Here is a 114601-nt window from a genome sequence, read left to right as displayed (position 1 = left end):
CCGCCCGCGATGGCCGGACCCAGTGTTTCGGGCGCGTTGAAATCGCCTTGGCGAACATCCACCCCCTTGTCCCTGAACTCGGCGAGTTTGTCGGCGTTGCGCGTGACCGCGATGATCGGACCGGCGCCCGCCTCGATCAGTTGATCGATTACCTGGCGTCCAAGCTGGCCGGAGGCGCCTGTGACGATAAATGGTCCGTTCTGAAAGCTTGCCATGGGCGTATTCCTGTTCTTTGAGAGAGAGTCAGCCGTGGATGTGAACCTGCGCGGGGTTGGCCAGCTTGCCGCGGGCGAAGTCCCAGCTCGTTGTCAGGATTTTGATCATGACGTCGACCTCTGACCCATCGCGCGGCGCAAAGGCCATGACGGCATTTGCCGGGATGTGTCCGGCCGACGCCATCGGGTGCGGTTCGCCCCATCCCTTGGCGATGAGTTCATCGACCGCCGCCAGCGGCAGCATCATGTGCGACGAACCGTCATAGGAGGGATGCACATGGGCAAATTCGCGTCCGATCATGAAGGCTTCACGCGGGCCGCAGGCATGCGCCACCGGCAAGACCAGTGCTTCGGCGCCGGGCACCGAGATGCCCGACCGGCAGCGCTCGACGAAGGGCAGGGCGAAGGCCTTCTCCTTGAAAAATGCGTGGATCTCTGCCGAGGAGTTCTGCGACACCTGCTCATGCGGGGCGCAATCGGTGGTGTCGGGGCGCGGGCCCTGCCGCGGGGGAAGTTCGAAGCTCATGGTTGGTCCTATCCAAATCTGAACGCGCTTTCGACCGCGCCCAACACGTGATCCTCGAGGGTCTTCTCCCCCCGATCCGCAAGCGCAGCCCCGGCCACGACGTGCAACGGGATCAGATGTTCCTCGCGCGGATTGGCATCGCGTGCGCCGGGCGCCTGATCCCACTCGGCCAGCATGGCATGGCGCACTGCGGGGTCTTCATGGGTCACCGCACTCGTGAGCCATCGGTCAAAGTCTCCGCCGTTCACCGGGCCGTCCGGTCCGCCCCTCATCGCCCGCATCATCTTGCCCATGTTATGATAGGTATTGCCGGATCCGATGATCAGCACCCCTTCGTCGCGCAAGGGCGCCAACGCGCGACCGACGGCAAGATGCGCCTCGGGGTCGAGATCGTCGCGCAGGCTCAATTGGACGGTGGGGATGTCGGCCTCAGGAAAAGCCACCTTTAGTGGAACGAATACCCCGTGATCGAAGCCACGCGCAGCATCGGCCCCGGTTTGGAATCCCGCGTCTTCTAAAAGTGCGCGTACGCGGGTCGCCAGCGCGGGCTCGCCCGGCGCGGGCCAGGTTAGCTGATAGGTATGCTGCGGAAATCCCTGATAGTCGAACAGCAGAGGCGGGGCGGGGTTGGTCTGCAAGGTAAAGACCCGCTCTTCCCAATGGCCCGAGATCACGAGGAGCGCCTTGGGCCTTGCCGGCAGGCTCGCAGGCAAGTCCTCAAGGAATTTGCGGTGCCGATCCCAGGCGTCAGGCGGGTTCCAGTCCATGAAGAAACAGGGGCCACCCCCATGGGGAACAAACAATGTCGGCTGCTTTTCAGTCATGTTGTCGTCCTTTTAAACCCAAGTCCGAGGCTATGGGCACCCCCGTGGCAACTCCGCAGCAGATCAGATTGGCGCTGCCGGAACTGCCGGTGCATAGGCCGACTTGACCGCACGCACGCGATTGGCGGTCAGCCACGAGACGATCAGGAGTACCCAGGTCGCCAGAGCCGGCGACCAACCCGGATCGCCTGCGCCCACATGGGCCCCGAAGGCGAGCACCAGATGCCAGAACATTGCCGCATAGGCCCAATCTGCCAGCACCGCCGAAGGGCGCCAGAGGATCACAACGGCACCGACGATCTTCAAAATTGCGAGTGGCCAGATGATGTATGTGGGATAGCCCAACACCTCGCGATACATGCCCGCGACCATGTCGTGGGATGAGATGTAGAAGGCCGCCGCACCCAGATAGACCAATGCCACAAGGCCGGTCGCGATCCAGTAGACATATTTTGCCACGTTGTCACTCACTGCCGCTCTCCCGGTTTTCGGCGGGTTGTTAGGCTGCCGTTTTCCATATAGTATCATTAGGTGCCTTGCTTCATCAGTTAAAGTAGGCACTTAAAAGTAACTTACTTTCGTGGGCTGCGAGGGCTATCCACAATGAAAAGCGTCCAACCAGCTTCCTGCCCGATGGAGGCGCTGCTGCGTGTCATCACGGGACCTTGGACGATTTATATCCTTTGGGTTCTGTCCGAACAGGGTCCACAGCGTTTCGGCGCGACCAAACGGCTGGTGCCTGGAATTTCCACCCGGGTCCTGACTGAGAGGCTGAGAATGCTGGAACATGCCGGCGTGGTCTGGCGCGAGCAGGCCATGACCATCCCGCCCGCTGTCACATACGGGCTGACTGAACGCGGCGCGGAGCTGCGCGGTGTGCTGGACACCCTTGGATCCATTGCACGCCGCTGGGAGGCGGAGGGTGCTTTCGACGGGACGGCACGCTCGGCGGAATGATGACGTCCGTCCTGTTCGCGGAATAATCCCGCGCCAGAAAGCACCGCGAACGGAGCACGGCCCGAAGCTCATGACGAATTGAAAGCCGCGTTGGGTATGCCTGACAGGCGGCACTCACTCCGAACGATCCGCCCAGGTTTGCGGCTTGCCGCCACATAAAAATCAATTTACTGTACCGACTAGACGGTACAGTCAAGTTTGAAATCCCGCAATGCTGCACAGGACAGGAAGAGCGAGATGCGCGAGAGAAAAATGGCCGAGGTTTTGTTCGGCGCGCGGGAGGTCTTCTTCCGGTGCGGTTATGAAGGCGCCACCGTCGATGCCATTGCCGCCGAAGGGAAAGTGTCGAAGGCAACAATGTATTCGTATTTCCCGACCAAGGAGCAGCTGTTTCTGAGCGTCGTGGAATCCGAATGCGGTCGGCTTGCGGAAGAGATCCTCCGACCCTTGTCCGCAGGTCCCGAGCCGCGCGCCCAGTTGGAAAAACTTGCCCTGCGCATGATCGATCTCGTTCTGGACGAAACCTACATCCGCCTTCTGCGGACGTGTATCGGTGCCACCGAGATGCTTCCCGAGGTCGGGGAGGTGTATTTTCGTGCCGGACCGAAACGGGCACGCGAACTCATCAGTAAAGTTCTGGAACGCCTTTCCCGGGAAGGCGCGCTTGAGATCGACAACCCCCCGCGTGTTGCGGATCACTTCATACATCTTTGCGTTTCTGGACTGTTGATGCCACGCCTGCTGGCCGTGCAAAGAACAGTCGAGCGGGACAAGCATGCGGCCGATGCAGTCACTGCATTCCTGCGACTCTACGGGAGCGGACATAGAGTAGAGCTCTGAACTGACCTTGCTTTCCGACAACGGGGCAGTGCTCCAAATCTCTCAATAAAATTGCCGAATGGACAGTGAATAATGACCATACAATCCAAAATGCAGGCAAAGAATGCGTCACCAAGGATCCTCGGCGCTGCGCGGGCAATTGCGCACAGAGAGGGCGCGGGAAAGATTACGATCGACGCCGTCGCGCGTGAGGCCGATCTCAGTAAAGGCGGGGTCTTATACAATTTTCCGACCAAGAGAGCGCTTCTTGCCGGGCTGCTTGATGAGATGCTCGCAGAACATCACGAACGCCTGGCATCAGTCCCGGAAGATCGCAGATCCCGCACCCTGCGTGGGCACCTGGAAGCAATCGTGCAAGCCAGAGCCGTCGATGACGACCTCTCGATGGCGATTCTCGCGGCTGCCGCGTCAGATCCGCGGCTGCTCGATCCGCTACGGGCTGAACTGACCGGCGACCTTGAGCGTATCCTGTCCGACACACAAGACACTCCGGGTGCTATGGTTGTCGTCCTAGCGATCCAGGGACTTCGGTTCCAGAAACTTCTGGGCCTTCCCGACGGTGGCGCGGATCTCAGGGGACGCGTCATCGAGCAATTGAGGGCCATGATTAATGAACTCGAATAGAGAGACACGAAGTTTGAAGCGGATCGTTTTTGTTATTGCGGTAGCGGCCGTGTCGGCCGTTGCCGTCCCGTTTGTTTCGCCGTTCCTGACCGATGTGCTGGCCCAGACCGCGACGGACACCCTAGAGGCAGAAGTCGATACAAGGCCTGCAGCGAACGTGGAGCGACCAGTCACGGTCGAAGTGACCCGTGCGCTCAATCGCGTCGTAAGTCAGTCTCGCAGCGTTGCAGGCCGCGTCGAACCTGCTCGAACGGTGGACCTTGCGTTTCAGATACCCGGGCAGATCATTCGCCTTGAGGTTGAGCCCGGCGACACGATTCGCGAGGGCGAGGTGATCGCGGAGCTCGACCAAATCGATTTCGAACTCGCCGTCGACCGGGCTCAGGCGTCCTACGACCTGGCGAATTCCGAACTCGCGCGCGCCTCGGACCTCGCCGATCGTGGCGTGGCGTCCGACGCGCGCCTCGACACGGCCCGCGCGCAGTTCGTCCAGGCAGAAGTCGCGCTCCGCGAGGCAGAGCGGCGCCTGTCCCAAACGAAAATCGTCGCGCCATTCGACGCGATTGTGGCGCGCACCTTCGTTGAAGAATATGTCAACGTCACGTCGGCCGCGCCTGTCGCGCGTCTACAGGATGTCAGCGAGATGCGGCTCGTGATCTCCCTGCCAGAGGAACTTGCGGCCATTGCGCGGTCGGCACCCGATGCCTTCGAGATCGTTGCAACTTTTCCGGCTGTTCCGGGTTACACCGCGCCTCTGGTGCTTCGCTCGTTTGCGACCGATGCCGACCGGACGGCGCAGACCTACGACGTGGAATTTGCGATCACGGGTGATATCGACCCGCGTCTTCTGCCCGGGATGACTGCGGATGTGCGCATCTCCATTGCCGCAGAAGCAGATCGCCCGCAATCCGTGATCGTTCCGGTTTCGGCGGTGGATACGACGAGCCGAACCGAACCGTCCATCTGGATCTACGAAGAAACGTCCGGCCAGGTCGCGCGCAGGGCGGTCCGTTTGGGTCTTCCGATCAACAATGAGATTGTCGTTCTGGATGGCCTGAAGGGCAACGAATTGGTTGTTTCCGGCGGCTGGTGGCGGCTCAGGGACAATCAGACCGTGACAGTTTCGGGGCTCTGATCCCGTTCTTTTTGACAGGACAAGAATAGAACCATGGCACTCAGCATCTCACGAGCGAGCATCGAGCGTCCTGTGGCGGTCTGGCTCACCATCATCTTTTGTCTCCTCGGCGGCTATTGGGGGCTGAACACGGTCGGTCGACTTGAAGACCCGAGCTTCACGCTCAAAACGGCGCTCATCTTCGTGCCGTATCCCGGCGCCACGGCTCTGGAGGTTGAAGAGGAGGTCGCCGACGTCGTCGAAAATGCGCTGCAGCAAATGAAGCAGCTCGACCGGGTGGAATCGAAGTCGATGCCGGGCATGGCGCAGATCACCGTCGAGATCGAGATGACCTATGGCCCGGACGAGATCCCGCAGGTTTGGGACGAAATGCGCCGCCGCATCAGCGACGTGGAGGGGGACCTTCCCGCAGGAGCGCGACCGCCCATCATCAATGACGATTTCGGCGACGTCTATGGCATGTTCTATGCGGTAACGACCGAAGGTCTGAGCCCATCGGAGCAGAGGGATTTGGCCACGACGCTCCGGCTCGGACTGGTCACTGTCGATGGCGTCGCCAAGGTCGAGGTTCAGGGCCTCTCCGAAGAGGTAATCACCATCTCGATCCCGTCTGCACGCCTCGAGATGCTGGGCCTTCCGCCGACCCAGATCCTGGGCATTCTCGCAGACGAAAACCAGGTGTTCACCAACGGCGAGATCACCGAGGGCCCTGCCCGGATCGGCCTATCGGTTCCGCCGGGCTATATTAGCCCCGAAGGGATAGAGGAGCTGCGGCTGGGCACGGCCGGAAATGTCGGCCAGATCGCTGTCAGCGACATCGCCAGCGTGACCCGCGAGGCGGCCGAACAGCCTAGCCAGATCATCCGGCAGAACGGCACGGCGGCATTTACCTTTGGCGTTTCCGCGTTGACGGACCAAAACGTGGTCGAAGTCGGTCAGGCGGTTTCAGCACGGCTTCAACGGCTCAAGTTGGGGCTTTCTGAAGGTGTCGAGATCATACCGATCTACGAGCAGCATGTCGTGGTGGACGAATCCGTTTCAAGCTTTCTCGTCAGCCTCGGACAGTCGGTCGCGATCGTGGTCGGTGCGCTGATGCTGACCATGGGTTGGCGCGCAGGCCTCGTGGTGGGCTCGACCCTCGGGCTCACCGTTTTCTCCACACTGTTCTTCATGTCAGTGTTCGGGATACAGATGGAGCGGATCAGCCTGGGCGCCCTGATCATCGCGATGGGGATGCTGGTCGACAACGCCATCGTCATCACAGAAGGGATGGTGATCGGCATGGCGCGAGGAAAAAGCGCGGAAGACGCTGCTGCCGAGACCGAAAGCGCCACGTCAATCCCCTTGCTGGGGGCGACCGTTATCGGGATCATGGCGTTTTCCGGTATCGGGCTGTCGCCTGACGCCACGGGCGAGTTTCTGTTTTCGCTTTTCGCGGTGATCGCCATCTCGCTGCTAACAAGCTGGGTCCTGGCAGTCACGGTGACGCCGTATCTCGGCAAGCTGCTGCTCAAGGCCCCCAAAAACATTTCGGATAATCCCTACAAGGGCGTGTTCTACGCGACATATCGCGGGATTTTGTGGATGGCGCTGCGCGTCCGCATTCCGGTTGTTCTGACGATCATTGGCATCACCGTTTGGTCCGTTATGGCTTTCGGACAGGTCAAGCAGGCCTTCTTCCCCGCCTCGAACACGCCGATTTTCTACGTTGAGTTCCAGATGCCGCAGGGAACCGATATCAACACGACCGACGAAGAGATGCAGCGGCTCGAGCGGATTCTCATGGATGAGGATGCCGTAACCGGGGTAACGGCCCTCGTCGGGCGCGGGGCAAGCCGATTCATGCTGACATACAACCCCGAGCAGGCGGATGCCAGCTATGGCCAACTCATCGTCCGGGTTGCGGACGCCGCAACGATCGCGACGATCGCGAGCAGACTTAACCAGGACTTGCCCGCCGAATTCCCCCACGCTCTGATCCGTGTCGAAGATATCGTGTTCGGACCGCCCTCCGGTGCCGATGTTGCAGTTCGTTTTTCGGGACCCGATCCGGTCATCCTGCGCCAGCTCGCGGATGATGCGATGAGGATTTACGAGGAGGCAGGAACCATCACCAATCCGCGCACCAATTGGCGGCAGCGTGAGATCCTCGTCGAACCCATCGTCGATGAGGCACGAATGCGGCTGGCTGGCGCAACGCGCGGAGCGATCGCGGATACCATCCGCTATGGAACGTCCGGACTGCGCGTTGGCGACCTACGCGAGGACGACGTGTTGATTCCGATCCATCTCCGGCTTCCCGAGAGCGAACGCGACGGAGTTGACCGCCTTCGTGACCTATCGGTGTGGTCCGATGGGGCAGGGTCCTATGTACCCATGGCCAACCTTGTCGAAAGGTTCGATCCCCGTCTTGTCGAGGCACTCATTCACAGGCGCGACCGAGAGCGGACAATCGCCGCCCTCGGCGGTGCCCGCAGCGATCTCACCGCGGATGAGGCATTCCGAAGCGTCCGCACCGAGATCGAATCCATCCCGCTTCCCGACGGTTATGCAATGGAATGGGGCGGCGAATTCGAAAGTGCGCAGATGGCTCAGGAGTCGCTTGGCAAGCAGCTTCCCCTGGGCTTCCTGGTCATGTTGACGATTTCGATTTTGATGTTCAACAAAGTCCGCCAACCGCTGATCCTGTGGCTCGTGGTGCCAATGTCCGTGACGGGCATGGTCCTGGGGTTGCTGTTCACCGGTCTGCCCTTCACATTTACGGCCCTGCTCGGCTTCCTGTCGCTTTCGGGAATGTTGATGAAGAACGCAATCGTTCTCATCGAAGAGATCGACTTTCTACGTGCACAGGGTGTGCCCGATTACAAGGCGGTGATCGACGGCTCAGTCAGCCGTCTTCGCCCTGTGGTGCTCGCCGCCGGCACGACGATCTTTGGCATGATTCCGCTTCTGCCCGATGCGTTTTTTGCCTCGATGGCGGTGACGATCATGGGCGGCCTCGCCTTTGCTTCGGTCCTGACGCTCGTCGCGGTTCCGGTGCTCTATGCGCTTCTGTTCCGGATACGGCCACCGAAACGGGACGCACAGTCGGACGGCCTAGCGGCGACCGCCTGACACAACGATCCTCCCTAAAATAGGATTTCGAGCCAATTTGAGGATAGCGGAATGGCCCAGAAAAAACAAAACCGGAGTGGATCGTCGCGAAGCTCCGGGAGTCCGACGATCCCAGGGCGCCTCGTGCGGAGTTTCGAAGTAGAGTCCGTGGTCCAAACGGCGCAATTCAATAGCGCTCGTTGGATAACTGAAGCGTTTCGACTTTAGATTGATACATGGCTTATCGTTTCTCGCACTCAACCGAAGGGGGCAGAAAGAGACCAAATTATTCAATCTTAGATCGAAGCGCTGTAGCGTACTATTTTGCACTCTGCGGCATCAGACCCCCATTTCGCAATCTCAAGTCTTGAGGTTTGCCGTCCACGAGGCTACTATTCTAACAAATGTTAGATTACTGGCGGCGAGAACGAATGCCTGGACCCCTTGATCACCTGAAAATCATCGAACTTGGCCACGTAATTGCCGGACCTTTTTCGGCAGCCTTGCTCTCGGATTTCGGTGCAGATGTCATCAAGATCGAGGCACCCAACCGAACGGATATGATGCGCGACCTCGGGCCCAAGGCAGAGGATGGAGCGGGCGTTTGGTGGAAGACGCTGGGCCGCAACAAGAAGATTCTGAGCCTAGACTGGAAGTCCGGCGAAGGCCGGGACATCCTGCGCAAATTGGTTGAAGGTGCCGATGTTCTTATCGAAAACTTCCGACCGGGCGTGCTTGAACGTGCTGGTATCGGGCCTGAAACCCTTCATGAGTGGAACCCAGATCTGATTGTTCTGCGCGTATCGGGTTACGGACAGGAAGGTCCGATGCGGGACGTACCTGCGTTTGGTCGTGCGGCAGAAGCCATGAGTGGTTTAGCACATCTGACCGGTTTCCCCGACGGGCCGCCGATGCACCCCGGATTTCCGGCGGCCGACAGCACGACAGGTCTGATGGGCGCATTGGGAATCATGATTGCGCTGTTTGCCCGCGAAAAGGGGATAGTACGGGGTCAGGTTGTCGATCTTGCGGTGTTCGAAGCGCTGCTTCGATTGATGGACTATCCTGTTCCCGCGTTGACGGGTGCTAACCTTTCGCCGCGGCGCAACGGGCTGCGCCAGCCGATGGACTTTGCGCCAGGGGGCATGTTCCGCACGTCCGATGGGGTTTGGCTGACCGTCTCGGCAGGTAGCGCGGAAACAGCGCAACGCCTGTTGCGCGCGGTCGGAGGGGACTCTTTGGCCGATGACCCGCGGTTCGAGACACTCGGCGAGATGTCGCAGCACATGGCGGTGGTCTTTGACGCGATCAATGATTTCGTCACGCAGCACACAGCTGAAGAAGTTACGGCTGTATTCGCCCGACATGATGCGGTTGCCTCTCGGGTGTTGAGCGTCGAGGAGATCACGACCAATGAGCAGATACGCCATCGCGGGGACATCGTATCGGTCGAGGGCGAGCAGACCCAGGTCATCGGTCCGATCCCGCATCTAAGCGCGACGCCCGGTGAACTTCGCTGGCTGGGACGACCGCCCGGCGCAGACAGCCGAAGTATTCTAAGCGATCTTGGTTTTGACGATGAGCAAATCTCTGCCCTTTGTGAGGCAGGACTCGTGAGACTGGAAGGCAGGGGGACGCCATGACATTTAGAATGACCACCGGCCAACAGGAAATCCGCGACCAGATTCTGCGGATTTGTGCACAATTCGACGATGACTACTGGCTGGACCGGGATCGCAACGGTGGTTTCCCCCATGATTTGCACAGGGCAATGGCCGATGGCGGCTGGCTTGGCATCGCCATGCCTGAAGCGGTCGGCGGCGCCGGCCTGGGGATCACTGAAGCGACGATCATGATGCAGGCGATTGCTGAGTCAGGGGCTGGCGCGAGCGGGGCCTCGGCCATCCACATGAACATTTTCGGGCTCAACCCGGTGGTGAAGTTCGGGACTGATGAACAGCGCGCGCGCATGCTGAGCCCCCTAATCGCAGGTGATGAAAAGGCTTGTTTCGCCGTGACCGAACCGACGACGGGGCTGGATACCACAAAGCTGAAGACCATGGCGGTGCGACAGGGAGACAGGTATGTCGTGCATGGTCAGAAGGTCTGGATTTCGACCGCGCAGGTTGCCCACAAGATGCTGCTTCTGGCCAGAACAACGCGGCTTGAGGATGTGACTAACCCGACCGAAGGGCTGAGCCTGTTCTATACCGATCTCAACCGTAATTTCGTTGATGTGCGAGAGATCGAAAAGATGGGGCGCAAGGCTGTCGATTCGAACGAGGTCTTCATCGACGGGTTGCCGATACCTGCCGAAGACCTGATCGGAGAAGAGGGCAAAGGGTTTCGGCAAATTCTGCATGGGCTGAATCCAGAACGCATCCTTGTGGCGGGCGAATGCATCGGCATCGCACGCAACGCTCTGACCCGCGCGGCGCAATATGCCAATGAACGAGTGGTTTTCGACCGGCCCATCGGTCAGAATCAGGGCGTTCAGCATCCGCTCGCTCAGGCTTGGGCGCGGGTGGAATCGGCCAATCTCATGGTGATGCACGCCGCCGCCCTTTACGATGCGGGGGAGCCCTGCGGCATCGAGGCGAACGCAGCCAAGCTATTGGCCGCCGACGCCGCGGTTGAGGCGACCGAGGCCGCACAGATCACCTTTGGCGGATTCGGTTACGCAAAGGAATATCACGTGGAGCGTCTGGTCAGAGAAGCGCTCTTGTTCCGCATTGTACCTGTGACGCCGCAGATGTTGTTATCATTCATTGCTGAAAAAGCGCTAGGACTTCCAAAGTCTTACTGACCGCGAGACACGGATTGGGATAGCGCGTATTCCCTACTTGATTATTTTTCTAACGTCCGTTAGATTATCAGACAAAGCCCCGCAATAGGGGAAAAGGGAGGAGGCGTCATGAGTGAGACGCAGTTCGGGTCTTCGCGAGAAGACCTGTCAAAACGCACAACCGTTTACGCACATGATTTGTTCGCGGGCAAAACCGTCGTTGTAACCGGCGCAGGCGGAGGTTTGGGGCTGGCGATTGCGGCTCTGTTCGCCAGGCTGGGCGCCAATCTGGCGATCAATGGACGCAACGAGGAAAAGCTGGCCTCGGCCAAAGAGTACCTCGAGAGTTTTGGGGGCAGAGTTTTCGCCGTGCCCATGACCATCCGTGACCCTGAACAGGTCGAGGATTTTGTCGCTAAGACGAATCAGGAATTCGGCTCCATAGACGTTCTGGTGAACAATGCGGGGGGGCAGTTTCCACAGGCTGCGCTGGATTTTTCCCCGAAAGGCTGGACCGCCGTCATTGACACCAACCTCAACGGAACCTGGTGGATGATGCAATCCACGACGCGCCACTGGGTTGAGAACAAGCAACCGGGTTCCATCGTAAATATCGTGGCGGATATCTGGCGCGGGATGCCTGGCATCGCTCATACCTGTGCAGCTCGGGCGGGGGTGATTTACCTGTCCAAATCGGTGGCGGTGGAGTGGGCGCCGCATGATATCCGCGTGAACTGCGTGGCACCGGGTTGCTGCGAAAGCAACGGTTTCGGGAACTACCCTCCAGAGGGTGCCGCAACTTTCCAGGATTCCAATCCGATGCGGCACGCCGGGGACGAATGGGATGTCGCTGAAGGTGTTGTCTATATGGCGGCCAACTCAGGAAAGTTTGTTACCGGTGAAGTTCTGAACATCGACGGTGGGCAGCAATTGTGGGGGGACCCATGGCCAACGGGTCGACCGGACCATTTCCTGATTTCCTGATGAAAGCCATGAACCTTAATGGGGACAATAAGATCCAGATGACAACGAAGAATAAAATAGCAGTTGGTACCGATGGCGGGGCGCTTCTGGAGTGCAACGGGGTCGAACGACGGTTTGGCGGCATCGTTGCTGTCACCGGAGTTGATCTCGTCATTCGGCAAGGTGAAATCTTTGGGCTTGTCGGACCGAATGGTAGCGGCAAGACAACGCTAACGAACGCAATTACCGGGTTTTATCCGCCAAACGTAGGCACTGTCCGGCTGGCGGGAAAAGACATCACGGGCACAGCGCCTCATAAGGTTGCCAAGCTCGGGGTTGCGCGGACGTTCCAGAATCTTGCCCTTTTCAACGGGATGAGCGTTCTGGACAACATCCTGCTCGGGCGGCACATCCACATGAAACCGGGCGTCTTACGCACGGCGCTTTATTGGTGGGCGGCGCGGCATGAAGAGATCGAGAACCGTAAGATCGTCGAGGAGGTGATCGAGTTTCTACAGCTTGAAAGCATCCGACATGAGTTGGTCGATGGTCTTCCGATCGGGCTGAAAAAACGGGTCGAACTTGCGCGGGCATTGGTGGCCGAGCCGCAAATGTTGATACTCGATGAGCCGATGGCAGGCATGAATCAGGAAGAGAAGGGGTATATGTCCCGCTTCATTCTGGATGCCCGTGCCGAACGCGGCGTCAGCGTTCTGCTGATCGAGCATCATATGGATGTCATCACCGGCATCTGTGATCGGATGCTGGCGCTTAATTATGGCGAAATGATCGCCAGCGGCATCCCGAAGGACGTTGTAAAAGACCCGCGGGTCATCGAGGCATATATCGGAGGGTCGCATGACTGATTTGACGCAAAAACAGTCTTCGGGCGGCGATACGATTGGTGCACTGCTGGCGCAAAACGCGTCGCGCCACGGAAAGGATATCGCGCTTCGCGAAAAGGAACGCGGGATCTGGAAAGAAACCACTTGGGCGGAATACGCCGAAGAGGTGCTTGCCTGCGCGGCCGGACTTGAAAAAATCGGCGTAAAGCCGGGCAAGGCAGTACTTATTCTGGGCGATAACCGTGCACGGTTGTACGGCGGCATGCTGGCTGTTTCGTTGCTGGGCGCCTATGCAATGCCTGCCTATCCGGGCGCGACAATCGAAGAACTTCGGCACTTTCTTGGCGAAGTCGAAATCGTCGCGGCCATCGCCGAAGATCAGGAGCAGGTAGACAAGATCCTGGAACTGAAGGACGCGGGCGCCGAGGGTATCGACCACATCATTTATGATGAAGCGCGAGGCCTCGGATTCTATGAGGTTGAAGGGCTGATGTCCTGGGATCACCTGATCGAAGTCGGTCAGCACGATCTTAATGAAACCCCGGGCTTGCGCGAAGATCTCTTTGGTCGGGCAAAGCCCGGCGATCCGGCCATTTTCATGCATTCGTCAGGGACCACGGGAAAACCGAAAGGTATCGTTCTGAGTCAAAAGAACGTTCTTGCTGCGGCCAGGAACGGGCATGCAGCGGGTGCATTCGACGACAATGAGGAAATCCTCGCCTATCTGCCGATGGCCTGGGTGGGCGACTTCGCCATTACCGTCGCGGCGGCGCTGCTCTGCCGGTTCACCGTGAACGTGCCTGAACGTCAGGAAACCGTCGTTCGCGACATGCGCGAAATCGCTCCGACATTCTATCTGGCGGCGCCGAGAAGCTGGGACCAGATGCTGACGACGATCCAAGTGGGTATCGAGAACTCGACCCCGGTCAAAAAATGGCTGTACCATTTCTTCATGGACCGGGCGATTGCCGCCGAGACACGCAAGCTGAATGGCATTAGCGGCGGTGCACTAGAGCCTTTGGGCCGACTTTTGGGCGAGGCGATCGTTTTTGGTCCGATCAAGGACCAGTTCGGGATGAGTCGTCTGAAGAACGCGTTCACTGGCGGCGAAGCAATCGGCGAAGACACGTTTGTTTTCTACCGAGCCCTGGGAATCAAATTGCGCCAACTCTACGGCCAGACCGAAAATAGCGCGATCAATGCGATTCAGTCTCCGGGCGAGGTGCGCCTCCATACCGTTGGCAAACCCGCGCCTGGCGTCGAGGTGAAAATTGCCGAAGACGGAGAGATCCTGGTGCGTTCGGACAGCGTGTTTGAGGGGTACTTCAACAAACCCGAAGCGACCGCCGAAGCGCTTGAGGACGGGTGGCTGCATACCGGCGATGCCGGTTATCTGGAGAATGACGGACACCTGGTTGTTCTGGGCCGTGTCTCCGAGGTCATGCATACAGCCGGAGGCGAGCGTTATGTGCCAAACTACATTGAGAACCGGTTGAAGTTCAGCCCCTATATCAAGGATGCGGCTGTTATCGGTGCCGGCCTGGATGAATTGACCGCCATGGTCTGCGTGGATTTCGAGGCAGTGGGACACTGGGCCGAAGTGAACGGCGTGCCTTATGTGTCCTATTCCGATTTGTCGCAACGTGACGAGGTCGCGGCGCTGCTGCACGGGGCATTCGAACGGGTAAATAAGGCCGTCACAGAGCCGTTGCGCCTGCAACGCTTTGTCAGCCTGCCGAAGGAATTCGACCCGGACGATGGTGAGATCACGCGGACCCGAAAACTGCGACGCAAGGTTGTACAGGAACGCTATGCCGACGTGATCGCGGCGCTCTACGACGGTTCAAAAGATGTCCACGTAAGCGCGCAGGTGACTTACGAGACAGGGGAAATAGGGAAGGTCGAAAGAAGCCTTCCCATCAGGGAGGTATAAATGGATTGGGTCTTTCTATCTGAACTTGCGATCAATGGAGCCTTGACGGGTCTCTTGTATTCGCTCTTCGCTATCGGCCTCGTGCTGATCTACAAAGCGTCCTCGGTGCCCAATCTGTCGCAGGGTGGGCTGACAATGGTCGGGGCCTATGTGGTTCTTGCCCTTTCACATGACGCGGGTCTGCCGCTGTGGCTGGCCATTCCGCTTGCTGCGGTGATCATGTTCGGCCTGGGATTTGGCATTGAGCGTGTTGCCCTGCGCCGTCTCGCGGGCCGTCCGGTCGTCATGATCCTGATGCTGACACTTGGCCTGGACATCTTCCTGCGGGGGACAACACTTGCAATCTGGGGTGGGACATCCCGTTCGGTTGATTTGGGGGTCAGCTATGAACCGCTGTTCCTGGGCGACATCTTCGTCAGCCGCATCCATCTTGTCGGTGCCGGTGTTGCGCTCGCACTCTTTGTCGCCTTCATGCTGTTCTTCCGAACCCGGACCGGGATCAAGTTGCGGGCGATCGCGGATGATTACATGGCTTCGTGGTCGGTCGGCATTTCGGTTGAGCGCGGCGTAGGGTTGTCCTGGGCACTGGCATCAGTTGTTGCCGTCGCCGCAGGCGTCATCTGGGGCGAGATTCAGGGTGTCGATCAGGCGCTGTCGCTGTTGCTTCTGAAGGGTCTGACGGTGGCCGTTCTTGGTGGACTCGACAGTATCCTCGGCGCAGTGATCGCGGGCATCATTCTGGGCGTCGTCGAAAACGTTGGTGCCGATCTTCTGGATCCGCTTGTCGGAGGCGGAAGCCGCGAGCTTATCGTCGCCGCCGTGCTCATTCTTACGGTCATGATCCGTCCGCACGGGCTGTTCGGCCGTCACGACATCGAAAGGGTCTAAGGGATGTTTTATAGACTTTCCGGCGTCCATCACGCCAACTATGTATCCGATAGTCGTATCTTCAAGGTACCTGCTGACCGGAACCTGGCTGTATTCATCTTCCTGATTGGACTTGCCGCGCCATTCATCATACCGTCGCTCTACCTGAACAGTTACATGCTTCCGTGGCTGATCTGGACGGCCGCCGCCCTTGGACTTAACCTGGTGACAGGTTGGGCTGGCCAACTTCACTTGGGCTATGCTGCGGTCATGGCCGTCGGGGCGTATTCGGCGATCCACGCGGCGCGTTTCGGCGTGCCATGGGAATTCGCCCTGATCATTGGCGGGTTGACGTCATCTGTGATCGGCAGCCTGTTCGCCTTTGCCGCATTGCGGGTCAAGGGTCTCTATCTCGCACTCACGACTCTTGCGATGCAATTCGTGATGGACTGGGTTCTGACCCACTCGCCGGCGATTTCAGGGGGCTCGCACGCATCGCTCCAGTCACCAACTTTGGCGTTTCTTGGGCAGGATATTACCTCTGATACCGGTTTTTACTATGTCGCCTTCGGATGGTGTGTGTTGGTGACGATCTTCATGCTGAATCTCAAACGCACTGGGCTTGGTCGTGCCCTGGTCGCGGTACGCGAAAAAGACTTTGCTGCCGCGATCCTGGGTGTGAACAGTTTCTATTACAAGATCCTAGCCTTCGCGACTTCGTCTTTCATCGCGGGCGTCAGTGGTGCTTTGCTTGTCGCCACCTTCTTCTTTCTTGCCGCGCCGGAGCAGTTTTCGGTCACCGTATCTATCCAGGTTCTTGCGATGGTGATCGTTGGCGGCCTCGGCAGCGTAATCGGATCCTATTTCGGTGTTGCTCTGATCCTTCTTGTCCCCGGTTTGGTGAACGGTCTCGTCGTCACGGTGAGCGAGGGGCTTGGTATGCAGATCAATGTTGAAACGCTCGCTCACATCCCGAATGCGGTCTATGGCGCACTGATCGTCATTATCCTTCTGATCGAACCGCTCGGTTTGGGAAAACTCTACGGCAACATCAGAGACTATCTGATGGTCTGGCCCTTCGATCAGTTCAAGAAATAAGGGAAATGCCGATGCAAGAAAAAGTAGAAGCCCAGAACATTCTGTCCATGAACAGTGTAGAGGTGCTGTATGACAATGTGATGCTGGCGATCAAAGGTGTTTCGGTCCAGGTCCCAACAGGCGAGATGATCGCGCTCTTGGGCTCGAACGGCGCGGGCAAAAGCACCACGTTGAAAGCGATCAGCGGTCTTCTGAAGGCAGAGCGCGGACGCATCAGCCGAGGTGAAATAACCTTCCAGGGAACAGACATAACCGAAGTGCTCGCGCAAAACCGCGTCGGGATGGGTATCTGTCACGTCATCGAAGGGCGGCGGGTCTTTGAACACCTGACCCCCGACGAGAACCTGACCGCTGCTGCGCCGCGCGGAATGTCCCGATCGGCGCTGAATGCGGAAAAAGAAAAGATTTACGACTATTTCCCACGACTTGCCGAACGCCGCAATTCGCAAGCAGGCTATTTGTCTGGTGGCGAGCAACAGATGCTGGCCATCGGCAGGGCGCTGGTGACGCAGCCGAAACTGTTGATGCTCGACGAACCAAGTCTCGGCCTTGCCCCGTTCCTGGTCGAGGAAATCTTCGGCATCCTGCAAAAGATCAATCAGGAGGAGGGCGTATCCGTCCTGCTGGTGGAGCAGAACGCGCTGGCCGCTCTGGAGATTGTTTCGCAAGGGTATCTGATTGAGAACGGCCGCGTTGTCATGCACGGCACGGCCGAGGCGCTCAAATCCAACTCCGACATTCAGGAATTTTATCTGGGTGGCGGAGAAGAAACCGATTTTCACAACGTCAAGCACTACAGCCGACGCAAACGTTGGCTGAGCTGAGGTACTATTCAGAAATTGTTCAGGGAGGATCAAATGAAGGAACTTACCAAAGCGTTGGCCGTGTTTTCAATGGTTGGCGGAGCGATGTTCGGCACCCAGGCGCTGGCTGAGCCATTCAAGATTGGCGTCTGCTACGACCTCAGCAAAGCCTATACCTTTGCCACGCCGCAGGTTGCCCAGGCGGCACAAGATCTCGCCAAGCTGGTCAATATGAAGGGCGGTATCGGAGGAGAACCGGTCGAGGTTATCGTGCGCGATCATGGGAACGAACCGCAGCGCGGGATCGAGTGTTACTCCAAGCTCAGCCGCGAGGGTGTGTTCGTCTTCGATACACTGTCCACACCGGTGTCTCTGGCCGTCCTGCCACGGGCTAGGGAAGATGGGCGCATTCTGATGCAATCGCTTGTCGGCCGCGGCGATGCCGTGGATGGCACGGTCTTTGACTGGGTCTATCCGATCGGGCCTACCTATTGGGGGCAGGCCGCCAACGACGTCGCCTACATCAAGCAATTGCACGACGGCGACTTGTCGGACGTGAAGGTGGGGTTTGTCTACTTCGATTATCCCTTCGGACAGGAGCCAATCGAGATTCTCGAAACCCTTTCCGAGAAAGAGGGTTTCGAGCTTGAGCTTTACCCCGTTCCGCTGCCCGGCAGCGACCAGGCCGGAGTATGGTCCAAGGTGCGCCGCGACAAGCCCGATCACGTGATCGTCTGGATGCTGGGCGGTGCCCATGTGGTCGCATCGAAAGAGATGCAGCGCAATCGCATCCCGATGGAAAAATACATTTCGGTCAACTGGCTGAACGAGGTCGATATTGCCAATATCGGCACTGATGCGGCCAAGGGCATCAAGCGCGGGACCAATGTCGTGGGCGGTCAGGATGTCGCCCTGTTCAAGGAGATCATGACCGAGCTTTATGACAACGGACAGGGCTCGGGCCCGATTGAGAAGACGCAGGACGTTTTCTATAATACGGGGCTGGCCATGTATTCGATCATGTTCGAAGCCGCGCGCAACGCGGTCGAACTCGAAGGGCTGCCGATCACTCCGACATCCTACAAGGCCGGACTTGAGTCGTTGAAGGGTTATGACGCCAACGGGTTGATGGCCCCCATTACGGTAACGGCCGAAGACCACGGCGGCGGTGGCCAGACGCGCATCGAAATGTGGGACGGGGAGGCTTGGGTGCCGCAAACCGAATGGATTTCTGAATACGGCGATGTCGTGTGGGATGTGGTTAAGGAAAGTTCCGCAAAATACGAGCAGTGACAGACTGATAGCAGGAAGGGTGGCGCTGTACAGGGCGGCGGCGCTCACAAAACAGTTTAGCCGCCCTAAACTCAACCAACGGGAGAGAGAGAATATGAAAATCAAACAGCACATCAAGGCGGTGGCCCTTACTGCCGCATTGGCAACAAGCGCGACGGTGGCTGCGGCGCAGGACAAGGAGCCGATCCGCTTCGGACTTTGCTTCGACCTCAGTAAATCGTACACGTTCATTTCACCGCAGGTGGCCCAGGCAGCCCAGGACCTGGCGATGTACACCAACGAAAACGGTGGAATCGAAGGCCATCCGGTTGAAATCATCATTCGCGACCATGGCAACGAACCGCAACGTGGCGTGGAATGCTATGAGCAGCTCAAGCGTGACGGTGTTTTCCTTTTCAACTTTCTTTCCACGCCCGTCACGAACGCGGTCCTGCCGCGGGCCATGAAGGACGGAAACGTCCTGATGCAATCCTTCGTTGGCCGCGGCGACGCGGTTGACGGTGATGTGTTCGACTGGGTGTTCCCGGTTGGTCCGACTTATTGGCAGCAGGCCGCCAACGATGTCGCCTTCATCAAAGGCCAGATGGGCGGTGATCTGAGCAAAGCAAAGATCGGGTTCATCTATCTGGACTATCCCTTCGGTCAGGAACCGATCGAGATCCTGAAAACACTTTCTGAAAAGGAAGGGTTTGAGCTGGAGCTTTATCCTGTGCCGCTCCCCGGGTCGGATCAAGCCGGCGCATGGAGCAATATCCGCCGTGATAAGCCAGATTACGTGATCAGCTGGCTTCTGGCGGGCGGACACGTGGTCGCCTCCAAGGAAATGCGCCGCAACCGCTTCCCGATCGACCGTTACCTGTCGGTCAACTGGCTGAACGAAGTCGACATCGCCAACATTGGCGCTGCAGAGGCAAAAGGCATCCTGCGTGGTACCAACGTGGCCGGTGGTCAGGAGGTTCCGATCGTCAAGACGATGCTGGACACCTACTATGCCAATGGCAAGGGCAGCGGTCCCGAGAGCTTGGTTCACGACGTGTACTACAACACGGGCATGGCCATCTACTCGGTCGGTTTTGAAGCTGCGCGTATCGCGATTACCGAAAACGGTTGGCCGATCACACCGGAAAGCATGAAGGCTGCCTATGAATCGATCGAGAACTTCGATGGCGACGGCGTCATGGCCCCGGTGACCGTAACCGGTGAAGACCACGGCGGTGGCGGCAAGACCCGAGTCGAACAGTGGAATGGCGAAACCTGGGTTCCGCTGACCGACTGGAGCGCCGACTATCTCGACGTTGTGTGGGAAGTCATCAAGCACAGTTCCAAGTCGTTCTCTGTCGAATAAGCAGGAACTTCCCCGCGGCAAACATGTCGCGGGGAAGCTTCGCACTAGAATGTCTCCAGTTAAAACGAAGCAGGTATCATGAGCCCAATTGATGTGAAAATCGAAGACGGCATTGCGACCGTCTGTATCAATCGGCCCGAACGCAAGAACGCGCTTTCCGTGGCCGCGACGAACGGGCTGACGGAAGCCTGGGAAAAGATCGAGGCGGACGACAGCGTTCGTGTGGCCATACTGACCTCGGCCGATTGCGGTGTTTTCAGCGCCGGGCTGGACCTCAAGGAAGCTACGCAAATCGCGCGCGACGAAGGCGTCGATATCCTGTCAAAAATGCGCGATCCATTTCACGAGACCATGCGCGCCTGCAAGAAGCCGATTATCGCGGCGATGACGGGGTCGCTGATGGCGGGCGGCATGATGCTGACGCTGAATTGCGATTTGCGGGTCGGACTCAAGGGGACCAAGGTTGGCATTACCGAGGTGAAGATCGGTCGCGGATCGCCTTGGGCTTCGCCGGCACTGACCATGCTACCGCAGCCCATCCTTATGGAAATCCTGCTGACCGGAGACCTGATGCCGATCGAGCGGCTACATGAGTACGGGTTCACCAACTATATCGAGGACTCCCCCGATGCCGTTCGCGCACGGGCATTCGACCTTGCCAAACGCATAGCCAGCGGGGCCCCGCTTTCGGTGATCGCTGCCAAGGGCGGCGTTCGCGCAACCATGGACCTGGGCTGTGCGGGTGGCCTCGAAGAGGGTAAGCGCCTGCACGAGGTTGTATACGCCAGCAACGACGCGATTGAGGGCCCCAGGGCATTCGCCGAAAAACGAGCGCCGGTCTGGACGGGTACATGATGGAGATTGGAATGACTGACCTTATTCGTCTGGACAGGGATGGGCCTGTCGGAATATTGCGTTTTCTTCAGCCGGCAAAACGCAACCCTTACAGCATCGGGTTCGTCGAAGAACTGGTGGCGCTCCTGCGCGAGGCTGAACAGGATGATGTAATCCGCGTCGTTGTCATGACAGGCGGCGATCATTTCAGCAGCGGCGGCGATCTCGTTGGATTTCAGGCTGAAATCGCGAAAGGCGCAAGGGCGACATCGGAAATGGTCGACCGGGTTCACGATGGCGGACGCGCGGCCTATCTGTTTCGGAAGCCTCTGATTTCTGCTGTATGCGGGGTGGCATTTGGTGCGGGTCTCAGCCTGGCGCTGTCTGCGGATATCGTCGTAGCCGCCGAAGATGCCCGGTTGTGCGAAGTTTTTGCGCGCGTCGGCGGCTGTCCCGACACCGGCTCGAGCTGGCTGCTTCAGCAGCGTGCCGGTGCGGGCGTGGCGCGGATGCTTGTTCTCACAGGTCGTGAAATAGACGGGCGCACCGCCAGGGAACTGCGAGTTGTCGAAGAATGCGTACCCCCCGACCAGGTCGAGCAACGCGCTCTGGAAATTGCCCACGAGATCGCCCCACACCCGATGTTCGGCATTCAGACCGCCAAGCGCGTGATGCGTGCCGCGGCGGAGTGCAGCTATCTGGAGGCGCTGGACATCGAGCGCGATGCCCAAAGCGTTTTGCTGTGTGCGCATGATTTTCCAGAGGCCATGAAAGCGTTCTCCGAGAAAAGAAAGCCCGAATTCAACGACCGATAGGTCGGTAGAAACCGTATCTAACAACCCAAGGAGACCGTAGATGAAGGTGCTTGTGCCTGTCAAACGCGTGATCGACTACAACGTGAAAGTGCGCGTCAAAGCGGACGGAAGCGGTGTCGATCTTGCCAACGTTAAGATGTCGATGAACCCCTTTGACGAGATCGCCGTCGAAGAGGCCATCCGCCTGAAAGAAGCCGACAAGGCAGACGAGGTCGTCGTCGTCTCGATCGGTGTGAAGCAAGCGCAAGAGACCCTGCGCACCGCTTTGGCCATGGGCGCGGATCGCGCCATTTTGGTTAACGCCGCCGATGACGTCCACACCGACATCGAACCGCTGGCCGTGGCCAAGATCCTGAAAGCCATTGTCGACGAAGAGCAGCCGGGTCTGGTCCTGGCCGGCAAGCAGGCCATCGACAACGACATGAACGCCACCGGCCAGATGCTGTCGGCGCTGTTGGGGTGGTCGCAAGGCACCTTCGCCTCGGAACTGGACATCGACGGCGACAAGGCCGTGGTGACCCGCGAGGTCGACGGCGGTTTGCAGACCATCAAGGTCAACATGCCTGCAATCGTCACCGTGGACCTGCGCCTGAACGAACCGCGTTACGCTTCGCTGCCCAACATCATGAAGGCCAAGAAGAAGCCGCTGGACGAAAAAACCGCCGCCGATTACGGCGTCGACACTTCGCCGCGTCTTGAAGTGGTCAAAACGACCGAGCCGGCAACACGTGCCCCCGGCATCATCGTCGGCTCGGTTGACGAGCTGGTTTCGAAACTCAAAGAAGCGGGGGCTGTGTAATGGCTGTTCTTCTACTCGCCGAAGTCAACAATGGTGAACTGGCGCTGGACGCCACCGCCAAAGCCGTCACCGCCGCCCGGGCACTGGGCGACGTGACCGTTCTGGCCGCGGGTGCTTCCGCCGCCGCAGCTGGCGAAGCCGCCGCCAAGATCGACGGTGTCGCCAAGGTGTTGGTCGCTGAAGATGCGTCGCTGGGTCACCGCATGGCGGAACCCACCGCCGCGCTGATCGTGTCGCTGGCCGGTGACTATTCGCACATCGTGGCACCCGCCACGACCGACGCCAAGAACGTCATGCCGCGCGTTGCTGCGCTGCTGGACGTGATGGTGATTTCGGACGCCTCTGGCGTTGTCGATGCAGACACGTTCGAACGCCCTATCTATGCCGGCAACGCCGTGCAAACCGTCAAATCTTTGGATACGACCAAGGTCATCACCTTCCGCACCTCGACCTTTGATGCCGCTGGCGAAGGCGGCTCGGCCGCAGTCGAAACCATCGGTGCTGCCGACAACCCCGGCCTGTCCGAATGGGTCGAAGACAAGGTTGCCGCATCGGACCGCCCCGAGCTGACCTCGGCCGGCGTGGTCGTGTCCGGTGGCCGTGGCGTCGGATCTGAAGAGGATTTTGCCCTGATCGAGAAGCTGGCTGACAAGCTGGGCGCCGCCGTTGGGGCTTCGCGCGCTGCTGTCGACTCGGGCTACGCCCCGAACGACTGGCAGGTGGGTCAAACCGGCAAGGTTGTTGCCCCCGAACTGTATGTCGCCGTTGGCATCTCGGGCGCCATCCAACACCTGGCTGGCATGAAGGACTCGAAGATCATCGTCGCGATCAACAAGGACGAAGAAGCACCGATTTTCCAGGTTGCTGACTTCGGCCTGGTCGCCGACCTGTTCGAGGCCGTCCCGGCCCTGACTGACGCACTGTAAATTGCGTCACATCAAATGCGAGAAGGCCCGCCATCCGGCGGGCCTTTTTGTATGCTCATCTTGTTACTAATTGAAAGGGAACCGCTTTTTTGAGGTGCCCATAGACTCTAATTCATATGGCTTCTATGGCTAGGGCAATCCCCTGCCCACCACCGATACACATGGTAATCAGCGCGCGTTTTGCGCCGGTACGCTCCAGCTCGTAGAGCGCTTTGACAAAGATTATGGCCCCCGACGCCCCGATAGGATGTCCGAGAGCAATTGCGCCGCCGTTGGGGTTCACCTTGTTGCCATCCAGACCAAGAGTTTTACTCACGGCCAAAGCCTGAGCCGCGAAGGCTTCGTTTGACTCGATGACGTCGAAATCAGAAATTGTCAGGCCTGTACGTTTCAAAAGTCCTTCGACAGCCGGAATTGGCCCGATTCCCATGATGTCCGGGCGTACTCCTGCAACATGATATCCAAGCAGGCGTGCGCGCGGTTTCAACCCTGCATCTGATGCAGCATCTGCCGTGGCCAGCACAACTGCGGCGGCCCCATCATTGAGACCCGAAGCATTCCCCGCCGTCACGGTGCCATCCTTCTGGAAGGCCGGACGCAGTTTGCCGAGCATTTCAACTGTGCTCGCCTTGGGGTGTTCATCGGTGTCAAAAGAAGCAGTGTTGCGTTTGACCTTGACCTCGACGGGAACGATCTGGGATTTGAAATACCCCTCTTTGAGCGCGTTCAGAGCGCGCTCCTGGCTTTGAAGGGCAAACGCATCCTGAGCTTCGCGCGTGATGTCGTATTCGGCGGCGACGTTTTCCGCTGTTACGCCCATATGCCCGGTGCCAAACGGACAGTTCAACGCGCCGAGCATCATGTCAGTTGCACCCGTGTCACCCATTTTCTGCCCCCAGCGAATGGCTGGCACGATATAGGGCGAGCGGCTCATGCTTTCGCTGCCACCGGCAAGAGCCATTGTTGCATCACCCAGCATCAGCGACTGCGCCGCTGACACAATAGCCTGTAGCCCAGAACCGCAGAGCCGATTGACGTTCATTGCGGGCGCCTTTTCTGGCACGCCAGCGGCAATAGACGCCGCGCGGCTAAGATACATGTCGCGCGGCTCTGTGTTAATAACATGGCCAAAAACAACGTTTCCAACCTGCTTGCCTTCGACACCTGAACGCGCAAGCGCCTCTTTCGCCACTATGCTACCCAGTTCGATCGGAGACGTGCCCGAAAGAGAGCCGCCAAAGGTTCCGATGGCTGTTCGCACACCATCCAATACTACGATATCTTTCATTTTCACTCCGGTTCTTCATTTTTTGCGTCACGCAGGCCGTGTACTGCCCAGTGTCAGCCCGTTACCCTGACCTGCGCGTTCGGTGCCTTGGTGGAACTTGCCTGGGAGTAGGAAGTTGATACCGCGCCAGTTCAGGAAAGCCGTCTCGAGCAAAATAACGCGGCGTTTGCCTTGAGACTGGGCCATTGCCGAAAAAATAACAGATGTTAGATTTATGGCAATACCAACCTTAGGAATGGATTCCAAAATGTCTCTGATTACGAATAGTTCGGCCTGGGCCGCAGATGAACACAAGATGTTCGCGGATAGCACACGCAAGCTTTTTGATGCCGAAATGGCTCCAAACATCGAAAAATGGGCGGAGCAGGGCATTGTTGACCGCGACTTCTGGAAAACAGTCGGTCAACAGGGTGTCATGGGTGGCTCGATTGCCGAAGAATATGGCGGGTTCGGTGGCGGCATCGGGTTCGATGCGATTACCGTTTACGAGCAAGGGCGCACCGGTGACACGGGTTGGGGCTATGGCATCCAGTCCATCGTAATCCATTATATCAACGCCTATGGCAGCGAAGAACAGAAGAAAAAGTGGTTGCCGAAGCTGGTCAGCGGCGACAGTGTCGCGGCGATCGCGATGACCGAGCCAGGAACGGGCTCTGACCTCCAGAACGTCCAGACCCATGCGGAAAAGGATGGCAACCATTACAAGATCAACGGCTCGAAGATCTTCATCACCAACGGACATACAGCCGATCTGGTTGTCGTCGTGGCAAAGACCGACCGTAACGCTGGCGCCAAGGGCGTTTCGCTGATCGTTCTGGAAACCGAGGACGCCGAAGGCTTTCGTAGGGGACGGAACCTGAAGAAGTTGGGCATGAAGGGATCGGATACGGCTGAGTTGTTCTTCGAGGATGTGCGCGTGCCTACGGCGAACCTGCTTGGCCCGGAAGAAGGGCAAGGTTTCTACCAGTTGATGAAGCAGCTCCTTTGGGAACGGCTGATGATTGGCGTTACCGCGCTAGGCTTCATTGACTTTGCCATCGATGAAACTGTGAAATATGTACAGGACCGCAAGGCATTTGGTAACCGCATCATGGATTTCCAGAACACACGCTTCAAATTGGCGGAATGCAAGACCAAGGCCGAATTGCTGCGCACCTTCGTCAATGACGGGCTCGTGCGCCTCGAAAAGGGCGAACTTGATGCGGCCACGGCCTCGATGGCGAAATGGTGGGGCAGCCAGACGCAAAACGAGGTCATGCATGAATGCCTGCAACTGCACGGCGGTTATGGTTTCATGATGGAATACCCGATCGCGCGCCTTTATGCCGACAGCCGGGTCCAGATGATCTATGGCGGCACCAACGAGATCATGAAGGAACTGATCGCACGTTCGATGGATGTTTGATCCGTTCGGTGCCGGGGGGGTTATTCTTCTCCCGGCCCGAGGATATCTTCGCTGTGCTCCCCCAGTCGAGGGGCAGGGCGGTGATCATGCCGCGCCGGCGTTGCCGAGAATCGTATCGGCGGGCGTGTCGTCCAGATCGCACCTTCGGTTGGGTGATCAATCTGTTGAAAGAACCCGGTCGCGGCAAGATGGGGATCGTTCGGCAAATCCGACAGGTTGCGCACCGGCATGGCGGGTATGTCGGCATTCTCCATCAGGGCAAGCCAGTCATCTGTTGTCCGAGTTAGGGCAATCTGCGCCACCATATCGTATACAGCGCCGATGTTGCGGCTACGGGTGTCCATGTCAGTGACCCAGACGTGGTCGATCATGTCATCGCGCCCGACCGCCTTGAAGAACCGCGCCCATTGTACGTTGGTGTAGGGCAGAATTGTGATATATCCATCTGCCGTCTTAACCGGACGCCTATGCGGAACCAGCATCCGGGCATAGCCGAAATCCTGCGGGGTCTCTTCGAAGGTGGCACCATCCAGATGTTCGGCCAGCAGGAAGGCGGCCAGCGTCTCAAACATCGGCACCTCGACATGCTGGGCTTCTCCCGTACGCTCGCGGTGGAACAGGGCTCCCATCACGGCATAGGCGGCCGTCACGCCGCCAAGCTTGTCGGCTAGAATCGTAGGGGCATATGCGGGCGGCGCTTCGGGATCGCGCAATGTTGCCAGGCTAGCTAACCCGGAAACCGACTGGACGGCATCGTCGAACGCGGGTCGGGCGGCATAGGGTCCGTCCTGCCCGAATCCAGTGGCAGATACCGTGATCAGGTTCGGATTTTCCTGGCGTAGGGTTTCGGGATCGAGAGACAATCTGGCTAGCGCCGCAGGCCGTATGCTTGAAATCATCACGTCGGCATCGATAAGCAGCTTGCGCAATCGATCCCGACCGGTCTGCGTCTTCAGATCGAGTACGACACTGCGCTTGTTACGGTTGGTACCCAGAAAAGCGGCGCCCATCAGTTTGTTGCGTGATGGCTGGACCTGGCGAAGAAGATCGCCCTCTGGGCCTTCCACCTTGATCACATCGGCCCCCAGATCGCCCAGCATTTGCGTCGCCAAAGGTCCGAAAACGACCGAAGTCAGATCCACGATCTTCACGCCTTGAAGGATCGCGGGTTTTTTCTCAGCGGTCATTTAGTTGCCCAACCTTTTTTTGAACGAGGGTAGAACTCGGCGCGAAGGGCTTTGCCTTCCGCATCGAAGGCCGGGCAGGGGCCCAGTGTCGTTTCGCCGACGCTGCGCCGGATCGGGGGTGTCGGGACCTTGATCTCGCCGGAGGGTGTGCCAATCACGGACCGGTCAAGCTGAGGGTGATCGGACAGGGTCGCCACGTCGTTCACGGCCCCGGAGGCAATGCCCGCAGCGTCAAGCCGCTTCAGCATCTCGGCGCGGTCATGAGAGGAGAACACGGCCTTGATGAGCGCTTCGAGCGCGGGCTTGTTTTCAATTCGCGCCGTGTTGTCGTGAAACCGGGGGTCGGTTGCCAGAGGCGCGTCGCCCAGTATGTGTTCACAGAACCGTTGCCATTCGCCGCTGTGCTGCACGGTAATGACGACAAGCTGACCGTCCTTGCACGCATAGGCCCCGTACGGGCAGATGACCGTGTGGTTCAGTCCGACACGGGGTGTCGGCTTGCCAAGGTAATCGTGATATAGCAGCGGAACCGACATCCAGTCGGCCATCACGTCAAACATTGCCACCGAAACACCGCTGCCCTTGCCGGTGCGATCACGCCCGACAAGTGCTTCGCAAATTCCGGCATGGGCTGTCATACCGGTGGCAATATCGCAGACGGAAACGCCAACCCGCCCCGGTCCGTCCGCCGTGCCGGTCACCGATGCCAGACCGCTTTCGCATTGCACCAGAAGATCATAGGCCTTGGCATTGCGCATCGGACCGTCCTCACCGTATCCGGTGATGTCGCAGGTCACGAGACGCGGGAACCTCTCTCGCAGCGTGGCGGAATCGAGCCCAAGCTTGACCAGCGCGCCCGGCAGCAGGTTTTGAATAAACACATCCGCGTTTTCCAGCATCCTGAGCAGGATTTCCCGGTCCTCGCCGGCTTTAATATCCAGGGCGACCGATTCTTTCCCTCGGTTCAGCCATGTGAAATAGGCGCTTTCACCATTGGCGGCGGTATCGTAGGCGCGGGCGAAATCGCCTGTGCCCTTGCGTTCGATCTTGATCACGCGCGCGCCGGCATCGGCCAGTCGCGAGGAGCAAAAAGGCGCGGCGACTGCCTGTTCCAGCGCAACTATGAGTTTGCCAGAAAGGGGGGCTAAATCTGAACCTGACATGAGTTTCCCGAAAATGTTCCAAAGAGGTTGACTAAATCTAACATTTGTTAGTTTTATTATCAATACGCTTAACCAGAGACTGGATTACTTGAAGGAGAACGCCGGTGCCGGACGCCAAAGGACCAGACCAGATTTTCCAGGGCGCGCTGACAAAGGGAGAGATCCTGCTGCCAAAGTGCGAAGACTGCGGGGCCTATCATTTTTTCCCGCGAGTCCTGTGTCCCCATTGTCATGGCGCCGCGATTTCATGGAAGCAGGCCACCGGCAAGGGACGGGTCCACACCACAACCGTCGTGCGCCGAAAGCCCGAATGGGGAGGTGACTACAATGTGTGCGTTGTCGAACTGGACGAGGGCGTTCGGATGATGAGCCGGGTCGAGGGCATTGCTCCAGGTGAGGTCGCCATCGACATGGCTGTAACCGCTTTCGTGGGCGAGGCCGAGGGCGCTCCGGCCGTGCTTTTCAAGCCATCGGAGGGATAAGATATGACCGCTGAACTTCGGGGAAAATCCGCCATCGTGGGAACCGGTCATGCCGGTTTTGGAGAGGCCCATGGTCTGACGGCATATGATGTCATGGCGCAGTCCGCACTTGCAGCGCTTGGCGATGCCGGGCTGAATCTGTCCGACGTCGATGGGCTTTTCTGCACCATGATGGAAGACAGCATGCCGGCGCTTATGGCGGCTGAGTATCTGGGCATTCAGCCGCGTTTCATTGATGGCACGATGTCGGGTGGATCATCCTTCGTGAATTATCTGACGTCAGCGACCATGGCGCTTGATGCCGGCCTGTGTGATGTCGCCCTGATTGTTTATGGCTCCAACCAGCGCACCGCGTCGGGCAGACTGGTGACCGCCTCGCGCCCGCCGGCCTATGAGGCGCCGTACAATCCGCGCTATCCGATCTCGGCATATGCGATGGCCGCGGCGCGGCACATGCATGAATACGGCACCACCCGCGAACAACTGGCCGACGTGGCCGTTGCCGCGCGGGCCTGGGCGCACCACAATCCCGAAGCGTTCGAGCGCGGCCCGCTGACCCGCGAGGACGTGTTGGGCGCGCGCATGGTGGGCGATCCGTTGACCGTGCGCGATTGTTGTCTTGTCACCGACGGCGGCGGTGCGATTGTTCTGGTACGCGCGGACCGCGCCCGGGATTTCCCAAAGGCGCCTGTCTATGTGCTGGGCAGTGCTGCGGAAAGCTCGCACCGGCAGATTTCGCAGATGAAAGAATTCACCGTGACCGCCGCCCGCGACTCAGGCGCGCGCGCCTTTGCGGCGGCCGGAGTGACCGCTGCGGACATCCAGGCGATCGAGCTTTATGATGCCTTCACCATCAATACCATCCTGTTTCTTGAAGATCTGGGGTTCTGCGCCAAGGGCGAGGGCGGGGCCTTCGTTGAAGGCGGGCGCATCGCGCCTGGCGGCGTCTTGCCGGTGAACACGAATGGCGGGGGCCTGTCCTGCGTGCACCCCGGGATGTACGGAATCTTCACCGTGATCGAGGCTGCGCGTCAGATCCGTGGCGACGCGCCGGGCATTCAGTTGAAGGATGTCGACCTGGCGCTGGCGCATGGCAACGGCGGTGTGCTGTCCAGTCAGGTCACGGCGATACTTGGATCGCAAAACACGCTCTGACGGCAATTAAGGGAGGAAAGTAAATGCCATTGGATTTTGATGCACTGTCGAACTGGGACTTTGAGGAAATCGAACAGACACTGACCGAGCGGGATACCATCCTGTATGCGCTCGGCCTTGGGTTCGGCGAGGATCCGACCGACAAAAAGGAACTGGCCTATGTCTATGAGGACGGGCTTAAGGCGGTGCCCGCAATGGCTGTCACTTTGGGGTATCCGGGCTTCTGGCTGCGCGATCCCAAGACCGGTGTGAACTGGCAGCAAGTGCTACATGGCGAACAGTGGCTGGATATCTACAAGCCGCTGCCGACCCATGGCCGGATTGTCGGCCGCAGCAAGATCGACTTCATCGCCGACAAGGGCGAGGGCAAGGGAGCCGTCATTTACCAAAGCCGCGATATTATCGACGCGGACAGCGGTGAAAAACTGGCGCGCGTGGCGATGTCGGCTTTCTGTCGCGGTGATGGGGGGTTCGGCGGTGAAAACCAGGCAGGTCCGGCACCCGCAGTGCTGCCTGACCGGGCGCCTGATCACATATGTGATATCGATACCCTGCCCCGCCAGGCGCTCATTTATCGTCTCAGCGGTGATTTCAATCCGCTTCACGCTGACCCGGATGTGGCCCGTTCTGCCGGGTTCGACCGCCCGATCCTGCATGGTCTGGCGACCTATGGGCTGGCGGCCCGGGCGATCCTCAAGTCGGTGCTGGATTACGACGCCGCCCGGCTTGTCGGTCTGGATGTTCGGTTCTCGGCTCCGGTCTATCCCGGCGAAACCGTGCGGTTCGAAATCTGGGAAGAGGACGGCGAGGCCCGGTTTCGCGCGTCGGTCCCGGCACGCGACGTCGTTGTTCTGAACAATGGTGTCGCGCGCTTCGCGTGAGGAGCAGAAGATGACTCAACCGCTCAAGGATATTCTGGTGTTGGATTTCAGCACCCTTCTTCCCGGTCCGATGGCAACGCTCATGCTTTCCGAGGCCGGCGCCGAAGTTGTCAAGTTCGAACGGCCCGGGGTTGGTGAGGACGCGCGCCACACGGAACCCATGATCGACGGAGAGAGCATCGGATTTGCTGTGTTGAACCACGGCAAGCGATCGGTGGCCATCGACCTCAAATCAAGGGGCGCAGTGAATCTTCTGCGCCCCTTGATCGAGAAGGCCGATGTTCTGGTAGAGCAGTTCCGTCCCGGCGTGATGGGCCGGCTCGGTCTTGGTTATGAAGCTGTGCGCGAGATCAATCCCGGTCTCATCTATTGTTCGATCACCGGCTATGGCCAGACCGGACCAAAGGCCAGCGCCGCTGGCCACGACCTTAACTACGTCGGTGATGCGGGTATCCTGTCGCTGAGCCGCGGACCGGATGACCAACCAACGGCACCGTTCGGGCTGGTCGCCGATATCGGAGGCGGAACCTATCCGGCGGTGATGAATATCCTGCTGGCCCTGATTGCGCAGCAGGCAAGCGGGCAGGGGACGCATCTGGATATCGCCATGTCCGAGGGGGCGTTCGCCTTTGCCTATTGGGCCCATGCCGAAGGTGTGATCGCCGGGCAAAACATCGAAAGCGGTGGCAGCCGCCTGACGGGCGGCCTAGCCCGGTATCGGCTGTATACGGCTGCGGATGGACGTCAGATCGCCGTGGGTGCGCTGGAAGAAAAGTTCTGGCAATCCTTCTGCGATGTCATCGGCCTACCGCCGGAGCTTCGCGATGACTGGTCCGATCCCGACACTTGTGCCGCGGAAGTTGCACGTCGTCTGGGGAAACAGCCCTCGACCCATTGGGAGCCTTTGCTGGCGGCGGCCGATTGTTGCTGTTCGGTCGTAAAAACGCCCGCCGAGGCGTCGCGTGACCCGCATTTCAAAGTGCGTGACGTTTTTGGGCGAACCCTGAGCATATCCGGCCAGAATGCGCCCGCATTGCCGCTACCAATTGCGCCGGAGTTCCGGTCTCCGGCCAACTCGTTCGGAGTTGCGGCCGCCTTGGGAGAAGACAATGCGCGTTACGGGCTGGACGCGCCGGACACAGATTAAACCCCGTTGACGTGCTGGTGGTGAATCACTATTCTAACAATTGTTAGAAAAATGGAGAGATCCAATGGCCGAGTCCGATGACCACCTGCCTGCAGAAGCCGAGCGCTATGTCATGCCGTCGCACTATGTCGAAAGCGACAGCCTCGAAGTGCAGGAGTTTGCGACAGCGGCTTTGCGCGATCTTTCGCTGGATGCAACCAAGCGGGACAAGGCGATCCGTCTGTTTGAAGCGGTTCGCGACGACATTCGTTACGACCCATATTGTTTTGCGCTGGATGAAGATTCTTACCGTGCCAGCCGGATCGCAGGGGCAGAAGCGGCATTTTGCGTTCCCAAGGCGATCCTGCTTGCGGCCTGTTTGCGTGCTGTGGGTATCCCCGCCGCACTTGGGTTTGCCGATGTGCGCAACCACCTGAACACCCCTAAGCTGCAGGAGTTGATGGGAACTGACCTATTCATCTATCACGGCTACGTTCAACTGTGGCTGGATGGTGAGCCCTACAAAGTAACACCTGCATTTAACATGGAGCTGTGTGAAAGATTCGGGGTCAAACCACTGGTCTTCGACGGCTATCACGATGCGCTGTTCCACGAGTTCGATGAGCTGGACCACCGGCACATGGAATATGTAAACGATCGGGGACTCTATTTCGACGCGCCCATGGACGAATTCTTAGTGGCCTTCAAGGAAACCTATCCGAAGCTGGAAGAATTCAACCGCGTACGAATTTCCAGGGATGCCAACGGATATGATTCCGGTTTCGCAAAGGAGGGTGCTTCTTGAAGTATCTGGAGGATTTCGCGCCGGGCCAAGTCTATCACTTTCGCAGTGCCCCGATGAGCGCAGACTCGATAAAGGCATTTGCCGAGGAATGGGATCCGCAGCGGCTCCACACCGACGAAGCCTATGCGGCCACCATTCACGGCAGCCTGATTGCCTCGGGCTTTCAGACGATGCTGGAGGCATTCAAGCCCGTCATGACCGAAATGATGGTCGATGTTGCCAATATCGGTGGCATGGGCTTTGACAATCTGCGCTGGCTGCGGCCGGTGCGCCCGAACGAACCCCTTGATGTCGAACTGACAGTCAACGCGGTCACGCCTTCAAGAAGCAAGCCCGACAGAGGTGTTTTGCACTATACGCTCAGCGCCAAAAACCCCGAGGGCGAGGTCGTTTTTTCGACCGACACCCCCGTGATGATCCAGCGAAAACAAAATGACACAGACTGATACAGTTTCCAGCGAACAAGAAGACCTTCGCCTGTTGCGCGAAAGCGCGCGCACCCTGTTCGAGCGCGCGGGCGGAAGTGGAAGAGCCCGAAAACTCCGTGATGCCGGGGGCAGTTTCGACCCGAATATGGTCCGGGAACTGGCCGAGGCCGGCGTTTTCGGCGTGGCGGTGCCCGAAGAGCAGGGGGGTCTTGGCATGGGCCTGGCCGCCGGGGGCGTTATCGCAGAAGAGGCCGGTCGCGTGATTGCACCGGAACCGGTCGTGTTGACGATCGGTCTGAGTCTCGGCCTTCTGCGTCGCCTTTGCCCGGAACATCCGAAGATGGCGCAGCTCATCGGCGGCGAGGTTTCACTGGCGGTTGCCTGGCAGGAACGTGGCCCGGGCGGGGCGCCCGCCGATGCGACCTGCCGATACGCGGACGGGCGGCTAACCGGAAACAAGGCTTGGGTGGTCGGTGCGACCGGATCGCAAGGGTTCCTCGTCGTGGCCGAACAAGATGGTGGACCGGTTCTAGTCTTGGCCGAGGCCACCGCGGACGGGGTTGTCATCGACAAGCGGGCGCAGGCCGACGGCAGTTCCCTGGGCGAGCTTTCGTTTTCAGGAACACCGGCCGCGGAACTGGCTAGCGGCGACGCGGTTCAGGCTGCGCTTGCCGAGGCTGTCGCCGATGCAACGGCGCTTGCCGCGGCCGAGCTTGTCGGCCTGAGCGAGTGCGCCTTCGAGATTACGCTCGAGTACATCAAGACGCGCGAGCAGTTCGACAAGCCGATCGGGTCATTCCAGGTCATCCAGCATCGTGCTGTCGACCTCAACGTGATGTGCGAGGTTGCACAGGCGGGCGTCCGCGAAGTTCTGGCGCTGATGGACCGTGAAACCGATCAGAAGGTTCGGGCACAGCTTGCCAGCCGTGCCAAGGCGCGTGCGGTTACGACCGCCAAAAGGATTACCCGCGACGCAGTTCAGTTGCACGGGGCGGTCGGTTACACCGATGATTTCGATATCGGGCTCTACCTGAATCGGGCGCTGGTGCTGTCGGCCTGGTTGGGCGACGACGCCTATCACAGGCGGATTTGGTTCGATGCACGCGAAGCAGAGGGGGCAGCACAATGACCGACTGGAACGCAATGAGCGATGCGGACTTCCGCAAAGAAGTGCGCCAGTTCTTCGAGGCGGAATATCCCGAGGAGCTGCGCCACCTGCCGCATCGTCCCAAATTCGCCGAGATCGAACATTGGCACCGCAAGCTGCACGCCAAGGGCTGGGTCGCGCCGGCCTGGCCTGCGGAATACGGCGGCATGGGGCTAAACGCCGCCAAGCTTCTGATTTTCTACGAGGAGCAGCAACGCTGGGGCGTTAATCGTGGCCGCGACATGGGCGTGCAGATGGTCGGCCCGCTGATTATCAAGTTTGGCACCCAGGAACAGAAAGACTATTGGCTGCCGCGTATCCTGAGTTGTGAAGACATCTGGTGTCAGGGCTATTCGGAACCCGGTGCCGGGTCCGATTTGGCCAACCTGCGCACACGCGCAGAGATTGATGGCGACGACTTTGTCATCAACGGACAGAAGATTTGGACCACGATGGCGCATGATGCCACGCACATCTTCATGCTGGTGCGCACCGATCCGGACGCGCCCAAGAAACAACAGGGCATCAGTTTCTTACTCGCTCCGATGGAACAGCCAGGTGTCGATGTGCGCACGATCACTACTCTTTCGGGGGAAACGGAGTTTTGCGAGGTCTTCTTCGACAATGCCCGTACGCCCAGTGAAAACCTCGTGGGCGAGTTGAACAAGGGCTGGACGATGGCCAAGGCGCTTCTGAGTTTCGAGCGCATCTTCATCGGCTCACCAAGCCTGGCCCAGAACGCACTGGGGCAACTGGAAAGCTTTGCCCGGGGCCGTGGCGCTTTCGATGATCCGGTGTTCCGCGACCGCTTTGCCCAAGCCGCACTCGATGTTGAAGATCACGCCGCGCTATACGCCCGTTTTGCCGATCAGCTCAAGCGAGGTGAAACGCTCGGCGCGGATGTCTCGATGCTCAAAATCTGGGTGACTGAGTGCTTTCAGCGCATTACCGAGCTTATGATCGAAGCTGCCGGCCCCGACGGCGGCACCATCGGGCCACTTCAGGTCGGCAACGTAAGTGTCGATGTCCTTGCGAGCTTTTATAAGGCCAGGCCGACCACGATCTACGGTGGGTCGAACGAAATCCAACGAAACATTCTGTCCAAGGCCGTCCTCGGACTGCCTGGCTGAACCCATACTCATACCCACACCCTACGGAGGAAAAGAACTATGTCGGAGCGCTATGCAAAGTACGACAAACTGAAATTTGACTACCCGGCGGATCGCGTCCTGCGCATCACTTTTGACCGCCCTGAGTCCTTTAATTCCGTGGACGCGGAAACCCATACCCAGATGACGGACATGTGGATCGATATCGACCGTGATCCCGACATCAACGCGGTCATTGTAACCGGCGCGGGAAAGGCGTTTTCCGCCGGCGGTGATTTTAGCTTGATTGAAAAAATGATCGGCGACTCGCACGAGATCATGAAGACTTGGAAAGAGGCCAAGGACCTTGTCTACAACATCATCAACTGCAACAAACCCATCATTTCCGCGATCAACGGACCTGCGGCCGGTGCCGGTCTTGTGGTTGCCATCCTCGCCGACATCTCGATTGCCGGGAAGAAGGCCAAGATTGTCGATGGTCACCCGCGCCTGGGTGTTGCCGCTGGCGATGTCGCGGCGATCATCTGGCCGCTGCTGACCTCGATGGCCAAGGCGAAATACTATCTGATGACTTGTAAGCCGGTTTCGGGCGAAGAGGCCGAGCGCATCGGCCTTGTCTCAATGTGCGTCGAAGATGACGAGTTGCAACAGATCGCTTTGGACACGGCCGTCGAGCTGGCCAACGGCTCGCAAAGCGCGATCCGCTGGACCAAGTATTCGCTGAACAACTGGCTGCGCCAGGCTGGCCCGATCTTCGATGCGTCGACCGCGCTGGAGATGCTCGGCTTCATGAGCGAGGACGTCAAGGAAGGCGTTCTGTCACACCGGGAGAAGCGCGCGCCGAACTTCCGCAAGGACTGCCCGCTTTAACGCCTGATTGGACGAGGAGGCATGGAAATGTCTGAAGATATCTACCAAGATATAGCTCAAGCCTATGCCGCTGCGGCCGAAAAGGCTCCTGGCCTGAAATCGCGATTTGCGGCTGCCGGGTTCGACCCGGCAGCTGTGGCGTCATTGGCGGACCTGTCGCGTCTGCCAGTGATGAAGAAGGAAGAGCTCCTGAGGATTCAGCGTGACAATCCGCCCTTCGGCGGGTTCCTCGCATCGGATCTGAAAGATGTCGGACGGATCTACGTGTCCCCTGGCCCGATCTTCGAACCGGCGCTTTCGGGCGGCGGCGGGCATGGTCTGGACCTGTTGTTCAAAGCGGCCGGAGTGGGCAGCGGAGACATCATCCTGAATACCTGGATGTATCACCTGGTGCCGGCGGGGCTGTTGTTCGACGAAGCGGCGCAGGCGGCGGGCGCGACAGTGATCCCCGGCGGCGTCGGCAATACCGAGCTTCAGGCACAGATCATCGTCGAAACCGGCGTGACTTCGATCTGCGCTTCGACCGCGTTTTTCCTGACGCTGGCAGACAAGGTAATCGAAACCTATGGCCGCGACGCCTGGAAGGTGAAAACGGCCTTCCTCGGCGGTGAGATGGGCGATTGGATGGCCAAGCGCCGCCGGATCGAGGCCGACTATGGCGTCTCCACCTGGGCTGCCTATGCCACGGCCGATCTGGGCCTTGTCGCCTATGAGGATGGCGGCGAAGGCTATGTGGTTCATCCCGACCGCGTGGTGCAGATCTGCGATCCGGTCAGTGGCGAACAGGTCGCTCACGGGGAACCGGGCGAGGTTGTTGTGACCGCGCGCGATGCCACCTGGCCGATGATCCGGTTCGGCACCGGCGACAGCGCCTTTGCGCTGGAAAGCAACGCGGATGGCACCGTCAGCCGGATTTCCGCACTGCAGGGCCGGGTCGGCGCAGCGGTCAAAGTGCGCGAGATATTCGTTTACCCGCGCGTGATCGAAGAAGTTGTCATCGGTACGCCCGGCGCAAAGGCCGCGCAGGCCATGGTAACGCGCGAGAACGATCGCGACATGATCCGCCTCTCGCTTGTGCTGGAAGGCGGTGCCGACGCTTCTGCCGCGGAAACAGCCGCCGTCGAAACCTTCAAACTGCATGCGCGAATTCGCGCCGACGAGGTGAGCATCGTTTCGGAACTACCCGAGAATGCAGAACTGATCGTCAACCAAAAAGACGTCTGAGATCGCGTCTCGATCTTCGGCGGCAACCGCAGAAACAGATGGGCGGCCGGGTGACCGGCCGCCCTCTTTCGTCAGGAACAGAGCGCATCTTTGGCGGCCTGGTATTCCCGGTCGAGACGGTCGACGTAGTCCGCCGTGGTCATCACCTCTTTCACCGCTCCGATCCCCTGACCGCTGCCCCAGATGTCACGCCACGCCTTGGGGCGAATGTCGCCGGTGGCCAGATCGAGTTTGTTGCCGATCCCGGCCAGGTTGTCAGGATCGAGACCGACCGCCCGCACCGACGGTTTCAGATAGTTGGCACTCACGCCGCTGAAATAGTTGGTATACACAATATCATCGGCCCCGCCGTCGACGATCATCTGCTTGTAATCCTCCGACGCCACCGCCTCGGTCATGGCAATGAAGGGAGATCCGATATAACCAAAATCCGCGCCCATGGCCTGTGCCGCCAGAATGGCACGCCCGGTCGCGATGGACCCGGACAGGGCAAGCGGACCGTCGAACCATTCCCGGATTTCCTGAACCAGCGCAAAGGGTGACAAGGCACCGGTGTGGCCGCCCGCGCCGGCGCAGACCGCGATCAGGCCGTCGGCGCCCTTGTCGATTGCTTTGCTGGCGTATTTGTTGTTGATCACGTCGTGCAGTACAATGCCGCCGCAGTCATGCGCCGCCTGGTTGACGTCTTCTCGTGCGCCCATTGATGTGATCCAGACCGGCACTTTCCAGCGCGCACATATTTCGACGTCCCGCTCAATCCGATCATTCGAACGATGGACGATCTGGTTGACCGCGAATGGCGCGGCGGGCCGATCGGGATTGGCCTGATTGTGCGCGTCAAGCTCTTCGGTGATGCGCTTGAGCCAGGCTTCGAGCAGTGGTGGCTCCCCTTCGGACTCGCGTGCGTTCAGCGCCGGAAAGCTGCCGATAACGCCGGCCTTGCACTGGGCGATGACAAGATCCGGCCCGGACACCAGGAACATGGGCGAGCAGATCACGGGCAGGCGGAAGCGGCCGAGAGGGGTGTCGGAGTACATGGTCCTGTCCTTTTTACGTCCACAACGGCGCACGCAGGGGCCGCTTCCGGCGCGATAGTCCATGAATCGCCAGTCCGAAACAATCCTGTCTGCCGACCCCAACGGACATTGCGCAGGCAAGGCGCCGTGTTCAGAACGCGTTCAACCCGGTCAGGTTCCGGCCGATGACCAGCTTCTGAATCTCGGTGGTCCCGTCCGGGATCGGCATGATTTTTGCGTTGCGGAAGTGCCGTTCGACCGGGAACTCTCTGGTAATGCCATTGCCGCCATGGATTTGCACCGCTTTTCCGGCGATCTCTACCGCCATCTCTGTCGCATACCATTTCGCCATCGAGGTCTGGGTGTCGCAACGCACGCCCAGATCCAGAAGTTGCAGCCCGCGCTGGCACAACAGGCGCGCTGCATCCAGATGCGTGGCCATGTCGGCCAGGTAGCCCTGGATCAACTGGTGCCCGCCGATCGGCTTGCCGTGCTGTTCGCGTTCCTGCGCATATTTGACGGCACATTCCAGTGCCGCCTGGGCAATGCCAATGCTGGTCAGGCCGACAAACACGCGTGCGCTTTCAAACAGCTTCAAAGTCTGGAACAGGCCCCCGCCTGCATTACCGAGAACATGTTCGGCGGTGGTTTCGGCCCGGTCGAAAAACAATTCGCAGGTCGATGCACCAACAAGCCCCAGCTTGCGCAATTCGCGGCTTTCGTATCCGCCGGTGTCACGGTCGACGATGACCATGGAAATACCGTCGTCCAGATTGCAGACAACGATGGCGAAATCCGACTGGGCCCCGTTGGAAATCCAGAGCTTCTGGCCGGTGACGAAAATCTTGTCGCCCTCGCGGTCTGCGCGGGTCTTGACCTCGCGCACGTTCGAGCCGACCTCTGGTTCGGAAATACACGTGGCACAGATCCGTTCGCTGCGCAGGAGCGGCTTCAGATAGGCTTCTTTCTGCGCCGCATTTCCCAGAAGGTTGACCGCAAACACGGCGTGGCCTTGGATCAGGACCGCAATTGCCAGATCTGCCCATATCCGGGCCAGTTCCTCGTAAAGGATGCCATAGGTCATGCGGTCGATTCCGGCACCGCCGTCTTCCTCGGGGATCAGGCCGCTGATCAGCCCGAATTCCTCGACCTTGGCGAACAGGGACTTCAGCGTTTTCGCATCGGGCGGGTGTCCGAGGTCTTCGTATTTCTCGGCCAGCGGAGCGAACTCTGCCTCGGCCATCTTGCGGAAGTTCTCCAGCAACATGCGTTGCTCGTCTGTATAGATTGCCTGAGCGGCGGCGATCACGTTTTCCATAATTCTTTTCCTTGTTTCAGCGGCCGAGAATGGTGACACAGGCGGCAGCTTCTTCTACCCCGTGCAAGCCGCCACCGTTTTCGGCGATGGCGTTCTGCGCCCCTTCGACCTGACGCGCGCCGGCTTCGCCGCGCAGTTGCGTAACCAGTTCAAAGACCTGCCCGATACCGGTGGCCCCGACCGGGTGGCCCTTGGATTCCAATCCGCCCGAAGGGTTCACCGGAATGCGTCCGCCGATCTTTGTGTCGCCGCGCAGGCTGGCCGGGCCGCCCTCACCGAACTCGACAAACCCGAGGTTCTCGATCTGGATCACTTCACCGACGGCGGTGGCGTCATGCACTTCGGCAACCGACATATCTTCGGGGCCGAGCCCCGCCTGTTCATAGGCCTGATGCGCGGCCAGCCGGGTCAGGTGGTTCTTGTAATCTTCCGGCGGACGGTCGGTGCCCGAGCGCAGGATCGCGGCCTTGACCTTGATCGCGCGGGCGGGATCGAGCCCCAGCCGCTTGAGCCCTTCGCCCGTGCACAGCACGGCCGCCGCGGCACCGTCCGAGATCGGGGCGCACATCGGCAGGGTCAGCGGATAGGTGATGGGCGGCGCGGCCAGAACCTGATCGACACTCATGGCATCGCGATACTGCGCCAGCGGATTATGCGCGGAATGTGCATGGTTCTTGGCGGCGACGGCGGCGAACTGTTCCTGCGTGGTGCCAAAGGTCTTCATGTGCAACCGCGCGAAGCCTGCGTAGACATCCATGAACACGCTGTAGGGCTTGGGCGATTTCGATCCTTCGGGTTCCTCGACTCCGGTACCCAGATCGGCCAGCCGTTGCGCGACCTCGTCGCCGTTGCTGACGTCCCAGCCGCTGTCGAAGGCCGAAAACATCAACGCGCGGTCGTCGGAATACATCTTTTCGGCGCCTATGGCGAGGCAGCAATCGCCATTGCCCGCCTTGAGAAAATCCACCGCCAGTTTGAACCCGGTCGAGGCGCTGGCACAGGCGTTTTCGACATTCACCACCGGAATGCCCTGAATGCCCATCTCGCGTAGCGCGATCTCGCCCCGTATCATGTGCTGGCCTTCCATGTGGCCCTGCACCGCGTTCGAGAAGAACGCGCCGTCGATGCGATCAGCCGACACTCCGGCGTCTGAAAGGGCGGCGGCGACGGCCTCGCCGGTCATGGCCTTGATGGTTTTGTCCCGGAATTTTCCGAACGGCGTCATCCCGACGCCAACGACGTAAATGTCCTGCATCGTTTGTCCTCCTGATCTAGTATCCGCGAAACTGCGGTTTTCGTTTTTCATTGAACGCCGACAGGCCCTCGTGCATGTCCCAGGACCGCATGTGCGCGCGCAGGTTCAGCATCTCTTCGGACAGGGCGGCGGTTTCATCCACGTCCAGCGACCGGTTGGCAACCGCCTTCATACGGCGCAAGACCGCCGGGCTTTTGTCGGCCAGCTTGTCGGTAAATTCCTGCACGGCGTCGCGCAGTTCTTCGTCCGCGACGACCTTGTTGACCAGCCCCCAGTCCATCATGTCCCGCGCCGAAACGTTCTCGCCCGAGAACAGCAGGTATTTCGCGCGGTTCAGTCCAATCCTGCGCGGCAGGATCGCCGCACCGCCTGCTCCGGGAAAGACCCCGAAATTGGAGTGTGCGTCGCCCAGCTGGGCGCTTTCGGCGGCAAAGACCAGATCGCAGGCCATCACCATTTCCAGACCGCCGGCCATGGCCAGCCCATTCACCGCGGCGATTACGGGTTTCGGGCCATGCCGCATCAGTCCAAACGTGTGATCGACAAGATCAAGAAGGTCCGGTTCGCCCGGTGCATGTTTGGCGCCAGCAACTTCTTTCAGATCGGCACCGGCGCAGAACGCCCGCCCCGAACCGGTCAGGACAATTGTGCGAACCGCATCGTCGGCCAGCGCCGATTCCAACGCGGCCGCGATCTCTCGCAACATCTGCGTTGACATCGCGTTGAGCTGTTCGGTGCGCTGGAAGGTAATCCATTCAGTTTTTGCCACCCGCTCGACAAATAGCGTCTGCTTCTCTTCAGTCATGCTACGCTCCTGAAAAATAAGGATATTTATGTTTTCCGTCTTGTCTTTTGCGGCGATCTGCGCTGCACTGGGGCGGACCCGCACGTGGACAATACAAGAGCTGGAGACTGATATGAGTAATGCACCCCTGGCCGGCCTGAGGATTCTCAGCCTTGCCGAACAATTTCCCGGCCCCTACGCGACAATGCTGTTGTCCGACATGGGGGCCGAGGTGATCATGATCGAACGTCCGGGCATCGGTGATCCGGCCCGGCAGTTTCCGCCGTTGTTCCGGGCTCTGAACCGGGGCAAGCGCAGCGTCGCGCTGGATCTGAAATCGGCCGAGGGGCTGGCACGGTTTCGCGAACTGGCCAAGGTTTCGGATGTTATCGTCGAAGGGTTCCGCCCTGGAAAGCTCGCAGCCTTGGGCGCCGGGTTCGAGGACATGCGTGGCGTCAACCCGCGGCTGGTCTACGTGTCGATTTCGGGCTACGGGCAGGACGGCCCCTATCGTGACCGTGCCGGCCACGACCTGAGCTACGAAGGCGTTGGCGGCCTGCTGGCCGATCAGGCCGATGCAGGGCAACCGGGCCCTGTTCCGGCGGTCCCCCTCGCGGATGTGGGCGCGGCGTTGTTCGCGGCGATCGCAATCCTGTCGGCGGTGGTGTCGAGCCAGCGGACGGGGCAGGGGCGTTACGTGGACGTGTCCATGTCGGACGCTGTGGTTTCGATGTTGACGGCATTCCTTGTTCCGGCCGCCAATGGCACACCGCTGGGCGAGTTCATTGCCGAGCCGGGCTATGGCGTGTTCACCTGCAAGGACGGCAAGCTCATGACCTTGTCCATCGCGCATGAAGACTGGTTCTGGAAACCGTTCTGCGACGTGATCGACAAGGCGGACCTCGCGGGGTTGACAGGCCGCGACCGTGTCGCCCGCAAGGACGCGTTGCGCGAAGAGATCGCGGCGGTTCTGGTCGGCAAGACGCGCGCCGAATGGGGCGATCTTCTGGACAAGGCGGGGGTGCCATGGGGTCCGGTCAATTCCCTGGTCGAAACGCTGGACGACCCCCATGTGCGTGCGCGACAGTTGCTGCGCACGATCGCGCATGACAGCGGCAAGTCCGAGACTTTCATTGTCCAGCCTCTGAAGTTCGATGGTTTCGAGACCGCAGCCCCTGACCTGCCACCAGAGCTTGGCGCAGACAATGACAGCGTTCTTTCGGGCAGCGCCAGCTAGAGACGGCATCCGTCCGATGTCGGCTTTAGCAGGCAAAGGAATACCCGCCATTCACCGGATAGGTCTGTCCGGTGATCCAGCTGGCGGCATCCGAGCAGAGAAACAGGATCATTCCGGCGGGATCTTCCGGCTCGCCCAGCCGGCGGATCACATATTGCGACAATGCCCGCTTCTCGGTCTCTGCATCCGGGATCAGGTCGGCAACAGCCGGTGTTTTCGTTCCCCCCAGGGCGACGCAATTCGCGGTGATCCCGAACCGGCCACCCGCCTTGGCGATGGCCCGCATGAAGCCTGCCGCACCGGCCTTGGCTCCGGAATAAACCGCCAGATGCGGCTCGCCGACGCGACCGGCGTCGGAAATGACGGTCACGATGCGCCCATAGTCACCTTTGACCATCAAGGGCATGGCGTGTCGGGTGCAGTTCAGAACCCCATCGAAATTGGTCGCCATCCAGCGGCGCCATTCGGCGGGATCGGATTCCCAAAACGGAACAAGATCGTCAAGACGCGATGTCGGCCCGGCGTTGCCCGCATTGTTGACCAGAATATCCACGCCGCCGAAGGCGTTCTGAGCCTCGGCAAACGCCGCGCCGACCGCGTCGAAATCCGACACATCGAACGCGAGCGGCATCGCCTTTGCACCGGCTGCCTCCACTTCCGCGGCAACGCTTTCGGCCCGTTCGGCGTGAAAATCGTTGACGACGACGGCACCGGCCCCGTGTTCAGCCAGATAAAGCGCGACTTGTCGGCCCACGCCCTGACCCGCTCCGGTTACTACTGCGGTACGACCCTTGATGGATAGAAGTTCACTCATCTTCGTTCCTTTCCTATCCCAGCCACCTCTTGCGGCGGCGATAATGTTTGATTTCACGATAACTTTTGCGTTCGCCGGACGCGGTGACACCAAGATAAAACTCCTTGATGTCCTCGTTGTCAGCGAGCTTGTCTGCCGGGCCATCCATCACGATACGGCCATTTTCCATCACATAGGCGTAGTCGGCGATCGACAGTGCAGCAGCGCTGTTCTGTTCGACCAGGAAAAAGGTAGTGCCTTCTGATTTGAGTTGCTTGAGCACTTCATAAACATCCCGGATCATCATCGGGGCCAGACCCAGGGACGGCTCGTCAATCGCGATGATCTTGGGCTTGGCCATCATGGCCCGACCAATCAGCAGCAGTTGCTGTTCGCCACCAGACATGAAGCCAGAGGTTCGATTGCGGAGGTCGGCAAGCCGAGGCATCAAGGTGTAAACATGGTCCAGGCGGTTTTTAAGCTCGGCGGAATTGGGCACCATGTGTCCGCCGACGATCAGGTTCTGCTCTGACGTCAGATGGCGCAACACGCGCCGGCCTTCCATCACGTGGATCAGGCCATTCTTCACGACTTCCGAGGCTTCCATGTTCTGAACGGGGGTTCCGTCCAGAACGATGGACCCTGCCGAAACGGTTCCATCCTCGGATTTGAGCGTTCCCGAGATGGCCTTGAGCGTCGTGCTTTTGCCCGCGCCATTGCCACCGAGCAGAGCAATACATTGACCTTCACTGACTGTCATGGACACGCCTTTGAGCGCCAGGATGACGTCGGAATAGGTCACTTCTACATTATTGAGTTCCAGCATGGTCATATTGCCCGGGGCTAAGGATCTGGACGGGCGCCGCGACTGCGGCGCCCGGATTAATTCACCACTTCTGAACGTCAGGAACGTCGACGCCGGTCGCTTCGATGGTGATCTTGCCATCTTTGACAGTGCCCACATTCACCTTGAGACCTTCCAAAGGGAAAGGCGCATCGGGAGTGAACGTGAGGGATGGAAGAAAGCCGTGGGTTTCTTCGGTCGTGATCGGCCCGGCAAAAAGCGCCTCGCGTACCATCTCTCCGGTCAGGCCCTCGGCACCGTTCGCCTCGATCGCGTGATCGATCACGGTCACGACAAAAAGACCTTGAGACACGCCCATTGCGGTCACGACGTTCCAGGGCGCCTTGAGTCCATGATCCGCAACCAGTGTTTCATAGAATTGCCGCGCGGGAGTGTCTTCATCGGCTGCGATCGCCATGCCGTAGGCTTCAAAGTCGCCCTCCAGTTGATCAAGCCCGCCAAGCGCGCCGCCCGAGGCCGGAAGCCCGTTATGCGAACTCATCATGATCGGGATGCTCGAACCGTTGGCCTGCAGTCCACGTTTCGCCGCAACCACGATAGAAGTGTTCGTCTGGATGACCAGCGCCTCGGCCCTGGCCCGCACGACGCGGCGCATTTGCCCCGTCAGATCGGTCGGTTGCACTTCGGTATAGATGACCTCGACGAGGTCAATCTCCTCGGGGTGCTCTTCGGCATAGAGTTCGAGGCCCTTTGCCATATCGACATAGGCAGGCGAGGCCTCGGAAGCCAGGATCGCGACCTTAAGCGGACCGTCTCCACCTCGCTGTTCACGCATCCAGTTCAGAAAGCCGGCGCTTTCGTGCGAATAGGTCGGACGCGGGTTGAAAATCCAGGAATCCGGTTTCCAGGCAAAACCGTAGCTGGCCGTGGCCATGAACATCGGAATCTTGTCTTCCGGCAGGCGTTCGGAAAGGGCGGCAACGTCAGGCCCGCCAAGGCCGACGACCGCAATCGGGTTCAGTTCCGATTTGATCCCGGGCCAGAGGCTCGCCACCTGTGCCGCGTCATAGCGGGTTTCGTAGTTCTTGTAGTTCAGCGTAACGCCGAGTTCCTTGCCCCGGGTTTCATTCCACCAGGTGAACACGGCCTCGCGTCCGCCCGCCAGAACGGGCATGATGTCAGCATAGGGGCCGGAAAAGTCCGAGAGCAAGGCGAGATTATAGTTTGTCTCCGCCTGCGCTTTCAAAGGCATAGATGCCGCAACAGCTATGGCACACGCTGCCAGCAGGCCGCGGAGGCCTTGTTTCGTTTGGTAAGTCATATTCTTCCTCCCAGGTTAAGAGCCGCTCTATTTTTTCAGTAGGGAAACGGCCAGATACGATAAGATGATTTCATTATGTTCCAGCGGTGCATCAGCCCCTTGGGTTCGAGGATCATGAACAATGCGATCACGCCGCCAAGAACGACATTCATGCCGGCGAACACGATGTCACCGCCAAGGAATGATACCGAGTCGGCAATATTGGGGCCGACCGTCGCGATGATTTCCTGGATGATGCGGATAATGAAGACACCGACCAGGGCTCCCACGATTGATCCCATCCCGCCGACGATGATCATCGCGACAAAGAAGATCGAGTGAAACAGGGTGAACTGGTCCACCCCCACGAAGCGGATCAGATAGGCCCACAGCGCCCCGCCGACACCCGCATAGAAAGCGCCGATCAGGAAGGCATTCGCCTTGGTGGCCGCGACATTGATCCCCATGATACCTGCGGCCACGTCATCATCCCTGACCGCCACGAAAGCACGGCCAAAGCGTGACCGCACGATCCCGAATGCGCCCGCGACCATGATCGCGGTGACCGCAAAATTCATGTAGAACTGCGCAGTTTCGCCAACGAAGCGCAGCCCAAAAAGTTCTGCGGGCGGCACGGTGATGCCGTTTGATCCACCCATCCAGGTTGACGGCAGGTTTAATACGGCAAAGTGGAACAGGAACTGTGCCGCAATCGTGGTCAGAGCCAGATAAAACCCCTTGATCCGCGCCGCGGTCAAACCAAAGAGAAAGCCGAATAGCGCAGCCGAGAGGCCGGCCAGAGGAATCGTCAACAAGAATGTAAGGCCGGTCTTCGAGGCCAGTATCGAGGCCGTATAGGCCCCGACCCCCATGAAAGCCGCCTGACCCAGGTTGATCTGGCCCGCATAGCCGGTGCAGATCTGAAGCCCTACGGCAATGACGGCGCTGATCATCATCATGTTCAGGATAGCGATGATACGCCCGCTTACCAGATAAGGCGCTAACAACAATAAAGCCATGAACAAGACGAGGGCAAGCACCTGCCAGCGCGTTCGGATAATACGTCTGTCACTGCGATAGCTTGTCGGGAAAATACCGGAGGGATCCATGGATTACACCCGCTCGATCGTGCGCCAGCCGAACAGGCCGGTCGGCCGGATCAGCAGAATGGCAAGCATGATGATGTATGGCACGACACTGCCAAGTGAGCCGCCAATCAGCGGGTCAAGATAGTTGGTGGTCAGGCTCTGGGCGATTCCGATGATCACGCCCGCTAGGATAAGCCCGCCGATGGACTCAAGCCCGGCAAACAGCGCCACCGGCAGGGCCGCGAACCCGATATCCGAGGCCAGGAAAGTCAGCGATTTGCCGCTGAGAAAGATCATTGCACCGATCGTGGACAGGATTGCCCCAAGCACCCAGGCAAAGGCAATCGAGCCCTTCACTGAAATCCCCATCGAAGATGCCACGACGTGATCTTCTGCCACTGCGGTCATCCGCAGGCCCGACCGGGTCCGGTTGAAGAACCACGACAGCCCGACGGCGGCGACAATGGTGATGATCCCGCCCATAAGGAGGTTCATCGGGATCAACATATCACCGAGGAACAACGGTTTCAGCGGGAAAATGATCGGGAAGGGCCGCACGGCGGGACCGAACACAAGTAGCACCAGCCCGCGCAACAGGATCAGCAGGCCGACAGTTACCATGACCATCGAAAAAACCGATTCACCGATCAGCTTTGTCAGAAAAATCCGTTCGATTGCGTATCCGACAAGGCCCGCCAGAACCAGCGAAAGCGGTATCGACAACCAAAGGCTAAGCCCCGCTTGCATCGTTGTGAACCAGACGATGAACCCGCCGATGATCACAAGTTCGCCCTGCGCGAAGTTGAATACCTTGCTGGCGCGGTAAATCACGACAAAGCCCATGGCCACCAGCGAATATAGTAGGCCGATCAAAGCCCCGGTTATGATGTCATTGATGAAATAAACCATGTTCGCCGACCTCCTTTAGGTTTTGGACTGCGGCTTGGCAGCCTTCGATGCGTTTTCGACATCTGATACGCGAACCGTGGCCTTGAGAACGCCTTGACGGCCATCCTGATAGGTCACGGCGATTTCAAGATCGGTCTTGTCATCGCCGCCATAGATCGCTTCGACAAGCTTTGCATATCGTTCCTCCAGAAAGGCCCGCCGGAGTTTCCGGCTGCGGGTCAACTCGCCTTCATCCGGGTCGAGCTCTTTAGGGAAATTCGCAAACCGCGCGATGCGCGAGCCTTGGGGTAGAAGGCCATTGATGCGCGCCACTTCGCCTTTGATAAGCTCCAGAATTTCGGGTTTCTGCGACAGATCGGTGTATGTCGAGAAGCTGATCTTGTTCTCTTCCGCCCAACGACCCAGAACTTCCATATCGATATTGATAAGCGCGCTGACGAAGTCACGGCTTTCGTCGCCCAGGGTCATGAGATCCTTGATGAAGGGGCTATAGCGCAACCGCGTTTCGATGAACTGCGGCGGATAGCTGTGCCCGTTTGCCAGGCGGCGCATGTCCTTGACACGGTCAAAGAACAAAAGCTCGCCGTCGTCGGTCATCGACACCGCGTCACCGGTCTTGTACCAACCGTCTTCGGTCAGCTCCTCTGCGGTCTTTTCGGGCTTGCCGTGATAGCCGCCGAAGCCCGATCCGCCCCGCACCTGAAGCTCGCTTTCGTCCGAGACTCTGTAGTCCAGCGGGTCGCCATAGTTCGTGTTGCTTTGCATCCAGCTGCCGCTGGTTTCCAGCTGATAGCTATCGCCGACATGCGCAGTCAGAAGGCCGATTTCGGTCGCGCCATAGACGTTGCGCAGCTTGACCCCCATCGCGTGGAACATGCGAAAGACGTCAGGTGCCATCAGGGCGCCGCCGCTCATTGCGTTTTTGGCCTTACCAAGGCCAAGATTGTCGCGCAGGTGATGCAGCACCAGCGCCTCGGCAAAGGGAAGCTGCAGACGTGCGGCAAGGCTGGGGCTGCGCCCCTCCAGCCGCTCGACATAAACGTTGCGGCCGACTTTCATACCCCAATTGTACATCGCATTGCGGAACTTGCCCGCACCCAGCATCCGGGCCTGGACGATAGAAGCGAGGTTCTCCCACTGGCGCGGGCTGAACACCAGCGCGTCAACCGCCAGTTCGCGAATGTTGGTCAGCACGTCTTCGGGGCCTTCGGGGAAATTGACGACCATGGGCGCGATCAAACCGATCGACAGGCCGAAAATCTGTTCCGTGACCCAGGCGGGGGAAATGTAGGTCAGGTACTCCGTGCCTGGCGCGATTTCGATTGCCCCCATCACCCGCGAGCAGTTGTCGAACAGGTAGCGATGGCTGATGACAACGCCCTTGGGTTTTCCCGTGGTCCCGGAGGTATAGGACAGCAAGGCGGTATCGTCCGCCCGCCCGCGTTTGACGTGTTCTTCAAATCTGGCAGGCTCTTTGGCGTGGATCTGACGTCCAGCCGCGCTCACACTTTCAAAGGAATGCAACAGGGGATGATCATAGCCCCAGAGGCCGGAATCATCCCAGTAAACGATCGCCAGGGCACCCGGGTATTTGCCCGCGATCTCGATGCATTTATCGACTTGCTCCTGATCCTGCGCCAGAAAAATCCGCGTTTGCGAGTCTTCGGCCAGATACAGAATCTCTTCGGCGTTCTGATCCGGATAGACGGACAGGACTTTGCCGCCCAATGACTGGACGGCGTATTCAGCCCAGAAATGTTCGGGTTCGTTTTCGCCGATCATCATGACGGAATCGCCCGCCGACAGGCCCAGGTTCTCCAGCCCGAGAGCCAGGGCACGAACCCTGTCAAGCACATCGGCCCAGGTGAATTCACGCCAGATACCAAGGCGCTTGTGGCGTTCGGCGAGGTCATTCGGCGAGGAGATTGCACGCGCGAGCAACACCTGTGGCAGGGTTTCGCTATGTGTCACTGCCGGGTCTGAATAGACCATTGCTGTTCTTTGTTTGACCATCCCGCTACCCCAGATATGCCTTGATCACAGCCGGGTCCTTCTGGATTTCTTCCGGGGTGCCTTCGGCGATCACCCGCCCGAAATCCAACACCACAATCCGGTCGGCAAGGTCCATAACCACGCCCATGTCGTGCTCGACCAGAACCACCGGAATCTTGCGCGCTTCGCGCACATCGAGAATGAAGCGCGCGAGGTCTTCTTTCTCTTCCGAGTTCATACCGGCCATCGGTTCATCCATCAGCAGGATCGACGGTTCCTGCGCCAATGCACGGCCCAGATCGACACGTTTGCGCAGCCCGTACCCCAACGTGCCCACGGGCCGGTTGCGGATTGCCTCGATCTCCAGAAAGTCGATGATCTCTTCGGCGGCTTCGCGATGTTCCGATTCCTCGCGCATCACGGGACCGAATTGGAAAAAAGCCTGGATCACATTCGATTTCATCAGCATGTGACGGCCGATCATGATGTTTTCCACCACGGTCTGCCCGGCAAAAAGATGGGTGCCCTGAAACGTCCGCGCCAAACCGCGCCGGGCGATCTGGTCAACACGCAGGCCGGTCACGTCCTGACCAGACAATTCGACACGGCCTTTCTGCGGACGGTAGAAGCCCGCAGTAACGTTCAGAAGTGATGTTTTTCCGGCACCGTTCGGGCCGATGATCGCAAGCAATTCATCGTCGTTTATAGAGATGCTCACATCGTCGAGCGCCGTCACACCGCCAAATTTCAAAGTTGCACCACGCACCGCAAGCGGCGATGAGACGATCCCGCCATTCGTAGTCATGATGCAGCCCGTGCCTTTTCCCGACACGTCATGGAGTCGCGCACAGCCCTACCGTAGGGTTGTCCGTTGAGAACGAGTTTTCCTCGCATCGTTTCTCCTCCCACCTCTTTGTTCAGAGGTTTGCCTGGGCTATTTACCAAGTCTCCCCGCGCAACCTAACAGATGTTAGAAAATTTAGTCAACAACTGAATTCGCTACCGAAGAAAACCGATCAGACAGCCGCGTACTCTGCGGAAAAGCTTCGAAGACCTTTTTGATCCTGACACCAGACTGTCCCGGAGGCACCGGTCCCTTCATTGTGCAATTGCAATTCGCAGGGCAGGGTCAGCGGTGCGAGTCCGCGGAAAGAAAACCGGTGGGGCGACGTCTTCAACGCATCCGCCGCCAGGTTCAGAAGCAGCGTTGCCTGTAAAGGGCCATGCACAACAAGCCCGGAATAGGCTTCGGTTTCGGTCGCGTAGATGTGGTCATAGTGGATGCGATGGGCATTGAACGTCAGCGCCGAATAGCGAAACAGCAGCACAGGATCCGGAGTCAGGCTCGATCTGAGCGTGGCGGGGTCGCCCGCGTCGGGTGCGCTCTTCACCGGGCGGGGCGCGGTGATCTTACGAAAGACAATCGACTGCTGTTCCCGGATACAAAGCCGGTTGCCGCTGAAATACTCGTGTTCGATGGTCACAAAGACCAACGCTCCGCTGCGGCCCTGCTTGGCCGTTATATCCCCGATCGACGAGCGGCGGGTGAAGGTTTCACCGATCGTCAGCGGCGCGATATGTGTAACATCGCCGCCGGCCCACATGCGGGCGGGCAGCGGTACCGGGGGCAGAAATCCACCCCTTGCGGCATGGCCATCTTCTGACAGGGCGGCAGCTGGCACGGTATCAAGGGCAATACACCAATGAATTCCCAGCGGAACATCACCCGCTCCGCCCCAAAGGTGCGGGCCGAACGTGGCACGGAATTTGTCGATCAGTCCCTGCGTCAGAACATCTTCACTGGTTTCGGTGCGTCCCAGCCAGGGCGCCAGCGCGTCTAGGTCGATCTCACTCATGGTCGCGGCCTCAGAAGGATCGCGGCATGCCGAGGATATGCTCGCCGACATAGGACAGGATCAGGTTGGTCGAGATCGGGGCCACCTGATACAGTCGGGCCTCGCGGAACTTGCGCTCGACATCGTATTCCCGCGCGAAACCGAAGCCGCCATGGGTCTGGATGCAGGCATTGGCCGCTTCCCAGCTGGCTTCCGAAGCCAGCAGCTTGGCCATATTCGCCTGCGCCCCACAATCCAGCCCGGCATCGAAACGTCTGCAGGCATCAAAGCGCATCAGATTGGCGGCCTCGATGTTCACATAGGACCTGGCGATGGGGAATTGCACGCCCTGGTTCTGGCCTATGGGACGGTCAAAGACCACGCGGTCGCCGGCATAGGCGCGGGCCTTGTCAACGAACCAGTATCCATCACCGATACATTCCGCTGCAATCAGGGTCCGTTCGGCGTTCAGCCCGTCAAGAATATGGTAAAACCCGCGCCCTTCGGTCCCGATCAGGTTTTCAGCGGGGATTTCCAGGTTGTCGAAAAACACTTCATTGGTTTCGTGGCCGGGCATATTGGCGATGGGGCGGACCTCCATGCCGTTGCCGATTGCCTCTTTCAGATCGACCATAAAGATCGACAGACCCTGCGACTTTTTCTTGACCTCGTTCAGAGGCGTGGTGCGTGCCAGAAGGATCATCAGGTCAGAATGCTGGATGCGGCTGATCCAGACCTTCTGGCCATTGATCTCATACCGGTCACCCTTCTTGACCGCGGTGGTCTTCAGTTTGGTGGTATCAGTTCCGGTTGTCGGTTCGGTCACGGCCATGGATTGTAGGCGCAACTCGCCGCTGGCAATACTGGGCAGGTATTTCTGCTTTTGCGCGTCCGAACCGTGCCGCAGCAGCGTGCCCATATTATACATCTGCCCGTGGCAATGACCCGCGTTGCCACCGCAGCGGTTCACCTCTTCCATGATGATCGAGGCTTCCGTCAACCCCAGTCCCGAGCCACCGTATTCCTCGGGGATCATCGCCGCGAGCCAGCCCTCGCGGGTCAGCGCATCGACGAATTCCTCGGGGTAGGTTTCGTTTTCGCCGAACTTGCGATGATATTCTGGCGGAAACTGCGCGCAAAGTGCGCGCAAGGCGTCGCGCAGATCGGTGTGAGTGTCTGGGGCTGACGTCTGCATTGGTTACTTCGCTCCCGGTCCCGACGTTTCAAGAATTTCCTGTTCGGCGCGCTGCCACAGCTCATAGGAAATCGGGTTTTCGCTCTCTTCGAGGATATGACCGACCAGACCGATGGCACGCGCCATGACGCCAAAGCCGCGCACGATCTTCCAGGGGAAGCCGAATTCACAGCAGATTGCACCGATCGCCCCGGTGGCGTTGATCGGCAGCATCTTGCCCGATTTTTCTTCGGCGACGGTCTGAATTTTCTGGATCAACGCGATGTATTCACCGGATTTTCCGTTTTCGGCGGCGATCTGGAACAGGCGCGGCGTGCGCGGATCGACAGGCTTGTGCACCGGATGGCCAAGCCCCGGCACGATGGCCTTGCGGGCGCGGAATTTTTCAACTGTTTCGACGGCAAGCGCATCCAGATCGACGCCGGTGCCGAGTTTTTCCTGCGGCAGCGCCTCGTAAAGCAATTTCGAGGCACCCTCCATCGAACCGACAAAGACGGTGCCAAGCCCACACAGCCCGGCCGCAACGGCCGCCTGAAGCGATTCCGGCGCACCCATGTAAGTCATCCGCGCCGCCAGAGCCGAAGGCGTGATGCCATGTTCGACAAGAGTAATGACGATGGCGTTGAACACCCGGCTTTCCTCGGGCGTGGCTTTGCGTCCCGTCAACTGCAGGAACGCCAGATCGCCGAGGTTCATGTGCCCGAGGATCTCGTTCGGCAGGTCGAGGCCACGCACGCTGATCTTGTCAGAGGTGCTCCAGGCAATATCGGAGCTGATTTTTTCTTTGCGTTTTCCCATTAGACCGGATCCCATGAAAAGACATCCGCCGAAACTTCGAGCGGCGTGAACTGTGATTTGAGCGCGGGAATGGCGCGCTCGGCGATTTCATCGGCGGTCCAGCCATCACCGGAATGGACCGACCGCACGGGGCGGGGCTGATTGAACAGGAAGATCTCGTTTTTGCGAACCGCAAAGATTTGACCGGACACGTCAGCCGCGCGGTCGCTCATCAGAAAACAGGCCATTGGCGCGACCTTGGCCGGTGTCATTTCCTTGATCTTCTCGACACGCGCCACCTGTTCCGGGGTGTCTGTCTTGATAGACGAGATCATCCGGCTCCAGGCGAAGGGCGCGATGCAGTTCGAACGGACGTTCCACCGCTTGAGGTCGAGGGCCACCGATTTCGAGAAGGCCGCGATGCCCAGTTTTGCGGCTGAATAGTTCGCCTGCGCCAGATTGCCGATCAGCCCCGAGGTCGAGGTCATGTGCACCAAAGCACCGCTCTCCTGTTCGCGGAAATAATCGGCCGCCGCGCGGCTGGTGTTGAAAGCGCCGTAAAGATGGACCTTCACCACCGCGTCGAAATCCTCGTAGGTCATCTTGTGGAAGAACCCGTCGCGCAGAATGCCGGCGTTGTTCACCACCGCGTCGATGCGGCCGAATTTCTTGACACCGGCCTCGATCATCGCGCGGGCGGCGTCGGGGTCGGTGACGTTGCCGCCATCGGCAATGGCGTCGCCCCCTGCGGCCTTGATCTCTTCGACGACTTTCTGCGCCGCAGTTTCGGTCTGGCCGGTGCCTTTCAGGGACGCGCCCAGATCATTGACCACCACGGCAGCGCCTTCCGAGGCTGCCATCAAGGCGATATCACGCCCGATCCCACCGCCGGCCCCGGTGACCAGAACCACCTTTCCATCAAGTGCCTTTGTCATCTTCATTCTCCCTCAGCTTGCCTTGCGATATTTGTCCAGGCCGCCGGTATGCATGACCCGGCCCATGAGCGGCACGCCGATGATCTCTTCCGCCTTGATCGCCGCTGCGATAAGCTTGTCCAGATCGATGCCGGTTTCGATGCCGAGCTCGTGACACAGGAACACCGCATCCTCGGTGCAGACATTGCCTGCGGCGCGGGCGTGGCCGTGGCCCGCGAAAGGACAGCCGCCAAGACCGGCGACCGAGCTTTCGAACATGTCCACGCCCATCGACAGGGCGGCATGGAGATTGGCGATCCCAAGCCCCCGCGTGTCGTGGATGTGCATGCCGATGCGCGCCTCGGGCGCCAGTTCGCGCAGTGCGCCGATCATACGTTTGACCGCCTCGGGGTTGCCCCAGCCCATGGTGTCGGCGACCACAAGGATCGGCACCGGGATATCCTCTTCTTCGCACAGCTGAAGTATGAAGCGGAAATCGTCGAGGATGCGTTCTTGCGGGATGGGTCCTTCGAAATTGCAGCCGAAGGCCGTCATCACATAGGCGGCGTCGACCGTGTATCCCTCTTCCTTATAAAGCCGGACCCAGTCGCGTTGTCTTTCGCGCATTTCCTCGGACGAACAATTGTTGTTCGATTGGGCAAATGCCTCGGATGGATAGAACAGCAGACGCGGGTCGATATCGACCTCATGCGCCGTCAGGGCCTTGCGAAACCCCTTGTCGTTCAGCCAGAGCGACGTGTAATTCACGCCCGGCTTGCGTTTGATACGCTTGAACAGTTCACCGGTATCGGCCATTTGAGGCACGTATTGCGGACTGACAAAGCTGCCGACCTGAATGCGTTTCAGGCCGGTTTCGCTGAGCATGTCGATCAGTTCGATGCGCTCTTCGATCGGATAGATCTTCTTTTCGATCTGAAACCCCTCACGCGGGCCTTCTTCACGAAACTCGACGAATTTGGGAAAGTCGCTCATCTCATCACTCCTCGGATGGTAGTATCTCGGCGATGACCTGGCCGCGATCGACCATGTCCCCATTCGAGACGGAAATGTTGCTGGCGATCCCCGCTGCGGTGGCGCGGATCGAGATTTCAAGTTTCATGGATTCCATGACCGCGAGCACATCGCCTTCGGCCACGGTCTGCCCGTCTGCAACCTTGACCTCGACAATCATGCCGGTCAGCGGTGAGGCCACAGCCCGATCCGCCGCCGCATCGCCGCCCGCAAAGTCAAGCGGGGCTGCTGGACGGAAAACAAGGCGGCCTTCGGGCGTGTCCATTTCGATCACGCCAGCGTGGCGGCGCGCGGCGAGCACAAAGATGGACTCACCTTCCGCGACGCGCCAGCTACCGGGCGAAATTTCACGCACGGCGAGGATGATCCTGGTGCCGTCTTCTGCGATCACGGCGTATCGGTCCCCGGATTTGACAGGGCCGACGCGCAGTTCTTCGGATGCACCGGTCGTGTCGGTCAATGTTACGCGCTGTCCCGCTTCAAGCGGGTCACCGCCCAGGCCAAGCCGCCAGCCAGTGAACGTGGAAAGATTGGTCCAAGGGTCCGCGCATGGGTCACGCCGGTCGGACGCCACGAAGAGAACGGCAGCGGCGGCTTTCCACAACTCGGGGCGCGCAAGGGCGGGGGGGGACGTCAGTGCGTCAAGCCTGCCGTCGATCCAGCGTGTATGAACCTGCATCTGTTCGAATTCGGGATTGCGCGCCAGTGCTTTCAAAAAGGCGCGGTTGGTTTGCACACCCTCAACTGCGACGTGATCCAAGGCTGTCGCCAGCCGCGCCAAGGCGGTTTCCCGGTCCGGCGCATGCACAATCAGTTTGGCGATCATCGGATCATAGAAGGGCGTCACTGCGTCGCCTTCTTCGACACCGCTGTCAATGCGCAAACCTTCCGGCAAGCTGAGCGTGGTCAAGGTGCCGGTCGACGGGGCGAACTGCATCGCCGGATCTTCGGCATAAAGCCGCGCCTCGACCGCGTGGCCGTTGATCTTGAGGTCATCCTGCATCAGGCCAAGGCCCGCGCCTTCGGCAATGCGCAGGTGAAGCGCAACAAGGTCCAGCCCGGTGATCGCTTCGGTGACGGGATGTTCCACCTGAATGCGGGGGTTTACCTCAAGAAAGAAGTACTCTTCGCCCGCGACCAAAAACTCCACTGTGCCTAGGCCGCGGTAGTCAAGCGTTTCGCCCAGGCGCACCGCGTCATGCGCGATCTCGTCCAGCAGCGCGCGGGGCAAGCCCCAAGCCGGAGCCTCTTCGATGACCTTCTGGTGACGGCGCTGAAGCGTGCAGTCACGTTCGAACAGGTGCACCACGTGCCCCTTGCCATCACCCGCGATCTGCACTTCGACATGGCGCGCTTCAGGCAGGAAGCGTTCCAGCAAAAGCCCTTCGGAGCCAAAAGTGGATTTCGCCTCGCGAAGGGCGCCTTCGATGTCTTCCACAAGCGTGGCCTCATCGGTGACAAGCCGCTGGCCGCGCCCGCCACCGCCGCCGACGGCCTTGAGCAGAACGGGCAGGCCCATTGCGCGGACTTCATCGGCAATCTCTTGCGGATCGGACCACGCGCCTTCGGCACCCGAAATAACCGGGACGCTGGCCGCCACGGCGGCCTCTTTGGCGCTGGCCTTGTCGCCGAAACGGTCAAGCGTGTCCGGCGTTGGCCCCATGAAGATCATTCCGGCGGCCTCGACCGCACGGGCAAAATCAGAGTTCTCGGCCAGAAAGCCGTAACCGGGATGGATCGCATCCGCACCGACCGATTTCGCGGCGGCAATCACCGCGTCGATCTTCAGATAGCTCTCGGACGCCGGTCCGGCACCGATGCAGACTGATTGCCCGATCTCGCGGACATGCAGGGCATTGGCGTCGGCTTGCGAATGTACGCCGACAGGAGTGATGCCGCTGGCCCGCGCGGTACGCGCGATCCGGCAGGCAATTTCGCCGCGATTGGCGATTAGAAGCGTTTTGATTTTCATGACTCGCTCCTCACATCCTGAACACGCCGAAATTGGTTTCGGCCTTGGGTCTGCGTGAGGTCACATCCAGCATGAGCGCCATGACATCGCGGGTTTCACAAGGCTCGATCACGCTGTCGATCCAGAGGTTAGAGGCAAAATTGTAAGCACCTTGAAAATCCTCGTATTCCTTGCGGATGGGCGCCTTGAAGGCTTCTTCCTCTTCGGGGGTCCAGCTTTTGCCTTCGCGTTCGTTGATCTGTCCGCGGACTTGCGCCAGCACGCTGGCGGCCTGTTCCGGCCCCATGATCGCGGATCGTCCAGTTGGCCAGGCAAACATCGCGTCGGGTTGGAACGGGCGGCCGAGCATGGCCAGATACCCGGCACCGTAGGAGCCGCCGGTGATGATGGTAAACTTGGGCACCCGGGCCGAGGACATGGCAGTGATCATCTTGGCACCAGCCTTGGCGATGCCCATCTGCTCCACCTCGCGGCCAACCATGAAGCCGTTCACATCCGCCAGAAACAGCAGCGGGATATCGCGCTGGACGCAGAGGTTGATGAAATGCGTAGCCTTCAGCGCGGCCTCGACGAACAGCACGCCGGTGTTGGCGATGATGCCAACTTCGTGGCCGTGGATACGGCCCCAGCCGGTCATGATGGTGTCACCGTAAAGCGGCTTGAACTCGTGGAAATCGCTGTCATCGACCAGGCGCGCGATGATTTCGCGGTTATCGGTTGGCACCTTGGGGTCGCGGCTGACGATGCCGTAGATTTCCTCGACCGGATAGGCGGGCGCGCGCGGCGTCTTGGGCGTCTTGCGGGGCAGGGGTTTTTCGCCCAGATGGCTGACGATCTCGCGGGTAATGGCCAGCGCGTGGGCGTCATCCTCGGCAAGATGGTCGGTCACACCCGACACGGACGAGTGCATCTTGCCGCCGCCCAGTTCTTCGGCATCCACCTTTTCGCCGGTGGCAGCAAAGGTCAGTTCCGGCCCGCCAAGATACATGAAGCCCTGGCCACGCACGATCACCACCTCATCGCAGAGCGCGGGAATATAGGCACCACCCGCAGTGCAAGGCCCCATGACGACAGCGATCTGCGGCACCCCGTCACCGGACATGCCGATCTGCTGGTGAAAGATTGAGCCGAACTGGCCTTCGTCGGGGAAAATGTTCTCCTGATCCGGCAGAAACGCGCCGCCGGAATCGACCAGCGTGATCACCGGAAGGCGGTTCTTCCACGCGATCTTCTGGGCGCGCACGTGCTTGCGGCTGGTCATGCCGAAATAGGTGCCGCCCTTCACGGTGGCATCATTGGCGATGACCATGCACTGACGGCCCTCGATCACGCCGATGCCAGTGATGATGCCCGCCCCCGGCGGTACACCATCATATTTGTTCAGCCCGGCAAGCTCCCCGACTTCCAGAAAGGGGGTGCCCGGATCGATCAGCCGTTCGACGCGTTCGCGCGGCAGGATCTTGCCTTTCGACACGTGCCGTTCGCGGGCCTTTTCAGGGCCACCGACACGTTGTTGCAAGCGAAGGGCATGCAGCTCGCCGACTTTGTCGCGATACTGTGTATCGTTTTGCCGGAAGTCATCGGACCCGGTATCGAGTAGGGATTTCATTTTTGTCATGGCAGCTCGGGGTATTCTCTCAGAACAAAGGCAACCTTGGCGGCGCCGGGTTTTTCAAAAGTGTCAGCCGCCACCAGATGGACGTCGGCTTTGAAGACGAGCGCGTCGCGCAGCCGCTGTTCGATTTTCTTCTTGAGGGCGTCGTCATCCGCAGCGTCGCGACCGGGACCGCGCTCGACGATCACCGTCAGCGCGCCCTGCGTGGTATGGCCTTTGAAATCGGCCACGATGCGCATGACGCCGTTGGTGTCCGGCACCATTTCGGTGATGACGCTGTTGATGGCCGACGGGAAAACATTGGCACCGCGCACGATCAGCATGTCGTCGGTCCGGCCTGTGCACCGGATCTTGGGGCCGGTCCGCTCGCAGGAGCATTCGGTGTCGATGACCTCGATATAATCACCCGACCGGAACCGCACCACCGGGCTAGCCTGACGGCCGAGCGCGGTATAGATCATCTCGCCTTCGGCGCCTTTTTCCCAAGGGATGATTTCTCCGCTTTCGGGATCCAGCAGCTCGGTGATGATATAGTCCATGTTGACCATATGCATCCCCGACTGGGCGTCGCATTCGGCCCAGTAGGTCACACCCAGATCGGTGCCGCCCAGCATTTCAGTGCATTTTGCACCCCAGGCCGCTTCGATCTTGGCGCGAATTGCCGGGATGCCACCACCGGGCTCTCCGCCGACGATCACCTGTTCCACGCCCAGCTCACTGGCCTTGCATCCCAGCACCTCTGGCGCTTTTTCAGCCAGGTGCAGAACGAAATTCGGTGCGCCGACGATGCAGCGCGGACGCGTGTCGGCGCAAGCGCGCAGCAGCCGTTCCGCACCGCCATCCGCGCCCACCGGCACATCGATCGTGCCCATGTATTGCAATCCCTGCATCACGGGGATGCCGCCGACAAAGCCCTTGGCCAGCGAAAACGCGTGCAGCACCATGTCGCCGGGACGCACGCCATTGGCAAAGAAGCATCGCGCTGTCATCTCGTGCCACATTTCGGTATCCGCTTCGGTCAGCGCCACATAGGACGGGCTGCCGGTTGTCCCCGATGAGGCTTGCATCTGAATGATGTCCGCCATCGGCGCGGCGCGGTGTTTGCCGAACGGCGGCTCGGCGGACAGGCTTTCGCGGATCTCGGTCTTGTAGGTATAGGGCAGCTTTTGCAGGTCTTCGATGGTGCGAATATCGTCGAACTCCACGCCGGCCTCGGCGAACTTCTCCTGATAGAAGGTGGAGTTCGTCTTGAGATAGGCCATCTGCGCACGCAGTCGCTCTTCCTGAATGCGGCGCACCTCTTCGAGCGCCGTGCCCTCGATTTCGTGCCAGAAACGATCGTTTACCTTGTCGGCGGCATCCTCCCGCCGGAAGCGCATTCCAAATTGCATGTCGTCCTCCCTGTCGGCCAGCGCGATCAATAAGACCGCGGCAGACCCATGACCTTTTCGCCGATGAAGCTGAGGCACAGTTCGCGATTCACGGGTGCCGTGCGCAGCAGGCGCACCAGCGGATACATCTCGTATAGTCCCGTATCCTCGGTAAAGCCCGATCCGCCATGCGCCTGCAGCGCGGCATCCACGGCCTCGATCCCGGCTTCGGCGGCGGCATACTTGGCCATATTCGACGAGGCCCCCGCGGGCAGCTTGTTGTCGAATTCCCAGGCCGCGCGTCGGGTCATCAGGCTGGCCATCTCGACCGCTGTGTGCGCCTTGGCCATCGGGTGCTGCACGCCCTGATGCGCGCCGATGGGCTGATCGAAGACATTGCGCTCGGAGGCATAGGCCACCCCCTTGTTCAGCGCGAAGCGGCCGATGCCGCAGCACAAAGCGGCCAGGATGATGCGTTCGGGGTTGAGGCTGTCGAACAGGATCGAGAACCCTTCGTCAACCTCGCCGACAACGTCCTCGGGGCCCAGATCGACCTCGTCAAAGAACAGGGTCCACTGTTCTTCGGGCAGGGGGATCGAGATCTTCACCCGCTGCTTGTCGACACCCTTTTTCTTCAGGTCCACCGCAAAGAGCGTGAAGCCGTCGGTCTTGCGGCTGACTTCGGTGTGGGGCTTGGTGCGTGCTACCACCAGACAATAGTCCGATACCTCGGCGCCGGTGATAAAGGTCTTTTCGCCCGACAGGCTGAACCGGTTGCCCCGGCGCTTGGCCAGCGTGGTGGCCTTCATCGTGTTGGATCCGGCCCCCGGTTCGGTGATCGCGAAACAGAACTGGATATCACCACGGCAGGCGGCCGGCAGCAGTTCCTTCTTGTGGAATTCGCTCCCGTGGCTGGCGATATGGGCCAGCGACATGGTCGGCCCGACCACCATCATCAGAAGCGGAATGCCGTGATTGGCGGTGCCTTCCATGAACAGGGCCATTTCGGTCATGCCAAGGCCGGCGCCGCCGTATTCCTCGGGCACCATGATGCCCAGAAAGCCGTCATCAGCAATCTGTTTGAACATCTCCTGCGGGAATTCATGCCTGCGCGCGTGGTCCAGCCAATAAGCATTGTCGTATTTCTGCGCCAACTGACCGCCGTATTCGTAAATCTGGCGCTGTTCGTCATTCAAAGTGAATTCCATGTTTCGTCCTCAAACCTTGAATTCAGGGGTGCGCCGGTTCTCGAATGCGTCGAGCCCTTCGGCGACGTCATCACTGGGCAACGCGCGTACGGCGGCATCCAGCTCAAGCCGCATCTGCTGGTCGATGCCCAAGTCCGCGCCTTCCCGCGCCAGCCGCTTCATCTCGGCGATACCGGGACGCGAGCGGGTGGCGATTTTCTGACAGTAATCCAACGCGGCCTGATGCAGATCCGCATCCGGCACTATATAGTTGACCAGACCGGCCTCTTTGGCCTCGCCCGCCTCAAGCCAGCGGGCTGAGAACATCAGGTCGAGCGCCCGGCGCTGCCCCATCAACCGCGTTAGCCGCTGCGAGCCGCCCCAACCGGGAATCAGTCCGAATTGCGCATGCTGATCGCCAAACTGAGCGGTTTCGGCGGCGAAACACACATCGCAAGCCAACATCAGTTCGATCCCGCCGGCCAGACACAACCCCTGCACCGCCACGACGACAGGGAGGGAGGAGGTTTCGAGCGCACGCAGGGTGTTCATGCCAAAGGCGATGAAGTGGTTCAGCGCGGCGGGATCGTTCAATTTACCTTTCACTTCCACCAGATCGGCGCCGGTGCAAAAGTGCTTGCCCTGCGCCCGGATGAGGATCGCCCGGATAGCCGGGTTCGCCTCGAATTCCGCACGCGCGGCAGATATGCGCTCATGCACGTCAAGTGACAGGCAATTGAATTTCTCGGGGCGGGCCAGCTCGATAATGCCGGTGTTGCCCTCGGTCGTGACGATGATGGGATCGTTCATTTCTGAGCTCCCGTCGCCTTCTTGTCATACTGCAGCGCCATCCGTCCGACCTTCTCGCGGGCAATCACCAGCTTCTGGATCTGCGCGGTGCCGTCACCGATCTGCAGGCCGAGCACATCGTTATAGCGCTGGTGGTGGGGCAGGTCGGTGGTGTAGCCGTAATGTCCGTGCAGGATCAGGCACTGGTGCAGGATCTCGCAGGCGGTTTTGGGCAGGTACCATTTGCACATGGCCGCCTCGGACGTATGCGGCAGGCCGCGGTCACGCAGGTCCAGCGTGTAATAGCAAAGCTGGCGCATCAAGGTCAGTTGGGTCTCAGCTTCGGCCAGCGGGAAACTGACGCCCTGATACTGTACGATCGGGGCCCCGAAGGCTTCGCGTTCCTGAACGTAGGCCCAGGTTTCATCCACCGACGCTTGCGCAGCACCCAGGCATTCCAACCCGATCAGTGCGCGCGAATAATCAAACCCGGCCATGATCGTGCCAAAGGCACGATCCTGTTCGGCCATCATGTTTTCGGCCGGCACGAAGACGTCGTCAAAGAACACCGACCCGCGCCCGACGGGCTTGGTGCCGATGTCGTCGAAATGGGTACGCTTGATGCCGTCCTGGTTCAGATCGACGAAAAAGGCGCTGACCCCGCGTGAGCCGCCATCGGGATCGCCGGTGCGGGCAAAGACGACCGCCGCATCGGCCTGACTGGCAAAACTCATGGATGTCTTTTCACCGTTCAGCCGCCAACCGTTTTCGGATTTCTCGGCCTTCAGAATCAGGTTCGCCGCGTCCGATCCGCCGCGCGGCTCTGTCAGACCCAGACCAATGACGGCATCACCCGAAACAACCTTGGGCACCCATTTCGACGCGATGTCGCGGGAGGCATGCTTGGCAACCATTCCGCCCATGAGAGAGCCGAGAAGCTGCACGTAACTTGCGTTGAAATCAGCATAGGCGATCTCTTCGACGATCAGCCCTGACGCGACAGAGCTTTCACCCAGTCCGCCGAATTCTTCCGGCAGATCGGCCCCGATCAGACCGAGTGCGCCCATCTCCTTGATCAGCGCACGATCAAAGGTATGGCCGCTTGCGCGCTCCTGATATGTGGGCGCAAGCTTTTCAGTTGCGAAGCGCTTCGCGGTTTCGCGAAAAGCCTTCTGATCGTCTGTTGGCTGGAATTGCATCGGTGCTCCTCCCCATGAGCGAAAATTATCTTTCCAAAAATCTAACAAATGTTAGAATACAGATCAAGCACAGTTTTGAGGAGGATGCCCACAATGGAAATTAAGCCAACGGAGAGCTTCGGGACCATGCTCTCGCCCATCCGCGCAGGCCAGCATACATTGCGAAACCGTGTCATCATGGGGTCGATGCACACGCGGTTGGAAACCGAGCCTGACGGCATAGCCAAACAGATCGCGTTTTACGCCGAGCGTGCGCGGGGGGAGGCGGCGATTCTGGTCACCGGCGGGTTTTCCCCCAATGCCGAGGGTATATTTGATCCCGAAGGTCCACGAATCGACGACCCGGAAGAGGCGCGCAGCCTGCGCCCGATCTGCGAGGCGGTGCAGGCCGAAGGCAGCCTGATCTGCGCGCAACTCCTTCACGCCGGGCGCTATGCAAAGATCGAAGGATGTGTTGCCCCGTCGCCAATCCGGGCACCGATCAACCGTTTCGTGCCGCGTGAAATGACCGAAGCCGATATTTTCCGAACCATCGAGGATTTTGCCGCGGCAGCCGCCAACGCGCAGGCCGCAGGATTCGATGGCGTCGAAATCATGGGGTCCGAGGGATACCTGATTAACGAATTCACCGTTACCCACACCAACAAGCGCGAAGACGACTGGGGCGGAAGCGCCGAGAAGCGCCATCGATTCCCGGTCGAGATCGTGCGCGCAGTGCGTGAACGCTGTGGGCCCGACTTTCTGGTCATCTACCGGATTTCGGCGGCCGATCTGGTCGAGGGCGGCGCGCCCGCCGTTGAAATCGCGGCACTGGCCCGCAAAATCGAGGCAGCAGGCGCGGATATTCTGAACACCGGCATCGGCTGGCACGAGGCGCGCGTCCCGACGATTGCCTATCCGGTGCCGCGCGGTGCTTGGCGCAAGGCAGCGGCCAACGTGAAAGCGGCGGTATCGATTCCGGTGGTCGCCTCGAACCGAATCAACACACCCGAGCTTGCCGAAGACATCCTTGCCTCTGGCGATGCAGACATGATCTCGATGGCGCGCCCGTTTCTGGCCGATTCGCATTTCGTGAAAAAGGCGCGCGAGGGCCGCGCGGACGAGATCAACACCTGCATTGCCTGCAACCAGGCCTGTCTGGATTTCATCTTTTCGGACCGGCCTGTCGGATGCCTGGTTAATCCAAGGGCTGGGCGTGAAACGGAATTCCGGGACACGCTAACCGACGCGCCAAAGAAAGTGGCTGTCGTCGGCGGTGGCGCGGCGGGCCTGGCCACGGCGGCCGAAGCGGCGCGGCTGGGCCACGATGTCACGCTGTTCGAAGCGCAAGACAAGCTGGGCGGTCAGCTGAATCTGGCCCGCGCGGCGCCGGGCAAGGACGAATTCGACGAAACCCTGCGGTATTATGCCGGTCAGCTGAGAAAGCACGGGGTCAAACAGCGGCTGGGGCAGCGGGCCGACGTGAACGATCTTGACGGCTTCGACCATGTGGTTATCGCCACAGGGGTCACGCCGCGTATTCCCGACCTGCCGGGTATCGACCATCCCAGCGTCGCGACTTATGCGGAAATCCTGTCCGGCGACCGCGAGGCGGGCGACCGTGTCGTGGTGATGGGGGCCGGTGGCATTGGCCATGATGTGGCCGAGTTCCTGGTGACCGAACCCGCCGAGGCCGCCAACACAGACGCCTTTTGCGATACATGGGGCGTGGACCCCGAGTTTGCCACGCCGGGCGCCCTGGCTGGCGATCCATTGGCACCGAAACCGTCGCGACGCAAAGTCGTTATGCTTCAGCGCAAGGCAGCAAAACCCGGCGCGGGGCTTGGAGTTTCAACAGGGTGGATCCTGCGCAACGCGCTGCGCAAACACGGGGTCGAGGCGATGGGCGGGGTGACCTATGACCGCATCGACGACGCGGGGCTGCATATCCTCACGGACGAAAGCCCAATGATCATCTCGGCCGATACGATTGTGCTATGCACTGGCCAGGAGCCGGAACGCGCCCTGGCAGAAGAGCTTGCCGCGCGCGGCGTCACGGTTACGATGATCGGCGGGGCAAAGGAGGCCGCCGAACTTGATGCTCTGCGCGCCATTGATGAAGGGGTGCGTCTGGCGCAAAGTCTCTGAACCGAAGCCCTGGCAAGGGAGGAAGCCATGCTGACCGACGTCATCCGTGCAGGGCGCGCTGATCTGTATTCGATCTTTCGAACCCGCGCACAGGACTGCGCCAGGGCTTTGGCCATTGAGGACGGCAGCAAGAAACTGACCTACGGCGAATTGCTGGGGCGCGTCGATCGTCTGGCTGCCGTCTTTCTGGCACGAGGCGTGGCGCCCGGCGACAGGATCGCGATCCTGTCGCACAACCGGTCTGAATACCTGGAGGTCGAACTGGCTGCGGCGGGAATCGGCGCGATCGTCGCTTGCCTGAACTGGCGGCTTGCCCCCGATGAACTGCGGCATTGCATCGATCTGGTCGCGCCGGTTCTCGCGGTCGCCGAACCGGATCTTTCAGAAGCGTATCGGGCCGTCGCGGCGACACCCTGTCTGACCATCGGGCCAGACCTGGAAACGGCCATTGCCGGGGCCGGGCCGGACCCGCGCACCGGAACCATGGTAGACGATCCAGAGGCCGGTCTGACGATCCTTTACACCTCGGGGACCACGGGTCTGCCCAAGGGGGCGCTCATCAGCCACCGCGCGCATATCGCCCGTTCCATGGCTTTTGCGGCACAACTGGCGCTGGATCCCGGTGACGGGTTCATCGCCTGGGCACCGATGTTCCACATGGCCTCCACCGATCATGCGCTGGCAACGATCTTGCGGGGCGGGACCGTGGTGATGGTGGACGGTTTGCAGCCTGCGGTCATCAACGAGGCGCTGTCGCGCCACAGGATCGGCTGGTTCGTGATGATGCCCGGTGCGCTGGACGCCTTTATCGCAGACCGGCGCGCCAACCCTCTGCCGGTGAAGGGCATCAAGGTTTGCGGCGCAATGGCCGATCTGGTGCCGCCGCATCAAATCGCGGAACTGACGGGCCTTCTGGACACGCCCTATCTGAATTCTTTCGGGGCAACCGAAACCGGCCTGCCACCGGGGACCGCCGATCTGATCGCGCCGGGCGTCACCCCGGACCGGCTTTCCAAGCGCATCAGCGCATTTTGCGAGGTTCGGCTGGTCGATCCCGACGACCGCGAAGTCCCCGATGGAACGCCGGGCGAAATGGCAGTGCGGGGCCCAACGTTGTTTTCAGGGTACTGGAACGCCGACGACACCAACGCCCGCGACTTCCGCAACGGCTTTTTCCACATGGGTGACTTGTTCCGGCGCAATGCGGACGGCACGGTCGACTTTGTGGACCGGGCCAAATACTTGATCAAGACCGGCGGCGAGAACGTCTACCCGGCGGAAATCGAGCGTGTCCTTCTATCCCACCCCGGTGTGGTCGATGCCGCGGTGGTGCGGGCATTTGACACGAAATGGGGGGAAAGCCCGGTGGCCTTTGTCGCCCATGGCGATGACGGGCCGGATGCCGAGGCGCTGATGAATTTGTGCCGCGAAAGCCTCGCAGGCTACAAACGCCCCCGCGAGTTTCGCTTTATCGCGTTCGAGGATTTTCCCAGGTCGACCAGCGGAAAGGTCCAGCGGCATGTCCTAGAAGCCCGGCTCGCGGATTGATTTGCGCCCCAGCCCGGTCGTCAGCCCACCACGCCCGTTCGTCCCACAAGCGCCATAAGCGTTCCGGTCATCGTTGCGACCAGCTTCTCATCCTCGCCCTTCACGGCATAGGCACGCGCTTCGCAGATGGTCAGAGTCCTTCCCGGCTTCACCACGTCAGCGACGAAGCGAAACCGTTCGCCGTCGGCCGGGTTGAGCAGATTGATCTTGAATTCGGCTGTCAAAACGGCCGCTTCCGCGGGCATCAGCGAAAAGGCCGCGTATCCGCAGGCGCTGTCGAGCGCAGTCGACACGATTCCGGCATGTAAAAAACCATGCTGCTGGGTCAGCGTATCCTGATGTGCCATTTCCAGAACAATGCGGCCGGGCGACAACTCGGCAATGCTGATCCCCAACGTATGCATCACGTGCTGGCGGTTGAAACTGTCATGCACCCTTGCGTCATAGTCGGCGTTTTTCGGTTCGAATCGCGTCATGGCGGGTCTTCCTCTTCGATTTCATTCATTGATGACCACTCTTAGGCGGTCTTTGAGGCGCGCATCTTGTAGCGAAAGGCCAAATCGACTCGTTGCGGACTGAGCGCGCAACGCGCCGGGCGGTTTGCCGGCAAAGGTCCGGCAAGCGGCGGACAAATGAGATTGATCGTAATATCCGGCGTCCAGCGCCAGATCGCTCAGCGGCAGGGTCTGTGACGCAAGCTGCCCGAGAGCCTGACGAAAGCGTCGCGAGGCCGCAAGCCTCCGCCGCGACACGCCGGTTTCCGCCCGCACCTTTCGACGTTCGGTCCGGTCGCTGTACGCTCCGGGTGGCGCGGCAAAGCGCAGGCCTTTCGCGAGGCCGTCAAGCACCGCGACAAGCGCAGGCAGGTCATCCTCCTCGGTCTGTACGCGGCCCAGTTCCAAGGCCAGCATGTCCAGCACTTTGCAGTCCGTCAATCGCTGCGGTCGTGACGACAGTCGCAGCCCGGCCACGACACCCCGGAATGGCCTTGGGCGGGGCGTGAAACAAGGGCGCGGTTCTGCCAGCGAAACGCGTGCCCCGTCGCTGTCGTCGCAGGTTATCGAAAGGGTAAAGAGGTCAGTTGCGAACCGCCCGCTTCCACGACGGCTAAGCACACCGGAATCGCGGAACATGAAAAGGTGGTCGATCTGTGTGACCGCTTCCAGAGGCGGCACCAGCTCGAGATAGAGCGGCGGCGCCGCTAGGTCACTGAACGAATGCATCCCGGTTCTCGGCGACGAAATCAGCAAATCGACGGGCCGGGCGGCCCAATACGTCGCTGACCGTTGTCTCGATGCCGGCAAGGTAGCCCTTGGGCGCGAGGCAGGCCAGTTCGACCATGGCTCCGGCGACCTCATCCTGCATCCCACCGGCCACCATGCCCGCTTTCGCATCCTCGGCCGAAAGGGGGGCACAGGTGACATTTCGCCCTGTCACTGCGGACAGGAGAGCGGCAATATCTTCTCCGGCAAGGGCTTCGGGTCCGGTCAGACCAAGGGCCTTGCCTTCGTACCCCGGAGCGGTCAGCGCCTCGGCGGCGACATCCGCGATGTCGCGGGCGTCGATCCAGGCCACGGGGCCGCCCAGATCATCGTAGTACACCGCGTCCTTCGCAATGTTGCCGGCCTGCCACAGCAGGTTCTGCATGAAATAGGTCGGCTGAACGAAGGTCCAGTCAAGGTCGCTTTGCTTCAAGAGTTCCTGGGTTTCGGAATGCCATTTGCCGAAGGTCAGCCCCGCCTTGGGCGAGGCGCCAAGCCCGGTGCCCACAACGACATGGCGCACCCCGGCGGCCTTGGCCGCCTCGATCACGTTCGCCTTCCACCGGCGCATGTCCAGATGCGCAGGCGTGACCAGGTATATCTTTTCTGCCCCGTCACAGGCACGCGCCAGCGCGGCGGGATCGGTGAAATCCGCTGCGACCGCCTCGCATCCCTTGGCCTTGAGCGTGCCAACCTTTGCCGGGTCACTGGTGACAGCGCGCACGGTTGCGCCCTTTGCCAAAAGCGTATCGACAAGAGGCGCGCCAGTGGTGCCCGTGGCTCCGAATACAGTGATCATGGCTTTTCCTTTTGCAGGTCTGCGATGGGTTGAATGGTTTCCGGGTTGCTGATCGACGACAGATCGCCCGGATCTTCACCGAGAAAGGCGGCGCGCACGACCCGGCGCATGGTTTTCATGCTACGCGTCTTTGGCAGCGCCTCGACAAAGTGGATCTCGCGCGGGCGGAAGGGTTTCGAGACGATCTCTCCGACCCGATCCTTGAGCCGGTCCACGAGGTCCGCGTCCAGCGACACATCCGGTGCCGCCACGCAGACGCAGACGACGGCCACACCCTTGATGTCGTCAGGTGCCGCGATGGCGGCGGCATCCACCACCTCTCCGCTCTCGGTCAGGGCCGCCTCGATCTCGGGCGGGCCGATCCGTTTACCGGCGATGTTCAGCGTGTCGTCCGACCGGCCCAGGATAAACCATGTCCCGTCCGGATCGCAGCGCACCCAGTCGCCGTGCCGCCAGAGGCCGGGGAAGGTGGACCAGTAGGTTTCAAGGTAGCGATCGCGGTCGCCCCAAATGGCCGGGGTCAGCCCCAGAGGCGGCTGGGTAACGACCAGTTCGCCCACCTCGCCCGGCGCGGCTTCGCTGCCGTCCTCGCGCAGCACTTTCGCGCCGACCCCCAGGGCCTGGGCGGAAAATCCGCCGGGCTTGATTTCGTGCAGCACGGTCGATGTCAGGATAGCACCGAACAACTCGGTCCCGCCCGAGATGTTCAGCGGCACCGCGCGGCGGCGGCAGATATGATCCAGTTGCCAGCGCCAGGCGTCCTCGGTCCAGGGTTCCCCGGTCGAGGCGACAATGCGCAGGGGCGACAGGTCGTAGTCTGTCAGCGGCTCGAGCTCATGCGTCATGAACTGCCGTACCAGGGTTGGCGCCACGCCGAGATGCGTGACCTCCATCTCGGACGCAAGGCGCAAAAGTCTGAACGGATCGCCGGGCATCGATGGTGCGCCTTCAGCAACCACCAGCGTTGAACCCGACAGCAGCACCGACAAAAGGGTGAGCGGTCCCATGACCCATCCCATGTCGGTCATCCACAGGTGCCGGTCATCCTGTTTCATGTCGAGACAAAGCAGGAAATCAGCCGTGGCCTTGGCCTGCACCCCCAAATGGGTATGCACGACGCCTTTGGGCCGCCCGGTGGTGCCCGATGTATAGGCGATAAGGAAGGGATCTTCGGCCTTGACGGGAACAGCGGCGAAATCCGGACTGGCGGCGCCCACGGCTTCGGTCCAGTCGAGATCGCGGGCCGGATTGGCCGCCGCGCCGCCGAACCGTCGCAGGCTGACCACGGTGTGCACCGAAGGCACCTCGGTCAGGGCTTCGGCAAGCGCCGCCTCCATCCAGACCGGCTTGCCTCGCCGGGGTGTGGCATCCGCTGTCAGCACCGCCACGGCACCGGAATCGTTTAGGCGCGAGATGATGGCATGGGGCGCAAAGCCGGAAAACAGCGGTACCGCGACCGCGCCCAGTCGGGCAATACCCAAAAGCGCGGCCTCGATCTCGGGAATCATTGGCATGTAGATGCCCACCGCCTGACCCGGCCGCACCCCGCGGACGGCAAGGGCAGAGGCGACGCGGGAGGCTTCGGCAGCAAGTTCGGAATAGGTCCAGCGGCGGCGACTTCCGTCTTCACCGACCCAGTCGATCGCGACCTTTTCGCCTCGGCCATCGGCAATTCGGGCATCAAGACAGGTTTCCGTAAGATTCAAAGTGCCTCCGACGGCCCATTTGATCGATTCAGGCCCGTCGGAAATATCCCGCAGCACCGTGTGCGGCTTGCTGAACCGAATACCAGCATGGTCAATGATCCGACTCCAGAACCAGTCCGGCTCCTCATTGGCGCGGCGGGCGAGATCCTTGTAGCTGTCGATACCGCAGTCCTTCAGAAAAGCGGTCAGCGTGCTCGAACGTTGAATGTCAGAGTCTGGCCGAAACATTCTTCACCTTTCTACAATGAAAAAGGGCCGCACATAAGGCGCGGCCAGTAGGGGAGGTATCTCTTGGCAGCAGCGCCCTGTGACAAGGGCTGCGACCAACGACTAGCCGTGCATCGACAAGCCGCCTGAAACCGAAATTACTTGGCCTGTGATGAACCCTGCGTCGTCGGATGAAAGAAAACAGATAATGCCGGGATAGTCGGAAGGTTGCCCCAGGCGCTTCATCGGGATCGCCCGCTTGAGACCCTCGGCAATCTTTTCGCCAGCTTCACCTTGCGCGAATTCGGCGAACAAAGGTGTGTCCGTGGGGCCGGGCGCGACAGCGTTCAACTGAACCCCCTTGCGCGCTAGTTCTCGAGCTACGGTCTTTGTAAAGGAAATGATGCCGCCCTTGCAGGCCGAATAGACGGCCTCGCCCGATGATCCGACACGACCCGCGTCGGACGCGATATTCACCACACGGCCGCCGCCGTTCTTTACCATGCCCGGCAGCACCGCGTGGTGCATGTTCAGCGGGCCATAGAGGTTGATGTCGATGACCTTCTTCCAAAGTTCGGCATCGGTGTCGAGGAACAGCCTACTTTCGTCCCAGCCGGCGTTGTTCACCAGCACGTCGATCGGACCTCCGGCCTCGAACTCGGTCACCGCCGTGTCGATCTGGGTGCGGTCGGTGATGTCTACCTTGAAGGCCTGCGCCTTTCCGCCAGCCTCGGCGATCAGTCGGACAGTTTCTTCCGCCCCATCCTTGTTCAGATCGAAAACGGCGACTTCGGCACCTTCTTCGCCGAACCGTCCACAAACCGCGCGACCGATGCCGCTGCCGCCGCCGGTCACGATGACCCGTTTCCCACTCAACCCTCGCATATGGAGGTCCTCCTCTTCCGCTGTACCTTGGTAAAGAACTTCATTCGAGACGTTCTTTGGTGCACTCTAACATTTGTTAGATTTAATGCAATGGACAGCTTTGTGGCCAACGAGTATCGACATGGAATGGTAATAAGAACTGACGCAACCAGCACAGTGAATGAAGATCTGAGCAAGTCAGAGAGGACACGTGAAGCCATTCTCTCGGCGGCCGCTCGACTTTTTCGGTACGAAAGCTATTACGCGACGACGATGCGCGACATCGCGCAGGAAGCGGGCGTTGAGGCCGGCAGCATATACTACCATTTTCAATCCAAGGACCAGATTCTGAGCGAGGTTCTCGAACTTGGTGTCCGTCAGCTCTACGAGGAGGTCCGAGAAATTGTTCGGGTTGCAAAGAAGAACCCGGAGGATTTCTGCAAGACCTTCGCATTGCTGATCGAAACACACCTGACCTACCTGTTGACTGAGAGCGATTTCACCTCGGCCAATATCCGGAACTATCCGATGTTGTCGGATGAAACCCGCGCGCCTCACCGTGAGTTGCGTGCCTCTTATGCAGAGGCCTGGGGCAGTTTCCTAAATGAAGCAAAACGCAACGGCTATCTTCGAAGTGACATATCCATTACTGTGATCCGCCAGTTCATCCTGAGTGCCATGAACTGGACCGTGGAATGGTACGATGTCGATAAGTATCCGGTGCACATCCTCGCTGAACGTATGAGCAAGCTGATACTTGACGGTATGTGTTTGGATCGCAGAGCTGAAACAGAAGGTCTGAAGCTGACCCCCGCCGCTCCCGTCAATATCCTTGATACCAACGGCAAGGCCGCGAAGACCCGCGCAGAGATCCTGCGAGTGGCGGCGCGCGTTCTGAGGGACAATGGCTACAAGGCGACAACGCTGCGGAAGATCGCTGACGAATCGGACATGAAGGCGGGTAGCGTCTACTACCATTTCAAATCCAAGGAAGCGATCGTGGACGAGGTACTAAACGAAGGGTTAAGCGATCTGCTATCCGGTGTCAGTGCAGCCGTTCAGAAGTTCGATTCCCCATGCGATCATCACACCAGAATAGCAACCGCAATCTGGACGCATCTGGATTTTCTCTTTAAGGCAAGCGAGTTCACCTCAGCGAACATCAGAAGTTATGGGATGCTGCCCAACCACTTTCGGGAAAGGCACCGAGGCATTCGCCACGACTACGGGCGACTTTGGGACATGATCCTTCGCGAAGCGCAGCAAGACGGTGCGATAAGGTCGGATATCAAGATCGTTCCTTTGCGCCAGGTGTTGTTGGGTGCCTTGAACTGGACGGTAGAGTGGTTCGACCCGAACAAGGCAGGAGTGGAAGGGTATCTCTCACTGCCTGAGTTCTCCGGTATGCTCATCAAGCTTCTGCTGGAAGGAATTTGCAACCGGGAAACCGCCCCGTCTACAGGACAAGGCACGCCCTGAAAGCAGTCGCAGTGGTCAGACCAGAAGGAAGTGATACAGCCCTTCCGCAACCGCCTTTTCCCGGTCCGTCTGCCAGGTGATCACGCTGACGCTCGCCATCCGCTTGCCCTTGCGCGTCACATTGGCGCGGGCAAAAAGCGGGCCCTTCACGCCAGGTCGGAGGTAATCGACGGTCAGGTTAATCGGCTTGGCCGGGACATCCGCGAAGTCGGGCTGTACCGCGATCGCGGCCGTGGCTTCCATGAAACTCGCGATGATTCCGCCATGGTAGTACTCCATGACAGGGTTACCGATATGGCGGTCATCAAAGGTCATTTCAGCCTCGGCATGAAGGTTGTCCAAGCTTCGGATCTCAAAATTGAGAAATCGGAAGAACGGCACCCTGGATACATTGGCATTGGCAGTTTGCACATCCATCACGAGGTTTTTCCTTTAGTCATCGCATCAAACAGGTCAGTGCCGCCGCGCGTCAAAGCAAACGAGGCGGTTCCACGGGCTATTTCAGCATTCTCATGGCCCTCGAACCAGACGCTGCCGGAATTGAAGGCAATATGGCGGGTCTTCCGAAAACAATGCGCGCGAACGATGACATCCGCGCGCGAATAGGCGGGGCGCAGGTAATCAACTCTGAGGTCGAGAGTGGCCATGGTGCTGACGCCCTCGATTGCCACAAAGTTTGCCAGTCCGAAGACACTGTCCAGGAGAGCCGTCAGGATACCACCATGAAGCAGGGTCTGGTCCGCATCGACGCAAAAATCCGGATTAAACGGCATCCGAACCCGAACACCTTCGCTCGAAACCTCTTCGATCTCAAGCGCCATATGCGTAATCAGACCCTTGCCGCGCGCATTCCACATTTGCGCGATTTGCTCCATCTTCTTCTTGGTGATGTCAGACATGCGATCTTTCCTTTAACGCCCAGTGAAGTTGGGTTTTCGTTTCTCGATGAAAGCAGCAACCGCCTCGTGGTGGTCTTCGGTCTGATGCATGAGTGCCTGATAGGCCGCCGCGGAATTCAGGAAATCTGGTAGATCCATTCGTTCGGCATTGCGCATCAGACGCTTGGCGATTCGCACCGCGCGCGGTGGTTTCGCGGCGATCGCGGCGGCCCGTTCGCCGGCCCGTTCCATCAATTTTTCATGGGGCACAAGTTCAAGCACCATGCCAAGCTCCAGTGCCTCTTCGGCCTCGACCATGCGCCCCGAGAAGGTCAGATCGGCGGCCTTCTGGTGGCCCAGACGACGCAACAGGAACCAGCTGCCTGCATCGCCCGGAATGATCCCGAGATTCAGAAACACCTCGCCGAACTTTGCTTTCTCCGATGCGATGCGCATGTCGCACATCATGGTCAGGTCGCACCCCGCGCCGACCGCGGGTCCGTTGACCGCGGCGATCGTCGGAACATCCAGGTTATAGAGCGCCTGTGGCAGGCGCTGCACCCCATCGACATAGCTCTGCGCCGCCGCAAGCGGCTCCTTGCGAAAGATGCTGTCGGGGTCGTTCATCTCCTTGATGTCGCCGCCGGCACAAAAGGCCGGGTCGGCACCGGTCAGGATCATGACGCTGACCTGCGGGTCTGCCTGCACCTTGGCGAATGTGTCCAGAAGGGCGGCGATCATTTCATTGCCGGTGATCGGGTTGCGACGCTCGGGATCGTTCAGCGTGACCGTGGCGATCCTGTCGCAAATGTCCAAAAGGACGGGTTGCTTACTCATTCTTTCCATCTCCGCGTTCGCGTTTTTCGAACATGTCGGGATTGATCATGTCGCGGGCATCGTGGCCCATATGCAGGGTTTCCCCACCGTCCACATAGATATCTTCGCCGGTGATGAAATTCCCCAGATCGGACGCCAGGAAGATGATTGTCCCGGCAATGTCCTCGGCCATACCCATCCGGTTCAGGACCGAGCGGTTAAGCTTCTTCCACTGTTCCGGTGAAATGGGGTAGCGGCCAAGCGCATCGGTCTTGATCGTGCCCGGCGCAACACAGTTCAGACGGATCCCGTATTCGCCCCATTCGGCGGCCAGTGTCTTCATCATGCCGGTCACGCCAGCGCGGGCGGCGACGGTGTGCGTAAAGCCGGTGAGTGCGGTGCGCACTGAAATGGCGGTGACAAACACGACCGATCCCCCGTTGTCATACATGAAGTGATCGGCAACGGCGCGGGTCATCTGCCATGACCCGATCAGGTTGTTGCGGATCACGGCCTCGAAGCCCTTGTTGGTGATATCGCGGGCGGCAGCGATGTACTGGCCGCCCGCATTGTTCACCAGAACATCGAGCTGACCGTAATGGTCCTTGATCCGTTCCATCGCGGTTTCGATGCTGTCCTCGTCACGGGTATCGCCGGGCACGACAAACGCCTCGCCCCCCGCTGCCCGGATCATCTCGGCGGTTTCCTCCAGCGGCTCTTCCCGGCGTGCAAACAGCGCAAGTCTGGCCCCGCAGGAGGCCATTTCAAGCGCTGTCGCCCGGCCCATACCTGATCCGGATCCCGTGACCAGGGCAACCTGTCCCGCCATGAGATCCGGCGCGTAGCGCCTTGATTTTTCTTCGCTCATGTTCCGACCCCTTAGTTTTTCAGAAGTTCGCCAGAGATGATGAGCTTGCGCACCTCCTGGGTGCCCGCGCCGACCTCTAGCACGCGACCGGTACGGTAGAGCCGGTTCACTTCGGTATCGCGCATATAGCCCGAACCGCCGTGAATCTGGACGGCCTTGTCCAGCACGAAGGATGTCGCCTCGGCGGCCTTGTAGATTGCCGCAGCGGTGAGCTTGTGGATCTCGCCACGCCCGCCTTCGCCCTCTTCAAGGCCCTCACACATGGCCGCGGTACGCAAGGACAGGCTGCGCGCCGCCTCGATCTGGGTGTACATGTCGGCCAGCATCGCCTGCACCATCTGAAAACTGGCGATCGGCTTGCCGAATTGCTGCCGTGTCTTGGCGTAGTCGACGGAAATATCCAGCGCCCGCTGCGCAATGCCCATTGCGTTGAAGCAGACGATGGCACGTTCCAGATCCAGCCCGGACATCGTCACGGCAACGCCGCCATCCAGTTTGCCGACCATATTCTTGGCCGGAACGCGGCAATCTTCGAACACCAGTTCCCCGGTGGGCGAGCCACGGAAGCCCATCTTGTTGAGCTTCTGGGCAACCTTGAAACCTGGCGTGTCGGTTTCAACGATGAAGGCGGAAATTCCCTTGGCCCCTTTTTCCGGCGAGGTCTTGGCATAGACCAGGACCAGATCGGCAATCGGTCCGTTGGTGATGTAGATCTTGGAACCGTTCAGGATGTAGTCGTCTCCATCCTTTTTGGCCGTGGTCCGCATCGAACCGAGCGCGTCAGACCCCGCGCCGGGTTCGGTCAGACCCAGGGCGCCGATCAGCGTGCCGTCGCAAAGGCCCGGCAGATACTTGTGGCGCAGGTCGTCACTGGCGTTGCGATAGATGTTGTTGACGCACAAGTTGTCGTGGGCCACATGGGTTAGCCCGATGGCGGCAGAGGACCGCGAAAGCTGTTCGGTGATGATACAGGCCGAGGTAAAATCCAGCCCCGCACCGCCGAATTCAGGCGGCACGTTCAGGCCCAGATAGCCCATCTCGCCAAGCTTGGGAAAGACCGAAGGCGGCAGGTCATCAGTGTCGTCCATTTCCGCATTCAGATGGTGAAACTCGGACATGAAGAACTTGCCGGCCTGATCGGCCAGAGCCTGTTGCTCCTCCGTCATGAAATGTGTTGGCAAAGCGGTGTCGTTGCGAAGTTGCTTGTTCATGGTTTCGTCCCCCCTCAGGCGCGCAGAAGTTCTTCGGCAATGATGATCTTGCGGACTTCGCTTGTGCCCGCGCCGATTTCCAACAACTTGTTGGCGCGGAACAACCGGTTGATCTCGGTGTCCTGCATGTAGCCAGAGCCACCATGGATATGGCAGGCTTCGGTCACCGCCTTGTTGAATGCCTCGCCGGCGTACAGACAGGCCGCCGCAGTCAGTTTGTGAATTTCGCCGCGGCCTCCGGCCCCTTTTGGCAGGCCCGTACAGGCGGCCAGCGCTCGATACCCGAAGGCGCGCGCCGTTTCGACCTCGATGTAGATCTGGGCCAGTTTCGACTGCATCATCTGGAAACTTGCGATTGGCTTGCCGAACTGCTCCCGGATTTTGGCGTATTCCAGACCCAGTTCCAGCGCCCGTTCGGCCATACCTACGCAGACTGAGGCAACCATAGCACGCTCCAGATCCAGCCCGCTCATTACCACCGAAACGCCGGTGTTTTCCTCACCCACCATGGCGGATGCGGGCACGCGGCAATCTTCGAACACCAACTCTCCGGTCGGAGAGCCTCGGAAGCCCATTTTGTCGAGCTTTTGCGCCACCTTGAAGCCGGGATTGTCGGTCTCAATGATGAAGGCGGAAATGCCCTTGGCGCCCTTCGATTTCTCGGTCTTTGCGTAAAGCAGAATCACGTCGGCAATCGGGCCGTTGGTGATGTAGATCTTCGAGCCGTTGATGACGTAGTCATCACCGTCACGGCGCGCGGTGGTCGCCATGGACCCAAGCGCATCGGATCCCGCACCCGGTTCGGTCAGACCCAGAGCACCGACAAGCTCGCCCGAGCAAAGGCCCGGTACGTATTTCTTTACCTGCTCTTCGGACCCGTTGCGCAGCAGGTTGTTCAGGCACAGGTTGTCATGCGCGCCATGCGACAACCCCACAGCCGGGTTCCATTTCGAGATCACCTCGGACACTAGCGCCTGGGTGAATTCATCTTGACCCGATCCGCCCAGCTCCTCGGGAGCGGTGATTCCCAGCAGGCCCAGCTCACCCATTTGCTTGAACAGGTCTTCGGGCCACCATTCTTCCTCGTCCATGCGAGCCTGCAACGGGTGCAGTACCTCGCGCGACACACGATCCACGTGATCGACAATCTGGCGTTGCTCGTCGGTCAACGAATAGTTTGCCCTGATGGCTTCCAGGTCAGCCGCGATAGCCTCACTTTGAGTCGTCATATCATCCTCCCGAGAAATGTCGTTTGTGGTGTTGACCAAAATCAAACACATGTTAGAAAATAGATCAAGCCAAGCTTTTTGCGACCTGACGTTAGAAGGCACGGCGCACAAACTATTTTGGGGGAGCTTCGGAAATGGGTGAGAGCGTTGTTCAATCGCAGATGCGTGGCGACGAAGTTCGTATCACGATTCGACGTCCTGAGAATCGAAATGCCCTAAACCGTGAAGTCGCAGACGGGATCATGGCCGCCATATATGCTGCCGAGAAGGACAGCGATTGCCGTGTGATCGTTCTGACCGGCGAGGGAGATCGCGCCTTCTGCGCCGGCGGCGACATCAAGGCGGGTGCGGACGGTGGTCCGTTCGTTCAGGATCCGGCCGATCCTGATCATTTCGCCGGAAGGTTGTTCGAAACGATACAGGCCTGCCGAAAGCCGACGATCGCGCGTGTCAACGGCGTCGCGATGGGGGCAGGGGCGGGCATTATCTGTGCCTGCGATCTGGCTGTGATGGCGGACCACGCCCGCATCGGAACGCCGGAAGTGAAGGTGGGTTTGTTTCCCATGACGATCGTACCACCCATGATGCGCGTGCTCCCCCGACGCAGGTTGATGGAGATGTTCATCACCGGCGTCCCTCTGACGGCCGAGGAAGCCCTGCAATTCAATCTGGTCAACTATGTGACCGATGCCGCGGGGTTGGACGACAAAGTTGCAGAACTGGTTGCCCAGATTGCTGCGCAGTCGCCGAGCGCGATCCGGCTGGGAAAATACGCCTGTCATGCGATGGAGGACATGACCTATCCGCAGCAAATGCGGTTTGCAGAAACGCTATTGCCCCGCGTTGCACAGACAGAAGATGCGCGCGAGGGCTTTGATGCCTTCATTGCGAAACGCAAACCTGAATGGACAGGCCGCTAATCAAGCGGGGAGGAGAAGCATATGTCAGATCGAAAACTGCGCATTGGATGCGCATCGGGATTTTGGGGCGATACGCCTGAAGCGATCGGTCAACTGGTCTCTAAGGGCGAGATCAACTATCTGGTGTTCGACTATCTGGCCGAGGTGACAATGTCGCTGATGGCGCGTGCCCGCGCCAAGACACCCGAGTCGGGCTATGCGCCGGATTTCGTCAAGGCGCTGGCACCCTGGTTGCCGGACATCAAGGCCAAGGGGATCAAGGTCGTTGCCAATGCCGGGGGCGTGAACCCGCGCGGCTGCCGCGACGCGCTTGCTAAGGCCGCTGCCGAAGCCGGGATCGATTTGTCCATCGGAGTCGTGCTGGGCGATGACCTGTTGCCGAAGGCCGACGAAATTCGCAAAAGCGGTCAGACGGAAATGTTCTCGGGTGTCGAGTTTCCGGGCGACATCTGGAGCATGAACGCCTATCTGGGTGCCCGCCCCATCGCGGCCGCGCTGGATGCCGGGGCCGACATCGTAATCACGGGGCGCTGCGCCGACAGCGCGGTCGCGCTTGGCCCCCTGATGCACGAATACGGCTGGGGCGATGACGACTGGGACAAGCTGAGCCAGGGATCGCTGGCGGGTCACCTGATCGAATGCGGCCCCCAGGGAACGGGCGGCAACTTTACCGACTGGCAGGACGTGCCGGGTTGGGACAATATGGGGATGCCCATCGTCGAGGTGTCGGAAGACGGCAGTTTCGTCATGACCAAGACGCCTGACACCGGCGGGCTGGTCGTGCCCGGATCGGTCGGAGAGCAGATGCTCTATGAAATCGGTGATCCGCGCGCTTACCTGTTGCCCGACGTGATCTGCGACTGGTCCGGGGTCAACCTGGAACAGGTCGGACCCGATCGGGTGCTGGTCAAGGGCGGCAAGGGTCTCGGGCGCACCGACAGCTACAAGGTGTCGGCGACCCATGCAGATGGCTGGCGCGCGGTCTCTACCCTGACACTGGCCGCGATTGATGCACCCGCCAAGGCCGAACGCGTGGCCGAGGCGATCCTGACCCGCTGTCGCCGGATTTTCCGCGATCGCAACATGGGCGATTTCCGGCAGGTCAGCGTCGAAGTGCTGGGCGCCGAGTCCACTTATGGCGCAAATGCGCGCGCCCAGACCCGCGAAGTGGTGCTCAAGATCGGCGCGGTCCATGACGATCGCACCGCGCTGAACATCTTTGCCGGAGAAATCGCACCCATGGCGATTTCGACCGCGCAGGGTCTGACCGGGTTCTTCGCCGGACGGCCAAAGGTACAGCCGGTGGTCCGTCTGTTCTCCTTCCTGCAGAACAAGGCCGACACCCCCGTCGCAGTCGAGGTCGACGGCAAGGATGTGCCCGTCGCCGTGGCCACCAGTCCAGTCCACCTTGATCCGCCTGCCGCGCCGCCGGCAGATAGCCGCGCGCCCGGTCCGGACGCGATCAAGGTGCGCCTCGTCGATCTGGCTTGGGGCCGCTCAGGCGACAAGGGGGATATCGCCAATATCGGCATCCTTGCGCGCAAGCCGGACTACCTGCCATATATCCGCTCGGCCCTTAGCGAAAAGGTGGTGAAAGACTATTTCTCCCATGTCTGCGAAGGCAAGGTCGAGCGGTTCGACCTGCCCGGAAGCCATTCGCTGAACTTCCTGCTGCATGAATCGCTGGGCGGGGGCGGCATCGCCTCGGTCCGCATCGATCCGCAAGGCAAAGGGTTTGCGCAGATGCTGCTTGATATTGAAATTCCTGTGCCGGTCGATCTGGCCGCGCGCGACGGGCTGAACGCCTCGGACCGGAACTAATAGGACAATACCATGACCATTTCAAAACTCCTGGTCGCCAATCGGGGTGAAATCGCAGCGCGCGTGTTACGCACCGCCAAGGCCCGCGGCCTTGCGACGGCTGTGTTGAGCCACGTCGCTGAACAAGAGGGGCCGGCCCACCTGATCGCAGACGAGATTGTGATGATCGAAGGGCCAACGCCTGTGGCCGCCTATCTCGATATTCCGCAGATTGTCGAGGCTGCAAAGAAAATCGGCGCCGACGCGGTGCATCCCGGCTATGGCTTTTTGTCCGAGAACGCGGCCTTCGTCGCGGCGCTGGAAGAGGCCGGTGTGACATTTATCGGCCCGACGTCCGAGACCATCGACCTGATGGGCGACAAGGTCCGTGCGCGCGTCTTTGTCGAGGAGCACGGCTTCCCGGTTGCCCCCTCGGCGATCGAGGATGACGATCCGGCGAGTTTTGTCGAACGCGCCCGCACGGTGGGCTACCCTCTGCTGATCAAGCCCTCGGCTGGCGGCGGCGGCAAGGGTATGCGCATTGTGCGCGAAGACAGCACGTTGGAAACCGAAATCGAAACGGCACGTCGCGAAGGCGTCCGTTATTTTGGCGATGGCCGGCTGTTCGTCGAATGCTATATCGAACGTCCGCGCCATATCGAGGTGCAGGTGATGGGTGACGGGCAGGGTAACGTGGTCCATTTCTGGGAACGCGAATGTTCGATCCAGCGCCGGTTCCAGAAGATTATCGAAGAAACGCCGTCACCGGCGCTGACCCCAGAACAGCGGGACGAGATCTGTGAAACCGCTGCGGGGATTGCCCGCGCCGTCAAATACCGCGGGGCAGGGACCGTCGAATTCATTTATGCGCAGGACGGGGCCTTTTACTTCCTCGAAATGAACACCCGCCTTCAGGTCGAACATCCGGTGACCGAACTGGTGACTGGCTTCGATCTAGTTGCCGAGCAACTGCGCGTAGCTGCGGGCGAGGGCTTGAGTGCCGCACAGGCGGATATTCCGCAGACCGGCCATTCGATCGAATTGCGCATCTGTGCCGAGGACGCGACCGCCGATTTTCGCCCCGCGATCGGGGATATCCTGCTGCTGGACGAACCCATGGGCGAGGGGATCCGCGTGGACAGCGGCATTCTGGACGGCGGCAAGGTGACAACCGACTTCGACCCGATGTTGTCCAAGCTGATCGTGCATGGCCCGGATCGCGCGCAGGCCATCGCCCGTGCCCGGAATGCGGTGCAAAACTATGTGATTCTCGGGGTGACGACCAACACCGGTTACCTGGATGAGATCCTTGCACATCCAGATTTTGCCTCGGGCGATGTTTCAACCGGCTTCCTGGCTGAACAATCCGAAACGCTGACCGCACCGGGGGAAGATGTCTCTGACCTGCTGATGGCGGCGGCGGCCCTGTCGGACGAACGGCTGGTGAGCGACGTAATGCAGATACCGGAAATGTACCGCAAGATGGGCGGGTGGAGAAACTGATGCAACGGATCTTTCAGATCGACGGAGAAGAGACTGAATGTTGGTTGGGCCATGATGGCAGCCGGTTCGTACTTAATACCCCCAATGGTACTGTTGCCTGCCAATTGGACCCGACGGGCCTGCCGGGCGGTTATACGTTGCGGGCTAAGGGTGTTGTCCGCGAATTGCGACTGGCCGTGGGGCCGGAAGCAACTTTTGTGCACATGAACGGTCGCACCTACGAAGTCGGGCGGGTTGATCCCGCCGAGCGCCTGGCTGGAAGCGATGGTGGCACAGGCGATGATCGGTTGGTCGCGCCTATGCCCGGAGTCGTGGTGTCGGTCGCGGTCAAACCCGGCGATACAGTTAAAGAAGGCCAGCCGCTTTTGGTTATCGAAAGCATGAAGCTGGAAACCACACTGACGGCGCCACGCGACGGGGTCGTTGCCGAAATGCCATTCGCCGAAGGCGACAGTTTTGGGCTGAAAGATATCCTGGCCCAATTGGCCCCGGAGGAGGAGTGAGAATGCGCAGGATTGAAAGTCTGATCGATACCAACGCCGCCGACTACAAGGCAAATTATGCCGCCATGTCCGAGCGGCTGAAGGAATTTCACGCCCGCCAGCACGCGGCGCGTTTCGAACGCCCGCAACGCGACATTGACCGCCTCGAGCGGCAAAACAAGCTGGGCGTGCGCGAACGGCTAAAACTGCTGCTGGACCCCGGCACACCGTTTCTGGAATTCTCCACCCTCGCAGCCTGTCGCGAATATGACGGTACAGTGCCGGGTGCCGCCGTGGTTACGGGCATTGGCATCGTGCAGGGCCGCGAGGTCGCTATTCATGCCAATGACGCCAGCGTCAAGGGCGGTGCCTGGTATCCGCATACCGTGAAAAAGGTCGTGCGCCTTCTGGATGTCGCGCTGGAGAACCGGTTGCCGGTCGTCCATATCTGCGACAGCGCCGGCGGTTTCCTGCCGCTGCAACATGGCGTCTTTCCCGACCGCTATCTGGGCGGGCGGGTGTTTCGCAACCAGGTCAAGCTGAGTCAGGCCAATATCCCGCAGATTGCTGTGGTCGGCGGGCATTGCACCGCAGGCGGTGCCTATGTACCTACGCTGAGCGATTACAACATCATCATCGAAGGCACTGGGGCGATTTTCCTTGGCGGTCCCCCGCTGGTCAAGGCGGCCACCGGCGAAGATGTCGGTGTTCAGGAACTTGGTGGGGCGGTTATGCATACCTCGGTTTCGGGCACCGGCGATTATCGTGCCGCGACCGAACAGCACGCCTTTTCACTGGCGCGCGAGATTGTCAGCCAATGGAAACGCACACCGAAAACTATCATCGAAACTGCTTCCTATGAAGAGCCTTACTACGAGCCGAAGGAGCTTTACGGGATCATTCCCAAGGACCGGAAAACCCAATTCGACATGCGCGAGGTTCTGGCCCGGATCGTGGACGGTTCGCGCTTTCACGAATACCAGCCCGACTACGGCACCACGATGATTTGCGGTTATGCCCATATCTGGGGCTACAAGGTCGGCATCCTTGCCAACAACGGGGTGCTGTTCAACGACAGCTCGCTCAAGGCGGCGCATTTCATTCAGCTGTGCAACCAGAACCGTACGCCTCTGGTCTTTTTCCAGAACATCACCGGCTATATGGTGGGCCGCGAATACGAAGAACGCGGCATCGCCAAGGACGGCGCCAAGATGCTGATGGCGCAGGGCGGCTCGGTCGTGCCGAAGTTTACCGTGATCGCCAATGCCTCTTACGGGGCAGGCAATTACGGCATGTGCGGACGGGCCTGGGATGCACGCACGCTGTTCATGTGGCCGCAGGCCGAAATCGGCGTGATGGGTGCGGATCAGGCTGCCAATACCATGGCCGACGTCAAGATTCGGCAGCTTCAGCGCGAAGGCAAAGAACTGAGCGAGGAAGAAATCGCCGCGATCCGTGATCCCGTGCTGGAGAAATTCCGCCGAGATGTCGAAGCCTATACCTCGACCTCGGAATTGTGGGACGATGGCATCCTTGACCCGGCGGACACACGCAATGCGCTTGGCATGTCGATTTCCGCCTCGCTGAACGCGCCGATCGACGATCCGCACTACGGGATCTTCCGGCTGTAACTGTACGAGGGACGGCACACCGAGCTACGGAGTGCCGTACCCTATCAAGGCGTTACGATCTGGCGCTTTCGGAATCCGAAGAAATCCGTCCCGAGACCGGACAGGTCAGGACGACGTCCGCCGCGCCTCCTGAATGGAAACGACGTCAGAGGCAGCCATCTCGGGCCGGTCCGCCTCGACCACCTTCAGCGGCTCGACGGGCATCAATCCGACCAGACAGTCACGCGCGAGTTGCTGGTATTCCGCCGTGCCGCGGGTCTTCCAAGCGACTTCTTTCTCGCTGACCTCGCGGATCACCTTTGCCGGAGATCCGACCACCATCGAACGGGGCGGAATGACGGTTTCGCCTCGCACAAAAGCCTGCGCGCCAACGATTGATTCCGCCCCAAGTTCAACGCCATCCATGATGACGGCGTTCATACCGACCAGAGCATTCCGGCTCACAGTGCAACCGTGCAGGATCGCGCCATGGCCAATATGACCGTCGGTTTCGACCACCGCATCGCGGCCGGGAAAGGAATGGATGGTGCAGTTGTCCTGGACGTTGGCGCCGTCGCCGATCACGATCCTGCCGAAATCGCCCCGCAGGCTTGCTCCGGGTCCGATGTAGCATCCATGACCCAAGATGACATTTCCGATCAAAATGGCCTGAGGATGGACATACGTGTCCTCGGGAACAACGGGTATAAACCCCTTGAATTCATAACAATACGCCATTCTCTCTGCCTTTCGTAGTCTGGGTGTCGCTGATTTCAGGAAACAAGCAGCAAATGTTCATCGCCCGTCTTGCCGGAATCCAAAGGCCTGAAATGTACTGATTTCCAGAACTCGCAGTCAAGAAAAACAAACATATGTTAGAAAACAACGCAAGCACCCGACGTCTCGGCGTGAAGATGTTGACAGTTCCCAAGGTTAGGATCTAAATTCTAACAAATGGTAGAAATTGGTTTGGCAGCGCGTTCAGAATCGCCGGACGAAGCATGGGAGAGAGAAAGAAATGACAGGCAAAGCCTATGTCACCGGCGTCGGGATGGTCCCGTTCCAGAAGCCGGGAAAATCCGAGAGCTACGATGTCATGGCAACCGCGGCGACCCGCTCTGCTCTGGCCGACGCAGGTCTGGACTACGAAAAAATTCAACAGGCGTATGTGGGCTATGTTTATGGCGACAGCACCTGCGGTCAGCGCGCCTTGTACAATGTTGGAATGACTGGCATCCCGGTTGTGAATGTGAACAACAATTGCTCGACCGGGTCGTCTGCCCTGTTCCTGGCGCGTCAGGCCGTGGAAAGCGGGGCGGTGGAATGTGCTCTGGCGCTTGGGTTCGAACAAATGCAACCCGGCGCAATCGGCGCGATGTTTCACGATCGGGTCAGCCCGTTTGCGGCTTTCGACGAAGAAACCGACGATCTGGTTGGCAGTTCGGAGATCCCGCTGGCACTGCGGTACTTCGGCGGTGCGGGCAAGGCGCATATGGACGAGTTCGGCACGCCTCTTGAGACCTTCGCCAAGATCCGCGCCAAGGCCAGCCGCCATGCGGCCAAGAACCCGGTGGCCCTATTCCGCCAGGAAGTGACGGCGGAAGACGTCATGGCTGCGCAGGTGGTCTGGCCCGGCGTCATGACCAAGCTTATGGCCTGTCCGCCAACCTGTGGCGCAGCCGCCGCGATCATCTGTTCCAAGGAATTCGCCGACAAGCACGGACTGGACAGTTCGGTTCGGATCGCGGCGCAGGCCATGACAACGGACGGTCCGGAAACCTTCGAAGCCCATGATATGCGCGAGGTGGTCGGCTTTTCGATGGCCAAGCGCGCCGCCGATCAGGTCTACGAGGCTGCGGGCATCGGGCCCGAAGACGTGGATGTGGTCGAACTGCACGACTGTTTCGCCCACAACGAACTCATCACCTACGAGGCGCTTGGCCTTTGCGGCCGAGGTGAAGCTGCGAAGTTTGTTGATGATGGCGACAACACCTATGGCGGAAAATACGTGACCAACCCGTCGGGCGGTTTGTTGTCCAAAGGTCATCCTCTTGGGGCGACCGGCCTTGCGCAATGTACCGAGCTTGTCCAGCAGTTGCGCGGGCAGGCTGATGCGCGCCAGGTCGATGGCGCGCGCCTGGCACTTCAGCACAATCTGGGCCTCGGTGGGGCCTGTGTCACCACACTTTATGAGAAAGCCTGATAGCGCCTTTCGGGAGGAATTAATATGACTGGAAAACTCGACGGGCGTGTTGCCCTGGTCTCGGGTTCGGGCCGAGGCATTGGCCGCGAAATCGCACTCAAACTGGCCTCGGAAGGGGCCCGGGTAGTGGTCAACGATCTGGACGCCGACCCGGCCAATGAAGCCGCTGAAGCTATCCGCGCCGCTGGCGGCGAAGCGGTGGTCTGCGCCGGCAGCGTGACCGAAGACGGTTTTGCCGAACGGTTCATCAAGACGGGCGTGGACAGCTTCGGCGGACTCGACATCATCGTGAACAATGCCGGCTACACCTGGGACAGCGTCGTTCAGAAGATGACCGACGAGCAGTGGCAGGCGATCATCGACGTTCACATGACCGCGCCCTTCAAGATCCTGCGCGCCGCCCAGCCGGTAATCAGCGCCAAGGCCAAGGAAGAGGCCGCCGCCGGAAAGGAAGTGTTCCGCAAAGTGGTGAACATTTCGTCTATCGCCGGCACTGGCGGTAACGCGGGGCAGATCAACTATTCCGCCGCCAAGGCCGGCATACTGGGTGTCACCCGGACGATGGCCAAGGAATGGGGCCGCTACAAGGTCAACGTCAATGCCGTGGCCTTCGGCCCGATCCGCACCCGTCTGACGGAGGGCAGCGCGGACGGTGACAGCACGATCAAGGTCGAGGAAAAAGAGATCAAGGTCGGCGTCAACCCTGATCTTCTGTCCCAGATGGAGCGCATGATCCCGCTGGGTCGGGTCGGTACTCCAGAAGAGGCTGCTGGTGCTGTCTATCTGTTCTGCTCACCCGAATCGAACTTCATCTCGGGCCAGCACATCATCTGCGGCGGCGGCTTCGTGATCTAAGGCATTTGCCCAGACCCGATGACGGGGTCCAGGCAAGCACATTAATGTCTGGGCGGCCTCATGGCGGTCGCCCATGCGGAATTTCCCGCAAACTCTAATCTGGCACGATCACGACGATTGACTCACTTGCGTTATTCACCTAACGGTCGTTAGTTAGACGTTGGGGCGAAACGAAGGTCTATGGCACAAAACACGGCAAGCAAAGTCAACGAGACATCGCGCAGCGCGGTCGGACGGGACGGGGTGCTCGACATTGCCGCGCGGCTTTTCCGCGAACAAGGCTACGGGTCCGTTTCGCTCCGAAAAATTGCCGAGGCCGCCGGGATCAAGGCGGGTAGCATATACTATCATTTCGGTTCCAAGGACGAGATCGTCGTGGCCGTTCTTGATGCAGGGATTCGAGTCGTTCACGCGAGCATGAGAGACGCCATCACCGACCTGCCAGCCGATACCGACGGCGAAACGGTACTTCGCGCCGCGATCCGGGCGCATCTGCGCGCGCTTCTTGATGTGAGCGATTATACGTCGGCGAATGTGCGTATTTTCGGGCAGGTGCCGCAATCCGTGCGGGATGCCAACTTGCCCACGCGACGGGCCTATGAGGCAGAGTGGGATAGTCTTCTGTCCCAGCTTAAGAAAGACGGCACGCTGAAGCAAGACGTCGATATCCGCCGCCTGCGCCTGATGCTGATCGGTACATTGAACGCCACGCTCGATTGGTTCGACCCGGACCGCGGTAGCGCCGATGCGTTGTCACGCACCTATGCCGATGTGTTCCTCAACGGGATACTCCAAAGACAGGATACCTGACTTCATGGCACGTCTTGAAACAGCGGTGCTGACCGCATCAGAGACCTACACCCTCAACCACGCCGCACAAAGCGAGCGCGTCGAAACGCTGCGCGCGCGGATCGCCGAAGCAACGGCTGGCGGCCGCCCCGACATGGTCGCGCGGCATCGCAAGCGCAGCAAGCTGTTGGTTCGCGAACGGATCGACCTGCTGGTGGATCCGGGCACTGCGTTTCTTGAGCTGTCGTCGCTTGCCGCCTACGGTCAATACGGAGGCGAGGTGCCCGGTGCGGGGATCGTGACCGGTATTGGGATCGTCCACGGGCTGCCCTGCGTTGTGATCGCCAACGATGCGACAGTGAAGGGTGGTTCTTTCTATCACGAAACCGTGCAGAAACACATTCGCGCCCAGGAAATCGCGGCGGAAAACCGGTTGCCCTGCCTCTATCTGGTGGACTGCGGCGGGGCCTATCTGCCTGAACAGGACAGGGTCTTCCCCGATGCTCGCCATTTCGGCAATTCCTTTTATCGCCAGACCAACATGTCGGCCAGCGGTCTTCCGCAGATCTCGGCCGTGTTCGGCGGCTGCACGGCGGGCGGGGCCTATATTCCCGCCCTGTCGGACGAGGTCATCATGGTGCGCGGCAACGCGCGCATCCATCTGGGCGGGCCGTCGATCGTCAAGGTGGCGATCAACGAAGAGGTCGATGGCGAAACGCTGGGCGGGGCCGAGATGCATTCGCGTGTCTCCGGCGTATCCGACCACCTGGCCGAGGACGAGCACCACGCGCTCGCACTGATGCGCGACATTGTGGCCGAGCTTGGTCAGTCGCGCCCGATTCAGGCAGACGAGGTGCCCCAGCCGCCTGCGCGTGATCCGTCCGAGCTGCTTGGCGTCATCAGCGCCGACCGCAAGGAGCCCTACGACATGCGCGAGGTTCTGCTGCGCATGATCGACGTCGGCGAATTCCGCGAGTTCAAGCCCGGATGGGGTGAAACATTGGTTTGCGGCACGGCACGGATCCACGGCTATCGCGTGGGTATTCTGGCCAACAACGGGGCGCTTCTGTCCGAAAGCTCGCTCAAGGGCGCGCAATTCGTATCCATGTGCGATCAGCGGAACATCCCGCTTGTTTTCCTGCACAACATTTCCGGTTTCATGGTCGGCACCGACGCCGAACGCGGTGGTATCGCCAAAGACAGTGCCAAGCTGGTCTATGCCATGTCGGTGGCCAAGGTGCCGCGCCTGTCGGTTTTGCTGGGGGGCTCATACGGGGCGGGAAATTACGGCATGTGTGGACGGGGTTTCGCTCCGAATTTTCTCTTTGCCTGGCCAACGGCAGAATTGGCTACCATGTCCGCCGACATCGCCACCAATGTGATGCTGGAACTGCGCCGCCAGAAGGGGGGTGACCCAGACAAAATGGAGGCCGACATGAAGCTGATCGAAGAGCAGGTGCGCGCCCAGTATGGTGAACAATCCGATCCCTATTATGCCACCTCGCGGCTTTGGGATGACGGGCTGATCGAACCCGCGCAAACCCGCGATATCCTTGGCCTGTGTCTGGCCATTGTGACGTCGGTGCCCGAAGTCGGTCGTCATACGCCTGTTTTCAGAATGTGAGGCCGACGCCATGACGACCACTTATCAAACCATCCTTGTCGAAACCGATGCGCGAGGAGTTGCCACTGTCGCGCTCAACCGCCCGGACAAGCACAACGCGCTGAACGGCACGCTGATCGCCGAGCTTTACGACGCGGCCCAGAAGTTGGCCGCGGATGAAAGTGTGCGGATCGTGGTCCTGACCGGCATAGGAAAAAGCTTCTGCGCAGGCGGCGATTTCAACTGGTTCGCTTCGAATGTCGAGAAAAGCCGCGCCGAGCGGGTCGAACAAAGCGCTACCTTGGCACGGCTTTTGCGCCGTCTTGACACGCTGCCCAAGCCCTTGATCGGGCGGATCAACGGCCCAGCCTATGGTGGCGGTGTCGGTATGATCTCGGTCTGCGACTACACCATCGGTGCCGAAGGCGCGCGCTTCGGTCTAACCGAGGTCAAACTGGGCCTGCTGCCCGCGAATATATCGCCTTACGTTGTGGCCCGCATCGGCAAGGTGCATTCGCGTGAAACCATGCTGTCGGGCGCGTTGTTCGACACGGCCCGCGCCGAGAGGATTGGACTATTGACGGAAGTTGTCGCGCCCGACGGTCTGGACGCCGTGGTGGACCGTGTGGTGCACGATCACCTTCAGGCTGCGCCGGGTGCAGTGGCCGATACCAAGGCGCTGATCGCCTATGTCGCATCGCACGATCTGGAGACCAATATGATCTACACCGCCGACCGGCTAGCCGATGCGTGGGAGACTGAGGAAGGTATCGAGGGCATCAATAGCTTCATTAACAAGGACATTCCGTCATGGCGGGTGAAATGAGCTTCACCCGCGTTCTGATCGCCAACCGGGGCGAGATTGCCCGGCGCATCCAGCGCGGGTGCCGCAAGCTGGGATTGGAAAGCGTGGCGGTGTTTTCGGATGCAGACCGCGAAGCGCCCTTCGTGGCGGAGGCCGATCACGCCGTCTGTATCGGCGGGGCCGCGCCTGCGGACAGCTACCTGAACGTCGAGGCCATTCTGGACGCCGCGCGCGCGACCGGCTCAGGGGCAGTGCATCCGGGCTATGGCTTCTTGTCGGAAAATTCCGGTTTCGCCGCAGCGGTCGATGCGGCGGGCCTTGTGTTCATCGGGCCTTCTGCCGCTGCAATCGCACGGATGGGAAGCAAGATCGAAGCCAAGGCCGCCGCCGAGGATGCGGGAGTTCCTGTGCTGCCCGGCTATCGCGGCGAAGATCAGTCCGACGCACGATTGCTGGAAGAGGCGCGCAAGCTTGGCACCCCGTTTCTGGTTAAGGCCAGCGCCGGTGGGGGCGGGCGCGGCATGCGGCTTGTTTCTGATCTGAGCGGCGCGTCTGAAGCAATCGCATCTGCCCGGGCCGAAGCGCAAGGCGCCTTCGGCGATCCCGCAGTGTTCCTTGAGCGCTACGCGCCTCGTGCGCGGCATGTCGAAGTGCAAGTGTTCGGCGACAGCCATGGCAATGTCCTGCACCTCGGTGACCGCGACTGTTCGCTTCAACGCAATCATCAGAAGCTGATCGAAGAAGCCCCTGCTGCCGATCTTCCCGAGGCCCTTCGCGACGAAATGCGCGCAGCATCTGTGCGACTGGCGCAGGCGATAGGTTATCGGTCCGCCGGGACGGTTGAGTATCTTTATGACTCCGAGCGCTGCGAGTATTACTTCCTTGAGATGAACACCCGCCTTCAGGTGGAACATCCGGTGACCGAGGCCATCACCGGCATTGATCTGGTCGAATGGCAGTTGCGTATCGCGCGGGGCGAGACCCTGACATTGGCGCAATCGGATGTGCCGTTAAACGGCCACGCCATTGAAGTGCGCATCGCCGCCGAGAACCCCGCCGAGAATTTCCGCCCCGAAACCGGCAAGATCACCCTTTGGGCGCCGCCTGCTGGCATGCGGCTCGATAGCGGCGTCGCGGCTGGGTCAATCGTCAGCCACCATTACGATTCGATGTTGGCCAAATTGATCACCCATGCGCCGGACAGGGCAGGGGCAATCCGTCAGGCCATTGCTGCGATTGATGCCTTTGTGGTGGGCGGCGTCGGGTTGAACCTGTCTTATCAGCGGGCGCTGTTGAACCATCCTGATTTTCATGCCTTCCGGCATCATACCTCGGGCCTTGCCGAGTTGTTCCCGGATGGCTGGGCAGAACCGACGCCCAAAGCCGAGGACGCCGGCCTCGCCGCCATGGCGCTGCATCTGCACCTCACTCCGGCAGGCGCATCGCCTTGGGACAGCCTTGGATCTTGGCGGCTCACGGCCCCTGCGGGACTGCCCGGCACTGCGTTCTATTGGAGCGCATCCGAGGAAGATCCGATCCGCGTGACCGGGTCCGGGCCCGGGCCCGGGCCCGGGACGGTGCTTGCCGCCGTACAGCCGGACGGCCAGACAATAACGGCCGAAAATGTCGGCCTGACAGGGAACCGTCTGAGCGGACGCATCGACGGCGTTCCGTTTTCGCGCATCGCCCATGTCGTGCGCGCGCCGGGTCACTGGCGGGTGCACCTGCAAACCCCTGCCGGAATGACCGCGACAGACCTGCGTACGCTGGAAGATCAGCATCTGCAACGTGCCACCGGCGGATCTGGCGGCGCTGACCTGCTGACGGCACCCATGCCCGGCGCCGTCGCCGAGGTGCGTGTCGCGCCCGGAGACCGGGTCAAAGCAGGTGATACGCTGGTGGTGCTGGAAGCCATGAAGCTCTTGCAAAGCCTGCCCGCGCCGGTCGCGGGCGTGGTGACAGAAATCTATTGTGCACCAGGCGATACGGTCGCCGGGCACGCCCCACTTATCAAACTCGACCCGGAGGAAAACACATGACCAGACAAGACACCATCACCGCGGCCACCGGCCCGTTCAACGAAGACCTCAACATGATCCGCGACCAGCTGCGCCGGTTCATTGAAACCGAAGTGACCGCCAAGGCGGAGCCATGGGAAGAGGAGGGCATGGTGCCCCGTGACGTGCTGCGCCGGATGGGCGATCTCGGCGTGCTGGGGATGCGCTATGACGCGCAATATGGCGGCGCGGGGCTGGACGTGATGTCCAGCGTGGTACTGGCCGAAGAGGTGGGGCGCTCCACTTTCGGCGGGTTTTCAGCCACGGTTCTGGTCCATACGGATATGGCCTCACCGCATCTGGAAAACGCAGGCACCCCGGAACAAAAGGCGCACTGGATGCCATCGATCGTATCGGGCGAAAAGATTACCGCCGTGGCCGTGACTGAACCGGGCGCAGGATCGGACGTGGCTGGCATGCGTACCCGCGCGGTGCAGGACGGGTCGGACTGGGTGCTGAACGGCACCAAGATGTTCATCACCAACGGCGTGCATGGCGACCTCTACTTTGTCGGTGCCAAGACCGATCCCGATGCAAAGGGTTCCCGCGGGATCACCATGTTCGCGATCGAAAAGGGTACGCCGGGCTTTTCGGTCGGTCGGGCGCTGAACAAGACCGGCTGGCTCTGCTCGGACACGGCCGAACTGATCTTTGAGGATGTCCGCATCCCGGCCGAGGATGTGCTGGGCGAGGTTAACAAAGGCTTTTATTCGGTGATGAAAAACTTCCAGAACGAACGCATCGTCCTGGGCGCAATGGCCTGTGCCGAAGCGCAATCCGCGCTGGACATGACAGTGGAATACGTCAAGCAGCGCAAGGCCTTTGGCGGTGTCCTATGGGACAAGCAGGTGGTGCGCCAGCGGCTGGCAGACTGCCAGACGAGGATCGCGGCGGGACGGCAGCTGGTCTATCATGCCGCAGGTCTGGACGCGGCGGGCCACGATTGCGTGCAAGAGGTCTCGATGGTCAAGGCCTATTGCGGCGAACTGGTAAACAGCGTGCTCTACGACTGCGTCCAGTTTCACGGCGGCATGGGCTATATGCGCGAAACCCCGGTTGAACGCATGTCGCGCGACGCCCGTGTTCAGGCCATCGGCGGCGGTGCGAGCGAGGTCATGCTGGAAGAAGTCGCCAAGCGCATGTGAGCTTCCCTATCCAGCAAATCAACGATCTACAGAAACAAGGACGAAACAGATGAATTTGGAAGCCACTCAACGCCAACCGGTCGCAAGACTGACCCGAGAGATCTCAATAATACTCATCGGCACAATACTTCTGACACTATCCGCCAAAATCGCGGTGCCGTTCTACCCGGTACCGATGTCAACACAAACCCTGGTGGTCTTGGGTCTCGGCCTTTTCCTGGGGCCGGTGCGCAGTAGTCTAGTTGTCGCTGCGTACCTTCTGGAAGGTCTGTTTGGCCTGCCGGTTTTCGCTGGCACGCCTCCCGCACCGGCGGGTCTGGCCTATTTTGCGGGTCCCACTGGCGGATTCTTGATTGGGTTTGCGCTCGCGGCGGCGGCTGCAGGATGGATGGTTCAAAAGCTGGCAGGGCTTCCGCCTTCAATCAGAGCATCTGTAGCGGTCCTCTCCGGTTCGATACTTATGTATTGCGCAGGGCTATTCTGGTTGGGTGGCTTTGTCGGCTATGGCGAAAAATTGCTGAACGCCGGGCTTTACCCGTTCCTGCTTGGAGACCTGACGAAGGCAGCAATTGCTGTAGTGCTGTATACAGGTTTCCATAATCGGGGTCACGCTTGACTGCTGGGCTTTGTTGCCTTGTTCCAGCGCCGGTTCTGACCGGCGCTGGACGCCAGCCCGAGGCTTCCAAAGCTATGCAAAGCAAAAGGCGGCTTTGCAAGTCCCAGACTTTTCACTGTCAGAAAGTGGTCGTATTCAATGACAAAACGCAGCATGTTTCACACAGAGCCGGAACCGTGTCGCGCGCGTGCAGAACAGGTGGCCGAGGGAATCCTGAGGATCGTTGCGAGCAATCCCGGGAAGATGACCTATCACGGGACGAACAGCTACATCATTGATACACCTGACGGTCGGTTCATTCTCGATCCGGGTCCAGCAGAAGACAGTGCACATTTCGAAGCAATTGTCGAGAATCTGGGAGGCAACCCGGCCGGAATTCTAGTGTCACACCACCATTCCGATCATTTCGGTGCCGTGCCGGGATTGCGCGAACGGACAGGTCTGCCCGTTTATGTTTCGCGTGCCTTTCCAGACGATGCATTTCAACCCGACGGGTTTTTGGAAGACGGGCAAAGGATTGCCGGTCTTACTGTCCTTCACACACCCGGTCACGCGAGCGATCACCTCTGCTTTGCGAGGCTGGATGGAGTGTTATTCACGGGCGACCACGTGATGAGTTGGAACAGTTCGATCGTCAGCCCCCCTGACGGCAACATGCGTGATTACTGCGACCAGCTTCAACGGCTTATTGATCGCGACGATAGGATCTGCCTGCCGGGTCACGGGCCCGTACTCCAGGATCCGCGCCCTTACATCGAACGGTTACTTGCCAACCGGATGCGCCGCGAGACCCAGATCCTCAAGCATCTCCTAAATACTTCCGATACAGTCCAGAATATCGCCGCTTCAGTCTACAAGAAATCTGACCCGCATATTGTAATGGCCGCCGAAAGGAATGTTGTGGCTCATTTACAGAAACTTCTTTCTGAATCGCGAGTGGCTCAGGAAGAAGGGATCTGGAGGGTAAATTAACATAAACTTAACTATCGGATCTTTACGTTCACACGCAGGGTTTTCCCGGCCCCAAAGCGAGCCTACCTCGAAATCTCGCCTGCCAACACCGCTCGTCCGTGCACCGCTAAGGTTGCTGAGAACCTCTGACACCCAAACTTGCGGATTACATCCAGTACTCGCGCTTCGTAGGCAGCGTGACCGATCAAACGACACAGGTCGGACGCGTGGAACTGGCGGTTCGCAGTCGGGGCGGCTTGCATCTGTCTCAGCAATTCGCGCTCTTTGGGGTCTGCTACCCGTTTCTGCGATGGTTTCACCTCGGGACGAGGCGGAGTCCCTGGCGAATTCCGCCATCGTCGCATAAAGCCAAGCAGGAAGCCGGCCGGCACCTTTCCGTTGCCTCGGGACCGGTTGAAGGCGAGGAAGCGATCCCAGATGACCTGGGTGTCGATGTTCCAGCAGGGCAACGTGGCCTTCGCTGCTTTGATGAGCTCTGCCCAACTGGTCTGAAAAACGTTCGAACTCTCGGTGATTTCGATCAGCCCTGAGAAGATAGTTTTGTTATTATTATCTCTAGATAGTGATGTGTCGCCTTCACCTGACACGAGATCATGGGTTTCACTCTCCTCGTCGAAGGCGGAAAACCGAAAGATCCAGGGCGCGAACTTGCCATTCGGCTTCGCCCGCTCGAGCTGCAACTCCGACGTCTCAAGTTCGCTCAAAAGAACCGAAAGATATTGTCGTGAGACACCCATCTTCTCCGCCAGGGCAGAGAGGGTGAAGGCTGCCGTTCCGCGCGGCAAACCGTTGTAGCCATCCTTCCAGGCGATGGCATCGAGGATGAGAGTAGCAAGCTTGTGCGCAGCAACAGAGAGATTTGTCTGCGTGATCCGTCGCAGGATCAGGCCGGTCGTAGGTTCCATGGTCGAGGTCTCCTTGGAGATCCGACGCCATGTCGTGAGACAACAACATTCTTGCCAGCAAAACAACTTTGCTGGTTGCAGGTGTTTTGGCGGTGCGCTAGGAAACTCTTGTTCACGGAGTTTTCTAGCACGGCGTCAGGCTTCACGGTCTGGCGTCGTCTCCTTTTTGGGGGCTTTGCACAGCCTTTCGTGCGGGGTTGTGATGACGCGCGCGGCAAGACCGCGTGCAGATTTTGTCAGTAGCGAACTTCTTCAGAACCATAGTTCCCGGCGTGATCACGCCAGTCGACGAAGACGGAGCGGTAGAAGTAGCTGCCGCATCCATTCGGGATGCTCAGGCCAGATGCAGCCGGCACTTGGCCCACGTTGGATCTTGTCCATCGGTAGTCGCCCTGCACTCCGTAGGACCCCAATCGCGTGGAATCGGTGCGATTGCAGTCGCCATCTCGGTTTTCATGCTGGCGGTACTGAATGTGATAGACGCGAATGCTGCGCACGAAATCAAAGGCGTCGCCTGAGATGTCGATGTCGGCTTGTTCATCCGCCTGGACGCGAACAAGGGGTATCGGAGTCGATACCTGCGGTTCGGGCGGATCGCGAAACGTGATGTCATAAAGGCGTTCCATAGGCGACAACGGACTTGGTTCGTTGAACGACACACCCATCGGACACCGCCAGATTTGTAGGGGCGGCTCGATCGGCCATGGCGTGATCCGCCGAATGAAGACCGCTCTGGCATGGGCGCAGGGCGCGGAGGCAGGCCAGCCGCCCGCAAGGCAGAGGAGGATCGCACAGTCCACTTGATAGGCCTGAGCCGGACCTGACGAGGCCATTAGTCCGGATATGCTTATTGCCGTGGCTGTTGCCACGCCATGGATCACGTGCTTCATGATGCCGACTCCATCTATAATGGTGCAGCGATACGAAACAACATTACCGATAGCAAGGCCATTTGATTGATGGCTACTTGCGATTGTTCGCTTGTGTCGCGTGACGGCTTCCAAGATCTGATGACGGTTTGAGCTCTTGAGGCGTCCTGGAAGCGGCCAAAATTGCGGCCTCCTTTCACGTCCATTGCCAAACAAACAACTGTTACAAAAAGAAAATATGGCGTTCCAATACGGCCACGAAACCGGTCACGGAAGAACAGACCGCATGAGCCCGTCAAACGGCGTGTCGCAGCGCCCATGGTCCCGGGAAGGGCAGTGTCGGAAAACTGTCGAGCCCGGTTCTCCGGCTGGAATCCGGGAACGGAAGGGCGGGTGGAGCAACGATCCTGTGTTGTGGCCTATGTTGGGATCGAACATGCGCTTGAAGATTTATGGCAGTATCTGATACGATTGAGCATGGATAGGAGAGTCTGATGCCAAACGTCCACCTGACCGAACCGATGCAGAAATATGTGCAGGCGCAGATCGAGTCCGGCGCCTACGCCAATCTGAGCGAAGTCGTGCGCGCCGGCGTAAGGATGCTGATGGAGAAGGATGGCGCGCGGCAGTTCTATGCCCTCAAGGCCGATCTCGAGATGGCAGCCACCCTGGCCGAGAATGGGGATTTCGCCGAGTTCGATGCCCAAGCCTTCGAACCGGATGCGTTTGATCGCTGACCCGAATGACGATTCGGCTTTCCGGACAGGCCAAGTCCGACCTTGAAGAGATACGCACCTACACCGTCGAAACATGGGGCAGGGACCAATGGCTCGTCTATTACCGCCAGTTGGTCACCGCCTTCGAGCGGATCACTGGGGATCCCGACGCGGGCCGGGACAGGAGTCTCTTTGTCCCGGGGATGCGGTCCGTCAATTGCCAGCGACACGTGATCTTCTACAAGCGGCTCGATGCGGCGGATGGCGCGGCAGTCATCCTGCGCATCGTGCATCAGCGCCGCAACATGCCCGCACTCGTCTACTACGAGGATCTCGACGGCGGTTAAGCCCATGCGGTTGCTCAGTCCAATAGCTCGATCAGTCTTCCATAGTCTTCACTGACCTCGCGCGCCTCCTGAAACGCCCGTTGGCGCTCGGCATCAAGACAGCGGAAGTATTCCTGAATGTCGGCAATGTAGCCCTCGAAATCAGAACGCAGCAGATCGGCATAGGCACGAATGTCTTCTCGCGACTGAGGCAAGAACGGTCGTTCGGGAGGTACGCAATCTGCTGCCGCGGCTATCGGCATGCTTCCAAGCAGGAACGCGAACAGCAACGGTGCGTTGCGCGCAATAAACAACCGCAGGGCAAAACTCCTTTGCCGCCTTTAAGATTATCATTCTGTCGGCTATCACCGTTATCGGAGCAAGGCGAACTTCGTCAACACGTTATTATTGTCTTGCTATCATTAATGTTGTTTTGTATCGCTCACGGTGTTGCGACCCCGTGGGCCTGATACTGCACCCAGGCAGAACAAGGACCCAAGGGAAGGCCATGATAGAAGAAGCCCCGAATGTGGTTACAGAAGACGGACTGCGCGGCTTGCTCGCCGAGGGCTACCTCATTGAGGTGGTCTGCAAGGAGAGAGCAGAGAAGCGCCATAACAGCTGGTACGGCTCGTGGGTCATCCGCGCCGTCGCCACTGATGGGCGTGACGATAAGATGCTCGTCACCAGCCGAAGCGTCCTCAAGCTCCGCGACTTCAAAACCATCGTTGGCCTTGTCAGTTTCCTGGCCGACATGGGCTGTACGACCGCTAACATTCCACTTGAAGAAGGTGGCCGCGAGCGCCACGCCGCGCCTCCGGTCAAAGGCAGCTGACCGCGCGACTGCGCTCGTCGTTGCTTTGGGTACAGGCGTTTGTTCCGCGCCCCCGGCCCTGGCCGACGGTTTCATCTTTTCGGTTGGCCCAGACGGCCAATTGATTTCCTCTTCTCAAGAGGCAAACGGGCGCCTTTTTCTCTTCGCAGAACCTCGCGGTCCTGACGCAACGAGCGAGACAGCGATCCCGGCTCGATCCGCCGCCCGCGCCACCCCAGAAATCCTCCATGCGATCGAGACCACGGCTCTGCGGTATGCCGGGCATGGTGCGCTGCGTCGCGCAGGGCTTTCAGTCACTGATTGGGCGCTCCTTTACCGGGCCAATATCGAAGTCGAAAGCGCATACAATCCGGCTGCACGTAGCCCTGTCGGTGCCATAGGCCTTGGCCAGCTTATGCCGGATACCGCCCGCGACCTCGGCGTAGACCCACATGACATTGCGCAGAACCTCGACGGATCAGCCCGCTACTTGCTGATGATGCTCGACCAGTTCGGCGAAGGCTCTCTGGCCCTTGCGGCCTACAACGCTGGCCCTGAGGCGGTCACACGCCACGGCGGCATCCCCCCTTTTCGAGAAACCCAAGGGCATGTGGCCCGTGTGACTGCCGTGTTTGAGCGGCTCAGAGGAGATCTTTCATGACATCGAGACCTTCGATCGTCGCGCTCGGCGCGATGGCCCTTATCGTGCTGGCGGGTCCAGCGCTTGCACAGAGCATCGACCTCTCGCCGGTACAGACCCTGCTTCAAGGAATTGTCGATGCGATCACCGGTCCCTTGGGGATCGTGATTGGCACGCTCGCACTGATCGGGGTGTTCCTTTCCTGGCTCTTTGGCATCCTCGACTTTCGTCAGGCGCTCTGGGTCGTGGTTGCAATCGCCGGCATCGCCGCAGCACCCACCATCGTCGCCGCCATCTGGACCACCTGAGCTCTATCCATGGCTGACCAGTCCCGCGTGTTCATCGGTCTTCTCAGGCCACCCAAGCTGATGGGCTTGCCGATCATGTACGCCATGGTCTGGCTCTTCGGCTCAACGCTTCTGTTCCTCTGGGTGCAGAGCTGGGTGGTGGCTGTGTTCGCGGGGCTGGCCTGGCCGGCGCTCTGGAAGGCCGCAGACTGGGATCCGAACTTCCTCGATGTCCTGGTGATCACCCTGCAGGAAACCCCGCCCACGACGAACCGCAAGCTGCACGGAGGCGACAGCTATGCCCCGTGATGGAATTGTCGATGAGGTTGAGAACGCCATCGATCCGCTGACCGCGCTACCCGCATGGGTCAAGGGCGAGAAGCGGCTCTCAATGATGCTGCCTTATGTGAGCCTCGTGAACGACCGAACGATCCGGACACGCGGCAACGAACTGATGCAGTGCATCCGCCTCGAAGGGGTGAACAGCACCACGAGCGAGGACGGGCATCTCGACCGGATCGGAGGGTTGCTGGCTGGCATCGTCGCGCAGGTCGGGACGGAGTTCTCCTTCTACCTGCACAAGGTGTCGAAAGCGGTCGATGTGACCCTGCCGCCCGTTCCGGGCGAAGGGTTTGCGGCTGCCGTCGACGAACGATGGCACGCGCATCTCGGCCGCGCGGGTTTGCGCGACAAGACGCTGACCCTGACGGTGCTGAAGCGACCGGAGACCGGCAGCCGCTTGCCGTACGGACTTGGGGCGTCTCGCTCGCGACATGCGGCCGACACAACCCGCCGCTTGCGCAAGCTCGACGAGGTTGTGGGGTTTCTGCTGTCCTCCTTCGATGAGCTGAAGCCCCGCCTGCTGGCCGCAAGCACCGGCGAGCTTCTGGGCTTCCTCGGTTCACTCAACACGGGCGAGGAGCACCCGCTCTTCCCCCGGTCGCGCCTCGGTGTGATCGCCGAGGACGTAGCCAATACGCGCGTCACCTTCCGCGGCACGACCATCGCACTCTCGGACGGTGCCGTCGGCGACAAGCTCGGGGCGATCTTTGCGGTGAAGAACTACCCGGCCAAGACCGATAGCCTGATGCTCGACGAGTTGAATCTGCCCGTCGACATGGTGGTCACGCACTCTTTTGTGCCGATCAACGCCAACATCATGGCGGGCCGGATCAAGCGGCAGCTGCGGCTAATGCAGGCCGCCAATGACGGAGCCGTCAGTCTCGCCCAGGAATTGGAACTCGCGCAGGACGATCTGGAATCCAAACGCCTGATCTTCGGCGAGCACCACATGACCGTGGCCGTCTATGCCCGCACGCAGACGGCGCTTGACGACATCGCGGCCGAGATCCGCAACATCTCCGCCACTTCCGGGATCAACCTGATCTCGGAGGCCTTCGGGGCGCGGGCGCATTTCATGGCGCAGCATCCCGGCAATACCGGGGCGCGAAGCCGCAAGGCAGCGATCACGAACCACAACTTCGCCGATCTCGCCGCCTTTCACCGCACCCCGCTCGGCAAGACTGGCAAGGAAGTGCCGTGGGGCGTGCCCATCACACTCTTCCCGACGCCCGAGCGCAGTGGTTTTCGCTTCAACTTCCACGAACAGGGCGCGCCGGATCGCGAGCCCACAGGTGGGCACACGCTGATCCTGGGCCGCCCCGGCTCCGGTAAATCCGTACTGGCGGCTTTCCTGATGACCATGGCACGGCGGGCAGGTGCGCGGGTCTTCGTCTTCGACTATCGCGCGGGCATGGAGATGGCCGTCCGTGCGCTCGGCGGCAGCTATTCGACGATACGTGCCGGACGGCCCACGGGCCTCAATCCGCTCCAGACCGAGATCGACATGCGGGGCCAAGCATGGCTTGCTGATTGGCTCGCGAGCCTCTTGGAGCGGCGCGATCGACCGCTAACTCCGATTCAGACCAACCGACTGCAGGAAGTCGTGCGCCAGAACGCGAGCGCAGGACATGCGGGCCTGCGAAACTGGTCGGATTTCGCCTCGCTGCTGGTCTCGACCGATGACGAGGGCGATCTCTTCGAGCGTATGCAGGAGTGGACGGCCGAGGGCCGCTATGGCTGGATCTTCGGGGCCAATGCCGAGGACAGCTTCAGCATTGACGGCGATGTCGCAGGCTTCGATCTGACCGGCATCCTCGACTCCGAGAGCGAGCGGGAACGCATGGCGGTCCTGTCCTATCTTTTCCGCCGGGTCGAGCGCGTGATCGAGGACCGCAAGCCCACGATCATCGTCATCGACGAGGCATGGAAGGCGCTCGACAACGCTTATTTCGCGGAACGGCTCTCGAACTGGCTGGTGACTGCCCGCAAGCAGAACGCCGTCGTCGTCATGATGACGCAATATGCCAGCCAGCTCGAACGCACCCGGACCGGCAAGACCATCGTCGAAGCCGTGCCGACGCAGGTGCTTTTGCCCAACATTCGCGCCTCGGCTGCAGATTACGCGATGCTCGGCCTGACCGAGAAAGAGCTCGACGTGCTTCTGGGCGTCGGCTCGGCCTCGCGGCTCGCACTTGTACGCGACGACCGTGGTTCCGTCGTGATCGACGCCGATCTCAGCGCGCTCGGCCCGCTCGTGACCATCCTTGGCGGAATGGAGAAGGGCGAAGCACTTGTCGGCGCCGATTATCGCGAACGTCCTGATTTCTGGAGAGTGACATGACCAGTACCATCATTCGCAGCGTCGTGCTGCTCGGGCTCGGCCTGACCCTGACAGCCTGTGCACAGCATAACCCCCCGCAAGCCAACTGCTTTAATTTTCGCGAGGCTCCTGCGCAGGCAGGAACCGCCACCGCCACGATCTCGACCATGGGGGCGGAAGTCACGCGCCGCGACACGGCCTGCGATTTCGTCCTCTTGGGTGCGGGCAGTTGAGCCAATGCGGACCTGGCTTCCTCTCTCGATGATCGGCTTTGCACTGGCAGTTCCCGCGGCGGGGCCGGCGGTCGCCCAGGGCGTGCCAACCTTCGATCTGCGCCTGTTCGCAGAGCGGCAGGCGATCCTCGAGCAGACCGATCGGGACCTGACACTGCAGCAGGACCGGCTAAGCCGCGAGGAGGAACTGGCCGAGATCGAGCGTCAGCAACTCGCCTCCCTCGAAGGGCTGATGGATGCCATGTCGCTTGGCGCTGGAGATGTGGCCGGCACCGTGGCGGGGCTCGAGGCGGGGCAGGGGGCGGTTGACGACGTCGAAAGCGCGGCCGCCAGTCTTTATGCACCCGAGGACACCAATCCAGCGGCGGCGCGGATGTTCGGCGATGCCCGGGAGGGGATCGAGGAGCTGATCATCCGCGCAGCACGCGACACCCATAGTCTGTCCGGGGTCGGCCGTGCGGGCCTTTCGCTCGTGCAATGGCGCTGCCTTTTGCAGGCGCTGATCTGGCAGGAAAGTCGTTTCCAGATTGGGGCACGCTCACCCGTGGGGGCCTTCGGACTTACCCAGATCATGCCCGGTACCGCGGGCGATCTCGGGATCTACCCGGCCTATTACGACGATCCCTATCTGCAGGTCACCGGCGGTGCGCGATACCTCGCACAAATGCTGAACATGTTCGACGGCAACATCATCCATGCGCTCGCCGCCTATAACGCCGGTCCGGGCAATGTGCAGGATTATGGCGGTGTGCCGCCCTTCGCGGAAACCCAGCACTATGTCGTGGTGATCCCGCAGCAGTACAACAGCTACCTCGCGGCCGTAGGCGGCATCGATGCGCTCGGCACCATCGACCCTGTGCTCCTCGCCAACGCGAGTTTCAGCCTCTCGGCCCACGGCGCAGGGGTCTATGGCGACTATTCGCTGGTCTCGGTCCGTGCCGCCGCCCTGCGGGTGCAGGACATCATCACCCGCATTGGTGAGACCGAGGATCTCCACGAGGCCATCGCGCTCAACACCTATGCCCGGGCCGAACTGGCCCGGCTGGTCGCAATCCGGACCCGGATCAAGGCCGCCCGAACCGAGCCACTCAGTGCCGAGCAGATCGCCTTGGCGGCGGCCCAGGCTGCCGAGCGGCAATTCATGGATTTCAGTCAGGAGGATTTGCGTTGAACCTGCGCCTGCCCCGTTCCCTTTTCGCCGGTAGCATCGCTCTCGCGCTTGCCCTCAATGTCACCGGACCTGCCGCGGCACAGGGTGTGCCCACGGTGGACACCCAGAACATTGCCCAGGAAATCCGCCAGCTTCAGCAGATGCTGCAGGATTTCGGGATCCAGACCGATCTTCTGGACAATGCGTTGGAGCAACTGGACATGCTGCAAAGCCAGCTCGATCAGCTGAACGAGATGTATGCCTCGCTCACCGGGCCGCGCAGCATCCTCGGGCTCGCCATGGGCGGGGACCTCGACACCTTGCTTCAAGCCAACTTCGAAGACATCCCCGGCCTGATCCGAGGCATCCAGGCGGGCGATTGGAGCGCTCTTATCGGGCCCAATGCTGGGCCCATGCGCACGCAGATGGAACAGGCGCTGGCAAGCGCCGGGTTCGACGAAGATTCACTCCGCGAAATCGCCACCAGTGGCAATCCGGGCGCTGAAGGCGTGGCCACGCGGGCAACCACAGGTGCTGTGATGTCGGCAGCGGCGCAGAACAGCCACGCAGAGGCGGAACAGTCTCTCGAACGGGTGGAGCGTCTGGTCGAGATGATCCCGGACATGGAAGATCTCAAAGCCTCAATGGATCATAACACACGCGTCACGGCGGAACTCGCCATCGCCATGACCCGGATGTGGGAGCTGGAAGCGATCCAAACCCTAGGCGCTGGCAATGCAGGCGTGGTTGACGCCGCCACCGTTGCCGAAGAGCGCCGCTACATGGACTTCACCTTGCCGGATCTTGAGCCGTGAGTGGGGTAGGAGTGATGACTGCGCGCGAGCTCGTGGAAGAGGAACTTGTCTACGGTGCTCTGCGCCGGGAACAGCTTTGGCGGATGATCGGCATTTCCGGGGCAGGCTTTGGCGTATTCGGCTGTTTGACGGCTGCGGCTGTCGCGCTGATGGTCGAGACGCCGCCTCCCGTGGTTGTGCCCTACGATCCCGCGACCGGGATGGCGCTCCCCAATGCCACGGTTGAAACCGTGTCGCTCGCCGAACGGCCTGCCGTGATCGAAGCGCAAATCTACCGCTACATTCTCGACCGCGAGACTTACAACCAGCTCGACAACGATCTTCGTGTCCGCCGTGTCCTGGCACAGTCTTCCGGGTCGGCCGAGGCCAGCATGCGCGCGATGTGGACATCGGGTCAGGAGAACTATCCGCCGACGCGATACGGGGCTGCGGCCGAGATGGCCGTTGAGATCGCCTCGATCACCCTTATTGGCGAAAACCGCGCCCAGGTCCGGCTCAGAAAGCGTCTGACAAGCCCGCAAGGGGTACAAGATGGATCGTTCACTGCCACGTTGATGTTCGAATTCCGGCCGGAGCGGACCCGCGCGATCGACGACGTCTGGCAAAACCCTTTCGGTTTCACCGTCACCCAATATGCCATCCGATCGGACCGTTCCGAATGACTCACACTGCAATCACTACGCTGTTGGCTGCCGGATTTCTCGCGCTCGCGGGAACGACTGCCTTGGCCGAGACCACGCCCCGCCCAGGCTCTCACGACAATCGCGTGCGCGTGGCGACCTGGACTGAAGGCCAGGTTTACCGTGTCGTCACAACCCTGACCCGCGTCACCACAGTCGAATTTGGTGAGGGCGAAACCATCCGCTCGATCATCGCCGGCGATACGGTCGGGTTTCAATTCGACGGTGTCCCGGGTGGCCGTGCCTTCGCTATCAAGCCGACAGCATCTGGCGTCGCCACCAACATCACCGTCTACACCAACCGCCGCTCCTACTATTTCCATGTCGTCGAAGCCCGGGAGACGCCGCATTATGTCGTGCAGTTTCGCTATCCTGAAAACCGCGTGCAACCCACCAGGGCGGTTGCGGCCGATGCGCCGAATGCAAACTATGCGGTCAGTGCCCGAGAAGAGTTCACGCCGACGGCCATCTGGGATGATGGTACCTTCACGTATTTCCGGTTTGCACGGAACGCGCCGGTGCCCGCCATCTTCCGATATTCGAACGGCAGGGAACGCGCGGTGAACAGCCAGGCACTGAGTGACGGCGTCATCCGCGTGTCTGGCGTCAACCGACAATGGGTCCTTCGCCTTGGCGAAGATGTGGTTTGCGTCCAGGACGCAGGGCAGGCCACATCATGACCGAAGGTACGGAAGACCTCGCCGCGCGCCTCGCGGCTCTCGAAGGTTCGACAGGCAAAGCGAAGGCAAACAAGCGGCCTGCACCGCTTGCCGCGATCCTTGGAGTCGTCGGCATCGCGGCAGCAGGTGGTCTGGCGTGGGCTGCCCTACAGCCGTCGGCAGAAGCACCAATGGCGACCGCCGCGCCGGAAGAGTTCCAGAGCAGCGGCCCCGGATTCGGAGATCTGGCGCCGATTTCTGCCCCGGAGCCCAGCCAAGCCCCGCCTGCGGACACAGGTCCGAGCGAGTCGGAACTCGCGCTGATAGAAAGTCTTGCGACATTGAGAGCGGAACTCGAGGACTTGCGCGCAAGACCCGCCGAGGCCGCGGACAGCGGGGCGGAGCAAGCTATTGCGGACCTGACGGCGCAAATTGCCACCTTACAGGAAGCTTCCGCCGAGGCTCAGCGTGCCCTCGAGCGGCAACTGACCGAGCGGGATCGCGAATTGGATCAGCTCCGCATGGACTTGGAACTTGCACGGCTTGCACCACCAGAGCCGACCTCATTGGGGCCAAGTGAAGAAGAATTGCGGCTGGCCGAACTGGAAAGGCGCCGCGCAGCCGAAGCCGAGGCCCGCGCAGAGCGTATCGCGTCTCCTATGATCGCCTTCTCCGGGATGGGCGCGGGTGCGGATAGGGAGAATACGCTGGAAGCCGCGCAACTGAATGCAGATGAAGCCTTTGTTCGTTCGGGCGCGCAACCTGCACAGGTGACACGTGCCGAAGTGATCGCGAACCCATCGAACACGGTTGTTCAGGGCACCATGATTCAGGCTGTGACAGAGACGGCCCTCGACAGCACACTGCCCGGCGCGATCCGCGCCATCGTCTCGGAAGACGTCCATTCTTTCGATGGAACGCGTATCCTGATCCCGCGCGGCGCGCGGCTGATCGGGCGCTACCGCTCCGATGTCGCACTCGCCCAATCGCGCGTCATGGTGGCATGGGACCGGATCATCTTGCCCGATAATCAGACCGTGCAGGTTAGCGCCTTCGGTGGAGACGAACTTGGCCGTACTGGCACCACCGGGTTTGTCGACACCCGTTTCGCGCAACGCTTCGGCTCCGCCGCGCTGATCTCCTTGATCGGCGCCCTGCCTGCGGCTGCAGCGGGTCAGATCGACAGCGAGGCGGCGGCCGATGTCGCGAGCGATGTCGGCACGGACCTGCGCGACAGCACCCAGAGCGTGATGCAGGACTATCTGGCGATCCGGCCAGTGATACATGTCGATCAGGGCACCCGGATCACGGTCATGGTTGATCGTGACCTCGAGATTTTCTGACATGGCTGCAAGTTATCTGGAAGCGTCGCTCGACCGTTTCGGCCCCAAAGTCCTGCGCGACGACACGATCGAAATCTGCATCAATCCTGACGGACAAGTCTGGGGAGAGTTTCAGGGCGATCACTTCATGCGTGCACTGGGCAGCCCGCTGACCCAGACCGAGATCAAGGACCTCGGCAATCAAATCGCCTCCGCCGCCTCGACCACACTCAGCACCAAGAAGCCCATCGTCTCGGTCTCGATCCTCTATCGCGACCGGCCAATCCGCGCGCAGGTGATCCAGCCGCCGGCAGTAGAAGGCGGGTTCTCCATATCGCTGCGATTCTTCTCCTCCCTGCCGCTCGAGGCGATCAAGCTCGGGTTTCTCTATGGCAAGGAGCGCAGCCTCGAAGGCCTGCGCCGCGAACGTAACGCCGCGCTGCGCGATGTGGTGACATCCGGCGACATCAACGCCGCCCTGCACTTCTGCGTCGAGAACAAGCTCAACATGATCGTCTCGGGCGGCACATCGACCGGCAAGACGGTCGCGGCGCGCAAGATCCTTTCGCTGATCTCGCCCGAAGAGCGGATCATCACCATCGAGGAGGCGGCCGAGCTGCGCCCCAAGCAGCCCAATGCCGTGACGTTGATCGCGGACCGGGACACGGATGCCCGCAGTGCCGATGTGCTCTTGGCCTCAACGCTTCGCATGCGACCTGACCGGATCGTCCTAGGCGAAGTCCGCGGGCGCGAAGCGATGACGTTTCTCGAGGCAATCAACACCGGCCACGGTGGATCGCTGACCACACTGCATGCCGAGACCCCACAACTTGCTGTTCGCCGCCTCGCCATCGCCGCCCTGAAAACCGATGTGCCGATGACCTATGCCGACATGATCGATTATATCGAGGGCTCGATCGACGTGATCATTCAGGCAGGCCGCCATGAAGGCGCGCGCGGAATCACCGAGTTCTTTCTCCCGGGTCAAACCACCGATTTGAATCTCGACATGGTCGACGGCAGAGGCAACAAGAGCCCCTCCGTTGCCGCTGAGTAAAAAAGGAACCCCCCAGATGCGAAAACTAATTCTCGCACTCATGCTTGCCGCCTTGGCGGGCCCTCTTGTGGCGCAGACTTCGCCGCAGGTCTCAAACGATCTCACAGTCAATATGTCGCCGCAACAATACCGGATCTGCAACGAACGTCCGGCGCGCCCGACCTGGATGGACGAAATCAATCCGCGTGAAGCTTACAAGGCAGCAGCTTTGATGGAGTTGTACGAAATTCGTGCCTGGGAGGAGATTGCAGAATCTGGCGACTGCAGCTGTGAAACCCGCTTTCCCGCTTGGGATAGCTCCGATGGCGAATATCATGAAAGGTATGCAGGCCTTAGCCAAGCCGAGCATTCAGCGTTTCGCCGCGACTGGATTGAAGTAAGGAAGCAACTCGAGCCGAGCGTGCGTACAATCTGCGAAGCTCAAGGCAACTGGTAATGGGCGTCGTCAGCTGGATGGTCGGAACGGCAGACGCGTTCCTTGTCGATGCGGCTGAGTCCCAGTTCGGGGCCGTGGCAAGCAATACCGGCACGATCGTCCTGCTGATGGTCACGCTTTCGCTAATCGGCGTCTGCATCAACATGGCATTCCAGTTCCGCAGCATGGATGGGGCCAGCTTCTTCTGGTACCTGATCAAGCTGACCCTTATCGGTCTGTTCGCCTTCAATTGGGCAAACTTCAATGCAGTAGCAAACGCAGTCATTGGAGGCTTGGACTACGTCGCTGGCGCACTGGTGTCTTCGGTTGGCGGCGGAGGAGCCGGAGCCACACACTTTGCCGGCGAATTCGACATCCTGATCGAAAAATTCAGCCAGTACCTGAATGCCATCGGCAGCAACCTGAACTGGATGACGGGCGCGATCCTAGGCGGAATCGGGCTTATTCTTTTGAGCTTCCTTGGCTTCATGACCGGCATCGTCCTCATATTCGCCAAGATGATGCTGACCCTCATGCTCGGCCTTGCTCCGATCATGATTGCATTGTCGCTCTTCGACGCGACCAAAGATTTCTTCCACAGATGGGTCTCGACGACAGTCAGCTATGCCTTCTACCCCATCGTAATCGCAGCAATGTTCTCTACCGTCGTCGGCATGGCGAATTCGCTGCTAGCCCAGCTCGGTGATCCGAACTCGGCAACCAACATCGGATCGCTGGTGCCGTTCTTCGTCATGGTGTTCCTGGCCAAGGGATTTGTGGCAGCAACACCCCTGATCGTGCGAGGGATATCGGGGAACCTGATGGTGGCGGCGACGCCTGCTGTTGCCGCTGGATCGATCGGGATCATGCGAGGGATCTTCAATACCGACGGCGTAAAGGGCAGGGCGCGGATCGGGGCGCTCCCGACAGGCGAAGCGATCGGGCGGGGTGCGGTGCAGGCACCTGCAGTCGTACGGACCGCTACAGTGACCGCCAGCGCGCAGCTAGTCAGGATGGCGGAACGGGCAAAACGGCTGAGAGGATAGACGTCGATGAGCTGACGTTCGCCAAGGCCTTCGGCAAAGCTCACAATGCGGACAAAGCGTGTTTTCGCTGCAGTTGTTCGAGTGTCCGGTTCTCTGAGTCAGAGCAAAATTTTCACGTGAACTCCCAAGTGGCTGTCGCGCTATCAAATTGACCAGCTTTCAGGTCGTGGGAGGTTATCCAAATTTGGATCACAGCGCCGTGGTTTGCAAAACTGAGTGGCGTTCCAAACGGGTCTCCAACTTGTAGTAAAAGCTCTTTGTCCTGATTTTCATAGGCGGCACTCTGCAACAGATAACCGAAGCCAAACATCTGTAACGGAATGATACCTGTTCCTGCCAAATTGTAGTTGTTTTTTGTCCGCTCGGGCAAAGTGGTTTCTCGAATAACGTATTCGTCCCAATTCGCGGGCGCAGGACGGCGTGGCTCAGGCCCAGTTCTTCTTGGCTTAAGCACTGCAAGCGCCTTTCGGGCGACTTCGGCCAGATCTTCGGCAGCGATTGCAGCGTATTCGGGTAGGGCCACCGGTTCCAGATGCACCATGGTCCCGTCATTGGCAGCCTGCTCAATATCCGCAATCAGAGCGCAAAAATTACGCCGCACGCGTGCAGGCACCTTACCACGACACATTTGCGAAATTTCCATGAAATGCCGCAATCTGAAGTCAAACGGATAGTCAGAATCCGGGTTCAAGAAGACTTGCAAGTAAAGGAGCCAAAATTGGTATTTATGATGCTCCCAATTTGCCCGCTCCCAGAGCTCATTGATCTCGTCGATGCCCGGTCGCCTCTGCGGCGGCATATTTTGTGGAACATTGTCGCGCAGCTTGTCGCGGATCAGGTCCAACAGGCCCATGTAGATTTCTTTCGACCAGTCAAAGAGCATCTCCCAGTCCAGATGTGCTTTCGCCAGTTTGGTATCCTGACGAAACCGCAAAGGGAGCTCAGACATCCATGGTGCCTCCACCCCCTCAGGGGGGGCATGTGGATCAGGCAGCGGTGTGAGGCGGCCCAACAAGGTTTCCAACTCATCCATCTGGCGCTGCGATAGTTCATCATCTTTCAGCCAACCATCTGGAAAAGAGGTAAAAGGCAGCACATCCACATTCTGACGCCGCAGCAGTTTCCCGTCCTCAGATACGCCTTCTTCGTGCACCAGTCCCGCAAGCGCGGTGTCGTTGTCCAAAAGATGTGCCAGGTTTTCAGGAGGCGCGCGTTCGGGAACACTTTCCAAAGGTTCTTGAGTATACAAAATGACAGGCTGAGGATCATCCATCCAATGCTCAAGACACAAAAAGATGAACAAGGTGCCCGTCTCGGGCATGTCCGGCAGCTCGGTTCCCGCTGGGCAGTTTTGCCGCAAAAGCGCCAGATCAACCTGCGCAAAAAAATGGTAGGGCGTGCCGTGCGGCATTGGCCAGCTTAGCCCCTCAGGCAAATTTGGCGCGCCGCCGATACGGTAGGCCGTGTTGAAGGGCTCTGCGCGATCAGGCAATGGTTTAAGAATTAGGCCAGTTCGGCTTACGGCTGGTCGGGCACCATCATCTAACATCGCGAAATTTCCTGTATGTTTCACCTCTACTTGGTCGTGGCCCAATATGGATTTTTTAAGACGGGAATTCGCTGCGTCTGTGACGAAGCGTGAATGAATCACCTCAGGAAGAGAAACTGACAGAAAAGGCTGCAAACCGTAGGTCTCGCCAGTCTACGTTCTCAGAACCGGGCATTCGTGCACATCGCAGCATCAAGCACTTTGGGCTCGGAGCCGTTATTCGCCGCGCCTTGCGCGAAGGTCCGCAGTTGAGAAACTCATCCATGCTCCGCAATTATCGTCCTAGTCGTTTGAACGGCGGATTCCAGCGCCGCCCGGTTAGCACCCCTGATCCCCAATCCCTCGACATCAAGTGACAGCTGACCCTGGCCACCACCTGTCGCAGCAGCCCGAGCCGCTCGGCTGCGGGCTTTCCCTGAACTCCCTGGATTAGTCGTCTTTGCGCTCGGCGCATTCGCGCCGACGTCCCGCGCGACATTTGCCGCCCGCATCTCTTGCAGTTCCTGCTTCAGCCTCTCCACCGTCTCGCGGGTCTCGGTCATCTGCCGATCCCGCCGCAGGCCGTCCTCGTCCGGATACGGGAAACTCCCCGATTGACCGGCGTGCAGAACCTTCAACACTGGGTCCTCGAAATACTTCACCCTTCTTGCCCGGATCGGCATCTGCGCGTCGATCACGAGGATGACCTCGTCGAGGTCCATGCGTCGGGCCTCATCCTCGGTCAGGAGCGGGGTATCTTCTGTCCTCTCCGAGACGCTGCGCCCTTCGAATGGGTTGCGTCCAACAGCGCGGGAGCGGGTCACCACCCGCTTGGTGGTCTTGCCGACAGCCTGGCTCAGCTCCTCGATGGTCTTCTGCTCGGACGGGGTGAGGTAGAGCTTCACGCCGGCGCCGCCCTGAAGCGACCTGCGGGTGTTCTCACCATAGATCTCGTCCAACGCGGGAATCGTCTGGGTCACGATGGCGAGATTGCCGCCGAAAGAGCGCAGCGTCTTAATGCTCTCGGCGACGATCGGCATTTTCCCGAGCCGGTCAAACTCGTCGAGCATGATCATCACGGGCCAAGGCTCGTCATCGCCGGGTTCCTGTGCTTGCAGCGAGGCAATCAGGTCCGAGAAGAAGAGGCGGATCAGCGGGGCAAGCGGTCGGATCATCTCTGACTCGACCACAAGATAGATCGCATGTGGGCGGCGGCGGATGTCCCGGAATGAGAAGTCAGAGGTCGCGGTGGCCGCGTCGATCGCGCGGTTGTCCCAAGTGTCGAGACCCGATGTCATCAGGAGGGAGAGGTAGGAAGTGAGGGTGTCGTTGTTGGTCGATGCCATACGCTCGAAGATCAGTTTGGCCGACTTGTTCTTCACCTCCTGCGAACGCTTCAGGTATTCCTTCTGCTTGTCGCCCCCCGAGGCTGTGATGCGATAGATCTCGCCGATGGTCGGCACGCCGCGCTCGAAGGCCAGCATACCGGCCGCCACGAAGAGGTCGATACCCCCGGCCAAAAGCCCGCTCAGCTTTTCGTTGTCGGTCTGCAGGAAGAGCTTCGCGGTGAGTTTTAGCTCCATCTGCTGCCGGTCAGGGTTGGTCATGGCCGCGATGCGCGCCAGCGGGTTGTAACGGTGGGTCGGTCGATCCCAGTCGGTCGGCGCGAAGCGGAAGACCTTGTCACCCATGCTGGCGCGGAAGCGCGAGGTCTCGCGGAAGTTCTCGCCTTTCACGTCGAGTACCACGGCAGAGCCTTTGTAGGTGAGCAGATTCGGGATCACAAATCCCACGCCCTTGCCGCGTGTCAATCGGCATCCAAAGCTGACCCCCTATCGGCATTCAAAATTGACCCCTTTGAGCTGAGCAGGCCCGGCGCTGCGTAGCCCTCACATAGCGCAGCGGCGGCGGGCCTGCGGGGGTCCGGGTTGGCGCTATGCGCGGTTCTTGA

General features: G+C 60.0%; 109 protein-coding genes and 1 pseudogene (1 of these 110 cut by a window edge). 64 read left to right on the top strand and 46 right to left on the bottom strand.

Annotation, left to right across the window (positions count from 1 at the left end; genetic code table 11):
• The 4 genes from FLO80_RS12950 to FLO80_RS12935 form a co-directional block, all read right to left on the bottom strand.
• Nucleotides 1-215, bottom strand: partial view of an SDR family oxidoreductase gene (locus FLO80_RS12950; protein ID WP_037931965.1) — the beginning only. Its footprint begins 682 nt before the window's first position; only the first 215 of its 897 coding nucleotides appear in the window; it begins with the start codon at nt 213-215; its stop codon lies off the left edge, out of view.
• 28 nt (nt 216-243) lie between these two features.
• A complete protein-coding gene (locus tag FLO80_RS12945) occupies nt 244-741 on the bottom strand; it encodes a luciferase domain-containing protein (protein ID WP_037931962.1) in 498 nt (165 codons plus the stop codon).
• Between the two features lie 8 nt (nt 742-749).
• Nucleotides 750-1565: a DODA-type extradiol aromatic ring-opening family dioxygenase gene (locus tag FLO80_RS12940; protein ID WP_037931959.1), complete on the bottom strand. Its 816-nt coding sequence runs from the start codon at nt 1563-1565 to the stop codon at nt 750-752.
• Nucleotides 1566-1628: 63 nt separating this feature from the next.
• The gene (locus FLO80_RS12935; RefSeq protein ID WP_157802081.1) at nt 1629-2036 is read right to left on the bottom strand and encodes a DoxX family protein; all 408 of its coding nucleotides are present in this window, start codon (nt 2034-2036) and stop codon (nt 1629-1631) included.
• Nucleotides 2037-2198: 162 nt separating this feature from the next.
• Between FLO80_RS12935 and FLO80_RS12930 the strand changes: the two genes are divergently transcribed.
• The 19 genes from FLO80_RS12930 (at nt 2199) to FLO80_RS12840 (ending at nt 23520) form a co-directional block, all read left to right on the top strand.
• A complete protein-coding gene (locus tag FLO80_RS12930) occupies nt 2199-2522 on the top strand; it encodes a winged helix-turn-helix transcriptional regulator (protein ID WP_027238707.1) in 324 nt (107 codons plus the stop codon).
• Nucleotides 2523-2759: 237 nt separating this feature from the next.
• A complete protein-coding gene (locus FLO80_RS12925; protein WP_036540318.1) occupies nt 2760-3362 on the top strand; it encodes a TetR/AcrR family transcriptional regulator in 603 nt (200 codons plus the stop codon).
• Between the two features lie 72 nt (nt 3363-3434).
• The gene (locus tag FLO80_RS12920) at nt 3435-3986 is read left to right on the top strand and encodes a TetR/AcrR family transcriptional regulator (RefSeq protein ID WP_224769550.1); all 552 of its coding nucleotides are present in this window, start codon (nt 3435-3437) and stop codon (nt 3984-3986) included.
• A gap of 13 nt (nt 3987-3999) precedes the next feature.
• A complete protein-coding gene (locus tag FLO80_RS12915) occupies nt 4000-5121 on the top strand; it encodes an efflux RND transporter periplasmic adaptor subunit (RefSeq protein ID WP_229724297.1) in 1122 nt (373 codons plus the stop codon).
• A 33-nt stretch (nt 5122-5154) separates the two neighbouring features.
• Nucleotides 5155-8235, top strand: coding sequence for an efflux RND transporter permease subunit (locus FLO80_RS12910; protein ID WP_088635664.1), 3081 nt, complete (start codon nt 5155-5157; stop codon nt 8233-8235).
• A 410-nt stretch (nt 8236-8645) separates the two neighbouring features.
• Nucleotides 8646-9857, top strand: a complete 1212-nt coding sequence (locus FLO80_RS12905) for a CaiB/BaiF CoA transferase family protein (protein ID WP_111368642.1) — start codon at nt 8646-8648, stop codon at nt 9855-9857.
• Between the two features lie 8 nt (nt 9858-9865).
• Nucleotides 9866-11020 (top strand): acyl-CoA dehydrogenase family protein, encoded by a 1155-nt coding sequence (locus tag FLO80_RS12900; RefSeq protein ID WP_111368641.1) that lies wholly within the window; start codon nt 9866-9868, stop codon nt 11018-11020.
• Between the two features lie 108 nt (nt 11021-11128).
• Nucleotides 11129-11983, top strand: coding sequence for an SDR family oxidoreductase (locus tag FLO80_RS12895; protein WP_027238714.1), 855 nt, complete (start codon nt 11129-11131; stop codon nt 11981-11983).
• 38 nt (nt 11984-12021) lie between these two features.
• Nucleotides 12022-12828: an ABC transporter ATP-binding protein gene (locus FLO80_RS12890; protein ID WP_027238715.1), complete on the top strand. Its 807-nt coding sequence runs from the start codon at nt 12022-12024 to the stop codon at nt 12826-12828.
• Entirely contained in the window at nt 12821-14740 is a 1920-nt protein-coding gene (locus FLO80_RS12885; RefSeq protein WP_027238716.1) for an AMP-dependent synthetase/ligase, read from the top strand. Before FLO80_RS12890 ends, FLO80_RS12885 begins: the two co-directional genes overlap by 8 nt.
• On the top strand, nt 14741-15628 hold the full coding sequence (locus FLO80_RS12880) for a branched-chain amino acid ABC transporter permease (RefSeq protein WP_027238717.1): 888 nt from the start codon (nt 14741-14743) through the stop codon (nt 15626-15628).
• Between the two features lie 3 nt (nt 15629-15631).
• Complete coding sequence (locus tag FLO80_RS12875) at nt 15632-16705, top strand: branched-chain amino acid ABC transporter permease (protein ID WP_027238718.1); 1074 nt, start codon at nt 15632-15634, stop codon at nt 16703-16705.
• An 11-nt stretch (nt 16706-16716) separates the two neighbouring features.
• Nucleotides 16717-17529 (top strand): ABC transporter ATP-binding protein, encoded by an 813-nt coding sequence (locus FLO80_RS12870; protein WP_111368640.1) that lies wholly within the window; start codon nt 16717-16719, stop codon nt 17527-17529.
• Nucleotides 17530-17562: 33 nt separating this feature from the next.
• On the top strand, nt 17563-18801 hold the full coding sequence (locus tag FLO80_RS12865; RefSeq protein WP_316776695.1) for an ABC transporter substrate-binding protein: 1239 nt from the start codon (nt 17563-17565) through the stop codon (nt 18799-18801).
• 94 nt (nt 18802-18895) lie between these two features.
• Nucleotides 18896-20146, top strand: coding sequence for an ABC transporter substrate-binding protein (locus FLO80_RS12860; RefSeq protein ID WP_111368639.1), 1251 nt, complete (start codon nt 18896-18898; stop codon nt 20144-20146).
• A gap of 78 nt (nt 20147-20224) precedes the next feature.
• The gene (locus tag FLO80_RS12855; protein WP_111368638.1) at nt 20225-21001 is read left to right on the top strand and encodes an enoyl-CoA hydratase/isomerase family protein; all 777 of its coding nucleotides are present in this window, start codon (nt 20225-20227) and stop codon (nt 20999-21001) included.
• An 11-nt stretch (nt 21002-21012) separates the two neighbouring features.
• Nucleotides 21013-21795, top strand: coding sequence for an enoyl-CoA hydratase/isomerase family protein (locus tag FLO80_RS12850; RefSeq protein WP_111368654.1), 783 nt, complete (start codon nt 21013-21015; stop codon nt 21793-21795).
• 40 nt (nt 21796-21835) lie between these two features.
• Complete coding sequence (locus FLO80_RS12845) at nt 21836-22594, top strand: electron transfer flavoprotein subunit beta/FixA family protein (protein ID WP_111368637.1); 759 nt, start codon at nt 21836-21838, stop codon at nt 22592-22594.
• On the top strand, nt 22594-23520 hold the full coding sequence (locus FLO80_RS12840) for an electron transfer flavoprotein subunit alpha/FixB family protein (RefSeq protein WP_111368636.1): 927 nt from the start codon (nt 22594-22596) through the stop codon (nt 23518-23520). Before FLO80_RS12845 ends, FLO80_RS12840 begins: the two co-directional genes overlap by 1 nt.
• 112 nt (nt 23521-23632) lie before the next feature.
• On the opposite strand, the gene FLO80_RS12830 is transcribed toward FLO80_RS12840, so the two are convergent.
• Nucleotides 23633-24808, bottom strand: coding sequence for an acetyl-CoA C-acyltransferase family protein (locus tag FLO80_RS12830; RefSeq protein WP_027238726.1), 1176 nt, complete (start codon nt 24806-24808; stop codon nt 23633-23635).
• A 247-nt stretch (nt 24809-25055) separates the two neighbouring features.
• On the opposite strand from FLO80_RS12830, the gene FLO80_RS12825 reads away from it, so the two are divergent.
• Nucleotides 25056-26213 carry an acyl-CoA dehydrogenase family protein gene (locus FLO80_RS12825; RefSeq protein ID WP_111368652.1) on the top strand — a complete coding sequence of 386 codons (1158 nt, stop codon included), beginning with the start codon at nt 25056-25058 and terminating at the stop codon, nt 26211-26213.
• Between the two features lie 20 nt (nt 26214-26233).
• On the opposite strand, the gene FLO80_RS12820 is transcribed toward FLO80_RS12825, so the two are convergent.
• Nucleotides 26234-27400 carry a CaiB/BaiF CoA transferase family protein gene (locus FLO80_RS12820; RefSeq protein ID WP_101657236.1) on the bottom strand — a complete coding sequence of 389 codons (1167 nt, stop codon included), beginning with the start codon at nt 27398-27400 and terminating at the stop codon, nt 26234-26236.
• Nucleotides 27397-28563 (bottom strand): CaiB/BaiF CoA transferase family protein, encoded by a 1167-nt coding sequence (locus tag FLO80_RS12815; protein ID WP_027238729.1) that lies wholly within the window; start codon nt 28561-28563, stop codon nt 27397-27399. Before FLO80_RS12815 ends, FLO80_RS12820 begins: the two co-directional genes overlap by 4 nt.
• Before the next feature lie 104 nt (nt 28564-28667).
• Between FLO80_RS12815 and FLO80_RS12810 the strand changes: the two genes are divergently transcribed.
• From FLO80_RS12810 to FLO80_RS12765, 10 genes are all read left to right on the top strand, one after another.
• Nucleotides 28668-29045: a Zn-ribbon domain-containing OB-fold protein gene (locus FLO80_RS12810; RefSeq protein ID WP_111368635.1), complete on the top strand. Its 378-nt coding sequence runs from the start codon at nt 28668-28670 to the stop codon at nt 29043-29045.
• Between the two features lie 3 nt (nt 29046-29048).
• Nucleotides 29049-30200: a thiolase family protein gene (locus tag FLO80_RS12805; protein ID WP_111368634.1), complete on the top strand. Its 1152-nt coding sequence runs from the start codon at nt 29049-29051 to the stop codon at nt 30198-30200.
• A gap of 23 nt (nt 30201-30223) precedes the next feature.
• Nucleotides 30224-31081 carry a MaoC/PaaZ C-terminal domain-containing protein gene (locus tag FLO80_RS12800; protein ID WP_188078293.1) on the top strand — a complete coding sequence of 286 codons (858 nt, stop codon included), beginning with the start codon at nt 30224-30226 and terminating at the stop codon, nt 31079-31081.
• A complete protein-coding gene (locus FLO80_RS12795) occupies nt 31059-32228 on the top strand; it encodes a CaiB/BaiF CoA transferase family protein (RefSeq protein ID WP_246156678.1) in 1170 nt (389 codons plus the stop codon). The genes FLO80_RS12800 and FLO80_RS12795 overlap by 23 nt, the downstream gene beginning before the upstream one ends.
• A 64-nt stretch (nt 32229-32292) precedes the next feature.
• Nucleotides 32293-33012: a transglutaminase-like domain-containing protein gene (locus tag FLO80_RS12790; protein WP_111368633.1), complete on the top strand. Its 720-nt coding sequence runs from the start codon at nt 32293-32295 to the stop codon at nt 33010-33012.
• Nucleotides 33009-33458 (top strand): MaoC family dehydratase, encoded by a 450-nt coding sequence (locus FLO80_RS12785; RefSeq protein WP_111368632.1) that lies wholly within the window; start codon nt 33009-33011, stop codon nt 33456-33458. Before FLO80_RS12790 ends, FLO80_RS12785 begins: the two co-directional genes overlap by 4 nt.
• Nucleotides 33445-34569: an acyl-CoA dehydrogenase family protein gene (locus FLO80_RS12780; protein ID WP_111368631.1), complete on the top strand. Its 1125-nt coding sequence runs from the start codon at nt 33445-33447 to the stop codon at nt 34567-34569. The genes FLO80_RS12785 and FLO80_RS12780 overlap by 14 nt, the downstream gene beginning before the upstream one ends.
• Nucleotides 34566-35717, top strand: coding sequence for an acyl-CoA dehydrogenase family protein (locus FLO80_RS12775; protein WP_111368630.1), 1152 nt, complete (start codon nt 34566-34568; stop codon nt 35715-35717). Before FLO80_RS12780 ends, FLO80_RS12775 begins: the two co-directional genes overlap by 4 nt.
• 39 nt (nt 35718-35756) lie before the next feature.
• Nucleotides 35757-36566, top strand: coding sequence for an enoyl-CoA hydratase/isomerase family protein (locus tag FLO80_RS12770; RefSeq protein WP_111368629.1), 810 nt, complete (start codon nt 35757-35759; stop codon nt 36564-36566).
• A gap of 27 nt (nt 36567-36593) precedes the next feature.
• Nucleotides 36594-37790, top strand: a complete 1197-nt coding sequence (locus FLO80_RS12765) for a phenylacetate--CoA ligase family protein (protein ID WP_246156677.1) — start codon at nt 36594-36596, stop codon at nt 37788-37790.
• A gap of 71 nt (nt 37791-37861) precedes the next feature.
• Here the strand turns inward: FLO80_RS12765 and FLO80_RS12760 are convergent, their stop codons facing one another.
• The 4 genes from FLO80_RS12760 to FLO80_RS12745 form a co-directional block, all read right to left on the bottom strand.
• A complete protein-coding gene (locus tag FLO80_RS12760; protein ID WP_111368627.1) occupies nt 37862-38827 on the bottom strand; it encodes an NAD(P)H-dependent flavin oxidoreductase in 966 nt (321 codons plus the stop codon).
• 130 nt (nt 38828-38957) lie between these two features.
• Entirely contained in the window at nt 38958-40124 is a 1167-nt protein-coding gene (locus tag FLO80_RS12755) for an acyl-CoA dehydrogenase family protein (RefSeq protein WP_111368626.1), read from the bottom strand.
• Nucleotides 40125-40140: 16 nt separating this feature from the next.
• On the bottom strand, nt 40141-41379 hold the full coding sequence (locus FLO80_RS12750) for a thiolase family protein (protein ID WP_111368625.1): 1239 nt from the start codon (nt 41377-41379) through the stop codon (nt 40141-40143).
• Between the two features lie 16 nt (nt 41380-41395).
• Nucleotides 41396-42184 carry an enoyl-CoA hydratase/isomerase family protein gene (locus tag FLO80_RS12745; protein WP_188078292.1) on the bottom strand — a complete coding sequence of 263 codons (789 nt, stop codon included), beginning with the start codon at nt 42182-42184 and terminating at the stop codon, nt 41396-41398.
• Nucleotides 42185-42296: 112 nt separating this feature from the next.
• Between FLO80_RS12745 and FLO80_RS12740 the strand changes: the two genes are divergently transcribed.
• Nucleotides 42297-43400: a CaiB/BaiF CoA transferase family protein gene (locus tag FLO80_RS12740; protein ID WP_246156676.1), complete on the top strand. Its 1104-nt coding sequence runs from the start codon at nt 42297-42299 to the stop codon at nt 43398-43400.
• Between the two features lie 25 nt (nt 43401-43425).
• Here FLO80_RS12740 and FLO80_RS12735 read toward each other — a convergent pair whose 3' ends face one another.
• The 18 genes from FLO80_RS12735 to FLO80_RS12650 all read right to left on the bottom strand — a co-directional run bounded on the left by FLO80_RS12735 (nt 43426) and on the right by FLO80_RS12650 (nt 64172).
• On the bottom strand, nt 43426-44214 hold the full coding sequence (locus FLO80_RS12735) for an SDR family NAD(P)-dependent oxidoreductase (protein WP_111368624.1): 789 nt from the start codon (nt 44212-44214) through the stop codon (nt 43426-43428).
• A gap of 13 nt (nt 44215-44227) precedes the next feature.
• Entirely contained in the window at nt 44228-45019 is a 792-nt protein-coding gene (locus tag FLO80_RS12730) for an ABC transporter ATP-binding protein (RefSeq protein ID WP_111368647.1), read from the bottom strand.
• Between the two features lie 61 nt (nt 45020-45080).
• Nucleotides 45081-46319 (bottom strand): ABC transporter substrate-binding protein, encoded by a 1239-nt coding sequence (locus tag FLO80_RS12725; RefSeq protein WP_111368623.1) that lies wholly within the window; start codon nt 46317-46319, stop codon nt 45081-45083.
• Nucleotides 46320-46354: 35 nt separating this feature from the next.
• Nucleotides 46355-47407: a branched-chain amino acid ABC transporter permease gene (locus FLO80_RS12720; RefSeq protein ID WP_027238747.1), complete on the bottom strand. Its 1053-nt coding sequence runs from the start codon at nt 47405-47407 to the stop codon at nt 46355-46357.
• 3 nt (nt 47408-47410) lie between these two features.
• Nucleotides 47411-48295, bottom strand: coding sequence for a branched-chain amino acid ABC transporter permease (locus FLO80_RS12715; protein WP_111368622.1), 885 nt, complete (start codon nt 48293-48295; stop codon nt 47411-47413).
• A gap of 15 nt (nt 48296-48310) precedes the next feature.
• Nucleotides 48311-50287: an AMP-binding protein gene (locus FLO80_RS12710; RefSeq protein WP_111368621.1), complete on the bottom strand. Its 1977-nt coding sequence runs from the start codon at nt 50285-50287 to the stop codon at nt 48311-48313.
• A gap of 25 nt (nt 50288-50312) precedes the next feature.
• The gene (locus FLO80_RS12705; RefSeq protein WP_111368620.1) at nt 50313-51092 is read right to left on the bottom strand and encodes an ABC transporter ATP-binding protein; all 780 of its coding nucleotides are present in this window, start codon (nt 51090-51092) and stop codon (nt 50313-50315) included.
• 211 nt (nt 51093-51303) lie between these two features.
• Nucleotides 51304-52143 carry an HTD2 family dehydratase gene (locus tag FLO80_RS12700; protein ID WP_111368619.1) on the bottom strand — a complete coding sequence of 280 codons (840 nt, stop codon included), beginning with the start codon at nt 52141-52143 and terminating at the stop codon, nt 51304-51306.
• A gap of 10 nt (nt 52144-52153) precedes the next feature.
• On the bottom strand, nt 52154-53317 hold the full coding sequence (locus FLO80_RS12695; RefSeq protein WP_111368618.1) for an acyl-CoA dehydrogenase family protein: 1164 nt from the start codon (nt 53315-53317) through the stop codon (nt 52154-52156).
• 3 nt (nt 53318-53320) lie between these two features.
• Nucleotides 53321-54115, bottom strand: coding sequence for a citryl-CoA lyase (locus FLO80_RS12690; protein WP_111368617.1), 795 nt, complete (start codon nt 54113-54115; stop codon nt 53321-53323).
• A complete protein-coding gene (locus tag FLO80_RS12685) occupies nt 54115-55029 on the bottom strand; it encodes an SDR family NAD(P)-dependent oxidoreductase (RefSeq protein WP_111368646.1) in 915 nt (304 codons plus the stop codon). The genes FLO80_RS12690 and FLO80_RS12685 overlap by 1 nt, the downstream gene beginning before the upstream one ends.
• 12 nt (nt 55030-55041) lie before the next feature.
• On the bottom strand, nt 55042-56001 hold the full coding sequence (locus tag FLO80_RS12680) for a hydroxymethylglutaryl-CoA lyase (RefSeq protein ID WP_101657251.1): 960 nt from the start codon (nt 55999-56001) through the stop codon (nt 55042-55044).
• A 4-nt stretch (nt 56002-56005) separates the two neighbouring features.
• Nucleotides 56006-58012 (bottom strand): acetyl/propionyl/methylcrotonyl-CoA carboxylase subunit alpha, encoded by a 2007-nt coding sequence (locus FLO80_RS12675; protein ID WP_111368616.1) that lies wholly within the window; start codon nt 58010-58012, stop codon nt 56006-56008.
• A gap of 10 nt (nt 58013-58022) precedes the next feature.
• A complete protein-coding gene (locus FLO80_RS12670) occupies nt 58023-59630 on the bottom strand; it encodes an acyl-CoA carboxylase subunit beta (RefSeq protein WP_111368615.1) in 1608 nt (535 codons plus the stop codon).
• A complete protein-coding gene (locus tag FLO80_RS12665) occupies nt 59627-61018 on the bottom strand; it encodes a phenylacetate--CoA ligase family protein (RefSeq protein WP_111368645.1) in 1392 nt (463 codons plus the stop codon). The genes FLO80_RS12670 and FLO80_RS12665 overlap by 4 nt, the downstream gene beginning before the upstream one ends.
• A gap of 26 nt (nt 61019-61044) precedes the next feature.
• The gene (locus tag FLO80_RS12660) at nt 61045-62205 is read right to left on the bottom strand and encodes an acyl-CoA dehydrogenase family protein (RefSeq protein WP_101657255.1); all 1161 of its coding nucleotides are present in this window, start codon (nt 62203-62205) and stop codon (nt 61045-61047) included.
• A gap of 9 nt (nt 62206-62214) precedes the next feature.
• Nucleotides 62215-62994 carry an enoyl-CoA hydratase/isomerase family protein gene (locus tag FLO80_RS12655; RefSeq protein ID WP_111368614.1) on the bottom strand — a complete coding sequence of 260 codons (780 nt, stop codon included), beginning with the start codon at nt 62992-62994 and terminating at the stop codon, nt 62215-62217.
• Nucleotides 62991-64172 carry an acyl-CoA dehydrogenase family protein gene (locus FLO80_RS12650; RefSeq protein ID WP_111368613.1) on the bottom strand — a complete coding sequence of 394 codons (1182 nt, stop codon included), beginning with the start codon at nt 64170-64172 and terminating at the stop codon, nt 62991-62993. Before FLO80_RS12650 ends, FLO80_RS12655 begins: the two co-directional genes overlap by 4 nt.
• Before the next feature lie 93 nt (nt 64173-64265).
• On the opposite strand from FLO80_RS12650, the gene FLO80_RS12645 reads away from it, so the two are divergent.
• Together FLO80_RS12645 and FLO80_RS12640 are read left to right on the top strand one after the other, a co-directional pair.
• Nucleotides 64266-66299, top strand: coding sequence for an FAD-dependent oxidoreductase (locus FLO80_RS12645; protein ID WP_188078291.1), 2034 nt, complete (start codon nt 64266-64268; stop codon nt 66297-66299).
• A gap of 27 nt (nt 66300-66326) precedes the next feature.
• Nucleotides 66327-67847, top strand: a complete 1521-nt coding sequence (locus FLO80_RS12640) for a class I adenylate-forming enzyme family protein (protein ID WP_111368611.1) — start codon at nt 66327-66329, stop codon at nt 67845-67847.
• Between the two features lie 20 nt (nt 67848-67867).
• On the opposite strand, the gene FLO80_RS12635 is transcribed toward FLO80_RS12640, so the two are convergent.
• From FLO80_RS12635 to FLO80_RS12615, 5 genes are all read right to left on the bottom strand, one after another.
• A complete protein-coding gene (locus tag FLO80_RS12635; RefSeq protein WP_101657152.1) occupies nt 67868-68323 on the bottom strand; it encodes a PaaI family thioesterase in 456 nt (151 codons plus the stop codon).
• A 21-nt stretch (nt 68324-68344) separates the two neighbouring features.
• A complete protein-coding gene (locus tag FLO80_RS23210) occupies nt 68345-68758 on the bottom strand; it encodes a helix-turn-helix domain-containing protein (protein WP_246156675.1) in 414 nt (137 codons plus the stop codon).
• A gap of 295 nt (nt 68759-69053) precedes the next feature.
• Complete coding sequence (locus tag FLO80_RS12625) at nt 69054-69908, bottom strand: SDR family oxidoreductase (RefSeq protein ID WP_111368609.1); 855 nt, start codon at nt 69906-69908, stop codon at nt 69054-69056.
• Entirely contained in the window at nt 69905-71842 is a 1938-nt protein-coding gene (locus FLO80_RS12620; RefSeq protein ID WP_111368608.1) for an AMP-binding protein, read from the bottom strand. The genes FLO80_RS12625 and FLO80_RS12620 overlap by 4 nt, the downstream gene beginning before the upstream one ends.
• A gap of 102 nt (nt 71843-71944) precedes the next feature.
• Nucleotides 71945-72706 (bottom strand): glucose 1-dehydrogenase, encoded by a 762-nt coding sequence (locus tag FLO80_RS12615; RefSeq protein WP_111368607.1) that lies wholly within the window; start codon nt 72704-72706, stop codon nt 71945-71947.
• A gap of 156 nt (nt 72707-72862) precedes the next feature.
• Here FLO80_RS12615 and FLO80_RS12610 point away from each other — a divergent pair, with 156 nt between their 5' ends.
• The gene (locus tag FLO80_RS12610) at nt 72863-74164 is read left to right on the top strand and encodes a TetR/AcrR family transcriptional regulator (protein WP_246156674.1); all 1302 of its coding nucleotides are present in this window, start codon (nt 72863-72865) and stop codon (nt 74162-74164) included.
• 15 nt (nt 74165-74179) lie between these two features.
• Here the strand turns inward: FLO80_RS12610 and FLO80_RS12605 are convergent, their stop codons facing one another.
• Genes FLO80_RS12605 through FLO80_RS12580 form a run of 6 tightly spaced genes read right to left on the bottom strand, consistent with a single transcriptional unit; the run spans nt 74180 to nt 79217 of the window.
• Nucleotides 74180-74581 carry a PaaI family thioesterase gene (locus FLO80_RS12605; protein ID WP_027238768.1) on the bottom strand — a complete coding sequence of 134 codons (402 nt, stop codon included), beginning with the start codon at nt 74579-74581 and terminating at the stop codon, nt 74180-74182.
• Entirely contained in the window at nt 74581-75063 is a 483-nt protein-coding gene (locus tag FLO80_RS12600; RefSeq protein ID WP_027238769.1) for a PaaI family thioesterase, read from the bottom strand. Before FLO80_RS12600 ends, FLO80_RS12605 begins: the two co-directional genes overlap by 1 nt.
• A gap of 12 nt (nt 75064-75075) precedes the next feature.
• A complete protein-coding gene (locus FLO80_RS12595; protein WP_111368606.1) occupies nt 75076-75879 on the bottom strand; it encodes an enoyl-CoA hydratase-related protein in 804 nt (267 codons plus the stop codon).
• Complete coding sequence (locus FLO80_RS12590) at nt 75872-76726, bottom strand: SDR family NAD(P)-dependent oxidoreductase (RefSeq protein WP_111368605.1); 855 nt, start codon at nt 76724-76726, stop codon at nt 75872-75874. The genes FLO80_RS12595 and FLO80_RS12590 overlap by 8 nt, the downstream gene beginning before the upstream one ends.
• Before the next feature lie 11 nt (nt 76727-76737).
• A complete protein-coding gene (locus tag FLO80_RS12585) occupies nt 76738-77937 on the bottom strand; it encodes an acyl-CoA dehydrogenase family protein (protein WP_111368604.1) in 1200 nt (399 codons plus the stop codon).
• Between the two features lie 14 nt (nt 77938-77951).
• The gene (locus tag FLO80_RS12580; RefSeq protein ID WP_246156673.1) at nt 77952-79217 is read right to left on the bottom strand and encodes an acyl-CoA dehydrogenase family protein; all 1266 of its coding nucleotides are present in this window, start codon (nt 79215-79217) and stop codon (nt 77952-77954) included.
• Nucleotides 79218-79300: 83 nt separating this feature from the next.
• Here FLO80_RS12580 and FLO80_RS12575 point away from each other — a divergent pair, with 83 nt between their 5' ends.
• The 5 genes from FLO80_RS12575 to FLO80_RS12555 are packed head-to-tail and all read left to right on the top strand — an operon-like array spanning nt 79301 to nt 85502.
• Nucleotides 79301-80086 (top strand): enoyl-CoA hydratase-related protein, encoded by a 786-nt coding sequence (locus FLO80_RS12575; protein WP_027238774.1) that lies wholly within the window; start codon nt 79301-79303, stop codon nt 80084-80086.
• A gap of 21 nt (nt 80087-80107) precedes the next feature.
• On the top strand, nt 80108-81907 hold the full coding sequence (locus FLO80_RS12570) for an acyclic terpene utilization AtuA family protein (RefSeq protein WP_111368603.1): 1800 nt from the start codon (nt 80108-80110) through the stop codon (nt 81905-81907).
• A gap of 12 nt (nt 81908-81919) precedes the next feature.
• Entirely contained in the window at nt 81920-83389 is a 1470-nt protein-coding gene (locus FLO80_RS12565; RefSeq protein WP_111368602.1) for an acetyl-CoA carboxylase biotin carboxylase subunit, read from the top strand.
• On the top strand, nt 83377-83892 hold the full coding sequence (locus FLO80_RS12560; protein ID WP_111368601.1) for an acyl-CoA carboxylase biotin carboxyl carrier protein subunit: 516 nt from the start codon (nt 83377-83379) through the stop codon (nt 83890-83892). Before FLO80_RS12565 ends, FLO80_RS12560 begins: the two co-directional genes overlap by 13 nt.
• Before the next feature lie 2 nt (nt 83893-83894).
• A complete protein-coding gene (locus FLO80_RS12555; protein ID WP_111368600.1) occupies nt 83895-85502 on the top strand; it encodes an acyl-CoA carboxylase subunit beta in 1608 nt (535 codons plus the stop codon).
• Between the two features lie 105 nt (nt 85503-85607).
• On the opposite strand, the gene FLO80_RS12550 is transcribed toward FLO80_RS12555, so the two are convergent.
• The gene (locus tag FLO80_RS12550) at nt 85608-86219 is read right to left on the bottom strand and encodes an acyltransferase (protein ID WP_111368599.1); all 612 of its coding nucleotides are present in this window, start codon (nt 86217-86219) and stop codon (nt 85608-85610) included.
• 280 nt (nt 86220-86499) lie between these two features.
• Here FLO80_RS12550 and FLO80_RS12545 point away from each other — a divergent pair, with 280 nt between their 5' ends.
• From FLO80_RS12545 to FLO80_RS12505, 9 genes are all read left to right on the top strand, one after another.
• The gene (locus FLO80_RS12545) at nt 86500-87684 is read left to right on the top strand and encodes a lipid-transfer protein (RefSeq protein WP_111368598.1); all 1185 of its coding nucleotides are present in this window, start codon (nt 86500-86502) and stop codon (nt 87682-87684) included.
• Nucleotides 87685-87708: 24 nt separating this feature from the next.
• Entirely contained in the window at nt 87709-88539 is an 831-nt protein-coding gene (locus FLO80_RS12540; protein ID WP_111368597.1) for an SDR family NAD(P)-dependent oxidoreductase, read from the top strand.
• A gap of 180 nt (nt 88540-88719) precedes the next feature.
• Complete coding sequence (locus FLO80_RS12535) at nt 88720-89349, top strand: TetR/AcrR family transcriptional regulator (RefSeq protein ID WP_111368596.1); 630 nt, start codon at nt 88720-88722, stop codon at nt 89347-89349.
• Between the two features lie 4 nt (nt 89350-89353).
• The gene (locus tag FLO80_RS12530) at nt 89354-90952 is read left to right on the top strand and encodes an acyl-CoA carboxylase subunit beta (protein WP_111368595.1); all 1599 of its coding nucleotides are present in this window, start codon (nt 89354-89356) and stop codon (nt 90950-90952) included.
• 10 nt (nt 90953-90962) lie between these two features.
• Complete coding sequence (locus FLO80_RS12525) at nt 90963-91757, top strand: crotonase/enoyl-CoA hydratase family protein (RefSeq protein WP_111368594.1); 795 nt, start codon at nt 90963-90965, stop codon at nt 91755-91757.
• Nucleotides 91742-93775, top strand: coding sequence for an acetyl/propionyl/methylcrotonyl-CoA carboxylase subunit alpha (locus FLO80_RS12520; protein WP_111368593.1), 2034 nt, complete (start codon nt 91742-91744; stop codon nt 93773-93775). Before FLO80_RS12525 ends, FLO80_RS12520 begins: the two co-directional genes overlap by 16 nt.
• On the top strand, nt 93772-94938 hold the full coding sequence (locus FLO80_RS12515) for an acyl-CoA dehydrogenase family protein (protein WP_111368592.1): 1167 nt from the start codon (nt 93772-93774) through the stop codon (nt 94936-94938). Before FLO80_RS12520 ends, FLO80_RS12515 begins: the two co-directional genes overlap by 4 nt.
• A gap of 49 nt (nt 94939-94987) precedes the next feature.
• The gene (locus FLO80_RS12510; RefSeq protein ID WP_074838768.1) at nt 94988-95554 is read left to right on the top strand and encodes a biotin transporter BioY; all 567 of its coding nucleotides are present in this window, start codon (nt 94988-94990) and stop codon (nt 95552-95554) included.
• Nucleotides 95555-95707: 153 nt separating this feature from the next.
• On the top strand, nt 95708-96526 hold the full coding sequence (locus FLO80_RS12505) for an MBL fold metallo-hydrolase (protein ID WP_111368591.1): 819 nt from the start codon (nt 95708-95710) through the stop codon (nt 96524-96526).
• Between the two features lie 62 nt (nt 96527-96588).
• Here the strand turns inward: FLO80_RS12505 and FLO80_RS12500 are convergent, their stop codons facing one another.
• Together FLO80_RS12500 and FLO80_RS12495 are read right to left on the bottom strand one after the other, a co-directional pair.
• Nucleotides 96589-97431 carry a hypothetical protein gene (locus FLO80_RS12500; protein ID WP_111368590.1) on the bottom strand — a complete coding sequence of 281 codons (843 nt, stop codon included), beginning with the start codon at nt 97429-97431 and terminating at the stop codon, nt 96589-96591.
• Nucleotides 97432-97667: 236 nt separating this feature from the next.
• On the bottom strand, nt 97668-98321 hold the full coding sequence (locus FLO80_RS12495) for a hypothetical protein (RefSeq protein WP_074940749.1): 654 nt from the start codon (nt 98319-98321) through the stop codon (nt 97668-97670).
• Nucleotides 98322-98794: 473 nt separating this feature from the next.
• Between FLO80_RS12495 and FLO80_RS12490 the strand changes: the two genes are divergently transcribed.
• Both FLO80_RS12490 and FLO80_RS12485 read left to right on the top strand, forming a co-directional pair.
• The gene (locus FLO80_RS12490; RefSeq protein WP_008336111.1) at nt 98795-99037 is read left to right on the top strand and encodes a type II toxin-antitoxin system ParD family antitoxin; all 243 of its coding nucleotides are present in this window, start codon (nt 98795-98797) and stop codon (nt 99035-99037) included.
• A gap of 5 nt (nt 99038-99042) precedes the next feature.
• On the top strand, nt 99043-99363 hold the full coding sequence (locus FLO80_RS12485; protein ID WP_017468227.1) for a type II toxin-antitoxin system RelE/ParE family toxin: 321 nt from the start codon (nt 99043-99045) through the stop codon (nt 99361-99363).
• A gap of 14 nt (nt 99364-99377) precedes the next feature.
• On the opposite strand, the gene FLO80_RS12480 is transcribed toward FLO80_RS12485, so the two are convergent.
• The gene (locus FLO80_RS12480) at nt 99378-99605 is read right to left on the bottom strand and encodes a hypothetical protein (protein ID WP_047998281.1); all 228 of its coding nucleotides are present in this window, start codon (nt 99603-99605) and stop codon (nt 99378-99380) included.
• Nucleotides 99606-99850: 245 nt separating this feature from the next.
• Here FLO80_RS12480 and FLO80_RS12475 point away from each other — a divergent pair, with 245 nt between their 5' ends.
• From FLO80_RS12475 to FLO80_RS12410, 14 genes are read left to right on the top strand one after another with little or no spacing between them, the layout of a single operon-like run.
• A complete protein-coding gene (locus tag FLO80_RS12475) occupies nt 99851-100177 on the top strand; it encodes a hypothetical protein (RefSeq protein ID WP_111368589.1) in 327 nt (108 codons plus the stop codon).
• Nucleotides 100134-100817: a lytic transglycosylase domain-containing protein gene (locus FLO80_RS12470; RefSeq protein WP_111368588.1), complete on the top strand. Its 684-nt coding sequence runs from the start codon at nt 100134-100136 to the stop codon at nt 100815-100817. Before FLO80_RS12475 ends, FLO80_RS12470 begins: the two co-directional genes overlap by 44 nt.
• Nucleotides 100814-101104: a TrbC/VirB2 family protein gene (locus FLO80_RS12465; RefSeq protein ID WP_054540759.1), complete on the top strand. Its 291-nt coding sequence runs from the start codon at nt 100814-100816 to the stop codon at nt 101102-101104. Before FLO80_RS12470 ends, FLO80_RS12465 begins: the two co-directional genes overlap by 4 nt.
• Before the next feature lie 9 nt (nt 101105-101113).
• Entirely contained in the window at nt 101114-101392 is a 279-nt protein-coding gene (locus FLO80_RS12460; RefSeq protein WP_009574151.1) for a VirB3 family type IV secretion system protein, read from the top strand.
• A complete protein-coding gene (locus tag FLO80_RS12455) occupies nt 101382-103766 on the top strand; it encodes a VirB4 family type IV secretion/conjugal transfer ATPase (RefSeq protein ID WP_111368587.1) in 2385 nt (794 codons plus the stop codon). The genes FLO80_RS12460 and FLO80_RS12455 overlap by 11 nt, the downstream gene beginning before the upstream one ends.
• Complete coding sequence (locus FLO80_RS12450) at nt 103763-103978, top strand: hypothetical protein (RefSeq protein ID WP_111368586.1); 216 nt, start codon at nt 103763-103765, stop codon at nt 103976-103978. The genes FLO80_RS12455 and FLO80_RS12450 overlap by 4 nt, the downstream gene beginning before the upstream one ends.
• Nucleotides 103979-103982: 4 nt before the next feature.
• The gene (locus FLO80_RS12445; RefSeq protein WP_111368585.1) at nt 103983-105149 is read left to right on the top strand and encodes a lytic transglycosylase domain-containing protein; all 1167 of its coding nucleotides are present in this window, start codon (nt 103983-103985) and stop codon (nt 105147-105149) included.
• Nucleotides 105146-105943 (top strand): type IV secretion system protein, encoded by a 798-nt coding sequence (locus tag FLO80_RS12440; protein WP_111368584.1) that lies wholly within the window; start codon nt 105146-105148, stop codon nt 105941-105943. Before FLO80_RS12445 ends, FLO80_RS12440 begins: the two co-directional genes overlap by 4 nt.
• Nucleotides 105944-105957: 14 nt before the next feature.
• Nucleotides 105958-106605, top strand: coding sequence for a VirB8 family type IV secretion system protein (locus FLO80_RS12435; protein ID WP_072704058.1), 648 nt, complete (start codon nt 105958-105960; stop codon nt 106603-106605).
• Nucleotides 106602-107303: a TrbG/VirB9 family P-type conjugative transfer protein gene (locus tag FLO80_RS12430; RefSeq protein ID WP_149187078.1), complete on the top strand. Its 702-nt coding sequence runs from the start codon at nt 106602-106604 to the stop codon at nt 107301-107303. Before FLO80_RS12435 ends, FLO80_RS12430 begins: the two co-directional genes overlap by 4 nt.
• Nucleotides 107300-108625, top strand: a complete 1326-nt coding sequence (locus FLO80_RS12425) for a TraB/TrbI/VirB10 family type IV secretion system protein (RefSeq protein ID WP_111368582.1) — start codon at nt 107300-107302, stop codon at nt 108623-108625. Before FLO80_RS12430 ends, FLO80_RS12425 begins: the two co-directional genes overlap by 4 nt.
• 1 nt (nt 108626) lies before the next feature.
• The gene (locus FLO80_RS12420) at nt 108627-109661 is read left to right on the top strand and encodes an ATPase, T2SS/T4P/T4SS family (protein WP_111368581.1); all 1035 of its coding nucleotides are present in this window, start codon (nt 108627-108629) and stop codon (nt 109659-109661) included.
• Between the two features lie 16 nt (nt 109662-109677).
• Nucleotides 109678-110097: a hypothetical protein gene (locus tag FLO80_RS12415; protein WP_054540766.1), complete on the top strand. Its 420-nt coding sequence runs from the start codon at nt 109678-109680 to the stop codon at nt 110095-110097.
• Nucleotides 110097-111122 carry a TrbL/VirB6 family protein gene (locus FLO80_RS12410; RefSeq protein WP_111368580.1) on the top strand — a complete coding sequence of 342 codons (1026 nt, stop codon included), beginning with the start codon at nt 110097-110099 and terminating at the stop codon, nt 111120-111122. The genes FLO80_RS12415 and FLO80_RS12410 overlap by 1 nt, the downstream gene beginning before the upstream one ends.
• A gap of 112 nt (nt 111123-111234) precedes the next feature.
• On the opposite strand, the gene FLO80_RS12405 is transcribed toward FLO80_RS12410, so the two are convergent.
• Together FLO80_RS12405 and FLO80_RS12400 are read right to left on the bottom strand one after the other, a co-directional pair.
• Nucleotides 111235-112695 carry a DUF1963 domain-containing protein gene (locus FLO80_RS12405; RefSeq protein WP_146611071.1) on the bottom strand — a complete coding sequence of 487 codons (1461 nt, stop codon included), beginning with the start codon at nt 112693-112695 and terminating at the stop codon, nt 111235-111237.
• Between the two features lie 233 nt (nt 112696-112928).
• Nucleotides 112929-114455 (bottom strand): annotated as a pseudogene (locus FLO80_RS12400) (type IV secretory system conjugative DNA transfer family protein); the annotation flags it as partial.
• Nucleotides 114456-114601: the final 146 nt, after the last annotated feature.

It is taken from the genome of Aquicoccus porphyridii, from assembly GCF_008369105.1.
In the GTDB taxonomy this organism is placed as follows: Bacteria; Pseudomonadota; Alphaproteobacteria; order Rhodobacterales; family Rhodobacteraceae; genus Aquicoccus; species Aquicoccus porphyridii.
This window is presented reverse-complemented; position numbering and strand designations above follow the sequence as displayed.

Bases quoted from the DNA above. Each gene is read 5' to 3' on its own strand.
- FLO80_RS12945 (WP_037931962.1), bottom strand. From the start codon at position 741: ATGAGCTTCGAACTTCCCCCGCGGCAGGGCCCGCGCCCCGACACCACC.
- FLO80_RS12940 (WP_037931959.1), bottom strand. From the start codon at position 1,565: ATGACTGAAAAGCAGCCGACATTGTTTGTTCCCCATGGGGGTGGCCCC.
- FLO80_RS12930 (WP_027238707.1), top strand. From the start codon at position 2,199: ATGGAGGCGCTGCTGCGTGTCATCACGGGACCTTGGACGATTTATATC.
- FLO80_RS12925 (WP_036540318.1), top strand. From the start codon at position 2,760: ATGCGCGAGAGAAAAATGGCCGAGGTTTTGTTCGGCGCGCGGGAGGTC.
- FLO80_RS12920 (WP_224769550.1), top strand. From the start codon at position 3,435: ATGACCATACAATCCAAAATGCAGGCAAAGAATGCGTCACCAAGGATC.
- FLO80_RS12910 (WP_088635664.1), top strand. From the start codon at position 5,155: ATGGCACTCAGCATCTCACGAGCGAGCATCGAGCGTCCTGTGGCGGTC.
- FLO80_RS12905 (WP_111368642.1), top strand. From the start codon at position 8,646: ATGCCTGGACCCCTTGATCACCTGAAAATCATCGAACTTGGCCACGTA.
- FLO80_RS12900 (WP_111368641.1), top strand. From the start codon at position 9,866: ATGACCACCGGCCAACAGGAAATCCGCGACCAGATTCTGCGGATTTGT.
- FLO80_RS12895 (WP_027238714.1), top strand. From the start codon at position 11,129: ATGAGTGAGACGCAGTTCGGGTCTTCGCGAGAAGACCTGTCAAAACGC.
- FLO80_RS12890 (WP_027238715.1), top strand. From the start codon at position 12,022: ATGACAACGAAGAATAAAATAGCAGTTGGTACCGATGGCGGGGCGCTT.
- FLO80_RS12885 (WP_027238716.1), top strand. From the start codon at position 12,821: ATGACTGATTTGACGCAAAAACAGTCTTCGGGCGGCGATACGATTGGT.
- FLO80_RS12880 (WP_027238717.1), top strand. From the start codon at position 14,741: ATGGATTGGGTCTTTCTATCTGAACTTGCGATCAATGGAGCCTTGACG.
- FLO80_RS12875 (WP_027238718.1), top strand. From the start codon at position 15,632: ATGTTTTATAGACTTTCCGGCGTCCATCACGCCAACTATGTATCCGAT.
- FLO80_RS12870 (WP_111368640.1), top strand. From the start codon at position 16,717: ATGCAAGAAAAAGTAGAAGCCCAGAACATTCTGTCCATGAACAGTGTA.
- FLO80_RS12865 (WP_316776695.1), top strand. From the start codon at position 17,563: ATGAAGGAACTTACCAAAGCGTTGGCCGTGTTTTCAATGGTTGGCGGA.
- FLO80_RS12860 (WP_111368639.1), top strand. From the start codon at position 18,896: ATGAAAATCAAACAGCACATCAAGGCGGTGGCCCTTACTGCCGCATTG.
- FLO80_RS12855 (WP_111368638.1), top strand. From the start codon at position 20,225: ATGAGCCCAATTGATGTGAAAATCGAAGACGGCATTGCGACCGTCTGT.
- FLO80_RS12850 (WP_111368654.1), top strand. From the start codon at position 21,013: ATGACTGACCTTATTCGTCTGGACAGGGATGGGCCTGTCGGAATATTG.
- FLO80_RS12845 (WP_111368637.1), top strand. From the start codon at position 21,836: ATGAAGGTGCTTGTGCCTGTCAAACGCGTGATCGACTACAACGTGAAA.
- FLO80_RS12840 (WP_111368636.1), top strand. From the start codon at position 22,594: ATGGCTGTTCTTCTACTCGCCGAAGTCAACAATGGTGAACTGGCGCTG.
- FLO80_RS12830 (WP_027238726.1), bottom strand. From the start codon at position 24,808: ATGAAAGATATCGTAGTATTGGATGGTGTGCGAACAGCCATCGGAACC.
- FLO80_RS12825 (WP_111368652.1), top strand. From the start codon at position 25,056: ATGTCTCTGATTACGAATAGTTCGGCCTGGGCCGCAGATGAACACAAG.
- FLO80_RS12820 (WP_101657236.1), bottom strand. From the start codon at position 27,400: ATGACCGCTGAGAAAAAACCCGCGATCCTTCAAGGCGTGAAGATCGTG.
- FLO80_RS12815 (WP_027238729.1), bottom strand. From the start codon at position 28,563: ATGTCAGGTTCAGATTTAGCCCCCCTTTCTGGCAAACTCATAGTTGCG.
- FLO80_RS12805 (WP_111368634.1), top strand. From the start codon at position 29,049: ATGACCGCTGAACTTCGGGGAAAATCCGCCATCGTGGGAACCGGTCAT.
- FLO80_RS12800 (WP_188078293.1), top strand. From the start codon at position 30,224: ATGCCATTGGATTTTGATGCACTGTCGAACTGGGACTTTGAGGAAATC.
- FLO80_RS12795 (WP_246156678.1), top strand. From the start codon at position 31,059: ATGGTGTCGCGCGCTTCGCGTGAGGAGCAGAAGATGACTCAACCGCTC.
- FLO80_RS12790 (WP_111368633.1), top strand. From the start codon at position 32,293: ATGGCCGAGTCCGATGACCACCTGCCTGCAGAAGCCGAGCGCTATGTC.
- FLO80_RS12780 (WP_111368631.1), top strand. From the start codon at position 33,445: ATGACACAGACTGATACAGTTTCCAGCGAACAAGAAGACCTTCGCCTG.
- FLO80_RS12775 (WP_111368630.1), top strand. From the start codon at position 34,566: ATGACCGACTGGAACGCAATGAGCGATGCGGACTTCCGCAAAGAAGTG.
- FLO80_RS12770 (WP_111368629.1), top strand. From the start codon at position 35,757: ATGTCGGAGCGCTATGCAAAGTACGACAAACTGAAATTTGACTACCCG.
- FLO80_RS12765 (WP_246156677.1), top strand. From the start codon at position 36,594: ATGTCTGAAGATATCTACCAAGATATAGCTCAAGCCTATGCCGCTGCG.
- FLO80_RS12760 (WP_111368627.1), bottom strand. From the start codon at position 38,827: ATGTACTCCGACACCCCTCTCGGCCGCTTCCGCCTGCCCGTGATCTGC.
- FLO80_RS12755 (WP_111368626.1), bottom strand. From the start codon at position 40,124: ATGGAAAACGTGATCGCCGCCGCTCAGGCAATCTATACAGACGAGCAA.
- FLO80_RS12750 (WP_111368625.1), bottom strand. From the start codon at position 41,379: ATGCAGGACATTTACGTCGTTGGCGTCGGGATGACGCCGTTCGGAAAA.
- FLO80_RS12745 (WP_188078292.1), bottom strand. From the start codon at position 42,184: ATGACTGAAGAGAAGCAGACGCTATTTGTCGAGCGGGTGGCAAAAACT.
- FLO80_RS12740 (WP_246156676.1), top strand. From the start codon at position 42,297: ATGAGTAATGCACCCCTGGCCGGCCTGAGGATTCTCAGCCTTGCCGAA.
- FLO80_RS12735 (WP_111368624.1), bottom strand. From the start codon at position 44,214: ATGAGTGAACTTCTATCCATCAAGGGTCGTACCGCAGTAGTAACCGGA.
- FLO80_RS12730 (WP_111368647.1), bottom strand. From the start codon at position 45,019: ATGCTGGAACTCAATAATGTAGAAGTGACCTATTCCGACGTCATCCTG.
- FLO80_RS12725 (WP_111368623.1), bottom strand. From the start codon at position 46,319: ATGACTTACCAAACGAAACAAGGCCTCCGCGGCCTGCTGGCAGCGTGT.
- FLO80_RS12720 (WP_027238747.1), bottom strand. From the start codon at position 47,407: ATGGATCCCTCCGGTATTTTCCCGACAAGCTATCGCAGTGACAGACGT.
- FLO80_RS12715 (WP_111368622.1), bottom strand. From the start codon at position 48,295: ATGGTTTATTTCATCAATGACATCATAACCGGGGCTTTGATCGGCCTA.
- FLO80_RS12710 (WP_111368621.1), bottom strand. From the start codon at position 50,287: ATGGTCTATTCAGACCCGGCAGTGACACATAGCGAAACCCTGCCACAG.
- FLO80_RS12705 (WP_111368620.1), bottom strand. From the start codon at position 51,092: ATGACTACGAATGGCGGGATCGTCTCATCGCCGCTTGCGGTGCGTGGT.
- FLO80_RS12700 (WP_111368619.1), bottom strand. From the start codon at position 52,143: ATGAGTGAGATCGACCTAGACGCGCTGGCGCCCTGGCTGGGACGCACC.
- FLO80_RS12695 (WP_111368618.1), bottom strand. From the start codon at position 53,317: ATGCAGACGTCAGCCCCAGACACTCACACCGATCTGCGCGACGCCTTG.
- FLO80_RS12690 (WP_111368617.1), bottom strand. From the start codon at position 54,115: ATGGGAAAACGCAAAGAAAAAATCAGCTCCGATATTGCCTGGAGCACC.
- FLO80_RS12685 (WP_111368646.1), bottom strand. From the start codon at position 55,029: ATGACAAAGGCACTTGATGGAAAGGTGGTTCTGGTCACCGGGGCCGGC.
- FLO80_RS12680 (WP_101657251.1), bottom strand. From the start codon at position 56,001: ATGAGCGACTTTCCCAAATTCGTCGAGTTTCGTGAAGAAGGCCCGCGT.
- FLO80_RS12675 (WP_111368616.1), bottom strand. From the start codon at position 58,012: ATGAAAATCAAAACGCTTCTAATCGCCAATCGCGGCGAAATTGCCTGC.
- FLO80_RS12670 (WP_111368615.1), bottom strand. From the start codon at position 59,630: ATGACAAAAATGAAATCCCTACTCGATACCGGGTCCGATGACTTCCGG.
- FLO80_RS12665 (WP_111368645.1), bottom strand. From the start codon at position 61,018: ATGCAATTTGGAATGCGCTTCCGGCGGGAGGATGCCGCCGACAAGGTA.
- FLO80_RS12660 (WP_101657255.1), bottom strand. From the start codon at position 62,205: ATGGAATTCACTTTGAATGACGAACAGCGCCAGATTTACGAATACGGC.
- FLO80_RS12655 (WP_111368614.1), bottom strand. From the start codon at position 62,994: ATGAACGATCCCATCATCGTCACGACCGAGGGCAACACCGGCATTATC.
- FLO80_RS12650 (WP_111368613.1), bottom strand. From the start codon at position 64,172: ATGCAATTCCAGCCAACAGACGATCAGAAGGCTTTTCGCGAAACCGCG.
- FLO80_RS12645 (WP_188078291.1), top strand. From the start codon at position 64,266: ATGGAAATTAAGCCAACGGAGAGCTTCGGGACCATGCTCTCGCCCATC.
- FLO80_RS12640 (WP_111368611.1), top strand. From the start codon at position 66,327: ATGCTGACCGACGTCATCCGTGCAGGGCGCGCTGATCTGTATTCGATC.
- FLO80_RS12635 (WP_101657152.1), bottom strand. From the start codon at position 68,323: ATGACGCGATTCGAACCGAAAAACGCCGACTATGACGCAAGGGTGCAT.
- FLO80_RS23210 (WP_246156675.1), bottom strand. From the start codon at position 68,758: ATGCTGGCCTTGGAACTGGGCCGCGTACAGACCGAGGAGGATGACCTG.
- FLO80_RS12625 (WP_111368609.1), bottom strand. From the start codon at position 69,908: ATGATCACTGTATTCGGAGCCACGGGCACCACTGGCGCGCCTCTTGTC.
- FLO80_RS12620 (WP_111368608.1), bottom strand. From the start codon at position 71,842: ATGTTTCGGCCAGACTCTGACATTCAACGTTCGAGCACGCTGACCGCT.
- FLO80_RS12615 (WP_111368607.1), bottom strand. From the start codon at position 72,706: ATGCGAGGGTTGAGTGGGAAACGGGTCATCGTGACCGGCGGCGGCAGC.
- FLO80_RS12605 (WP_027238768.1), bottom strand. From the start codon at position 74,581: ATGGATGTGCAAACTGCCAATGCCAATGTATCCAGGGTGCCGTTCTTC.
- FLO80_RS12600 (WP_027238769.1), bottom strand. From the start codon at position 75,063: ATGTCTGACATCACCAAGAAGAAGATGGAGCAAATCGCGCAAATGTGG.
- FLO80_RS12595 (WP_111368606.1), bottom strand. From the start codon at position 75,879: ATGAGTAAGCAACCCGTCCTTTTGGACATTTGCGACAGGATCGCCACG.
- FLO80_RS12590 (WP_111368605.1), bottom strand. From the start codon at position 76,726: ATGAGCGAAGAAAAATCAAGGCGCTACGCGCCGGATCTCATGGCGGGA.
- FLO80_RS12585 (WP_111368604.1), bottom strand. From the start codon at position 77,937: ATGAACAAGCAACTTCGCAACGACACCGCTTTGCCAACACATTTCATG.
- FLO80_RS12580 (WP_246156673.1), bottom strand. From the start codon at position 79,217: ATGTGTTTGATTTTGGTCAACACCACAAACGACATTTCTCGGGAGGAT.
- FLO80_RS12575 (WP_027238774.1), top strand. From the start codon at position 79,301: ATGGGTGAGAGCGTTGTTCAATCGCAGATGCGTGGCGACGAAGTTCGT.
- FLO80_RS12570 (WP_111368603.1), top strand. From the start codon at position 80,108: ATGTCAGATCGAAAACTGCGCATTGGATGCGCATCGGGATTTTGGGGC.
- FLO80_RS12565 (WP_111368602.1), top strand. From the start codon at position 81,920: ATGACCATTTCAAAACTCCTGGTCGCCAATCGGGGTGAAATCGCAGCG.
- FLO80_RS12555 (WP_111368600.1), top strand. From the start codon at position 83,895: ATGCGCAGGATTGAAAGTCTGATCGATACCAACGCCGCCGACTACAAG.
- FLO80_RS12550 (WP_111368599.1), bottom strand. From the start codon at position 86,219: ATGGCGTATTGTTATGAATTCAAGGGGTTTATACCCGTTGTTCCCGAG.
- FLO80_RS12545 (WP_111368598.1), top strand. From the start codon at position 86,500: ATGACAGGCAAAGCCTATGTCACCGGCGTCGGGATGGTCCCGTTCCAG.
- FLO80_RS12540 (WP_111368597.1), top strand. From the start codon at position 87,709: ATGACTGGAAAACTCGACGGGCGTGTTGCCCTGGTCTCGGGTTCGGGC.
- FLO80_RS12535 (WP_111368596.1), top strand. From the start codon at position 88,720: ATGGCACAAAACACGGCAAGCAAAGTCAACGAGACATCGCGCAGCGCG.
- FLO80_RS12530 (WP_111368595.1), top strand. From the start codon at position 89,354: ATGGCACGTCTTGAAACAGCGGTGCTGACCGCATCAGAGACCTACACC.
- FLO80_RS12525 (WP_111368594.1), top strand. From the start codon at position 90,963: ATGACGACCACTTATCAAACCATCCTTGTCGAAACCGATGCGCGAGGA.
- FLO80_RS12520 (WP_111368593.1), top strand. From the start codon at position 91,742: ATGGCGGGTGAAATGAGCTTCACCCGCGTTCTGATCGCCAACCGGGGC.
- FLO80_RS12515 (WP_111368592.1), top strand. From the start codon at position 93,772: ATGACCAGACAAGACACCATCACCGCGGCCACCGGCCCGTTCAACGAA.
- FLO80_RS12510 (WP_074838768.1), top strand. From the start codon at position 94,988: ATGAATTTGGAAGCCACTCAACGCCAACCGGTCGCAAGACTGACCCGA.
- FLO80_RS12505 (WP_111368591.1), top strand. From the start codon at position 95,708: ATGTTTCACACAGAGCCGGAACCGTGTCGCGCGCGTGCAGAACAGGTG.
- FLO80_RS12500 (WP_111368590.1), bottom strand. From the start codon at position 97,431: ATGGAACCTACGACCGGCCTGATCCTGCGACGGATCACGCAGACAAAT.
- FLO80_RS12495 (WP_074940749.1), bottom strand. From the start codon at position 98,321: ATGAAGCACGTGATCCATGGCGTGGCAACAGCCACGGCAATAAGCATA.
- FLO80_RS12490 (WP_008336111.1), top strand. From the start codon at position 98,795: ATGCCAAACGTCCACCTGACCGAACCGATGCAGAAATATGTGCAGGCG.
- FLO80_RS12485 (WP_017468227.1), top strand. From the start codon at position 99,043: ATGACGATTCGGCTTTCCGGACAGGCCAAGTCCGACCTTGAAGAGATA.
- FLO80_RS12480 (WP_047998281.1), bottom strand. From the start codon at position 99,605: ATGCCGATAGCCGCGGCAGCAGATTGCGTACCTCCCGAACGACCGTTC.
- FLO80_RS12475 (WP_111368589.1), top strand. From the start codon at position 99,851: ATGATAGAAGAAGCCCCGAATGTGGTTACAGAAGACGGACTGCGCGGC.
- FLO80_RS12465 (WP_054540759.1), top strand. From the start codon at position 100,814: ATGACATCGAGACCTTCGATCGTCGCGCTCGGCGCGATGGCCCTTATC.
- FLO80_RS12460 (WP_009574151.1), top strand. From the start codon at position 101,114: ATGGCTGACCAGTCCCGCGTGTTCATCGGTCTTCTCAGGCCACCCAAG.
- FLO80_RS12455 (WP_111368587.1), top strand. From the start codon at position 101,382: ATGCCCCGTGATGGAATTGTCGATGAGGTTGAGAACGCCATCGATCCG.
- FLO80_RS12450 (WP_111368586.1), top strand. From the start codon at position 103,763: ATGACCAGTACCATCATTCGCAGCGTCGTGCTGCTCGGGCTCGGCCTG.
- FLO80_RS12445 (WP_111368585.1), top strand. From the start codon at position 103,983: ATGCGGACCTGGCTTCCTCTCTCGATGATCGGCTTTGCACTGGCAGTT.
- FLO80_RS12435 (WP_072704058.1), top strand. From the start codon at position 105,958: ATGACTGCGCGCGAGCTCGTGGAAGAGGAACTTGTCTACGGTGCTCTG.
- FLO80_RS12430 (WP_149187078.1), top strand. From the start codon at position 106,602: ATGACTCACACTGCAATCACTACGCTGTTGGCTGCCGGATTTCTCGCG.
- FLO80_RS12425 (WP_111368582.1), top strand. From the start codon at position 107,300: ATGACCGAAGGTACGGAAGACCTCGCCGCGCGCCTCGCGGCTCTCGAA.
- FLO80_RS12420 (WP_111368581.1), top strand. From the start codon at position 108,627: ATGGCTGCAAGTTATCTGGAAGCGTCGCTCGACCGTTTCGGCCCCAAA.
- FLO80_RS12415 (WP_054540766.1), top strand. From the start codon at position 109,678: ATGCGAAAACTAATTCTCGCACTCATGCTTGCCGCCTTGGCGGGCCCT.
- FLO80_RS12410 (WP_111368580.1), top strand. From the start codon at position 110,097: ATGGGCGTCGTCAGCTGGATGGTCGGAACGGCAGACGCGTTCCTTGTC.